Source organism: Scleromatobacter humisilvae, from assembly GCF_023231945.1.
GTDB lineage: Bacteria > Pseudomonadota > Gammaproteobacteria > Burkholderiales > Burkholderiaceae_C > Scleromatobacter > Scleromatobacter humisilvae.
Window position 1 is genome coordinate 55911 of record NZ_JAJLJH010000010.1, and the last position, 110778, is coordinate 166688.

At 70.1% G+C, this 110778-nt stretch carries 111 protein-coding genes and 1 riboswitch (1 of these 112 cut by a window edge); of the genes, 29 read left to right on the forward strand and 82 right to left on the reverse strand.

Going from position 1 to position 110778, the window contains the following annotated elements; translation table 11 throughout:
* Positions 1 to 40: 40 nt before the first annotated feature.
* Positions 41 to 1753, forward strand: a complete 1713-nt coding sequence (locus LPC04_RS23745) for a M14 family metallopeptidase (protein ID WP_275684789.1) — start codon at positions 41 to 43, stop codon at positions 1751 to 1753.
* A 70-nt stretch (positions 1754 to 1823) separates the two neighbouring features.
* Positions 1824 to 2204, forward strand: a complete 381-nt coding sequence (locus LPC04_RS23750; RefSeq protein ID WP_275684790.1) for a hypothetical protein — start codon at positions 1824 to 1826, stop codon at positions 2202 to 2204.
* Positions 2205 to 2217: 13 nt separating this feature from the next.
* Here the strand turns inward: LPC04_RS23750 and yiaA are convergent, their stop codons facing one another.
* The 5 genes from yiaA to purB form a co-directional block, all read right to left on the reverse strand.
* Complete coding sequence (yiaA, locus tag LPC04_RS23755; protein ID WP_275684791.1) at positions 2218 to 2625, reverse strand: inner membrane protein YiaA; 408 nt, start codon at positions 2623 to 2625, stop codon at positions 2218 to 2220.
* A gap of 157 nt (positions 2626 to 2782) precedes the next feature.
* Positions 2783 to 3826, reverse strand: coding sequence for a Gfo/Idh/MocA family protein (locus tag LPC04_RS23760; protein WP_275684792.1), 1044 nt, complete (start codon positions 3824 to 3826; stop codon positions 2783 to 2785).
* A gap of 31 nt (positions 3827 to 3857) precedes the next feature.
* Positions 3858 to 7124 carry a PAS domain-containing hybrid sensor histidine kinase/response regulator gene (locus tag LPC04_RS23765; protein ID WP_275684793.1) on the reverse strand — a complete coding sequence of 1089 codons (3267 nt, stop codon included), beginning with the start codon at positions 7122 to 7124 and terminating at the stop codon, positions 3858 to 3860.
* 156 nt (positions 7125 to 7280) lie between these two features.
* Positions 7281 to 8105 carry an orotidine-5'-phosphate decarboxylase gene (pyrF, locus tag LPC04_RS23770; RefSeq protein ID WP_275684794.1) on the reverse strand — a complete coding sequence of 275 codons (825 nt, stop codon included), beginning with the start codon at positions 8103 to 8105 and terminating at the stop codon, positions 7281 to 7283.
* Positions 8106 to 8165: 60 nt separating this feature from the next.
* Entirely contained in the window at positions 8166 to 9539 is a 1374-nt protein-coding gene (gene purB / locus LPC04_RS23775; RefSeq protein ID WP_275684795.1) for an adenylosuccinate lyase, read from the reverse strand.
* 255 nt (positions 9540 to 9794) lie between these two features.
* Between purB and LPC04_RS23780 the strand changes: the two genes are divergently transcribed.
* Positions 9795 to 11135, forward strand: a complete 1341-nt coding sequence (locus LPC04_RS23780; RefSeq protein ID WP_275684796.1) for an Hsp70 family protein — start codon at positions 9795 to 9797, stop codon at positions 11133 to 11135.
* Between the two features lie 243 nt (positions 11136 to 11378).
* Complete coding sequence (locus LPC04_RS23785; RefSeq protein ID WP_275684797.1) at positions 11379 to 11996, forward strand: glutathione S-transferase N-terminal domain-containing protein; 618 nt, start codon at positions 11379 to 11381, stop codon at positions 11994 to 11996.
* Between the two features lie 60 nt (positions 11997 to 12056).
* Here LPC04_RS23785 and LPC04_RS23790 read toward each other — a convergent pair whose 3' ends face one another.
* Together LPC04_RS23790 and LPC04_RS23795 are read right to left on the reverse strand one after the other, a co-directional pair.
* Positions 12057 to 13772 carry an FMN-binding glutamate synthase family protein gene (locus tag LPC04_RS23790; RefSeq protein ID WP_275684798.1) on the reverse strand — a complete coding sequence of 572 codons (1716 nt, stop codon included), beginning with the start codon at positions 13770 to 13772 and terminating at the stop codon, positions 12057 to 12059.
* A gap of 186 nt (positions 13773 to 13958) precedes the next feature.
* Complete coding sequence (locus tag LPC04_RS23795; protein ID WP_275684799.1) at positions 13959 to 14849, reverse strand: MipA/OmpV family protein; 891 nt, start codon at positions 14847 to 14849, stop codon at positions 13959 to 13961.
* 64 nt (positions 14850 to 14913) lie between these two features.
* Positions 14914 to 14991: riboswitch (SAM riboswitch) on the forward strand.
* Positions 14992 to 15036: 45 nt separating this feature from the next.
* Here LPC04_RS23795 and metX point away from each other — a divergent pair.
* Both metX and metW read left to right on the forward strand, forming a co-directional pair.
* Positions 15037 to 16281 carry a homoserine O-succinyltransferase MetX gene (gene metX / locus LPC04_RS23800; RefSeq protein ID WP_275684800.1) on the forward strand — a complete coding sequence of 415 codons (1245 nt, stop codon included), beginning with the start codon at positions 15037 to 15039 and terminating at the stop codon, positions 16279 to 16281.
* Positions 16278 to 16862, forward strand: coding sequence for a methionine biosynthesis protein MetW (metW, locus tag LPC04_RS23805; protein ID WP_275684801.1), 585 nt, complete (start codon positions 16278 to 16280; stop codon positions 16860 to 16862). Before metX ends, metW begins: the two co-directional genes overlap by 4 nt.
* Before the next feature lies 1 nt (position 16863).
* Here metW and LPC04_RS23810 read toward each other — a convergent pair whose 3' ends face one another.
* From LPC04_RS23810 to LPC04_RS23855, 10 genes are all read right to left on the reverse strand, one after another.
* Positions 16864 to 17184: a DUF805 domain-containing protein gene (locus LPC04_RS23810; protein ID WP_275684802.1), complete on the reverse strand. Its 321-nt coding sequence runs from the start codon at positions 17182 to 17184 to the stop codon at positions 16864 to 16866.
* 89 nt (positions 17185 to 17273) lie between these two features.
* Positions 17274 to 17768: a membrane protein insertion efficiency factor YidD gene (gene yidD / locus LPC04_RS23815; RefSeq protein WP_275684803.1), complete on the reverse strand. Its 495-nt coding sequence runs from the start codon at positions 17766 to 17768 to the stop codon at positions 17274 to 17276.
* Positions 17765 to 18229: a GNAT family N-acetyltransferase gene (locus LPC04_RS23820; protein ID WP_275684804.1), complete on the reverse strand. Its 465-nt coding sequence runs from the start codon at positions 18227 to 18229 to the stop codon at positions 17765 to 17767. The genes yidD (LPC04_RS23815) and LPC04_RS23820 overlap by 4 nt, the downstream gene beginning before the upstream one ends.
* Positions 18226 to 18504, reverse strand: coding sequence for a hypothetical protein (locus LPC04_RS23825; protein ID WP_275684805.1), 279 nt, complete (start codon positions 18502 to 18504; stop codon positions 18226 to 18228). Before LPC04_RS23825 ends, LPC04_RS23820 begins: the two co-directional genes overlap by 4 nt.
* A gap of 80 nt (positions 18505 to 18584) precedes the next feature.
* Positions 18585 to 18863, reverse strand: coding sequence for a hypothetical protein (locus tag LPC04_RS23830; RefSeq protein ID WP_275684806.1), 279 nt, complete (start codon positions 18861 to 18863; stop codon positions 18585 to 18587).
* Between the two features lie 77 nt (positions 18864 to 18940).
* Positions 18941 to 19384: a DUF3052 domain-containing protein gene (locus LPC04_RS23835; RefSeq protein WP_275684807.1), complete on the reverse strand. Its 444-nt coding sequence runs from the start codon at positions 19382 to 19384 to the stop codon at positions 18941 to 18943.
* A 2-nt stretch (positions 19385 to 19386) separates the two neighbouring features.
* Positions 19387 to 20112 carry an AAA family ATPase gene (locus tag LPC04_RS23840; RefSeq protein WP_275684944.1) on the reverse strand — a complete coding sequence of 242 codons (726 nt, stop codon included), beginning with the start codon at positions 20110 to 20112 and terminating at the stop codon, positions 19387 to 19389.
* A 19-nt stretch (positions 20113 to 20131) separates the two neighbouring features.
* Complete coding sequence (locus tag LPC04_RS23845; protein WP_275684808.1) at positions 20132 to 20974, reverse strand: enoyl-CoA hydratase-related protein; 843 nt, start codon at positions 20972 to 20974, stop codon at positions 20132 to 20134.
* 16 nt (positions 20975 to 20990) lie between these two features.
* Positions 20991 to 21728, reverse strand: a complete 738-nt coding sequence (locus LPC04_RS23850; RefSeq protein ID WP_275684809.1) for a hypothetical protein — start codon at positions 21726 to 21728, stop codon at positions 20991 to 20993.
* 41 nt (positions 21729 to 21769) lie between these two features.
* Complete coding sequence (locus LPC04_RS23855; RefSeq protein WP_275684810.1) at positions 21770 to 22330, reverse strand: GNAT family N-acetyltransferase; 561 nt, start codon at positions 22328 to 22330, stop codon at positions 21770 to 21772.
* A 93-nt stretch (positions 22331 to 22423) separates the two neighbouring features.
* Between LPC04_RS23855 and LPC04_RS23860 the strand changes: the two genes are divergently transcribed.
* Entirely contained in the window at positions 22424 to 23278 is an 855-nt protein-coding gene (locus LPC04_RS23860) for an alpha/beta hydrolase (RefSeq protein WP_275684811.1), read from the forward strand.
* On the opposite strand, the gene LPC04_RS23865 is transcribed toward LPC04_RS23860, so the two are convergent.
* On the reverse strand, positions 23269 to 23691 hold the full coding sequence (locus tag LPC04_RS23865; RefSeq protein WP_275684812.1) for a VOC family protein: 423 nt from the start codon (positions 23689 to 23691) through the stop codon (positions 23269 to 23271). The genes LPC04_RS23860 and LPC04_RS23865 overlap by 10 nt on opposite strands.
* A 117-nt stretch (positions 23692 to 23808) precedes the next feature.
* Here LPC04_RS23865 and LPC04_RS23870 point away from each other — a divergent pair, with 117 nt between their 5' ends.
* Positions 23809 to 24399 carry a helix-turn-helix domain-containing protein gene (locus LPC04_RS23870; protein ID WP_275684813.1) on the forward strand — a complete coding sequence of 197 codons (591 nt, stop codon included), beginning with the start codon at positions 23809 to 23811 and terminating at the stop codon, positions 24397 to 24399.
* Between the two features lie 175 nt (positions 24400 to 24574).
* A complete protein-coding gene (locus LPC04_RS23875) occupies positions 24575 to 26062 on the forward strand; it encodes a M20/M25/M40 family metallo-hydrolase (RefSeq protein ID WP_275684814.1) in 1488 nt (495 codons plus the stop codon).
* A 49-nt stretch (positions 26063 to 26111) separates the two neighbouring features.
* Here the strand turns inward: LPC04_RS23875 and LPC04_RS23880 are convergent, their stop codons facing one another.
* From LPC04_RS23880 to LPC04_RS23900, 5 genes are all read right to left on the reverse strand, one after another.
* The gene (locus LPC04_RS23880) at positions 26112 to 26579 is read right to left on the reverse strand and encodes a YiiD C-terminal domain-containing protein (RefSeq protein ID WP_275684815.1); all 468 of its coding nucleotides are present in this window, start codon (positions 26577 to 26579) and stop codon (positions 26112 to 26114) included.
* A 7-nt stretch (positions 26580 to 26586) separates the two neighbouring features.
* Positions 26587 to 26811: a hypothetical protein gene (locus tag LPC04_RS23885; RefSeq protein ID WP_275684816.1), complete on the reverse strand. Its 225-nt coding sequence runs from the start codon at positions 26809 to 26811 to the stop codon at positions 26587 to 26589.
* Between the two features lie 93 nt (positions 26812 to 26904).
* Positions 26905 to 27168 (reverse strand): hypothetical protein, encoded by a 264-nt coding sequence (locus LPC04_RS23890; RefSeq protein WP_275684817.1) that lies wholly within the window; start codon positions 27166 to 27168, stop codon positions 26905 to 26907.
* Positions 27169 to 27175: 7 nt separating this feature from the next.
* The gene (locus LPC04_RS23895) at positions 27176 to 27592 is read right to left on the reverse strand and encodes a DUF3574 domain-containing protein (RefSeq protein WP_275684818.1); all 417 of its coding nucleotides are present in this window, start codon (positions 27590 to 27592) and stop codon (positions 27176 to 27178) included.
* Positions 27589 to 28095: a GNAT family N-acetyltransferase gene (locus tag LPC04_RS23900; RefSeq protein WP_275684819.1), complete on the reverse strand. Its 507-nt coding sequence runs from the start codon at positions 28093 to 28095 to the stop codon at positions 27589 to 27591. The genes LPC04_RS23895 and LPC04_RS23900 overlap by 4 nt, the downstream gene beginning before the upstream one ends.
* Before the next feature lie 199 nt (positions 28096 to 28294).
* Here LPC04_RS23900 and LPC04_RS23905 point away from each other — a divergent pair, with 199 nt between their 5' ends.
* From LPC04_RS23905 to LPC04_RS23920, 4 genes are read left to right on the forward strand one after another with little or no spacing between them, the layout of a single operon-like run.
* A complete protein-coding gene (locus tag LPC04_RS23905; RefSeq protein WP_275684820.1) occupies positions 28295 to 30139 on the forward strand; it encodes a sensor histidine kinase in 1845 nt (614 codons plus the stop codon).
* On the forward strand, positions 30136 to 30684 hold the full coding sequence (locus tag LPC04_RS23910; protein WP_275684821.1) for a hypothetical protein: 549 nt from the start codon (positions 30136 to 30138) through the stop codon (positions 30682 to 30684). The genes LPC04_RS23905 and LPC04_RS23910 overlap by 4 nt, the downstream gene beginning before the upstream one ends.
* Positions 30681 to 31529 carry a LytR/AlgR family response regulator transcription factor gene (locus tag LPC04_RS23915; RefSeq protein ID WP_275684822.1) on the forward strand — a complete coding sequence of 283 codons (849 nt, stop codon included), beginning with the start codon at positions 30681 to 30683 and terminating at the stop codon, positions 31527 to 31529. Before LPC04_RS23910 ends, LPC04_RS23915 begins: the two co-directional genes overlap by 4 nt.
* A 4-nt stretch (positions 31530 to 31533) precedes the next feature.
* Positions 31534 to 31989 (forward strand): DUF3592 domain-containing protein, encoded by a 456-nt coding sequence (locus tag LPC04_RS23920; protein WP_275684823.1) that lies wholly within the window; start codon positions 31534 to 31536, stop codon positions 31987 to 31989.
* Positions 31990 to 32003: 14 nt separating this feature from the next.
* Here LPC04_RS23920 and LPC04_RS23925 read toward each other — a convergent pair whose 3' ends face one another.
* From LPC04_RS23925 to LPC04_RS23935, 3 genes are all read right to left on the reverse strand, one after another.
* Entirely contained in the window at positions 32004 to 32387 is a 384-nt protein-coding gene (locus LPC04_RS23925; protein ID WP_275684824.1) for a hypothetical protein, read from the reverse strand.
* A complete protein-coding gene (locus LPC04_RS23930; RefSeq protein WP_275684825.1) occupies positions 32384 to 33079 on the reverse strand; it encodes a lysoplasmalogenase in 696 nt (231 codons plus the stop codon). The genes LPC04_RS23925 and LPC04_RS23930 overlap by 4 nt, the downstream gene beginning before the upstream one ends.
* 176 nt (positions 33080 to 33255) lie before the next feature.
* Positions 33256 to 35346, reverse strand: a complete 2091-nt coding sequence (locus tag LPC04_RS23935; protein ID WP_275684826.1) for an ATP-dependent helicase — start codon at positions 35344 to 35346, stop codon at positions 33256 to 33258.
* A 213-nt stretch (positions 35347 to 35559) separates the two neighbouring features.
* On the opposite strand from LPC04_RS23935, the gene LPC04_RS23940 reads away from it, so the two are divergent.
* Entirely contained in the window at positions 35560 to 35883 is a 324-nt protein-coding gene (locus tag LPC04_RS23940; RefSeq protein ID WP_275684827.1) for a hypothetical protein, read from the forward strand.
* Positions 35884 to 36120: 237 nt separating this feature from the next.
* Complete coding sequence (locus LPC04_RS23945) at positions 36121 to 36318, forward strand: signal peptidase (protein ID WP_275684828.1); 198 nt, start codon at positions 36121 to 36123, stop codon at positions 36316 to 36318.
* Between the two features lie 135 nt (positions 36319 to 36453).
* Here the strand turns inward: LPC04_RS23945 and LPC04_RS23950 are convergent, their stop codons facing one another.
* The 22 genes from LPC04_RS23950 to LPC04_RS24055 all read right to left on the reverse strand — a co-directional run bounded on the left by LPC04_RS23950 (position 36454) and on the right by LPC04_RS24055 (position 56802).
* Positions 36454 to 38019, reverse strand: coding sequence for a Do family serine endopeptidase (locus LPC04_RS23950; protein WP_275684829.1), 1566 nt, complete (start codon positions 38017 to 38019; stop codon positions 36454 to 36456).
* Between the two features lie 126 nt (positions 38020 to 38145).
* The gene (locus LPC04_RS23955) at positions 38146 to 39468 is read right to left on the reverse strand and encodes an ATP-binding protein (RefSeq protein WP_275684830.1); all 1323 of its coding nucleotides are present in this window, start codon (positions 39466 to 39468) and stop codon (positions 38146 to 38148) included.
* 110 nt (positions 39469 to 39578) lie between these two features.
* On the reverse strand, positions 39579 to 40265 hold the full coding sequence (locus LPC04_RS23960) for a response regulator transcription factor (protein WP_275684831.1): 687 nt from the start codon (positions 40263 to 40265) through the stop codon (positions 39579 to 39581).
* 129 nt (positions 40266 to 40394) lie between these two features.
* The gene (locus LPC04_RS23965) at positions 40395 to 41180 is read right to left on the reverse strand and encodes a transporter (RefSeq protein ID WP_275684832.1); all 786 of its coding nucleotides are present in this window, start codon (positions 41178 to 41180) and stop codon (positions 40395 to 40397) included.
* Positions 41180 to 41653 carry a GNAT family N-acetyltransferase gene (locus LPC04_RS23970; protein ID WP_275684833.1) on the reverse strand — a complete coding sequence of 158 codons (474 nt, stop codon included), beginning with the start codon at positions 41651 to 41653 and terminating at the stop codon, positions 41180 to 41182. Before LPC04_RS23970 ends, LPC04_RS23965 begins: the two co-directional genes overlap by 1 nt.
* Entirely contained in the window at positions 41650 to 41976 is a 327-nt protein-coding gene (locus tag LPC04_RS23975; protein WP_275684945.1) for a YbjQ family protein, read from the reverse strand. Before LPC04_RS23975 ends, LPC04_RS23970 begins: the two co-directional genes overlap by 4 nt.
* Positions 41977 to 42020: 44 nt before the next feature.
* Entirely contained in the window at positions 42021 to 42251 is a 231-nt protein-coding gene (locus LPC04_RS23980; protein WP_275684834.1) for a DUF1161 domain-containing protein, read from the reverse strand.
* Positions 42252 to 42332: 81 nt separating this feature from the next.
* Positions 42333 to 44381: a primosomal protein N' gene (locus tag LPC04_RS23985; protein ID WP_420854765.1), complete on the reverse strand. Its 2049-nt coding sequence runs from the start codon at positions 44379 to 44381 to the stop codon at positions 42333 to 42335.
* 423 nt (positions 44382 to 44804) lie between these two features.
* On the reverse strand, positions 44805 to 45872 hold the full coding sequence (hemE, locus tag LPC04_RS23990; RefSeq protein WP_275684836.1) for a uroporphyrinogen decarboxylase: 1068 nt from the start codon (positions 45870 to 45872) through the stop codon (positions 44805 to 44807).
* Positions 45873 to 45903: 31 nt separating this feature from the next.
* Positions 45904 to 46680, reverse strand: coding sequence for a polyphosphate kinase 2 (gene ppk2, locus LPC04_RS23995; RefSeq protein WP_275684837.1), 777 nt, complete (start codon positions 46678 to 46680; stop codon positions 45904 to 45906).
* Between the two features lie 60 nt (positions 46681 to 46740).
* Positions 46741 to 47955, reverse strand: a complete 1215-nt coding sequence (locus LPC04_RS24000; RefSeq protein WP_275684838.1) for a hypothetical protein — start codon at positions 47953 to 47955, stop codon at positions 46741 to 46743.
* Entirely contained in the window at positions 47952 to 48320 is a 369-nt protein-coding gene (locus tag LPC04_RS24005) for a hypothetical protein (RefSeq protein ID WP_275684839.1), read from the reverse strand. The genes LPC04_RS24000 and LPC04_RS24005 overlap by 4 nt, the downstream gene beginning before the upstream one ends.
* A 151-nt stretch (positions 48321 to 48471) precedes the next feature.
* Positions 48472 to 48897 (reverse strand): F0F1 ATP synthase subunit epsilon, encoded by a 426-nt coding sequence (locus LPC04_RS24010; protein WP_275684840.1) that lies wholly within the window; start codon positions 48895 to 48897, stop codon positions 48472 to 48474.
* 73 nt (positions 48898 to 48970) lie between these two features.
* Complete coding sequence (gene atpD, locus LPC04_RS24015) at positions 48971 to 50383, reverse strand: F0F1 ATP synthase subunit beta (protein WP_275684841.1); 1413 nt, start codon at positions 50381 to 50383, stop codon at positions 48971 to 48973.
* A gap of 27 nt (positions 50384 to 50410) precedes the next feature.
* Positions 50411 to 51295 carry a F0F1 ATP synthase subunit gamma gene (atpG, locus tag LPC04_RS24020; RefSeq protein ID WP_275684842.1) on the reverse strand — a complete coding sequence of 295 codons (885 nt, stop codon included), beginning with the start codon at positions 51293 to 51295 and terminating at the stop codon, positions 50411 to 50413.
* Between the two features lie 34 nt (positions 51296 to 51329).
* Positions 51330 to 52940, reverse strand: coding sequence for a F0F1 ATP synthase subunit alpha (atpA, locus tag LPC04_RS24025; protein WP_275684843.1), 1611 nt, complete (start codon positions 52938 to 52940; stop codon positions 51330 to 51332).
* A 73-nt stretch (positions 52941 to 53013) separates the two neighbouring features.
* Positions 53014 to 53547: a F0F1 ATP synthase subunit delta gene (locus LPC04_RS24030; protein WP_275684844.1), complete on the reverse strand. Its 534-nt coding sequence runs from the start codon at positions 53545 to 53547 to the stop codon at positions 53014 to 53016.
* Between the two features lie 4 nt (positions 53548 to 53551).
* Positions 53552 to 54022, reverse strand: coding sequence for a F0F1 ATP synthase subunit B (locus LPC04_RS24035; protein WP_275684845.1), 471 nt, complete (start codon positions 54020 to 54022; stop codon positions 53552 to 53554).
* Between the two features lie 88 nt (positions 54023 to 54110).
* Positions 54111 to 54377: a F0F1 ATP synthase subunit C gene (gene atpE, locus LPC04_RS24040; RefSeq protein WP_275684846.1), complete on the reverse strand. Its 267-nt coding sequence runs from the start codon at positions 54375 to 54377 to the stop codon at positions 54111 to 54113.
* An 88-nt stretch (positions 54378 to 54465) separates the two neighbouring features.
* Positions 54466 to 55329: a F0F1 ATP synthase subunit A gene (gene atpB / locus LPC04_RS24045; protein ID WP_275684847.1), complete on the reverse strand. Its 864-nt coding sequence runs from the start codon at positions 55327 to 55329 to the stop codon at positions 54466 to 54468.
* A 26-nt stretch (positions 55330 to 55355) separates the two neighbouring features.
* Entirely contained in the window at positions 55356 to 55874 is a 519-nt protein-coding gene (locus tag LPC04_RS24050; protein WP_275684848.1) for an ATP synthase subunit I, read from the reverse strand.
* A gap of 256 nt (positions 55875 to 56130) precedes the next feature.
* Positions 56131 to 56802, reverse strand: a complete 672-nt coding sequence (locus LPC04_RS24055; protein ID WP_275684849.1) for a cytochrome b/b6 domain-containing protein — start codon at positions 56800 to 56802, stop codon at positions 56131 to 56133.
* 129 nt (positions 56803 to 56931) lie between these two features.
* On the opposite strand from LPC04_RS24055, the gene LPC04_RS24060 reads away from it, so the two are divergent.
* Together LPC04_RS24060 and LPC04_RS24065 are read left to right on the forward strand one after the other, a co-directional pair.
* Entirely contained in the window at positions 56932 to 57387 is a 456-nt protein-coding gene (locus LPC04_RS24060; RefSeq protein WP_275684850.1) for a c-type cytochrome, read from the forward strand.
* Between the two features lie 7 nt (positions 57388 to 57394).
* On the forward strand, positions 57395 to 58300 hold the full coding sequence (locus LPC04_RS24065) for an aldo/keto reductase (protein WP_275684851.1): 906 nt from the start codon (positions 57395 to 57397) through the stop codon (positions 58298 to 58300).
* Positions 58301 to 58438: 138 nt separating this feature from the next.
* Here LPC04_RS24065 and LPC04_RS24070 read toward each other — a convergent pair whose 3' ends face one another.
* Genes LPC04_RS24070 through LPC04_RS24085 form a run of 4 tightly spaced genes read right to left on the reverse strand, consistent with a single transcriptional unit; the run spans position 58439 to position 62278 of the window.
* Complete coding sequence (locus LPC04_RS24070) at positions 58439 to 59164, reverse strand: alanyl-tRNA editing protein (protein ID WP_275684852.1); 726 nt, start codon at positions 59162 to 59164, stop codon at positions 58439 to 58441.
* Between the two features lie 23 nt (positions 59165 to 59187).
* Positions 59188 to 60033, reverse strand: a complete 846-nt coding sequence (locus LPC04_RS24075; protein ID WP_275684853.1) for a PhzF family phenazine biosynthesis protein — start codon at positions 60031 to 60033, stop codon at positions 59188 to 59190.
* A gap of 19 nt (positions 60034 to 60052) precedes the next feature.
* On the reverse strand, positions 60053 to 61270 hold the full coding sequence (locus LPC04_RS24080) for an aminotransferase-like domain-containing protein (protein WP_275684854.1): 1218 nt from the start codon (positions 61268 to 61270) through the stop codon (positions 60053 to 60055).
* A 36-nt stretch (positions 61271 to 61306) separates the two neighbouring features.
* On the reverse strand, positions 61307 to 62278 hold the full coding sequence (locus tag LPC04_RS24085; protein WP_338055472.1) for a DMT family transporter: 972 nt from the start codon (positions 62276 to 62278) through the stop codon (positions 61307 to 61309).
* Between the two features lie 236 nt (positions 62279 to 62514).
* Here LPC04_RS24085 and LPC04_RS24090 point away from each other — a divergent pair, with 236 nt between their 5' ends.
* Complete coding sequence (locus LPC04_RS24090) at positions 62515 to 63990, forward strand: aminotransferase-like domain-containing protein (RefSeq protein ID WP_275684947.1); 1476 nt, start codon at positions 62515 to 62517, stop codon at positions 63988 to 63990.
* A 266-nt stretch (positions 63991 to 64256) separates the two neighbouring features.
* Here LPC04_RS24090 and LPC04_RS24095 read toward each other — a convergent pair whose 3' ends face one another.
* The 6 genes from LPC04_RS24095 to LPC04_RS24120 all read right to left on the reverse strand — a co-directional run bounded on the left by LPC04_RS24095 (position 64257) and on the right by LPC04_RS24120 (position 71308).
* Positions 64257 to 64568 carry a hypothetical protein gene (locus LPC04_RS24095; protein ID WP_275684855.1) on the reverse strand — a complete coding sequence of 104 codons (312 nt, stop codon included), beginning with the start codon at positions 64566 to 64568 and terminating at the stop codon, positions 64257 to 64259.
* Between the two features lie 110 nt (positions 64569 to 64678).
* Positions 64679 to 65773: a hypothetical protein gene (locus LPC04_RS24100; RefSeq protein ID WP_275684856.1), complete on the reverse strand. Its 1095-nt coding sequence runs from the start codon at positions 65771 to 65773 to the stop codon at positions 64679 to 64681.
* Between the two features lie 161 nt (positions 65774 to 65934).
* Complete coding sequence (locus tag LPC04_RS24105) at positions 65935 to 67104, reverse strand: hypothetical protein (RefSeq protein WP_275684857.1); 1170 nt, start codon at positions 67102 to 67104, stop codon at positions 65935 to 65937.
* Between the two features lie 5 nt (positions 67105 to 67109).
* Complete coding sequence (locus LPC04_RS24110; protein ID WP_275684858.1) at positions 67110 to 68999, reverse strand: ATP-binding cassette domain-containing protein; 1890 nt, start codon at positions 68997 to 68999, stop codon at positions 67110 to 67112.
* A gap of 10 nt (positions 69000 to 69009) precedes the next feature.
* Positions 69010 to 70008: a glutathione synthase gene (gene gshB / locus LPC04_RS24115; RefSeq protein ID WP_275684859.1), complete on the reverse strand. Its 999-nt coding sequence runs from the start codon at positions 70006 to 70008 to the stop codon at positions 69010 to 69012.
* A 127-nt stretch (positions 70009 to 70135) separates the two neighbouring features.
* On the reverse strand, positions 70136 to 71308 hold the full coding sequence (locus LPC04_RS24120) for a benzoate/H(+) symporter BenE family transporter (protein WP_275684860.1): 1173 nt from the start codon (positions 71306 to 71308) through the stop codon (positions 70136 to 70138).
* A gap of 196 nt (positions 71309 to 71504) precedes the next feature.
* Between LPC04_RS24120 and LPC04_RS24125 the strand changes: the two genes are divergently transcribed.
* On the forward strand, positions 71505 to 72197 hold the full coding sequence (locus tag LPC04_RS24125; protein ID WP_275684861.1) for a glycine zipper 2TM domain-containing protein: 693 nt from the start codon (positions 71505 to 71507) through the stop codon (positions 72195 to 72197).
* Between the two features lie 47 nt (positions 72198 to 72244).
* On the opposite strand, the gene LPC04_RS24130 is transcribed toward LPC04_RS24125, so the two are convergent.
* The 8 genes from LPC04_RS24130 to LPC04_RS24165 form a co-directional block, all read right to left on the reverse strand.
* Positions 72245 to 73006, reverse strand: coding sequence for a TSUP family transporter (locus LPC04_RS24130; RefSeq protein ID WP_275684948.1), 762 nt, complete (start codon positions 73004 to 73006; stop codon positions 72245 to 72247).
* Between the two features lie 333 nt (positions 73007 to 73339).
* The gene (locus tag LPC04_RS24135; RefSeq protein WP_275684949.1) at positions 73340 to 75004 is read right to left on the reverse strand and encodes a GMC family oxidoreductase; all 1665 of its coding nucleotides are present in this window, start codon (positions 75002 to 75004) and stop codon (positions 73340 to 73342) included.
* A gap of 104 nt (positions 75005 to 75108) precedes the next feature.
* A complete protein-coding gene (locus LPC04_RS24140) occupies positions 75109 to 75423 on the reverse strand; it encodes a hypothetical protein (RefSeq protein ID WP_275684862.1) in 315 nt (104 codons plus the stop codon).
* Entirely contained in the window at positions 75420 to 75779 is a 360-nt protein-coding gene (locus LPC04_RS24145; protein WP_275684863.1) for a hypothetical protein, read from the reverse strand. The genes LPC04_RS24140 and LPC04_RS24145 overlap by 4 nt, the downstream gene beginning before the upstream one ends.
* Positions 75776 to 77197 (reverse strand): cell envelope integrity protein CreD, encoded by a 1422-nt coding sequence (gene creD / locus LPC04_RS24150; protein WP_275684864.1) that lies wholly within the window; start codon positions 77195 to 77197, stop codon positions 75776 to 75778. Before creD ends, LPC04_RS24145 begins: the two co-directional genes overlap by 4 nt.
* 92 nt (positions 77198 to 77289) lie before the next feature.
* Complete coding sequence (gene creC, locus LPC04_RS24155; protein ID WP_275684865.1) at positions 77290 to 78762, reverse strand: two-component system sensor histidine kinase CreC; 1473 nt, start codon at positions 78760 to 78762, stop codon at positions 77290 to 77292.
* Positions 78763 to 78771: 9 nt separating this feature from the next.
* Complete coding sequence (creB, locus tag LPC04_RS24160) at positions 78772 to 79476, reverse strand: two-component system response regulator CreB (protein ID WP_275684866.1); 705 nt, start codon at positions 79474 to 79476, stop codon at positions 78772 to 78774.
* A 103-nt stretch (positions 79477 to 79579) separates the two neighbouring features.
* Positions 79580 to 80221, reverse strand: coding sequence for a MarC family protein (locus LPC04_RS24165; RefSeq protein ID WP_275684950.1), 642 nt, complete (start codon positions 80219 to 80221; stop codon positions 79580 to 79582).
* A gap of 359 nt (positions 80222 to 80580) precedes the next feature.
* Here LPC04_RS24165 and LPC04_RS24170 point away from each other — a divergent pair, with 359 nt between their 5' ends.
* Positions 80581 to 81060, forward strand: a complete 480-nt coding sequence (locus LPC04_RS24170) for an RNA recognition motif domain-containing protein (RefSeq protein ID WP_275684867.1) — start codon at positions 80581 to 80583, stop codon at positions 81058 to 81060.
* A 249-nt stretch (positions 81061 to 81309) separates the two neighbouring features.
* Here LPC04_RS24170 and LPC04_RS24175 read toward each other — a convergent pair whose 3' ends face one another.
* Genes LPC04_RS24175 through LPC04_RS24190 form a run of 4 tightly spaced genes read right to left on the reverse strand, consistent with a single transcriptional unit; the run spans position 81310 to position 84383 of the window.
* Positions 81310 to 82086 carry an SDR family oxidoreductase gene (locus LPC04_RS24175; RefSeq protein WP_275684868.1) on the reverse strand — a complete coding sequence of 259 codons (777 nt, stop codon included), beginning with the start codon at positions 82084 to 82086 and terminating at the stop codon, positions 81310 to 81312.
* Positions 82083 to 82805 (reverse strand): LPS export ABC transporter periplasmic protein LptC, encoded by a 723-nt coding sequence (gene lptC / locus LPC04_RS24180; RefSeq protein ID WP_275684869.1) that lies wholly within the window; start codon positions 82803 to 82805, stop codon positions 82083 to 82085. Before lptC ends, LPC04_RS24175 begins: the two co-directional genes overlap by 4 nt.
* Positions 82806 to 82812: 7 nt before the next feature.
* On the reverse strand, positions 82813 to 83397 hold the full coding sequence (locus tag LPC04_RS24185) for a KdsC family phosphatase (protein WP_275684870.1): 585 nt from the start codon (positions 83395 to 83397) through the stop codon (positions 82813 to 82815).
* Positions 83397 to 84383 (reverse strand): KpsF/GutQ family sugar-phosphate isomerase, encoded by a 987-nt coding sequence (locus LPC04_RS24190; protein WP_275684871.1) that lies wholly within the window; start codon positions 84381 to 84383, stop codon positions 83397 to 83399. The genes LPC04_RS24185 and LPC04_RS24190 overlap by 1 nt, the downstream gene beginning before the upstream one ends.
* Before the next feature lie 116 nt (positions 84384 to 84499).
* On the opposite strand from LPC04_RS24190, the gene LPC04_RS24195 reads away from it, so the two are divergent.
* Positions 84500 to 86500, forward strand: a complete 2001-nt coding sequence (locus LPC04_RS24195; protein WP_275684872.1) for a monovalent cation:proton antiporter family protein — start codon at positions 84500 to 84502, stop codon at positions 86498 to 86500.
* Here LPC04_RS24195 and LPC04_RS24200 read toward each other — a convergent pair whose 3' ends face one another.
* Both LPC04_RS24200 and LPC04_RS24205 read right to left on the reverse strand, forming a co-directional pair.
* Positions 86501 to 86968 carry a cyclic nucleotide-binding domain-containing protein gene (locus tag LPC04_RS24200; RefSeq protein WP_275684873.1) on the reverse strand — a complete coding sequence of 156 codons (468 nt, stop codon included), beginning with the start codon at positions 86966 to 86968 and terminating at the stop codon, positions 86501 to 86503.
* Between the two features lie 305 nt (positions 86969 to 87273).
* On the reverse strand, positions 87274 to 88224 hold the full coding sequence (locus LPC04_RS24205) for a threonine/serine dehydratase (RefSeq protein WP_275684874.1): 951 nt from the start codon (positions 88222 to 88224) through the stop codon (positions 87274 to 87276).
* A gap of 73 nt (positions 88225 to 88297) precedes the next feature.
* On the opposite strand from LPC04_RS24205, the gene LPC04_RS24210 reads away from it, so the two are divergent.
* Both LPC04_RS24210 and pepA read left to right on the forward strand, forming a co-directional pair.
* A complete protein-coding gene (locus LPC04_RS24210) occupies positions 88298 to 88597 on the forward strand; it encodes an ArsR/SmtB family transcription factor (RefSeq protein WP_275684875.1) in 300 nt (99 codons plus the stop codon).
* Positions 88598 to 88860: 263 nt separating this feature from the next.
* Positions 88861 to 89667 (forward strand): flocculation-associated PEP-CTERM protein PepA, encoded by an 807-nt coding sequence (gene pepA, locus LPC04_RS24215; protein WP_275684876.1) that lies wholly within the window; start codon positions 88861 to 88863, stop codon positions 89665 to 89667.
* A gap of 75 nt (positions 89668 to 89742) precedes the next feature.
* On the opposite strand, the gene mnmE is transcribed toward pepA, so the two are convergent.
* The 5 genes from mnmE to rpmH all read right to left on the reverse strand — a co-directional run bounded on the left by mnmE (position 89743) and on the right by rpmH (position 94347).
* Positions 89743 to 91131 (reverse strand): tRNA uridine-5-carboxymethylaminomethyl(34) synthesis GTPase MnmE, encoded by a 1389-nt coding sequence (gene mnmE / locus LPC04_RS24220; protein WP_275684877.1) that lies wholly within the window; start codon positions 91129 to 91131, stop codon positions 89743 to 89745.
* Positions 91132 to 91213: 82 nt separating this feature from the next.
* On the reverse strand, positions 91214 to 92995 hold the full coding sequence (yidC, locus tag LPC04_RS24225) for a membrane protein insertase YidC (protein ID WP_275684878.1): 1782 nt from the start codon (positions 92993 to 92995) through the stop codon (positions 91214 to 91216).
* A 17-nt stretch (positions 92996 to 93012) separates the two neighbouring features.
* On the reverse strand, positions 93013 to 93375 hold the full coding sequence (gene yidD, locus LPC04_RS24230) for a membrane protein insertion efficiency factor YidD (RefSeq protein WP_420854763.1): 363 nt from the start codon (positions 93373 to 93375) through the stop codon (positions 93013 to 93015).
* Positions 93363 to 94067 (reverse strand): ribonuclease P protein component, encoded by a 705-nt coding sequence (locus LPC04_RS24235; protein WP_275684879.1) that lies wholly within the window; start codon positions 94065 to 94067, stop codon positions 93363 to 93365. The genes yidD (LPC04_RS24230) and LPC04_RS24235 overlap by 13 nt, the downstream gene beginning before the upstream one ends.
* A 145-nt stretch (positions 94068 to 94212) precedes the next feature.
* Positions 94213 to 94347, reverse strand: coding sequence for a 50S ribosomal protein L34 (gene rpmH / locus LPC04_RS24240; RefSeq protein WP_275684880.1), 135 nt, complete (start codon positions 94345 to 94347; stop codon positions 94213 to 94215).
* A gap of 179 nt (positions 94348 to 94526) precedes the next feature.
* Between rpmH and dnaA the strand changes: the two genes are divergently transcribed.
* The 3 genes from dnaA (at position 94527) to gyrB (ending at position 100164) form a co-directional block, all read left to right on the forward strand.
* The gene (gene dnaA / locus LPC04_RS24245; RefSeq protein WP_275684881.1) at positions 94527 to 95981 is read left to right on the forward strand and encodes a chromosomal replication initiator protein DnaA; all 1455 of its coding nucleotides are present in this window, start codon (positions 94527 to 94529) and stop codon (positions 95979 to 95981) included.
* A 345-nt stretch (positions 95982 to 96326) separates the two neighbouring features.
* Positions 96327 to 97433, forward strand: a complete 1107-nt coding sequence (gene dnaN / locus LPC04_RS24250) for a DNA polymerase III subunit beta (protein ID WP_275684882.1) — start codon at positions 96327 to 96329, stop codon at positions 97431 to 97433.
* A gap of 217 nt (positions 97434 to 97650) precedes the next feature.
* A complete protein-coding gene (gyrB, locus tag LPC04_RS24255; RefSeq protein ID WP_275684952.1) occupies positions 97651 to 100164 on the forward strand; it encodes a DNA topoisomerase (ATP-hydrolyzing) subunit B in 2514 nt (837 codons plus the stop codon).
* A 25-nt stretch (positions 100165 to 100189) separates the two neighbouring features.
* Here the strand turns inward: gyrB and LPC04_RS24260 are convergent, their stop codons facing one another.
* Both LPC04_RS24260 and LPC04_RS24265 read right to left on the reverse strand, forming a co-directional pair.
* Positions 100190 to 102580 (reverse strand): glucose/quinate/shikimate family membrane-bound PQQ-dependent dehydrogenase, encoded by a 2391-nt coding sequence (locus LPC04_RS24260; RefSeq protein ID WP_275684883.1) that lies wholly within the window; start codon positions 102578 to 102580, stop codon positions 100190 to 100192.
* A gap of 322 nt (positions 102581 to 102902) precedes the next feature.
* The gene (locus tag LPC04_RS24265) at positions 102903 to 103643 is read right to left on the reverse strand and encodes a glutamine amidotransferase-related protein (RefSeq protein WP_275684884.1); all 741 of its coding nucleotides are present in this window, start codon (positions 103641 to 103643) and stop codon (positions 102903 to 102905) included.
* A 115-nt stretch (positions 103644 to 103758) separates the two neighbouring features.
* Here LPC04_RS24265 and LPC04_RS24270 point away from each other — a divergent pair, with 115 nt between their 5' ends.
* The 3 genes from LPC04_RS24270 to LPC04_RS24280 all read left to right on the forward strand — a co-directional run bounded on the left by LPC04_RS24270 (position 103759) and on the right by LPC04_RS24280 (position 108720).
* A complete protein-coding gene (locus LPC04_RS24270) occupies positions 103759 to 104199 on the forward strand; it encodes a hypothetical protein (RefSeq protein ID WP_275684885.1) in 441 nt (146 codons plus the stop codon).
* A gap of 152 nt (positions 104200 to 104351) precedes the next feature.
* Complete coding sequence (locus tag LPC04_RS24275) at positions 104352 to 106127, forward strand: hypothetical protein (protein WP_275684886.1); 1776 nt, start codon at positions 104352 to 104354, stop codon at positions 106125 to 106127.
* A gap of 298 nt (positions 106128 to 106425) precedes the next feature.
* Entirely contained in the window at positions 106426 to 108720 is a 2295-nt protein-coding gene (locus LPC04_RS24280) for an isoamylase (RefSeq protein WP_275684887.1), read from the forward strand.
* A 7-nt stretch (positions 108721 to 108727) separates the two neighbouring features.
* On the opposite strand, the gene LPC04_RS24285 is transcribed toward LPC04_RS24280, so the two are convergent.
* The 3 genes in view from LPC04_RS24285 to LPC04_RS24295 are tightly spaced (at most 14 nt apart) and all read right to left on the reverse strand, a layout consistent with a single transcriptional unit that may run on beyond the window.
* Entirely contained in the window at positions 108728 to 109648 is a 921-nt protein-coding gene (locus LPC04_RS24285; RefSeq protein WP_275684888.1) for an alpha/beta hydrolase, read from the reverse strand.
* Between the two features lie 14 nt (positions 109649 to 109662).
* Entirely contained in the window at positions 109663 to 110706 is a 1044-nt protein-coding gene (locus LPC04_RS24290; RefSeq protein ID WP_275684889.1) for an alpha/beta fold hydrolase, read from the reverse strand.
* Between the two features lie 4 nt (positions 110707 to 110710).
* A protein-coding gene (locus LPC04_RS24295) for a TonB-dependent receptor (protein WP_275684890.1) crosses the window boundary here: on the reverse strand, positions 110711 to 110778 show its final stretch. It continues 2233 nt past the right edge of the window; only the last 68 of its 2301 coding nucleotides appear in the window; its start codon lies beyond the right edge, outside the window; the stop codon is at positions 110711 to 110713.

The window sequence follows — 110778 nt, forward strand, 5'->3', positions numbered from 1 at the left end:
CCCGGCGGAGAATGCAGCGATCCACGTCAACGTCCGCGCCATGACCGCTTCCGACCTGCCGACACCCGACTTCAGCCGCTTCCCGCGCCACGCCGACCTGACGGCCCTGTTGCAAGCCTACGCGGCCGCGCGCCCCGACGTCGTCGAACTGCGCTCGATCGGCAGGAGCCACGAAGGGCGCGACATCTGGCTGCTGGTGCTGACGCGCAGGTCCACCGGCGCCGACACGACCAAGCCCGCGTTCTGGATCGACGGCAACATCCACGCCGCCGAACTCACCGCGTGCACCGCGGCGCTCTACTACCTGCACCACGTGCTGTCCAACGAGGCGACCGACACGCGCCTGGCGCACCTGCTCGACACCCGCGTCGTCTACCTCGTGCCGCGCCTGAATCCCGACGGCGCCGAACTCGCGCTGGCCGACGTGCCGCGCTTCATCCGTTCGTCCACGCGCGGCTACCCGTTCGACGAGGAGCCCCCCGACGGCATGACGATGGAGGACGTCGACGGCGACGGCCGCGTGCTCTACATGCGCATCGCCGATCCGCACGGCACGTACAGGAAGCATCCGCAGGAGCCGCGCCTGATGGTCGCGCGCGAGCCGGGCGAGATCGGCGGCGAGTATTTCCGCGTCATCCCCGAAGGCACGATCAAGGCCTGGGACGGCGTGAACGTGCGCGTCAACCGCGACCGCGAGGGACTGGACCTGAACCGCAACTTCCCGTCGCTGTGGCGCCAGGAGTTCGAGCAGGTCGGCGCCGGCCCGTATCCGACCAGCGAGCCCGAGGTGCGCACGATGGTGGACTTCTGCGTCGCGCATCCCAACATCGGCGCGGCGGTCAGCTTCCACACGCACAGCGGCGTGATCCTGCGGCCGATGGGCACGACGTCCGACGACGACATGACACCGGAGGATCTCTGGATGATCAAGCGCCTGTCGGACATCGGCGCGAACCTCACGGGGTATCCGGCCATCAGTGGCTTCCACGACTTCAAGTACCACCCGAAGGAAGTCATCACCGGTACGCAGGACTGGCTCTACGAGCACCAGGGCGCGCTGTGCTGGACGGTCGAGATCTGGGCGCCGAACAAGGAAGCCGGCATCGACAAGTACGACTGGATCCACTGGTACCGCGACCATCCGCCCGAGGACGACCTGAAGCTGCTGAAGTGGAGCGACGAGCAGTGCGGCGGCAAGGCGCACGTCGACTGGAAGCCCTTCGTTCATCCGCAGCTGGGCCCGGTCGAGATCGGCGGCTGGGATCGCATGAACTTCTGGCGCAACCCGCCGCCGCAGCTGCGAGAGCGCGAGGCCGCGCGCTTTCCGGCCTGGCTGACGCAGCTCGCCTTGTCGCTGCCGAAACTCGAGATCCTGCAGGCGACCTGCGAGCCCGTCGGCCACTCCGGCGACGGTGACACCTGGCGCGTGCGACTGGCGGTCGGCAACGCGGGATACCTGCCGGCGTATGTGACGCATCGGGCGAAGGAGCGCCAGGTCGTGCGCGGCACCGTCTTCGAGATCGCGCTGCCTGAGGGCGCGACGCTGGTCAGCGGCAAGGCGCGCGAGGTCGGCGCGCATCTCGAGGGCCACGCGCCGCGCAGCTCGCTTCAGGCCTTCCTGCCCGATCGCGACGTCACCGCCGACCGCGCCCTGCAGGAATGGATCGTGCGCGGCACCAAGGGCGGCGTCGTCACCGTGGACGCGCGCGCCGATCGCGCCGGCGCGGTGCGCGCATCGATCACGCTGGGCTGAGCGCGCGCCGCGCGACAATGTCGCCGCGGCCCGCCGCCGCCCCCATCACTTCCCGGAAAGAAGTCCCGCCATGTTGATGTTCCTCGTCGTTGTCCTGATCGTCCTGCTGGTGACGGTCGTCCCCGTGATGATCGCCGCGCGCATCGTCGGCGCGCGCCGCACCGGGTTCTGGGCGAGCCTGCTGGCCATCATCGTGTCGTCGCTGATCGTGGGCGTGGCCGTGCACATGTTCCGCAACAGCGGCCTGCTCGCCTTCTTCGTGGCGCCGCTCGGGTTCATGCTGATCCTCGACACCACCTACCTGCGCGGGCTGCTGATGGTGATCCTGCAGTACCTGTTCGCCGGCCTGATCGCCGTGATCCTGCTGTTCACCGCGCTCGGCTCGGCGCTGCACGTCAAGGAGATGATGCGCCACGTGCCGATCGACACGGGGCCGGTTCAATCCGTCTGACGCGGCGCGCGGCTCAGTGCGTCGCCGCGGCGGCGTGCGAGTCGCGCACGTTCTTCTGGATCGCGATCGTCGCGAACAGCGCCAGCAGGAAGGCCATGCCGTAGAAGCCCTTTTCGGACAGCGCGAGCTTGGCGTTGTAGAGGCCGATCGCCATCAGCGTGATCGTGACCGCCATCGAGAACCAGCACAGTGCCGTGTACAGGCCGGTGACGGGCACGCCCTCGAGCTTGTCGCGCACGGTCTTCTGCAGGGACACCGCGGCGAACAGGCCGTACAGAAGCAACGTGAGGTAGTAGCCCTTCTCGTTCAACTGCATGTCGGTGTTCCACAGGCCGAACAGGTAGGCGCCGGCGCCGGCCAGCAGGGCCGTCCAGGAGGCGCCGACGAAGGCGGCGGTCGGCTTGTGCGGGTTCGTGTTCATGCTGGTTCTCCCTCAAGAAACGTTGGTCTGGAATCGCCGGGCGCTTGGGCGCCTCGGCGTGGGCGCATTCTCGCCGCGCGCCGGGCCGCCGTTCCACCCTCCGAGGCGGGATTGCGTGAAGTAGCGCATGGCGCCCCTTGAAGGCGCTGCCCTCGCGCTATTCGCCCGGGTATCGCAGGCCGAACTGCGCGCGCATCGTGTCCATCCAGCCGACCAGCGCCACCGTTTCGTCCAGCGGCATGACGGGACTCTCGGCGAGGCCGGCGCGCAGGCAGCGGTGCACTTCCTCGACCTGGGCCACGTAGCGGTTGCCGCGCCAGGGCCTGTCGATGCCCTCGACCGGTGTCTCCTCCCACGGGCGCGTGCCGCGCGCGACCCGAAGCTGCTGCGCGGCATAGAACGGCGGCGCGACGTCGATGCGGCCATCGGTGCCCAGCACCGTGGCATGGCACGCGGTGGTCGTGCGCAGCGAGCACATGCCCTGGCTCAGCGCGCCGCCCGCGTGACGCATGTTGAAGACGGTGTGGATGTCGACGCCGGTCGGCCCGAGCACCGCGTCGGCCTGCGCGGCGACGATGTCGCCCAGCACGAAGGCCGCGAAGTTCAGCGGATAGATGCCGATGTCCAGCAGCCCGCCGCCACCCAGCTCGGGGGCGAGCGCGCGATGGCTCGCCGGCAGGCCGGCGGCCGAGAAGCCGAAGTCCGCCGACACCGCCACCGGCTCGCCGATCGCGCCATCCGCGACGAGCCGCCTGAGTTCGACCATCGCCGGCACGTAGCGCATCCACATCGCCTCCATCAGGAAGGCGTCGTGCCGGCGCGCGAGCGCGACGGCCGCTTCGGCCTCGCCCCGGTTCAGCGTGAACGGCTTCTCGCACAGCACCGCCTTGCCGGCGGCCAGCGCCAGGCGCATCGAGTCGATGTGATCCGGGTGCGGCGTGCCGATGTAGACGACGTCGACGTCGGGATCGTCCACCAGCGCCCGGTAGCTGCCGTGCGCGCGCACGGGCTCGTGGATGGTCTCGTGCTGGCGCGGCTGGGCGATGAACGCCCGCGCCTTGCCCACGTCGCGCGAGCCGACGGCCACGAGCCGCGCCTCCGGCACGTGCGACAGCGCGCGCGCCAGCTGGTCGGAGATGCCGCCGGCGCCGATCAGGCCCCAGCCGATGCGCGGTCGCGCGGAAGTCGTCAGTGCTTGCATCGGGCGAGTGTAGTCATCCGGGATGACGACATCACCGCTCCGCGCCCGCCTCGGCCTGCGTCAGCACGTGCACCAAGGTCTGCCGCAGTCGATCCGCGTCGATCGGCTTGGTGAGGAAGTCGTTCATGCCCGCGGCCATCGCGTCCTCGCGTTCGGAGACGAGCGCCGCCGCCGTCAGCGCCACGATGGGCAGCGTGTTGCGGTCGTAGCGCTGGCGCAGGCGGCGCGTGACCTCGTGGCCGCTCATGCCGGGCATCTGGACGTCCATCAGCACGATGTCGAACGGGTCGCCTGCGTGCCAGGCCTCGTCGATCGCGTGAAGCGCGGCGGCGCCGTCGCTGGCCTGGTCGACGATCGCGCCCCAGCGTTCCAGCAGCGCCACGGCGATCATCATGTTGACGGGGTTGTCCTCGACCATCAACACCCGCGTGCCCTGCAGCGCGTCGAGGCCGGACGTGCTCTCGTGCTCCTCGAGCTGCTGCGCGGTGACCGCCGGCAGGGGCAGGTCGACCCAGAACGCGCTGCCCTTGCCCGGCTCGCTGTTGACGCCGACGGTGCCGTCCATCAGCTTGGCGAGCTCGCTGCAGATCGACAGCCCCAGGCCCGTGCCGCCGACCTTGCGCGTGATCGAGTTGTCGACCTGGCTGAACGGCAGGAACAGCATCGAGAGCGCGGCGCCGTCCATGCCCGCGCCGGTGTCGATCACCTCGAAGCGCAGCCGGTGGCCGGCGCCGCGCTGCACGTTGAGCAGGATGCTGCCGGCGGTGGTGAACTTCAGCGCGTTGGTCAGGTAGTTGGTCAGCACCTGGCGCAGGCGCATCGGGTCGCCCTGCACGTGCTGCGGCACGTCGTCGTCGATGCTCACGTAGAGCGTCAGGCCCTTGGTGTCGGCGAGCGCGCCATAGGCCTGCTTGAGCGTGCCGATCAGCGCGCGCAGGTCGAACGCGACGCGGTCGACGATGAGCTTGCCGGCCTCGATCTTGGACAGGTCGAGGATGTCCGACAGGATCGCCGACAGCGTGTCCGCCGACTCGCAGATCTGCTCGATGTACTGCAGCCGCCGGCGGTCGTCGACCTCGGGCGTGCGCGCCAGCTGCGCCAGGCCCACCAGCGCGTTGAGCGGCGTGCGGATCTCGTGGCTGGTGTTGGCCAGGAAGGCGCTCTTGGCGCGGTTGGCGGCCTCCGCCGCGTCGCGCGCGCGGGCCAGCGCCTGCTCGACGAGCCGGCGCTCGGTGACGTCCTCGGCCAGCCAGATCGTGCCGCTGGCCGGCTGCGCCGGATCGAGCGCCTTGGCGAGCAGGCGGCCGGTGAAGGTCGCGCCGTCGCGGCGCATCATCGGCACCTCGAAGTCGACCTGCTCGCCGCGCGACAGCGCCGGGCCGACCTCGTCGCTCATCCAGTTGAACGCGTCGTCCGACGGCCACAGCACGCGCTGCTGCTGGTTCTGCAGCGCGCCGCGCGGCCAGCCGAACATCTCGTCGAAGCGCGCGTTGGTCATCACGATGCGGCGGTCGCGCGTGAAGGAGATGCCCACCAGCGCGTTCTCGAGGATCGCCTCGCGCTCGCGCCGCGCCTGCTCGGTGGCGGTGACGTCGCGCGCGCTGGTCATCTGGTAGTCGATGTCGTCGATCGTGAAGCGTGCGGCCGACACCAGCATCGAGACGCGGCGCCGGTCGCGCGTGGTCATCGTTGCGGGGAAGTTCTGCACGGCCTCGTGCTGGTCGAGCATGCGGTAGATGCGATCGCGCTGCGTCGCGTCGGCCCACAGCCCGAGCTCGCTGGGCGTGCGGCCGATGACCTCCTCGGCGCGGTAGCCGGTGGTCGCGAGGAAGGTCGGGTTGACCATCGCGTAGCGGCCGCTCGCGAACTCGGTCAGCGTGATCCAGTCGGGGCTGGTGGAGACGAGGTGCGACAGCAGCGTCTCGCTTCGGCGCACCAGATCTTCCGCGGCGCGGCGCTCGGTGTCGTCGGTGATGATGGACAGCGTCGCGGCCTCGCCGTCGACGTCCACGCGCACGCTGCTCACACGCACGGTGAGCAGGCGGTCGGCGCCGGGCATCAGCGTGAACTCGGTCTCGGGCAGGCCCTCGCCGATGGCCAGGCCGTCCAGCCGCTGCACGTGCTCGCGCGCGCGTTCGCGCGACGGGCCGTCCTCGAACAGCGGCAACAGGTCCTGGCCCAGCAGCGCGCGCAGGTCGACGAAACCGAACAGCGCGACACCCGCGGGGTTGGCATCGAGCACCCGGCCTTCGCGATGCAGCACCAGCGGCGTCGGAATGCGGCGGAACAGGTCCTGGTAGCGCGTCTCGGTCGACCACAAGGCCTGGCGCGCCTTGACGTCCTGCGTGATGTCGCGCAGCACGCCCCAGTAGCCCGCGAACTTGCTCGCCTCGTTGGTGCGCGGCTCGGCACTCAGCGTGAAGTGGCGCACCCGGCCCGAGACGTCGGCCCAGCGCAGCGGGACGTCACGCATCGGCAGGCGCGCGGCCAGCTCCGAGCGGAAGGCCTCCAGCACCTGGCTGTCGAACATCACGCCGCGCGTCTCCCACAGCAGCTTGCCCATGCCCGCGTCGACGCCGTGGCGGCGCAGGCCGACGAAGTTGCGCAACTCCTCCTTGGCGCTGAAGCGGATCAGGCGGCCGTTGCCGTCCATCTCCCAGTACGCGTCGGCGGCAACGGCCAGCAGGCCGAGGAAGCGGCGCTCGCGCTCGTCGGCGCTGCGCAGCGTGCGATCGAGCGTGCGCCCGAGCAGCTCGCCGCCGCCGAGCGCGATGCCCAGCACCAGCGCGTGCGTCAGCAGCGGCCGCACGAGGTTGAGCGGCGAGACGGTGAGCGGCGCGATGCCGGCCGAGGACAGCCAGTCGAACGCCATCGCCACCGCGAGCAGCACCAGCATGCCGACGCCGATCGCCGCCGCGAGGATGCCGGCGCGCAGCCCGCCGATCACCGTGAACAGGCACAGGAAGACGCCGACGACGGCCAGCGCCGGCGACATCAGTCCCTCGCCCGCGACCGCCGCGGCCACGCCCGACAGCCCGATCGCCGCGCCGATCACGAAAGGGAGCGCACGCCCCTGCACGCCCGTTCCGGCGTCGCGCCGCAGCGCGAAGGCCACGCCGCCGAGGCCGAGGAACGCGGTGGTCAGCGACAGCCGCGCCACCCAGTCGAGCGGATGGCCGAACCCCAGGAACATCAGGGCCGACGCGAACGCGACCGCGGCCGTCGCGGCCAGCAGGTGGCGCGTCAGCGACTGGCGCAGGCGATGCCTGGCCTCCTTGTTCGGCGTTGGTTCGGCCATGTCGGTGTTCTTATGGCGACCCTTTCTCGGCTCGCCCCCCAGACCCCTAGTTTGACTCGAATTCTCGAGTTCCATCCGTTACCGGATGAACTTGGCTGGAAAAACACCTGCTCGGCGCCCGGCCATCGCCGGGCCGGGCATCCGGCGAACCCGGCCTCAGCGGACCGCGGCGATCGCGGCGTTGAGCGCCGCGCGGGTCGAGAGCGCCGCCTGGCGCGCCGCGGCGGCGAAGTCGTCGCCCGCTCCGGCGTACAGGATGGCGCGCGACGAGCTCACGATGATCGGCCCGTTCGCTCGCCAGCCCGCCTTGACCGTCGCCTCGATGTCGCCGCCCTGCGCGCCGATGCCCGGGATCAGCAGCGGCAGCGTCGGCGCGAGCTCGCGCACGCGGGCGAGTTCGGCCGGGAACGTGGCCCCGACCACCAGCGCCAACTGGCCGTTCCTGTTCCAGCTGCCCGCCGCCAGCTTCGCGATGTGCTCGAACAGCTTGTCACCGTTGGCCAGCACCTGCGCCTGCAGGTCGGAGCCGCCGGGGTTGGAGGTGCGGCACAGCAGGATCAGGCCCTTGCCGTCGTGCTTCATGTACGGCTCGATCGAGTCGAAGCCCATGAACGGCGACAGCGTCACCGCGTCCGCCTGGTAGCGCACGAAAGCCTCGCGGGCGTATTGCTCCGCGGTCGCGCCGATGTCGCCGCGCTTGGCATCGAGGATCACCGGGACGCCCGGCGCGACGCGGCGGATGTAGGCCATCAGCTCCTCGAGCTGGTCCTCGGCGCGCTGCGCGGCGAAGTAGGCGATCTGCGGCTTGTAGGCCGAGACGACGTCCTTGGTGGCGTCGACGATGCGCGCGCAGAAGTCGAACACCTTGCCCGCGTCGCCCTTCCACGCGCCGGGAAACTTCGCCGGTTCGGGGTCGAGCCCGACGCACAGCGTGGAGTCGTTGCGCAGCGAGGCGGCTTGCAGGGTGTCGGTGAATCGCATCGTCGGTGTCCTTTGTGTTGTTGTGGGTCGGTCGAAAAAAAGCGGCCCGAAGGCCGCGTCTCAGAGCTTGATCTTGGCGGCCAGTTGAGAGCCGAGACCGGTGTAGCTGCCCGGCGTCATCGCCAGCAGCCTGGTTTTGTCGGCCTCGGGCAGGTCCAGTGCGTTGACGAAGCCCAGGATCAGCTCGCGCGTCATCGGCTGGCCGCGCGTGAACTTCTTCAACTGGTCGTACGGGTCGGGCAGGCCGTGGCGGCGCATCACGGTCTGGATCGGCTCGGCCAGCACTTCCCAAGACGAATCGAGGTCTTCGGCCAGGCGCGTTTCGTTGAGTTCGAGCTTGTCGAGGCCGCGCGTGAGGCTGTCGTAGGCCAGCACCGAGTAGCCGATCGACACGCCCATGTTGCGCAGCACCGTCGAATCGGTCAGGTCGCGCTGCCAGCGGCTCACCGGCAGCTTCTGCGACATGTGCGTCAGCATCGCGTTGGCCATGCCGAGGTTGCCCTCGGCGTTCTCGAAGTCGATCGGGTTGACCTTGTGCGGCATCGTCGACGAGCCGACCTCGCCCGGCTTGGTCTTCTGCTTGAAGTAGCCCAGGCTGACGTAGCCCCAGACATCGCGCGCCCAGTCGACCAGGATCGTGTTCAGGCGCACGGTGGCGTCGAACAGTTCGGCCATGTAGTCGTGCGGCTCGATCTGGATCGTGTACGGATTGAGCTTCAGGCCCAGGCGCTCCTCGACGACCTTGCGCGAGAACTCTTCCCAGTCGGCTTCCGGGTACGCGGAGACGTGTGCGTTGTAGTTGCCCACCGCGCCGTTCATCTTGGCCAGCAGCACCACGTCGGCGATGCGCGCGCGGGCGTGCGTCAGGCGCGCGAGCACGTTGGCCACTTCCTTGCCCACGGTGGTCGGGCTGGCCGTCTGGCCGTGCGTGCGCGAGAGCATCGGCACCGCCGCGAAGCGGTGCGCCATCGCCTGCATGCGCGTGAGGATGCCGTCGATCGCCGGCAGGATCACCTGCTCGCGCGCGGCCTTCAGCATCAGCGCGTGGCTGGTGTTGTTGATGTCCTCGCTGGTGCAGGCGAAGTGGATGAACTCCAGCTTGTCGGCCAGCTCGGGCACGTGGCCGATGCGCTGGCGCAGCCAGTATTCGACGGCCTTGACGTCGTGGTTCGTTTCCTTCTCGATGTCCTTGATCGCCTGCGCGTCGGCTTCGGAGAAACGCACCACCAGCGAGCGCAGCAGGCCCTTGGCGGACTCCGGCAGCACGGGGAACTCGGCGAAGCCGGCTTCCGACAGCGCGATGAACCACTCCACCTCGACCTGCACGCGGCGGTGCATCAGGCCGTACTCGGACAGCAACGGGCGCAGCGCGGCCAGCTTGGGGGCGTATCGGCCGTCGAGCGGCGACAGGGCGGTGAGGGCGGAATGCGGCATAGGGGCTCGGGCTGGGACTCGCGCGGACGGAGTCGGATTCTTGGATTCGGCGGCGAACGCGGCGTGGAGGGGCGCCGTCGGAACCGCAAAACCCACTGATTTTACGGGGCATGGCCCGCCGGGGCTAGGGGCAACCCGGATGCGGATGCCAATTTCGGGCGCCGGAGAGTCCAAATCCCGCACGCGTCGCCGCATTGACGTGTCCCGGCGTCCCTCGCACAATCACGCCCCTTTCGCCCTCGAATCCCCGTTTCCATGCCGGCCAACGCTTCTTCCGACCCCGCCCAGGCCGACCCCCACGACTACTGCGCCATCGATTTCGGCACCTCCAACTCGGCCGTGGCCGTCCCCGCAGGCGCCGGCATGGAACTCGTGCCGCTCGAGCCCAAGCACGGCGAGCGCGGCCGGACGATGCCGACGGCCGTGTTCTACGTCGCCGAGGGCAAGGACCTGCACACGCTGCCCAAGCTCTACGGCCGCGCCGCGGTCGCCGCCTATGTCGACGGCACCGACGGCCGCCTGATGCGCTCGATGAAGAGCGTGCTCGGCTCGGCGCTGATGGAGCAGCACACCGACATCGGCGCCGGCCGCTCGGTCGCGTTCGGCGACGTCATCGCCAGCTACCTGCTGCACCTGAAGCGCGCCGCGCAGGCGCACGCCGGGCGCGAGATCGAGCGCGTGGTGCTGGGCCGGCCCGTCTTCTTCGTCGACGACGACCCCGAGCGCGACGCCGCGGCCCAGGCCTCGCTGGAAGACGCCGCGCGCGCGGTCGGCTTCAGCGAGGTGCGCTTCCAGTACGAGCCGATCGCCGCCGCCTTCCACTACGAGGAGCAGGTGACGCGCGAGCAGACGGTGATCGTGGCCGACATCGGCGGCGGCACATCCGACTTCTCGGTCGTGCGCGTCGGGCCCGAGCGGCGCACGCGCGTCGACCGCCGCGCCGACATCCTCGCCAGCCACGGCGTGCACTCGGCCGGCACCGACTTCGACCGCCACGTCGAGCTCGCGCGCATCCTCCCCGCGCTCGGCTTCGGCGCATACGGCCCGCCGCGCAAGGGCCGCGAGCCGCTCGAGGTGCCCAGCCGCATCTACTTCGACCTCGCCACCTGGCACCTGATCAACACCGTCTACCGGCCGCAGCGCGTCATGGAGATCGCGGCGATGCGCGACGACTACGCCGACCCGCGCCACCACGCGCGCCTGATGACGACGCTGCGCGACCGCCTCGGCCACGCGCTGGCCGGCCTGGCCGAGGACGCGAAGATCGCGGTGGCGCAGGGCGGCACGCACGAGATCGACCTGTTCGAGATCGAGCGCGACCTGGTCGTCAGCGTGAGCGAGGACGAGGCCGTCGCGGCGATCTCGCACGACCTCGAGCGCATCGTGCAGACCGCGCGCGACACCGCTCGCCTGGCCGGCCTGAAGGCGGACGACATCGACGCGCTTTACTTCACCGGCGGCTCGACCGGCCTGCGCCTGCTGGCCGACCGCCTCGCCGCGGCCTTCCCGAACGCGCAGGCGGTGCACGGCGACCGCTTCGCCAGCGTCGCCACCGGCCTCGGGCTGGAGGCACGCCGGCACTTCGCGGCGGCCTGAGGGTCCGGCCTGCTGTCGTGTTGCGCCAGGCAGACAGGCGCCCCCCAATTCAAGGGTTTCGCGCGAACGCAATGGTGGCTTCGCCGGCGGCGCGCTCCGGGCGTCAGCGCGGCAGCGGGCCAGGATTGGCGGGCTCCCGCACGCGTCCGGGCCGTCGCAAATCCCCCGCAAGGGCGGCCTCGGCGCACGGCTTTTGCCGGGTCGCTTCTATAGAATGAACGTCATTCCAAGCTCCCTGCCCACATGAAACTCATCGGATCTCTCACCAGCCCCTACGTTCGCAAGGTGCGTGTCGTGCTGGCGGAGAAGAAGCTCGACTACAACTTCGTGCTCGAGGACGTCTGGGGCAGCGACGCGATCCTGGCCGCGAATCCGCTGGGCAAGGTGCCCGTGCTCGTGATGGAAGGCGCGGAAGCCGTGTTCGACTCGCGCGTCATCGTCGAATACGTCGACACGCTGTCGCCGGTGGGCAAGCTGATCCCGGGTTCGGGCCGCGAGCGCGTCGAAGTGCGCACGTGGGAGGCGCTGGCCGACGGCATCCTCGACGCCGCCGTCGCCGCGCGCCTGGAAGCCACGTGGGCCGGCCGCGGCGCGGGCGAGCGCAGCCAGGCCTGGATCGATCGCCAGCAGGTGCGCATCGCCGCGGCGCTGAAATCCATCAGCCAGGGCCTGGGCGACAAGGCGTATTGCGTCGGCACGCACTTCACGCTCGCCGACATCGCCGTCGGCTGCGCGCTGGGCTACCTCGACTTCCGCTTTCCGGACAACACCTGGCGCACCGACTATCCCAACATCGTGCGCCTGGCCGACAAGCTGGCCGCGCGCCAGAGCTTCATCGACACGGCGCCGCCGGCGGCCTGAGGCGGGCGACGCCCCAACGACAAAGCGGCCCGCGGGCCGCTTTTTTCGTGGCGTCGCGGCTCAGAGCGCGAGGTCGACCGCGTCGCTCTCGGCCACTGTCGGCAGCGCCACCTTCAGGCCCTCGGGGCACACGGTCGCGGGGCCCGGCGCGAAGGTGTCGGCGCGCGCGATCGGCCAGTAGATCTTGTAGACGTTGTGCGGCCAGTCGCACTCGCCGCGCGCGGCCGCCATCAACGCGCCCGGCGCGATGAACTCGAGGTGGTTGGCGAGCAGCTTGACCTTGTCGCCGGCGACGCGCCGCACGATGTGGTTGGCGGTGATCTGGTTCGGGTGCTTCAGCCCCGCCGCCTGCACCAGCTCCTTGAGCGCCTCCAGCGTGTGCAGGTGGAAGTTGTGCACGCGCTCGATCTTCGAGGGCACCACGAGCGCCTTCTGGCGCTGCGGATCCTGCGTGGCGACCCCCGTGGGGCAATGGTCGGTGTGGCAGCTCTGCGACTGGATGCAGCCGAGCGCGAACATGAAGCCGCGCGCCGAATTGCACCAGTTGGCGCCGAGCGCCATCATGCGCGCGATGTCGAACGCGCTGACGACCTTGCCGGCGCAGCCGATCTTGATCTTGTCGCGCAGGTTCAGGCCGACCAGCGTGTTGTGCACCAGCAGCAGGCCTTCCTGCAGCGGCGCGCCGACGTGGTCGGTGAACTCCAGCGGCGCGGCGCCGGTGCCGCCCTCGCCGCCGTCGACCACGATGAAGTCCGGCAGCAGGCCCGTCTCGAGCATCGCCTTGGCGATCGCGAACCATTCCCACGGATGGCCGACGCAGAACTTGAAGCCGACGGGCTTGCCGCCCGAGAGCTCGCGCAGCCGGGCGATGAACTGCAGCATCTCGATGGGCGTCGAGAAGGCGCTGTGGCTGGCCGGCGAGATGCAGTCGACGCCCCGCTCGACGCCGCGCGCGTCGGCGATCTCCTGCGTGACCTTCGGCCCCGGCAGCACGCCGCCGTGCCCGGGCTTGGCGCCCTGGCTCAGCTTGATCTCGATCATCTTGACCTGCGGCTCGGTGGCGTGCTTGGTGAACAGCTCCGCGTTGAACGTGCCGTCCGGATTGCGGCAGCCGAAGTAGCCCGAGGCCACCTCCCAGATCAGGTCGCCCCCCTGCGCGCGGTGGTGCACGCTGATCGAGCCCTCGCCGGTGTCGTGTGCGAAGTTGCCGCGCAGCGCCCCGCCGTTCAGCGCGCGGATCGCCGCGCCGCTGAGCGCGCCGAAGCTCATCGCGCTGATGTTGAAGATGCTGAGGCTGTAGGGCTGGGCGCAGTCCGGGCCGACCGTCACGCGGAAATCGTGCGAGGCGACGCGCGTGGGCTGCAGCGAGTGGTTGATCCACTCGTAGCCCTCGGCCTGGACGTCCAGCTGCGTGCCCAGCGGGCGCTTGTCGGGATCGCCCTTGGCGCGCTGGTAGACGAGCGAACGCTGCTGGCGCGAGAACGGCGCGGCCTCGTTGTCGCCCTCGATGAAGTACTGGCGCATCTCCGGCCGGATGAACTCGAACAGGAAGCGCATGTGCCCGATGACCGGGTAGTTGCGCAGGATCGAATGGCGGCGCTGACGGACGTCGCGCAGGCCGACGATCACGCCGACCAGGCCCAGCACGGCCCACTCCCAGCCGGCGTGCACGACGACCTGCGTGAACGCGCCGATCAGCATCACGACGGCGCAGGCGATCCACGTGATGTAGCGGATCGGGAAGAAGCGATCGAGCGACAGAAGCCAGATGGGCATGGGATGTCTCGGGTGTTTTTCGATGGGGCTCGCCCGCGGGAAGAGCCCGATCTCGTCATCATCGGCACCTTCGCCGCCGAACTTGATGACGGCTCGCACGCGGCGCCCGCGGCCGCTTCCGCGCAATGTACTGCCGCTCGGCAGGGGCTGTCCCGGTGACTTCCCTCGACCGCGGCGCTCGTCGGGTCACTCGACGCCGGACTGCTCCGAGTGCCACGCGCCCCAGATCAGGCTGATGCCGACGCCCGCGTCCTGCTTGCTGCGCACCAGCGGGCTGTCCTCGTTGGCCGCGCCGCGCACCGTCTCGACCTGCGCGAAGTACTGCAGCCGCAGCGTCGGGCTGATCTTGTGGCGCAGGCTGGCGTTCAGGCGGGTGGCGATCAGGCCGCCGCGGGCGTCGTAGGCCGGCCGCCCGGCCGTGGCGTAGGGCGCGTCGACGCCGTAGTAAAGATGGTTGAGCGAGCGGTCGCCGAACAGCGCGCCGGCCGACACCACCAGCGCGAAACTGCTGCCTGTCCACGCGGTGTGGGACAGGCGCGGCTCGAAGGTCCAGCCGCGGTGGGCGAAGCTGTCGCTGACGTCGAACACGGCGCGCACGGGGAGCTCCAGCTGCGTCAGGTGCGGATCGCGCTTCGCCTCGACCAGGTCGCCGAGGTTGATCTTCAGCGCCGGCCCGATCTCGATCAGCGTGCCGATGGCCGGCATGCCCTCGCGCGCGCGCACCTTGTTCGCCGACGAGCCGAACGCGCCCGAGCCGCTGACGTCCCACTCGAAGCGCGGCGTGCGCAACGCGCGCACGCCGATGCCGTTGCCGTCGGCCCGGATCAGCGAGCCGCGGTAGATGCCGAACGGCAGCACGCGAACGCGCGCGATGTCCTGGTCGGAGCCCGGATATGCCGGCTGGTACGCGGCGATGCCGACGAGGCCCAGCTCCCACAGGGGCAGCGGCTCCTTGGGCTTGACCGGATCGGCGGTGACGACGGCGGCATCGGCGGCGGTGTCCTGGGCGTGCGCGCCGGCGCAAAGGCAGGCCGCGAGCGTCGCGGCGACGAGCAGGGAGTGGGAATTTCGGAGCAAGGCAGTTCCTCGGGTCGGCGGACAAACGCCGGCTCGGGCGTCGGAAAGGGCCGGGCCACTATACTTAGCGCACAGCGCCGATTTGATTTCCGGCTTGCGGGCGCTTTATAAATTTCGCTAAAGAGGGGCGCCCCGTCCGGTGTCCATGCGTCGCGCATTGCCGGTTTCGTCATTGAAGGGTGCCGAGATGGTTTCCGTCGGCCGGATCGAGCCGCAGGCGATGCACTTCGCCGAACCGCTGCCGCTCACGAGCGGCAAGCAGCTGAACGACTACACGCTGGTCTACGAGACCTACGGCACGCTCAACGCCGCGCGCGACAACGCCGTGCTCGTGTGCCACGCGCTCAACGCAAGCCACCACGTGGCGGGCGTCTCGCCGCAGGGCGACACCGGCTGGTGGGACAACCTCGTGGGCCCCGGCAAGCCGCTGGACACGAACCGCTTCTTCGTCATCGGCATCAACAACCCGGGCTCGTGCTTCGGCTCGACCGGGCCGACGCACGTCAACCCGGATCCGGCTGCCAACGGACGCGTCTACGGCGCCGACTTTCCCGTCGTGACGGTGGAGGACTGGGTCGACGCGCAGGCCCGGCTCATCGAGCGGCTGGGCATCGCCCGGCTCGCCGCGGTGCTGGGCGGCAGCCTCGGCGGCATGCAGGCGCTCGCGTGGACGCTGCGCTACCCAGAGCGCGTCGCGCACTGCGTGGCAGTGGCGACCGCGCCCAAGCTGTCGGCGCAGAACATCGCGTTCAACGAGGTCGCGCGCCGCGCCATCGTCACCGATCCCGACTTCCACGGCGGCCACTACACCGAGGCCGGCACGATCCCCAAGCGCGGCCTGCGCGTGGCCCGCATGATCGGCCACATCACCTACCTGTCGGACGATTCGATGGAGGCCAAGTTCGGCCGCGCGACGCGTTCCGAGAGCCCCGTCGACGGCGCGCGCCACAACTATTCGACGCAGGACATCGAGTTCCAGGTCGAGAGCTACCTGCGCTACCAGGGCGACAAGTTCAGCGAGTACTTCGACGCCAACACCTACCTGCTGATCACCCGCGCACTCGACTACTTCGACCCGGCGCACGGCCACGACGGCGACCTGTCGGCCGCGTTCGCCATCGCGCGTGCCTGCAGGTTCCTCGTGGTGAGCTTCACCACCGACTGGCGCTTCGCGCCGCAGCGCTCGCGCGAGATCGTCAAGGCGCTGGTGGACAACCGCGCCGAGGTCTCGTACGCCGAGATCGACGCGCCGCACGGCCACGACGCGTTCCTGCTCGAGGATCCGCGCTACCACTCGGTGATGCGGGCGTACTTCGAGCGCGTCGCGCAAGGGCTCGCGACGCGGGACGAGCGCCGGGCCGCCCCAAGCCGGCCCGCGGTCCCCTCGGGCGACGGAGCGCCGTACTCGGCGCGGGAGGGGTCGTCGTCATGAGCGAACGTCGCGACCTCGACATCATCACGAGCTTGGTTCCACGCGGCTCGCGCGTGCTCGACCTCGGCTGCGGCAACGGCGAGGTGCTGGCCCATCTCACGCAGCATCACGGCTGCAGCGGCTACGGCATCGAGATCGCCGACGAAGGCGTGCTCGCGAGCACGCAGCGCGGGGTCAACGTGATCCAGCTCAACCTCGAGGAAGGGCTGGCGCTGTTCGACGACCACAGCTTCGACGTCGTGCTGCAGCTCGACACGCTGCAGCACCTGCGCAACACCGAGAAGATGCTGCAGGAGACGGCGCGCGTGGGCCGCATCGGCATCGTCAGCTTCCCGAACTTCGCGCACTGGCCCAACCGGATCAGCATCGCGACGGGCCGCATGCCCGTCACCCGCGCCCTGCCCTACGAGTGGTACGACACGCCCAACATCCGCCAGACCACCTTTGCGGATTTCGAGGTGCTCGCGCGCAAGAACGGCCTCGACATCCTCGAGTCGTTCGGCCTGCAGGCGGGACGCGTGGTGCGGCGCAAGCCGAACCTGATGGCCAGCGTGGCCGTCTTCAAGTTCCAGCGGGCCTGACTCAGGCCGGCGTGGGCGTCGTCTTCCCGAGCTGCGCCCAGAAGACGACCAGCACGACCCAGCCGACGACGGGCACCAGCAGCATCAGCCACCACCACGGGCTGCGGTCGGTGTCGCGCAGGCGGCGCGTGCCCACGGCCAGGTAGGGCACCAGCATCGCGAGCCAGAACACGCCGCCCAGCGGCCGGTACGCGATGCCCACGAGCGTCTCGATGATCCAGACGAACAGGAAGAACCACCAGAACTCGGAGCGCGTGGCGCAGCCTTCGAAGGTGGCGTACTTCTGCGTGACGCAAGTCTCGACGGCTTCCTGGATCTGCATGGCGCGCGCGCTCCCTTTTTCCCGCTGCTGCTGATTGACCGGCATCGTATCCGGGATGGCCGGCGCTGTGAACGCGTCGCGCCAGCGCGTCAGTCCTCGGCCGGCGGCCCGCCGCGACCCGGCTCCCAGAGCACCGGATCCCCGCGGCGCCGCGGACGCCGCACGGCCCGCTTCGTCGGCCAATGCCAGCTCGGACAACCACAGTCGTCGACATCGCCGCAATCGACGCAGGCGGCAAACTCGAACGCGTCGATCGAGCAGGCATCGCACCCTGAGCAGGACGACGCGTCGACGCAGGAGGCGTCGCACGGCACGTCGCAGTCGACGAAGCCGGCCTGCGCGGACCGCGCGACGAAGGGCCGCGCGCGCCGTTCCTCGGCGACCAGGTGGCACTGCGCCAGCCGCAGCCGCAGGACGCCCAGCCCGCGCCAGGCGCCGTAGCGCGAGATCGCGCGCAGCCCCAGCGTCGAACAGCTGCATGCGCCCAGGTGCACGCGGTACGCGCACGCGAAGCCCTTGCGCGGCGACACGTGGCGCTTGTAGCCGCGGATCGCGGCCAGCAGCAGGTCGCGCGCGAGCTTCATCCGGGCAGCGCCTTCTCGAAGCAGACCGAGACCTCGCTGCCGGCGTAGCGCCCGTAGCCCGGGATGCGCCGATAGCCGTGGCGCTCGTAGAAGCCGACCGCCCGCCCGTTGACGAGCCGGGTCGACAGGCGCACGGCGAGGTAGCCATGCCGCGCCGCCTCGACTTCGAGAAAGCGCAGCACCGCGCTGCCGACGCCCCGCGTGCCGGGGCGCGCGAACATGCGCTTGACCTCGGCGACGTCGCCCTCCAGCGGACGCAGCGCGCCGCAGCCCAGCGCGCGCCCGTGCGCGTCACGCGCGAGCGCGAAGCAGGCGCGCGGGCCGCGCACGTCCGCCACGTCGAACGACGCCTGGCCGCTGTCGCCGGTGATCGCGCCCAGCGCCGCGGACAACTCGGCGACCAGCGCGAGTGCGTCGGCGCCGGCCGGATCCTCGGCCCGCACGTCGATGGGGATCGTCAACGCAGGCGCCGCCACAGCGTCCTCGCGAGCTGGCAAAGCAGCAGGTAGCCGCCGAAATACAGCAGCACGGTCGGCAGCGCCGACCGCTGGAACGCCTCGGCGGCGCGCGCGGGGAGCTGATCCAGCAGGAGACTGGGCCAGTAAAGCAACACGTAGCCCACGCCCGAACGCGGCTCCTCGTCGATCAGGCGCCAGGCCAGCGAGCCGGCCAGCAATGGCGTGGCCACCGCCAGCGCGGCGGAAATCAGGATGCTCAAGCGATTCGGGGCGGGCATGCGCCGTCATTGTGACGTGCATGCCCGCCCCGGGGCGCGGCGAGTGCCCGGCTCACGCGAGCCGGGCGGCCAGGCCGGAATTACTTGGAAGCGGCGTCCGACGCCTTGTGCGCGGCGTGCTTGACGGCGCTGGCGGCCTTGTGCGCTTCCTTGGCGGTGCCGGTGGCGACTTCGGAGGCAACGTGCTCGGTGCCGGTGGCGGCGGCCGACGCGCCCTTGGCGATGGCGTGGCCGGTGGCCTTGGCGGCGTGCTTGACGGCGCTCGCGGCGCTGGCCGGAGCGGTCGCGCCTTCGGCGGCGGAAGCGATGGAGGCGGCGCCGATCAGGGCGGCGGCGATCGAGAGAGTGCGGAAGTTCATGATGTTTGTTCCAAAAGGTGGCCAGACCAACGCGCAGCTGCCGTGCGGCACGCCACAAAGCCGAGGCATGCCAGCAATCAACGCGACACGGTCGAGTTCGGTTGACCGCGCAATTCCTTGCGGATCACGAGCTTCAGCCCCGACCAGACCTCGCTGACCGCACAGACTTTCACATCCACGAAGCCGATAGGCAGCGCCAGCTCGCGGATGGTGTCCTCGGTGACGTCCGTCGGCACCTTCGAGGCCTTCTTCGGCCACGACACCCAGACCGCCGCGGCCGGGCCGATGCGGGGGCGCAGGGCGTCGAGCTGCTGCTTCAGGTCGGCGCGGCGATCCGAGAACACGTGCACGACGTCGACCGCCGCCGACACCGCGGCCTCGAAACGCACGCCCTCGGGCAACGGGGCGAGCCAGTCGCGGTAGCCGTCCGGCGCGTGCAGCGCCAGGACGCGGCTGCCCGCGGCGATGCCCAGCTTGCGTGCCAGCGGCGTGCCCGAGTAGCCGGGGGTGGTCGTGGCCATGATCAGCGGTCCATCAGGATGTCCAGCATCTTGTCGCGATGCAGCAGGAAGTCGCGCGTGATGCGGAAGTGCTCGGTGTCCTCGTAGCGGATCGCCTGCAGGCCGGTCGGCCCGCAGTGAAGGATCAGGGCGTCGGGGTACGACATCAGGATCGGCGAATGCGTCGCGATGATGAACTGCGAATCCTGCAGCACCAGCTCGTGCAGGCGCGAGAGCGCCTCGATCTGGCGCGCGGGCGAGAGCGCGGCCTCGGGTTCGTCCAGCAGGTACAGGCCGTCCGGCCCGAAGCGGTTCTTCAGCAGCGCCATGAAGGACTCGCCGTGCGACTGCTCGTGCAGCGAGCGGCCGCCGTACGACCCGGAGACGCCCAGGTTGTCGACCTCCGTCGCGACGTTGAACCAGCTCTCCGCGCGCAGGAAGAAGCCGTCGCGATGGCGCCGGTAGCCCTTGGCGATGCGCAGGTAGTCGTGCAGCTCGGAATGCGACGCGCGCGTGGCGAAGTTGAAGTTGCGCGAGCCGCCCTCCGGATTGAATTCGAGGGCGATCGCCATCGCCTCCAGCAGCGTCGACTTGCCCGAGCCGTTCTCGCCGACGAGGAAGGTGACCTTGGGATGCAGGTCGAAAGACTCCAGCGCACGCACCACCGGCAGGCAGAACGGATAGGCGTCGAAGCTCCCGACTCGCTCGCGCAGCAGCGTGACGCGGCCGACGAACTGGGTCTGGACGATGCCCATCGCGCGGCGAGTGTCAGGGCTTGGCGATCGCGCCCAGCGAATCGAACGCGGCCGGCTGCCTGGCCTGCCAGGCGGCGATCGCGCGCGCCATCTCGTCGACGTCGAACACGGCGCTTTGAAGAAGCGTCATCTGCTGCAGTGCGTCGGCGGTCGAATGGTCGCGTGCGTGGTTCAGCGCCACCTTGCTCGCGGCAATGGCCAGCGGCGACTTGGCCGCGATGGACGCTGCCAGCCTGCGGGCGTGCGCGACGAGCGCGTCGGCGTCGGCCAGCACCGCGTTGACGAAGCCGGTGGCGAGCGCGCGCTCCGCGCCCAGGCGGTCGCCCGTGTACGCGAGCTCGCGCGCGAGGCCCTGCGGCAGCAGGCGCTGCAACCGCTGCAGCACGCCGAGGTCGGCCGCCATGCCGATGTGGATCTCCTGCACGGTGAAGAACGCGTCGGCCGTGCAGAGGCGGAAGTCGCAGGCCGCGGCGAGATCGAGCGCCCCGCCGACGCACGCGCCCTGCACCGCGCAGACGATGGGGAAGCGCGCGGCGTCGAGCGCATCGAACGAGGCCATGAGGCGGCGCAGCTGGGTCTGGAACGCGAGCCGCCTGCGCGCGCTGCCGGTGTCGAGCATGGCCTGCATCGCGCCGTCGGGGGCGAAGGTGTCGAGCGCCATGCCGGCGCTGAAGTGCTTGCCCTCGCCGCGCAGGATCAGCACGCGCGTGGCGCCGGCGTCGTCGAGCGCCTGCACCGCGTCGCGCAGCGCCGGGAAGAACGCCGGCGCCATCGTGTTCATGCGCTCGGGGCGGTTCAACACCAGTTCGGCGATGCCGCTGGCCGGGTCGGAGTCGATGCGGAAGAAATCGTTCATGGCCCGATGATCGCACTCAGGCGCCGAGCGCGCGCGCCACCGCGGCGGCCGTGCTGGCGTCGATCATCTGCAGCAGCGCGTCGAACTGCTGCGCCGTCGTGATCGTCGCCGGATAGGGCCGGGCGTCGTGCACGACCTGCGAGCGCACGAGCCTGGAGGTGGCCAGGTCGACCAGCGACAGCCGCGTGTAGACGAACGGCGCGACGTAGACGTGCACGTCCGTGTCGTCGCGGCTGAGGCCCTCGCGGCGCGCATAGCGGTAGAAGCCCAGGCCGGCGATCTTGCCGGAGCCCACGCTGGTCTTGCCGTCCGAGATGACCGCGTCGCCGCGCCACTTCGTCAGCAGCAACAGGCGATCCGCGGACTCGCCGCCCACCGCCTGGCGCAGCTTCTCGGGCAGCCTGACGGCGTCGCCGTCGAACCAGTCGTCCTGGTCGGCGTAGAACTCGGGCGCCGAGCCGGCGAGGAAGGACGTGCGCGCCGCCGGATCGGCCGCGGCCAGCCCGGACGCCATCGCCCGCAGCGCCGCCGTCTCGTAAGGCGCGCCGGCCAGCGGCACCTCGGTCGTCCGCGGATGGTTCTGCGTCGGGTCGCTGACGCCGCCGGTCTTCTCGACCATCGACAGCTTGTCGCTGACGAGGGACATCGCCACGTAGCGGCGGCCCGGCGCGGCCGCGGACGCCGCGTCCTGCGCGAGGACGCGCGTCGCCGCGAACAGAGCCGGCAGCGCGCCGACCAGCCATCGTCGTTGCATTCGTCGTCTCCCTGATCGGCGCCTTCTTGCGGCGCCGCGGGCTATTCTGCCGCCGCCGCGGCGACGTGGCGCACGCGCTTGCCGAACAGGCGGTTCGGGTAGTCCTCGCCCTCGATGGTGTAGACGGTGACGCCCAGGTGCTCGTAGCCGCAGCGCGGATAGAACAGCAGCGCCCGCGCGTTGCCTTCCCACGCCGTCAGCCACAGCATTTCGGCGCCGCGCGCGGCGGCGGCCTTCTCGGCCTGGCGCAGCAGGTCGCGACCGACGCCGCGGCCGGTGAAGCGCTCCTGCACGTAGAGCCGGCGCAGCTCGGAGGCGGCGGCCGCCGGCACCTGCGGGTCGCCCGCGCCGTCGCGCACCTGCGAGAAGCCGATCAGGTGCCCGTCGCATTCGGCGACGAGGATCGTCACGCCGGGATCGGCCAGCAGCGCCTCGTAGGCGGCGACGGAATGCAGCTGCAGCACCTCGTTGGCCAGCGCGGGGCGGATGCCTTGCGTCGCGTAGGTGTCGAGGAAGACCTGCGTCGACAGCACGCCCAGGCACAGGGCATCGTCGGCGCTGGCGAGGCGGAAGGTGATGGCGTCGGAAGCGGGCAGGGGCATCGCGGTCTCGGGGTCGTCGTGGCCGCGCAGCATACCCGGGGCTGGTGTCCCACCCGATGGCGGCGCGCCGGCGGCCGGCCTACACTGCCGCGCATGAATCCCGTGATCACCGACGACGGCCTCGCTCTCCACCTGCGCGTCTGGCCCGCGGCCAATGCGAGCCGCGGCGTCGCCGTGCTGGTGCATGGCCTGGGCGAGCACATCGATCGCTACGACCACGTCGCGCGCCGCCTCAACGGGCTCGGCTTCGACGTCGTCGGCTACGACCACCGCGGCCACGGCCGCTCGCCCGGCCAGCGCGGCGGCATGCCGGCCGACGAGTCGCTGTGCGCGGATCTTGGCCGCGTGCTCTACGCCGCGCGCGAAAGCTTCCCCGGCCCGCTCGTCCTGATCGGCCACAGCCTGGGCGGCCTCATCGCCGGCCGCTTCGTGGCCGAGGGCCTGCAGCCGACGCCCGCCGCATGGTGGCGCCCGGTCGACGCGCTGGTGATGTCGTCGCCGGCGCTCGACCCCGGCACCAACGCCGTGCAGAAGCTGCTGCTCGCCGTCGTCGCGCCGATGCTGCCCAACCTGGCCGTCAGCAACGGGCTGAAGGTCGACTGGGTCTCGCGCAGTCCGGCCGTCGTCAAGGCCTACGAGACGGACACGCTGGTGCACGACCGCATCACCGGCCGCGTGGGCCTGTTCGTCGCGCGCCAGGGCCCGGCGGTGATCGCCGCCGCGCCGCGCTGGACGACGCCCACGCTGCTGATGTGGGCCGGCGCCGACCGCTGCGTCTCGCCCGCGGGCAGCGCGGCCTTCGCCGCGGCGGCGCCGCGCGGCGTCGTCACCGTGCGCGAATGGCCCGGCCTGTTCCACGAGATCTTCAACGAGCCCGAGCAGGACGACGTGCTCGCCGTCATGACCGACTGGCTCGCGGCGCGCGTGCCCGAAGCCGTTCACGCGTAGACATTGCGCTCCGACGGCACCGCGCTGTCGTAGGCCACCAGCTCGATCTGCAGCCGCTCCGGCTCGATGACGACGTAGGCGCTGCGCCGGTGCTCGGTGCTGCCGCCGATGTGATCGAGCGGGATGCCGATGGCACGCAGCCGCGCCAGCGCGGCGTCGAGATCGTCCACCACCAGCGCCATGTGGTTGAAGGCGCCGGCGGCGCGCAGCGTGCGGCCGGCGGGCGTCTGGTACAGCGACAGGTACTGGAAGTCGTCGCCGACATGGCGCCATGGATGCGTGTGGCCGTCGGCGTCGTCCCAGGTGCCGGTTCCGCGCACCGACCATTCGGGAACGATGGCCTGCAGCGCGCGGGTGGCGCGGTCGAGGTCGGTCAGCGTGACGTTGAGGTGTTCGAGGCGGCTGGGGTTCATGGCGTTGCTCCGGTTGATGGCGACGAGCCCAGTCTCGGCGCGCGCGCCGGCGCGCGACACGCGCGTGCGCGCCCCGCCGCCCGATGGTTGGTTTGACGGACACGCCACAATCGCGCCATGTCCACGCCCACCGCCGACGCCACGTCCCACCTCGCGCGCAACGTCGCGGCGCTGCGCCACACGCGCGGCCTGACGCAGCAGGACCTGGCCGCCGCCGCGGGCGTGCCGCGCTCGACGATCACCAGCCTCGAGTCCGGCACCGGCAACCCGTCGCTGCAGTCGCTGCTGAAGGTGGCCCACGCGCTGGCCGCGCCGCTCGACGAGCTGCTCGCCGCCCCGCGCGCCGCTGTCCGGCTGTGGCGCGCCGCGGAATTCACGCCGCAGCACAAGGGCCGCGACGTCGTCGTGCGCTCGCTGGTGCCCGAGCCCGTGCCCAACGAGCAGATGGAGCTGATGGCGCTGGGCGTCGGCGCGGTGATGGCCGGCACGCCGCACCTGCCCGCGACGCGCGAGTACTTCACCTGCCTGGACGGCCGCGTCACGCTGGTGGTGGCCGGCGACCTGCACGTGCTGGAGCCGGGCGACACGCTGGCGTTTCCCGGCCACCTGCCGCATTCGTACCTGAACCGGGCGGACGCGCCGGCACGTGGCGTGTCGCTGGTCGTCTGGGCCGGCGCCGGCGCGCGCCCGTTCGCGGACGAAGGCTGAACGTCGCCGGTAGCGAAATCCTCGGTTTCGACGCGGTTCCGCGCCGGGCATCGGCGGCGCGAAAGGCGCAAAATGTGCGTCTACCCTGAACCTCGCCACCCGGCGTGCAGTGGTCGACTTGCCACCCGCGAGTCGTGACGCTGACAACCGCCGCGGTCGCTCCACGGAGTCCGCCATGAACGCCCCCGAACGCCTGCCCGTCCCCGCCCAACCCGACAACGCCGCGCTGAGCGCCTTCTCGGAATCCGCATGGAACGAGCGCATCCTGCCGCAGCTCAAGGACTACGTCGCCATCCCGGCCAAGAGCCCGATGTTCGACGCCGACTGGGAAAAGCACGGCCTGCTCGACAAGGTGGTGCGCGACGCCGCGCAATGGGTCGAAGGCCGCAAGCTCCCGGGCCTGACGCTGGAGGTGATCCGCCAGCCCGGACGCACGCCGGTGATCTTCTTCGAGGTCGCGTCCACGCGGCCGGCGCCGTCGTTCGGCACGCCGCCCACCATCGTCATGTACGGCCACCTCGACAAGCAGCCCGAGTTCAGCGGCTGGCGCAAGGACCTCGGCCCCTGGACGCCCAAGGTCGAGGACGACAAGCTCTACGGCCGCGGCGGCGCCGACGACGGCTACGCGGTCTACGCGGCGGTCAGCGCCATCGAGGCGCTCAAGGCGCAAGGCGTCACGCACCCGCGCATCGTCGGCCTGATCGAGAGCTGCGAGGAATCGGGCTCGGGCGACCTGCCGGTCTATCTCGACCTGCTCAAGGATCGCCTGGGGGACGTGTCGCTCGTCGTCTGCCTCGATTCGGGCGCCGGCAACTACGACCAGCTGTGGCTCACCACCAGCCTGCGCGGCAACGTCACGGGCACGCTGAAGGTGGAGATCCTCACCGAAGGCATCCACTCGGGCGACGCCAGCGGCCTCGTGCCCTCGAGCTTCCGCATCCTGCGCCACGTGCTCGACCGCCTGGAAGACTCCGGCACCGGCCGCCTGCTGCCCGACACCTTCCACTGCCAGATCCCCACGGACCGCATCGACCAGGTCAAGGCCGCGGCCGCCATCCTCGGCGACGAGGTGTGGAAGCGCATGCCCTGGGCCTGCGGCGCCGACGGCGGCCCGACGCTGCCCACCACCACCGACCCGACCGAGGCCCTGTTGAACCGCACCTGGCGTCCGACGCTGTCGGTCACCGGCGTCGACGGCTTCCCCGAGATCAGCAACGCCGGCAACGTGCTGCGCCCGTTCAGCGCGTTCAAGCTGAGCCTGCGCCTGCCGCCGCTGGTCGACGCCAACGAGGCGGCGTCGCGGTTGAAGGCGCTGCTGGAGGACAACGCGCCCTACAACGCGAAGGTCACGTTCCAACCTGACGGCCGCATGGGGGCCTACGGCGCCACCGGCTGGAACGCGCCGTCGCTGGACTCGTGGATGGAGACCGCGCTCAACGCCGCCAGCCAGGCGCAGTGGAACGCGCCGCTGGGCTACATCGGCCAGGGCGGCACGATCCCGCTGATGAACCTGCTGCAGCAAGGCTTCCCCAAGGCCCAGATGATGGTCTGCGGCGTGCTGGGCCCGAAGAGCAACGCGCACGGCCCCAACGAGTTCCTGCACCTGCCGTACGCCAAGCGCCTGACCGCGGCGGTGGCGCAGGTGGTGGCCGCGCATCCCTGAGCGACGGCGGCGCGCGATCGATCGAACGCGCGCCCGTCGACCGCCGGCGCTACGGCGCAGTCATCGCCAGCGCGACGAACTCGCCGGCGAACCGCGCCGCGATCCGGCCGTCGGTTTCCAGCTGCGCCGTCACGCGCAGCCGCGCGCGCCGCATGCGCGCGAGCGTGTGCAGGAAGCGCGGGAACTGCTCGGGCTCGGCCAACGCCGATCGGGCCGTGAAGTCGCCCGCGATCGGCTGCAGGTACTCCATCGAGTTGCCCTGGATGACCAGCCGCGCCGCGACGCCCTCGGCCCGCAGCCGCGTGTGAAGCAGCGACCACGCCGCCAGGATCGCGACGGCCGACGCACTGCCGCCGAACACGGTGTCGCGGTGGTTGATGTTGGGCGCGAGCGGCGCGCGCAGCGTCACGCCGTCGGCGTCCACGGCCAGGACGCCCACCTGCATCGCCGCGGACAGCGGGATGTGGGCGTGCAGGTAGGTCTCGAGCTCGCTCGCGGTCATCGCGTCGGCGGGCAAGCCGTCCTCAGCGCTTGCCGCCCATCACGAGCAGCACGCCGCCGACGACGATGCCCGCGATGCCGGCCCACAGCGGGATCGGCACGGTCTTGGTCTCCTTGACGTTCAACTCGATCGGACCGATCTTGGCCGCGGTGTGGTCCTGCGTGTAGCTGAAGCCGCCGTAGATCAGCGCCAGCGCGCCGAGAGCGATGAGGACGATGGCGATGAGTCGCATGATGAGCCTGGGCATGAGGGCGGTCGAGCCGCGGTGACGCCAGCGTAGCGCGCGGCGCGACCCGGCGGTGTAGGCGCTCGCCGCGCGCTGTCGAGCAACATGCGGGACTCACTCGGCCTCCAGCGAGGCCGGATCGGACACCTCCTCGCCCGGCTGCGGATCGCGATAGTGGTACCAGGCCTCGTGCGGCGAGAACTCGTGGCACGCGAGGCACTGTGTGTGCGGCCACTTCACGGCACAGCCCGGGCAGACGCCGCGCGTCCAGAACGTGTGCCAGACGGTGCCGCACGACGGCGTGCACATCCATCGGCTCTCGGGCCGCGGCCGCCACTTGCAGCGCGGGCACCAGATGTCGGCCTTTCTTTCGCCCATGCCGGCCTCAGAAGCTGACGCAGGCGTCGCTGCTGACGCGGAGCACCGATTCCTGCTGGAAGCGCGTCTTGTACGCCTCGGCGATGCCGGCGATCGCCGCCTCGGATGCCGCGTCCGGCCGGTGGACGATGCTCAGCACCCAGGACGCCTCGCGCACCGCCGCCCCACCGGCCGGCTTCCATTGGCCGTTCGCCGGCCAGGCGGTCAGGCCGTCGGGAAAGCGCGGCGTGACGACCTCGTCGACGAAGTCGCGCCAGTCCTCGGGCGACACCGTGCCGCGCGGCCCCGCCGTTCCGAAATAAAGCAGCTCCGCGCGCATCGCCGCCTGGCCGGGCGCGCAGCGCGACGCGGGGGCGACGGCGCAGCCGGCCAGCGCGAGGACGATCGCCGGCAGCAACAGGCCGGCGGCAAGGCGCGGCGTCACGCCGGCGCCCCGCTCATCTCGCGCTGCATCCACTGCGAGCTGATGGGCCGTCCGTGCTTGTGGGCGTACTCGTCGAACACGCCCACCGCCCGGAAGCCGAAGCGCGCATGCAGCCGGATCGAGGCGTCGTTGGGCAGCGCGATGCCCACCACGGCGCGATGCAAGCCCTGGCAGGCCAGTCCGGCGAACAGCCGCTCGTACAGCGCCGACCCGACCCCGCGGCCGGCCGCGTCGGGGGCGACGTAGATGCTGGTCTCGATCGTGCGCGCGAACGCCGGGTGCGCGCGGTAGGGTTGGCTGCTGCAATAGCCCAGCAGCGACGCACCGTCGCGGGCCACCAGCAGCCGGTGCGGGCCGGTCGCGGCGAAGCCGGCCCGCCACGCCTGCACGGCGGCCGGCGCCAGAGGCGCCTCGTCGAAGGTGGCGATCGAGTGCGCGATGTAGTGGTTGCGCAGCGCGAGCAACGCGTCGTCGTCGCTGGCGGCGGCAGGGGCGATGTTCAAGGCGGATCCTGTTGGCGTGACGGCCGGGCGGCCGCGGCGACATTCTGGACCAGACGGGCCCTGGCGGCGGCGACCGGTCCGTCCGCCGCGCCTGCAGCCTGTCCCCCGAAACGCGACGCCAATCGCTTCGGCCTGACAGCGCGGCAGCGGCCACGTAGAGTGCAAGCATCGACAAGGATCCGTTGGGCACTCGAAAAACATGGCCACCCCCTCCTACAACTCGCCGACGCCGCAGGAACGCTGGCACCGCTTCAGCGCCGCGGCAGTACGGGCGTTCCATCGCTACGCGACCTGGCTGGTCTCGTTGAGCTGGTGGCGCTTCGGCTGGTATGCCCTGCTGCTGATCATCGCGACGGGGCTGCTCCAGAAGCTGCCGCCGTTCAGCATGACCTACTACGAGACCATCGTCGACACGGTGAACCATCGCAAGGCCAGGCACGCGATGCCGATGCCCCCGGCCATGCCGGCATCGGTGGCGCCGCTGCAACCGCTCCAGAAGCCGGAACAACCTGCGAAGGCCGAGAAGCCCGAGCCCGCGGAGTCCGCGGCCGGCAAGTCCTCGAAGACCGTGGACATCCAGCTGCCCGGCATCATCGTCAACACCAAGGATCACACGATCAAGAACAAGGGCGTGAACATCACGTTCACCGGCGACGGCATCCACATCACCAACGACGACGACACCGCCGCGGCCGCGGCGGCGGCCACCGCCGCCTCGCAGGCCCAGGCCGCGCTCGCCGGCGCGTCGGCGGCGAAGGCAGCCGGGGTCGCGGCCAAGGATCGCGCCGAGGCCGCCCGCTACGAGGCGGTGGCCAAGCGCGACGCCGAGCTCGCGAAGGCGCTCGCCGCCAAGGCCGCCGCCGAGCAGGCGCGCGCCCAGGCGCTCGGCGGCACCGCCATGGCCCAGGCCGCGTCGTCCGCCTCGTCGTCGTCGGCTTCGGCGTCCGCGTCCGCGGCGGCCGCGTCCGAGACCGCGGTGGACATGGTCGTCGGCGGCCAGCACATCCACATCAACGTCCCGGCCCACGCGACCTCCGACGAGGTGCGCGACGCGATCGAGGAAGCCAAGTCGTCCATCCTCGACCAGCTCAAGGACGCCGAGGAGGCCAGGCGCGCGGCCGACCAGGAAGCCGCCGACAACGCCAAGGCCGCGCTCGAGGAAGCCAAGGCCAGGAAGCACGACAGCGACTCCGACGACAACGAGGACGACAACGGCACCGACTCCGAAGGCCGCCACACCCGCGAGCACACCGTGCACTACGGCAACCTGCCGATGCTGGCGGTGTGGTGGATCCTGGGCTCGATGCTGATCAAGATCACCTACAAGGGCCGCATCCAGGCCGAGGTGAAGGCCGCCGAGGCCACCGAGACCGCCGAGGCCGAGTCGCTGCGCCGCCAGGTGCTCGAGGCGCGCATGGCGATGATGCAGGCGCAGGTCGAGCCGCACTTCCTGTTCAACACGCTGGCGTCGATCGACCACCTGATCGAGTTCGACCCCAAGCGCGCCAGCCAGATGCAGCGCAACCTCATCTCGCTGCTGCGCGCGAGCATGCCCTCGATGCGCACGGCCACCGACAGCGGCCTGCGCCCGCTCGACCTCGAGCTGGCCGTGGTGCGGCCGTACCTCGAGATCCTCAAGGTGCGCATGGAAGAACGCCTGACGACGGAGATCGACGTGCCCGACGGCCTGCTGTCGGCCGAGTTCCCGCCGATGATGGTGCAGACGCTGGTCGAGAACTCGATCAAGCACGGCCTCGAGCCCAAGGCCGAGGGCGGCCACCTCGCGGTCAAGGCCGAGATCCGCCACGGCAAGCTGTGCGTGACGGTGTCCGACACGGGCCTGGGCTTCGCCGGCGCGGCCGAGGGCAAGACCGCCGGCACGGGCGTCGGCCTGGCCAACATCCGCGAGCGCCTGTCGCTGCTGTACGGCAACAAGGCCGCGCTGACGATCGCCAACAACCCGGTGGGTGGGACGATCGTGACGATCACGGTGCCCTACACCGCCCACACCGAACCCGCCAGTGACGAAGGAGCCAAGGCATGACTTCCTCATTCGACCCCGTCCCCGAGCCCGACGATCGTCCCGCGACGGTCGCGCCCGCCGCCACCGGCGCCCAGCCCGCCGCCGCGACGGCGGCGCCGGTGCCCTACCGCCCGCGCCCGAGCCGCTGGGCCACCGTGTTCCGCTGGTGGCTGGGCCTCAGCGTGGTCGCGTTCTTCGCGGTCGCGCTGTGCGTGTTCCTCGGCTTCCAGCACTCGGATTTCGCGCCGCTGCGCATCGTCATCGACGACGACTCGAGCGGGGGCATCACGATCAACGGGCTGTCCGACGGCGGCCGCGCGCTGCTGGCCGTGGGCCTGGGCTTCGTCGCGCTGCTGTTGCTGCTGCTGATCCCGCTGCTGATCCTGCTGGTGGTCGGCTCGGTGGCGATCGCGATCGTCTGCGGCGTCGGCGTGCCGCTGATCGTGCTGGCCCTCGCGCTCGCGGTGGCGACCTCGCCGTTCTGGCTGGTCGGGCTGCTCGTCTGGCTGATCCTGCGCCGGCGCGACTCGCATCGCTACGCGGCGTCGGCTACGATGGTTGCATGAGCAATTCGAACTCTCCTGAAGCCGCGGCTCCGGTGCGCGGCGTGATCGCCGACGACGAGCGGCTGATGCGCGACCAGCTGAAGGCCCGCCTCGCGGAGGTCTGGCCCGAGCTGCAGATCGTCGGCGAGGCCAAGAACGGCCTCGAGGCCGTCGACCTGGTGGCCGAGCACCACCCCGACGTCGTCTTCCTCGACATCCGCATGCCGGGGCTGTCGGGCGTCGACGCCGCGCGCCGCATCGCGCAGCTGCCCGCCCCCGACGGCGACGATGCCGACGACGAGTGGTCGCTGCCCGAGATCGTGTTCATCACTGCCTACGACCAGTACGCGATCGAGGCCTTCGAGCAGGGCGTGGCCGATTACGTGCTCAAGCCCGCGGAGCGCGAGCGCCTGGGCGTCACCGTCTCGCGCATCAAGCAGCGCCTGGCGCTGCGCGGCACCGACGACGAACCGCCCGCGCCGCACCTGCAGCAGCTGCTGCACAAGCTGGCCGCCAAGTTGAACCCGTCGGGCACCCCGCCGGCGCTCAAGTGGATCCAGGCGACGGTGGGCCAGGCGATCCAGATGATCCCGATCGAGGACGTGCTGTTCTTCATCTCCGACGAGAAGTACACGCGCGTGCAGACCGCGACCATCGAGGCGCTGATCCGCAAGCCGATCAAGGAGCTCGTCGACGAGGTCGACCCCGACCTGTTCTGGCAGATCCACCGCTCGACACTGGTCAACACGCATTGCATCGCGGGCGTGACGCGCGACCTGCGCGGGCGCCAGATCGTCAGCATCAAGGGCAGCAACGAGAAGCTGGAAGTCAGCCGCTCCTACACGCACCTGTTCAAGGGCATGTGAGCGCATGGCGCGGCGTCTGATCGTCGCAGCCCTGCTCGCGCTGGCCGGCCTCCGCCTGCTGGCCTTCGCCGAGCTTCCGGCCTGGGCGATGGGCCGGCCGTTCCACAGCGTGCCGGTGCGGGCGACGATCGTCGACAACGCGATCGAACAGACAGGCAGCGGTCCGACGGCGCTCCGCCTGTGCACGCTGCACTGGCAATACGTCTTCGAAGGCCGCTCCTACGAGGCGAGCTACGCGGCCCAGGACCGGGTGCGACTGTGGCCCGGACCGCGGCAGGTCGGCGACCTGCGCGCGGGCGAGACGATGGACGTCTGGATCGACCCGACACGTCCCGGCAGCGCGGCCCTGCACGAGGACAGGCCGCTGGGCAATGACCTCGGCATGATCCTGCTCGGCATCGCGCTGGTTATCGCAGCCGCCGCCGTGAGCCTGTCCGCCCTGGCGCGACGCCGCGGCTGACCGGGCGCGCCCGCCTACAGCCGGATCAGCTTGGCGTGCATCGCCCAGGCCAGCGCACCCGCGGCGCCCAGCACCAGCACGACGACGAGCGGCCAGGCGCGACGCGCCGGCTGCGTGACTTCGGCGGCGACGCCGCTCGCCTCCGCCAGCACTTCGGGCGGCGGCTCGCTCTCGACGGCGCCGATGTCGGACGCGCTGGTCGGCGCGAAGCCGGTGACGAAGGTGGTGTCGGGGCCATCGTCGTCGTCCGCGCCGCGGCGCAGCAGCTCGGCCTGGGCGGTGACGCGTTCGGCGTCGCCGAGCGGGCCTTCGAGGCGCGCGCGGATCTCGCGCACGGTCAGGTTGCGATAGCTGCGCACCAGCGTCGCGCGGCCTTCGTTGTTGTTCGAGAAGCTCATGCGGCCTCCTTCAGGCGGACGGCCGCGCAGGCGATGAACCATTGCCCGAGCCAGTAGATGGAGAGGTTCCAGAGCGTGGGCATGGTGATGCCGCCGACGAACTTGTCGGTCGCCAGGATCGCGTCGGACAGCACGAACAGCGCGCCGCCGATCGCGACGATGCGCCAGCGCGCGGCATCGGGCCGGCCGCGGCGCGCGAGCCACACCGAGGTCGCCTGCGCCGCCATCGCGGCCAGCGCGCAGACGTAGACCAGCACCGGCAGGCGCAGCTCGGGCGGCACGCCAGCCCACAGGCTGGCCAGCACGCTGGCCGCGACGATCGCCCATACGCCGAACGCCGGCGGGCTCGCGAGGAACCTGACGCGCCGGGTCAGCGCGACGAGGTAGGAGACGTGGCCCAGCAGGAACGCGACGAGGCCGACGAGGAAACCCTGCACCGGCCACAGCAGCGCGACGTCGCCGGCGAGCGAGAACACGAGGCCGATGACAATCCAGCGCTTGACGAGGCCGTCGTCCGTGCGGCCCAGAGCGGCCCACGCGATCACGCACAGCGTGGCGAGCGGCTTGAACGCGACGTTGAGCCAGGGGCGATCGAGGGCCCAGGGCGCCGACGCGATGGCCAGCAACGCGGCGACCGCGCCGATGAAGGGAAGCAGACGCCGTGGGCCGGCGTTCGAGGAATCAGCAAACATGGGCGCGAGTGTCCCTGCCTCGTCTAGACAAGCCGCTCAGGGATTGCCCGGCGACACCCCGATATTGGGGAAGCCTCCCCAGGCGGCGCGCGCACAACTGCACACAACCGGTCACACGCACGCGAGAACTGCCGAAGCGCGCGTGGGGCGCGCGCGACACGCGCGGCGCGACCGCGTCAACTCGCTGCCGTCGGCGGCGCGCTGGCCGTCTTCGCCGCGATCGACTCGCGCAGCTTGCGCAAGCGCTCGCGCGGATCCTCCTGCGACTTCGCCTCGTGCAGCTTCATCTCCGCGATGAAGCGGCTGGGCACCCCCATGATGGTGTCGCGGCCCTTCTTGCGGCGCTTCAGCGTGCTCACCGCGAGCGTGGTGCGCGCGCGCGTGATGCCCACGTACATCAGCCGTCGCTCTTCCTCGATGTGGTCGCCGGACGACTCCTCGGTGTCCGAGCGGAACGGCAGCAGGCCTTCGTTGATGCCCGCCAGCACCACGTGCGGCCACTCGAGGCCCTTGGACGCGTGCAGCGTCGACAGCGTCACGACATCCTGCTCCTCGCCGCGCTCGGCCAGGCTCAGGATGACGCTGATGGACTGCGCGATCTCGAGCACGCTCTTTTTCTCGCTCTCGAAGGTCCCGCCGTCCTCGGTGATCTCGCCGCCGCAGCGCTTGGCCACCCAGTCGATGAAGTCGAGCACGTTGCCCCAGCGCGATTGCGCGGCCTTCTCGGAGTCCTCGTTGTCGTAGAGATGCTGCTCGTAGCCGATCTCCTTGAGCCACTCGAGCAGCATCGGCTTGGCGGCCTCGGCGCCGATCGTCGTCTTCGCCTTGTGCTGGAAGTCGTTCACGTAGCGTCCGAACTCGTGCAGGCCGTCGATGGCCTTGGACTTCAGCGCGACGCCCAGCGACTCGGCGAACAGCGCCTCGAACATGCTGACCTTCCACTTGCCGGCGAAGTCGCTCAGCGCGCCGAGCGTGGTGTGGCCGATGCCGCGCTTGGGCGTCGTGACGGCGCGCAGGAAGGCGGGGTCGTCGTCCTCGTTGACGATCAGGCGCAGCCAGGCGCACAGGTCCTTGATCTCGGCGCGGTCGAAGAAGCTCTGGCCGCCCGACACCTTGTAGGGTATCTGAGCGGCGCGCAGCTTCTGCTCGAACACGCGCGACTGGTGGTTGGCGCGGTACAGGATCGCGAAGTCCGAGAACTTGATGCGCGCGTCGTTGCCGCGCAGCGCCTGGATGCGCGCGACGGCGCGCTCGGCCTCGTGCTCCTCGCCGTCGCACTGCACGATCTGCACCGGCTCGCCGTCGCCGAGGTCGCTCCACAGCTTCTTCTGGAAGATCTTCGGGTTCAGCGCGATGACCTCGTTGGCCGCGCGCAGGATCGCGCTGGTCGAGCGGTAGTTCTGCTCCAGCGGGATCACCTTCAGCGTCGGGTACTCGGCCGGCAGGCGCTTCAGGTTGTCGATGGTCGCGCCGCGCCAGCCGTAGATCGACTGGTCGTCGTCGCCCACGGCCGTGAAGCGCGCCCGCCCGGGGTCGCCCACCAGCTGCTTGAGCAGTTCGTACTGGACGGCGTTGGTGTCCTGGTACTCGTCGACGAGCACGTGCTGGAACAGCTTCTGCCACTTCGCGCGCGCTTCCTCGTCGCGCTGCAGCAGCTTGAGCGGGAAGCCGATCAGGTCGTCGAAGTCGACCGCGCCGTAGGCCATCAGGCGCTCCTCGTAGAGCTTCATGACCTTGGCGGCGACCTGCTCGTCGGCGTCCTTGGCCACCGACATCGCGGTCGCGCTCGTGACGCCCATGTTCTTCCACAGGCTGATCGTCCACTGCCACTGGCGCGCGAGCTTGTTGTCGGTGGCGCCGCCGGCCTCCTTCATCACGCCCAGCACGTCGTCGGAGTCGAGGATGGAGAACTGCTCCTTCAGGCCGAGACGGGTGCCGTCCTCGCGCAGCATGCGCACGCCCAGCGAGTGGAAGGTGCTGATGGCGAGATCCTTGGCCGCCTTCGCGCCGACGAGCTGCTTCGCGCGCTCGCGCATCTCCTGCGACGCCTTGTTCGTGAACGTGATGGCCGCGATGTTCTTCGGCGCCAGGCCGTGCTGCAGCAGGCGCACGATCTTGTAGGTGATGACGCGCGTCTTGCCCGAGCCGGCGCCGGCGAGCACCAGGCATGGGCTGTCGAGGTGGTGCACCGCCTCCATCTGGGCGTTGTTGAGGCCGGAGGCGGCGACGGTCGCGTGCGCGGAACGGGAATCGGGAATGGCGGCCATGGGCGGGACGGGAACCTGGAACAGCGAAGAAAGCGCGGGAATCCGCTCGCCGGAGGCAGTCCGATGATAGCCAAACGCGGCCGCGGGAAAGGCCCGGTCGGGCACCCGCGGTGTGATAGAGGCCCGTCAATTGCCTGTTCGGCGCACGGACGAACACGCCGGCGACAAACGGCGGAGAAATCGCCCGATCCGCTCACCGGAGAGGCACTCATCATGAAGACCCCGCTCATTGCCCTGGCCCTGACCGTCGCGCTCGCCGCGACGGCCGCCGCGACCGCTGCCGCCACGGCGGCCGCCGACCAGCTCGCCCAGCCGCCCGCGGTTGCCGCGACGCCACCGTCGACCACGATGGCGCCGGACATGCGTCGCTCCAACCACGCGGTGCTGCACGCCGACCGCGAACGCGTCAAGGCCGACAAGACGCGGCTGAAGCTGGCGCGCGCGGCGCACGACGACCAAGCCATCCGCGACGCCCAGGCCACGCTGCAGACCGACATGGACGCCTGGCACGCCGACCGCGAGCGCCTGCGTCGCTGAAGCCGCGTCGCGCAAGCTCGGCTTCAGGCTTCGCGGCCGACGTAGGCAGCCTGCACGGGTCGGCATGGCGCGACCCGGTTCCCGCCTCGAAAATCGCGCCTCGCACCGCTTCGGGGCGGGCGTTCCGCGTTTTCTTCGCTGCTTGCAAGAAAAAGATGGATGCACGTAAACCGTTCGTGCGCGAGCTTCGTTAATTCGACGTTCCCCACCCAAATCCACCTGCAGAAAGTCCCTGTCATGAAGAAGATCCTGATCGCCGTCCTGTCGCTCGCCATCGGCGCCACCGCTTTCGCCCAAGGCTCCGGCGCCCCGGCCCCGGCCGGCCAGACCGCCACGGCTTCGCCGGACGTCGCCGCCTCGGCCGTCGCCAAGAAGAAGGCCAAGCGCGCCGCCAAGAAGGCTGCCAAGAAGGCCAAGGCCGCTTCGGCCGCCTAAGCTGGCTGCGGCGCGAGCCGCAACGAAGAAAACCGACCCGGTCGACCGAGTCGGTTTTTTTTTGCCTGCGCACAGGCGAAAAAAAAAGGGCGCTCGTCGCGAGCGCCCTTTCGTCGACCGGCCGCGAGGGCCGCGTCAGCCGAGATTGACCGGGAAGAAGATGCGCGCGCCGTCGCGCCAGATCAGCAGCGCCACGCGCTTGGGCTTGGCCGCCAGGATCGCCTTGACCTCGTCGACCGAGGCCACCGGCTTGCCATTGACGGCCAGCACGACGTCGCCCTGCTCCACGCCGGCCTTGGCGGCGGCGCCGTCGGCGCTCTCGACCACCAGGCCGCTGGCGCCGACCTCGCCCTTCTCGTCGCGGTTGAGCGGACGCAGCGCCAGGCCCAGCTTCTCGCCGCTGGTGGCATCGGTGCCGCTCGAGGCGACGTCGAGCTTGTCGGTGCTCGCGCCCAGCGTCGCGACGATGGTTTCGAGCTTCTTGTCGCGCCAGACCTCCAGCGTGACCTTCTCGCCCGGACGCGCCAGCCCCACGCGCGAGGACAGCTGGCCCGATTCCAGGATCGGCTCGCCGTTGACCTTGGTGATGACGTCGCCGGAGCGCAGGCCGGCCTTGGCGGCGCCGCTGTTGGGCGCCACGGTGGACACGAGGGCGCCGTCCGGGCGCTCGAGGCCGAAGCTCTCGGCCAGGTCCTGCGTCAGCGGCTGGATCGTCACGCCCAGGCGCGCGTGCGTGGCGTGGCCGGTGGCGACGATCTGGTCCTTGATGGCCAGCGCCACGTCGATCGGGATCGCGAAGCTCACGCCCTGGAAGCCGCCGGTGCGGCTGTAGATCTGCGAGTTGATGCCGATGACGTTGCCCGCGGCGTCGAACAGCGGGCCGCCCGAGTTGCCGGGGTTGACGGCCGCGTCGGTCTGCAGGAAGGGCACGAAGTTCTCGCCGCTCTCGCTGGGCAGCGAACGACCCTTGGCGCTGATGATGCCGGAGGTGGCGGTCTGGTCGAGGCCGTAGGGCGCGCCGATGGCCAGCACGTAGTCGCCCACCATCAGCTTGGACGGCTGGCCGAAGCGCACGACGGGCAGGTTCTTCGCGTCGATCTTGAGGACGGCGATGTCGGTGGCGGCGTCGACGCCCAGCACCTTGGCGACGTATTCGCGGCGATCCTGCAGCTTGACGACGACGTCCTTGGCTTCCTTGACGACGTGCGCGTTGGTCAGGATCAGGCCGTCGGAGCCGATGATGAAACCCGAGCCGAGACCCTTGAACGGCTGCTCGGCCGGCTGGCCGCCGCGCTGCTGGAACTGCGGCGCGCCGGGCATGCCGCGGAAGAAGCGGAACAGCGGATCGTCGGGGCTGATGCCGCCTTGCTCCTGCACTTCCTCGGGGGTCTGCTTGTGCGTGCCCGCGACGGCGACGTGCACCACCGAGGGCCCGAACTCCTGCACGATCGCGCGGTAGTTCGGCGCGGTGCCGGGCGGCAGCGCGGGCAGCGGCGGCGTGACCGGCGTCGGCGCGACCTGCTGGCCGGTGGCCGCGGCGGCGATCGCCGCGCTCGTGCCGCCGGCGCCGGGCGCCGTGGCGGTGGCCGTGCCGGAATGATGCAGCCAGGACGGCAGGTCCAGCGCGCCGGCGGTACCCATCACCGCCACGCCCGCACCGAGCAGGCCCCAGGCGAGCGGCTTCAGGTTGGTCTTGTTCATGTGGTTCGACTCCTTGTCGGCTCAAGCGTTGATATCGCGCCGCGCAGGAAACGTTGCTTCGCGGCGCATGTCATGCAATGTGCGCGCCGACGATGAAGACACCGTTAGCTCAACATGAGGCGAACATTAGGACGCGTCGGCCCGCTTCTCGCGCGCGGGCCAGGCGACGCGCACGCGCAGGCCGCCCGCGGGCGAGTCCGACAAGGCCACCTCGGCGCCCTGGCGCAGCGCGACCTGGCGCACGATCGCCAGGCCCAGGCCGGAGCCGGTCTGGTCGGCGGCGTTGTCGCGCCGCACGAAGCGGTCGAACACCATCTCGCGATCGGCCTGCGGGATGCCGGGGCCGTCGTCGTCGACCTGCAGCACCGGCGCCGTCGCGTGCGTCGCGTCGGTGCCGACCCAGACCGACACGCGACCGCCCGGCGGGCTGTAGCGCACGGCGTTGTCGATCAGGTTGCGCGCCAGCACGGCGACGTCGCCGTCGCCCGGCACCGACACACCCTCCGCGCCGTCGGCGACGTCCAGCTCCAGGGTCGTGCCGCGCGCATCGGCGAACGGCGCGACGTCGGCCATGGCCTGGCGCACCAGCTCGGCGAGCGGCGTGGCGGTGGCATCGCGCGGCGGCCCGGCCTCGCTGCGAGCCAGCGCGAGCAGCTGTTCGACGAGGCGCGTCGCGCGGTCGACGCCGGCGGTCAGCGCGCGCGCGGCCTCGTCGCGCGTGCCCTCGTCGGGCGCGCGCCGCATCACCTGCACCTGCAGCTTCAACGCGGTCAGCGGCGAGCGCAGCTCATGCGCCGCGTCGCCCACGAAGTGGCGCTGCGCCGCCAGCGCCGCGCCGAGGCGAGCCAGCAGCGCGTTGAGGGACTGCACCAGCGGCAGCACCTCGTCGGGCAGGTCTTCCTCCGGCAAGGCCTGCAGCGAGCCGCTGTCGCGCGATCGCACCTCGACGGCCAGGCGCTGCAGCGGCGCGAGCGAGCGCGACACCAGCCAGCCGATCACCAGCGCCAGCGCCGGCGCCACGGCCAGCAGCGGCACCACGCTGCGCAGCGCGGCCTGCGCGGCGCGCGCGTGGCGCACGTTCTGCGGCTGCGCCACCTGGATCACGCGATCGCGCGTCTCGACGCCGAAGGTGCGCCAGACGATGCCGCCGGCCGGGATGTCGGCGAAACCCAGCACGGCGCGCGCCGGCGGCTCGGTCTGCAGCTGCGTGGCGTAGACCTCGTGGCCGTCCTCGCGCCATATCTGGATGACGTAATCGAGCTGGCCGTCGGTCAGCGCGCGCGCGTCCTCGGGCGCGATCTCGCCCTGGTCGCGCAGCGACAGCGCCATCTGGCGCAGCTGGTAGTCGAACAGGCTCTCGGTCTGGCGCAGCACATTCCAGTAGACCGAGCCGCCCATCGCCAGCGCGGCGATCACCAGCACCGCGAGCAACGACAGCAGCAGCCGCACGCGCAGCGTGAAAGATGACGGCCCCTCCCGCGCCGGGAACGCCGCTCCGTCCCCCAAGGGCACCGCGGGCCGGCCAGGGGCGGCCCGTCGCTCGTCCCGCGGGGCTTCGCTCATGCAGCGGCCCCGCCGTCGCCCGCCTCGCGCTTGCCCAGGTAGTAACCGACGCCGCGCATCGTGCGGATCAGCTCGGGCCCGAGCTTCTTGCGCAGCTGGTGCACGTAGACGCTGACGGCGTTGCTCTCCACTTCCTCGCCCCAGCCGTACAGGCGGTCCTCGAGCTGCGCGCGCGACAGGATCGCGCCGGGCCGCTGCAGCAGGGCCTCGAGCACGGCCAGCTCGCGCGCCGACAGCATCACCGGCTCGCCGCGCAGCGTCACCTCGCGCGTGGCCGGGTCGAAGGACAGTTCCTCGTGCGTCAGGCGCGTCGTGGCGCGGCCGCTGTGTCGACGCAGCACGGCGCGCATGCGGGCCAGGAGCTCGTCGAGCTCGAAGGGCTTGCTGAGGTAGTCGTCGGCGCCGGCATCCAGCCCGGCGACCCGGTCGCCCAGGCCGTCGCGCGCGGTCAGCACGATCACCGGCGTCGAGTCGTCGCGGGCGCGGATGCCGCGCAGCACGTCCAGCCCGTTGCCCTTGGGCAGGCCCAGATCCAGCAGCACCAGGTCGAAGCGTTCGGTGGCGGTGGTCGTGGCCGCGGCCTGGGCGTCGGTGACCCAGTCGACGGCATGGCCCTCGAGCTTGAGCGCGGCGCGCAGGCTCTCGCCAATCATCCGATCGTCTTCAACCAGCAGCAGTCTCAAAATGGTGCCCCCACGCTCCCTACCGGTCGCTGCCCCCCGAGGGGGAGCTCGGTTCGGCTCGGGTGGTGACCCTCGCTTCCCGAGAGCCTGGTCGGGCCTGCGGCCGGCTGGAATTCACACCATACCAAATCAGAACAGCTTGCCCAGCCGCACGGTGACGCCCGCAAAGACCTGCCAGCGCGGCGACGCGTCGTTCAGGCCGTGCGCGGCGCCGAAGTCGAACACCGCCGCCGGCGACTGGTTCCAGCTGGCGGCCGCGAGGAACTGCGCGGTGTTGCCCACGCCGGACTGGTGCGTGCCGGAGAACTCGCCGGACACGCCCCAGGCATCGGTCAGCGTGCGCGAGAACGCCGCGGCCCAGCCGGCCTGCCAGGCGCTGGCGGGGCTCTGGCCGCCAACGTGCGTCTCGTTCAGGTTGATGTCGGTGTGCCAGGACGGCGCGAAGTCGCTGCTGAAGATGGCGTTGACGGTGGTGGCGTCGTGGCCGATGCCGATCGCCGACTTGGCGGTGGCGAAGGTCTCGCCGAGTTCGAGGCCCCAGGCCGTGGCGTCGCTGACCGCGAAGCGGCGCTTCAGGACGACCGAGGTATCGCCGCCACCGCTTTGCGCGTCGCCCGGCTCGGCCTGGCGCACCCACGCGTCGCCGCCGACGCGGATGCCCCAGTCCGGCGTGAACGCCAGCTTGAGCGCGTACGGCAGCGACGTGCGCGACATGCCGCGCGCCGGCCCGGCGGCGCGCAGGCCGCCGGCCTCGAGCTCGAGATAGCCGGGCGCGGACAGCTGCGCCGGCGTCGAGACGCTGGGCCGATAGGGCACGACGGCCGGGCCGCCGTCATCCGGCGCCGGCGTGTCGTCGGCATGGGCCGACACGGCGCAGGCCAGCAGCGTCGACGCGATCAGCAATGAAGTCTTCATCAGAGGATCTTTCGCAGCGTGAGACTGGTGGGTTCGAAGCCGAGCGACTCGTAGAGCCGGCGCGCGCCGTGGTTGTGGCCGAACACGTGCAGGCCCAGGTGATGGACGCCGCCCTCGCGCGCGACGCGCTCGAGCTCGACGAAGGCCGCGCGCGCGTGCCCGCGCCGGCGCGCCGCGTCGTCGATCGTGATGTTGTAGACCCAGGCCTCGCGCAGGCCCGCCTTGTCCGCCTCGGCCCACCACAGCATGCCCACGCGCCGGTCGCTCTCGACGTCGTGCAGGTGCACGAAGAACTGGCCCGGCGTCAGCACGCCCTCGGGCAGCAGCGCGGCGTGCGCGTCCTTCGACTTCTCGATGGACTCGGCCAGCGTCCAGCGTCCGTCCTCGACGTTGGTCAGCGCGAACGACGGGATCGCCTCGATGAGCCAGGCCTGAAAGTCGGCCTCGCCGAACGGGACGAAGCGGATCGTCATGCGCTGTGCGAGGGCTCGACCACGACGGCCGTGCCGTAGCAGAGCACCTCGGTCAGGCCCGCCATCACCTCGGTGGCGTCGTAGCGCATGCCGACGATGGCGTTGGCGCCCAGGCTGCGCGCGTGCTCGCACATCTGGTCGTAGGTCATGCCGCGCGCCTGTTCGCACAGCTGCGTGTAGATCGTGATGTTGCCGCCGAAGATCGTTTGCAGGCCGCCCAGGAAGTTGCCCACGATCGAGCGCGAGCGCACCGTGATGCCGCGCACCACGCCGAGGTTGCGCACGATGCGATGGCCCGGCAGATCGAATGCCGTCGTCACCATCGAGTTCTGGAAGGCGCCGTGGCGCAGGCTGCCCGTGGCCACGCTCACTTCTTCGCGTAGGTGATCTTCTTGGCGCCGCCTTCGCAGGTGCCCACGACCTTCGCGTCGCCGGCCTTGTCGGCGTCGACGATGTCCAGCGTGTAGCCGGCGATCTTCTTGGCATCGAGCTTGGCGGCGATCTCGGTCTTCAGCTCCTCGCACGGCTTGCCGGCGGCGAAGGTGGACGAGCCGGCAAGCGCGAGCGCGGCGGCGATCAGGGCCGTGGTGGTCTTCATGCGAGAGCTCCCGTCGTTGTGAAGGACAGCTGCGACTTTAGCGCGGCAAGCCGGGCGCGCAGCGCGCCAATTCAGGGGATTTCAGATCCCCAGCGGATCGACGTCGATCGCCCAGCGCACGATCCCGCGGTGTGCGTTCTTCAGCGCCGGCAGCTCCGGCGTGAACAGGGCCAGCAGGCGCTGCAGCGTCGCCCTCGACGCGCACTCGATCAGCATCTGGCGCCGCTCGAAGCCCGCCACCTTGGCCACCGACGGCGGCACCGGCGCGTAGAACATGACGTCGGCGGACTCGGGGTACGACTTCGCCAGGTCGCGCGCCGCGCGCAGGAAGGCCTCGGCGACGTCCTCGGTCTTCGCCTCGGCGCGCAGCAGCGCCAAGTGCGAGTACGGCGGCAGGCCGGCGGATTCGCGCTCGGCCAGCTGCGTCGTCGCGAAGGCGGCGAAGTCGTGCTTCTTCAGCGCCTCGAACAGCGCGTGGCCGGGGTTGTAGGTCTGCACCCACATCTCGCTGCCGCGCGCGATGTCCGCGTCGCGTCCCGCGCGCCCGCCCGCCTGCATCAGCAGCGCGAACAGCCGCTCGGGCGCGCGGAAATCGGCGGCGAACAGCGCGCTGTCCGGATTGACCGCCGCCACCAGCGTGACGCGGCGGAAGTCGTGGCCCTTGGTCACCATCTGCGTGCCCACCAGCACGTCGACGTCCCCGGCGTGCACCGACGCGAGCTGCGACTCCAGCGTGCCCTTGGCGCGCGTCGTGTCCGCGTCGATGCGCAGCACGCGCGCGCCGGGCAGCAGCTCGGCGACCTGCTCCTCCAGCCGCTCGGTGCCCCGGCCCATCGGCTCGATGTCGAGGTTGCCGCAGTCGGGACAGGCGCGCGGCACCGGCTCCTGCGTGCCGCAGTGATGGCAACGCAGGATGCGCTCGCCCTTGTGGAACACGCGGAACGAGCTGCAATGCGGGCAGCCGCTCTTCCACGTGCACGCCGGGCAGTGCAGCACTGGCGCGAAGCCGCGGCGGTTCAGGAACAGCAGCGTCTGCTCGCCGCGCGCGACGCGCTTCTGGATGGCGTCGACCAGCTGCGGCGCAAGCGCCTGCGGTGGCGAGCGTGGCGCGGGGCGCGGCACGGTGGCCATGTCCAGCAGGCGCACCGCCGGCAGCGCGCCGCGGCCGACGCGCTCGGTCAGCGTCACCTGCTTGTAGCGGCCGGTCTGCGCGTGCGACCAGGTCTCCAGCGACGGCGTCGCCGAGCCGAGCAGCACCGGCACGCGCGCCAGGTGGCCGCGGTAGACCGCCAGGTCGCGCGCCGAGTAGCGCGCGCCGTCCTGCTGCTTGTACGACGGGTCGTGCTCCTCGTCGACGACGATCAGCCCCAGCCGCGGCAGCGACGCGAACACCGCCAGCCGCGTGCCGAGCACGAGGTCGGCCTCGCCGAGATGCGCCGACAGCCAGTGCTGCAGCCGCTGCGCCGGCGTCAGCGCGCTGTGCAGCGAGACCAGGCGCCGGCCCGGGAAGCGCGCCGCGAAACGCTGTTCGAGCTGCGGGGTCAGGTTGATCTCGGGCACCAGCACCAGCGCCTGCTTGCCGGCCGCGAGCGCCTGTTCGGCCAGCCGCAGGTAGACCTCGGTCTTGCCGCTGCCGGTGACGCCGAACAGCAGCGTCGGCGGCGGCGCCGGCGCGGCGGCCCAGGCGGCGAGCGTGTCCATCGCGGCGGCCTGTTCCGGCGTCAGCGACGGCCGCTGCGCCGGTTCGCCGGCCGCCTCGGGGATCAGGTGGTCGCGCTTCTTCTTGATCCGCTTGGCCAGTCCCGTGTTGTCGAGCTTGCGCAATTCGGGCGGCAGGACGGCCAGCGCGACCTCGCCCAGGCTGCGCTGGTAATAGCGCGCGGTGAATTCCACCAGCGCCCGCCAGTCGGCCGGCAGCGGCGGCAGCGCGTCCAGGGCCTCGATCACCGGTCGAAGCACCAGCGGCGCGCGCTCCTCGCCCTCCGGCACCGGCTCGGAGGCCGCCGCATCGAGGGCGGCGAAGTCCGCGTCCCACACCAGCCCGGTGACCTCGCGCCGACCCAACGGAACGCGCGCCAACGTCCCGGGCACGAGCGGCTGCTCACTTGCATACGTGAGCAGCGAGCTCATGGCCGCGTATTGCGGCGCATCGATCGCGACGGCGACGCGCGTCAATCCAGCCGCCCCACGTCGATGTCGACTTGAGTCACGAAGTTGTCAAATTTGTGAGCTGCGAGCCGTAAGCTCATGATCCGTAAGCGTTTTTGAAGTCGCCCACAGTTTCTGTGGATAACTTTGTGGGAAAGCTGGCAGAAGCGTCGCCAAATGCTTGATTCATCGTGCCCGGCCCTTGATCGCTCAAATTTGATGCATCGTCGAAAAAATCAGATGAATCAATGACTTGGCACCACTCTGCGAGCGCTCCGGCGGATGCCGGGTACCCCCGGGGGCAATGCTTATCGGGCGCTGAATATTGGGGATAAGTCAACACCTGAGTGCTCACTTACCGGACAAAACGCATCATCGCTGCGTTTCCCGGTTGTAAGTGGTCTCCTACAAAACCTGTAGTCGGCGCGAATACCCATGGACGGCCTCGACAAGCGCCGCGACATGTTCGGGCGGCGTGAACTGGCTGATGCCGTGGCCGAGGTTGAAGATGTGGCCAGGGCCCTTGCCGAAACTGTCCAGCGCGGCGCGGGCCTCGGCCTGCACGGCCTCGGGCGGCGCGAACAGGGCCATCGGATCGAGGTTGCCCTGCAGCGCGACGCGGTCGCCCACGCGCCGGCGCGCGGCGCCCAGGTCGGTCGTCCAGTCGAGGCCGACGACGTCCGGGCCGATGTCGGCGACGGCCTCCAGCCACTGGCCGCCGCCCTTGGTGAAGACGATCGCGGGGATGCGCTGGCCGTCCTTCTCGCGCTGCAGGCCGGCCAGCACGCGCTGCGTGTAGGCCAGCGAGAACGTGCGGAAGGCGGCGTCGGCCAGCACGCCGCCCCAGCTGTCGAACACCATCACGGCCTGCGCGCCGGCGTCGATCTGCGCGTTCAGGTAGGCGGCGACGGCATCGGCGTTGATCGCGAGGATGCGGTGCATCAGGTCGGGCCGCGCGTACATCAGCGTCTTGACGGCACGGTAGTCGTCGGAGCCGGCGCCTTCGACCATGTAGCAGGCGAGCGTCCACGGGCTGCCCGAGAAGCCGATCAGCGGCACGCGGCCGTCCAGCGCCTTGCGGATCGACGTGACCGCGTCGAAGACGTAGCGCAGCTTGGCCATGTCCGGCACCGCGAGCCGGTCGACGGCGGCCTCGTCGCGCACGTTGGTCGCGAAGCGCGGGCCCTCGCCCTCGGCGAACGACAGGCCCAGGCCCATCGCGTCGGGCACGGTGAGGATGTCCGAGAACAGGATCGCGGCATCCAGCGGGAAGCGCTCCAGCGGCTGCAGCGTCACCTCGGTCGCGTAGTCGACGTTGGTGGCCAGGCCCATGAAGCTGCCGGCGCGCGCGCGCGTGGCCTTGTACTCGGGCAGGTAGCGGCCGGCCTGGCGCATCAGCCAGATCGGCGTGTAGTCGGTCGGCTGGCGCAGGCAGGCGCGCAGGAAGGTGTCGTTTCGCAGGGGAGGCCACATGCGGTGAATTATCCCCGCCCGCGGGCTCCGGTCAGATCGGCTTCAACGGACCGCGGAACTTCTCCTTCAGCGGCTTGCCGGGCAGCGGCGGGATCTCCACCTCCGGCGCGTCGTCGGCGGGCACCGGCAGGCGCGACAGCAGGTTGGCGATCAGCTTCAGGCGGCCGGCCTTCTGGTCGTTGAAGTCCACCAGCGTCCAGGGCGCCCACTTCGTGTGGGTCGCCTCCAGCATGCGGTCGCGGGCGCGGCCGTACTCGTCGTACTTGGCCCGCGCCTGCAGGTCCACCGGCGACAGTTTCCACTGCTTCAGCGGGTCGTCCTGGCGGTCGGCGAAGCGCTGCTCCTGCTCGGCCTGGTCGACCGTGAGCCAGTACTTGAACAGGCGGATGCCGTCGTCGACGAGCATCTTCTCGAAGACGGGCGCGGCCTTCAGGAACGCGTCGGTCTGGGCCGGCGTGCAGAAGCCCATCACCGCCTCGACGCCGGCGCGGTTGTACCAGCTGCGGTCGAACAGCGTCATCTCGCCCGCGCCGGGGAGGTAGGCGACGTAGCGCTGGAAATACCACTGGCCCTTCTCGCGGTCGGTCGGCACGCCGAGGGCGGCGATGTGGCACTGGCGCGTGTTGAGCTTCTCGGAGACCGCCTTGATCACGCCGCCCTTGCCCGCCGTGTCGCGGCCCTCGAACAGCACGACGACGCGCTCGCCCTTGTCCTGGAGCACGCGCATCACGCCGTTGAGGGCGACCTGCATCGGGACCAGCTCGTCTTCGTAGCTCGCGCCGTGCTTCTGCTTCTTGTCCTTGCTCATGTCCGGATGATGCGCTGGTTCGGGAATCCCCGACGGGCAACCGGCAGGCCTTGCACGCGATCAGAACGCCGGCACGGCTGGCAGCGGGGGCATCGCCGGCGTGGCGGGCATGGCCGGCATCGGCGGCATGGCGGGCATCGCCGGCATGGCGGGCAGCGCGGGCATGGCGGGAACCGCCGGCGTCGCGGGCAGCGCGGGCAACGCGGGTGTCGCGGGCATCGCGGGCATCGCGGGCATGGCCGGCATCGCGGGCATCGCCGGCAGGGGCGGCATCGCCGGCATGGCGGGCATGGCCGGCATGTCGGGCAGCGCCGGCATCGCGGGCAGGGCTGGCAGCGCAGGCAGGCCGTCCATCGCGGGCATCGCCGGAGTGGCCGGCATGGCGGGCACGGCGGGCATCGCGGGCAGGGCCGGCATCGCGGGCATCGCCGGCATGGCGGGCATCGCGGGCATGGCCGGAAGCGCGGGCAGCGCCGGCAGCGCGGGCATCGCCGGCAAGGCGGGCGTGGCCGGGAGCGCGGGCAGCGCCGGCATCGCGGGCATTGCCGGCATCTCGGGCAGGGCGGGCATCGCGGGCATGGCCGGCAGGTCGGGCAGGGCGGGCATCGCCGGAAGCGCCGGCGTGCCGGGGATCGCGGGGATGGCCGGATCCACGGCCTGGCGGATGCAGTTCGTGCACGCGCACGGCACCGCCGGCAGGCCGGTGGGCGTGACGCTTGAGAACTCGTTGCCGAGATCCTTGGCGGCGTTGGCCGCGGCGGCCTCGGCCGGACCGGCGGCGGCGTCGGCGGCCGCGGTCGCCTGCGCCTGGGCGTCGGCGAGCGCCTGCTGCGCCTGTGCCGCCTGGGCCTGCGCCTGCTGGGCCGCCGCCGCGGCCGCAGCCTGGGCTTGCTGGGCGTCCTGCTGGGCCTGCTGCGCGGCCTGCTGGGCCTCGGCCTGCGCCTGCTGGGCGGCGGCGCTCGCGTCGGCCTGGGCCTGATCGGCCGCCTGCTGCGCGGCCGCCTGGGCCTGTTGCGCCTGCGCCTGCGCGTCGGCCACCGCCTGCTGCGCCGCGGCCTGGGCCGCCTGCGCCTGTTGCTGGGCCTGCGCGGCCTCGGCCTGCGCCTGCGCGACCGCCTGCTGCGCCTCGGCCCCCGCGGCGGCCTCGGCCTGCGACTGCAACGCCGCCGCCTTGGCGGCCGCGTCGGCGGCGGGTGCCGCGAGCTGCTGCAGCTGCTGCGTGGCGGCGGGTTCGGCGCCGGCGATGGCGTCGCCCAGGGGTCCACCCATGCTCATGCGGCACTCCTGGGCGCGCCGCCGGACAGCGTGCGAAACACCAGCCGCGAGAAGTTGGCCAGCGCCTTCGCCTTCTCGATGGCCTTCATGCGCTTGTCGTTGAGGATCTGCGCGATCGCCGGGATGCGGGTGTCGAACTCCTCGCCCATCAGCCACGCCGTGTAGACGAAGGTGGCCGCGGAGTGTTCATCGGTCAGGCCGTAGTGCTGCGCCTTGGCCGCCTGGCGATGGAACGCGCCGACGACGCTGGCGAAGTCCATCTTCGCGGCCTGCTCCGGATGGTTGCGGCGAATGATCGCGATCAGGCGAGCATCGAACGAGTCACGGCCCAACTGCTTCCATTGTTCGCTGGAAATCTGGTTCATCGACGTCTCCACCTCGGCGGTTCGTCGCATTGTGTCGTGCGACAGCGACCGCGCCTATCCCCGTTTTCTTGGAGGCGAGCCGCTCGCGCCGGGCGTGAAAAAGCCCGCGCACGTTGCCGTGGGCGGGCTTGTCGGGGCGGATCGCCGACGATCAGTGACCGGCCTGGTCGCGGAAGCGGCGGATCGCCGACAGCTGCGCCGCGAACACGGCCAGCTCGCTCTGCGCCTTGGCGACGTCGAAGTCCGTCTTGGCGTTGGACAGCTTGGCCTCGGCCGCCTTCTTGGCCTCGGCGGCCTTGGCTTCGTCGAGATCCTTGCCGCGGATCGCGGTGTCGGCCAGCACGGTGACGCGATCCGGCTGCACCTCGAGGATGCCGCCGGCGACGAACACGAATTCCTCGGCACCGTCGCTCGCGCGCTTGATGCGCACGGCGCCCGGCTTGATGCGCGTGATTAGCGGCGTGTGGCGCGGCATGATGCCGAGCTCGCCGTTCTCGCCCGGCAGCGCGACGAAGCTCGCCTCGCCCGAGAAGATCTGCTCTTCGGCGGAGACGACGTCGACGTGAATGGTTGCCATGTGAGTTCCGTTTCGATGAGGGAGAAGTGATGCAGGGCGTCAGCCGCCGATGCGACTCGGCGGCCGGGGCGCCTTACTGCATGCCCTTCGCCTTTTCGATCGCTTCGTCGATGGTGCCGACCATGTAGAACGCCTGCTCCGGCATGTGGTCGCATTCGCCGTTGATGATCATCTTGAAACCACGGATGGTTTCCTTCAGCGGCACGTACTTGCCCGGCGAGCCCGTGAACACTTCGGCGACGTGGAACGGCTGCGACAGGAAACGCTGGATCTTGCGGGCGCGGGCCACGGCCAGCTTGTCTTCCGGCGCGAGTTCGTCCATGCCCAGGATGGCGATGATGTCGCGCAGTTCCTTGTAGCGCTGCAGCGTGGCCTGCACGGCACGCGTCGTGTCGTAGTGCTCCTGGCCGATCACGTTCGGGTCGATCTGGCGCGAGGTGGAGTCGAGCGGGTCGACCGCGGGGTAGATGCCCAGCGACGCGATTTCGCGCGACAGCGCCACGGTGGAGTCCAGGTGACCGAAGGTCGTGGCCGGGGACGGGTCGGTGTAATCGTCGGCCGGAACGTAGACGGCCTGGATCGAGGTGATCGAGCCGACCTTGGTCGACGTGATGCGTTCCTGCAGGCGGCCCATTTCCTCGGCCAGCGTCGGCTGGTAGCCCACGGCGGACGGCATGCGGCCCAGCAGCGCGGACACTTCCGTGCCGGCCAGCGTGTAGCGGTAGATGTTGTCCACGAAGAACAGCACGTCGCGGCCTTCGTCGCGGAACGACTCGGCGATCGTCAGGCCGGTCAACGCGACGCGCAGGCGGTTGCCCGGCGGCTCGTTCATCTGGCCGTAGACCATGGAGACCTTCGAGTTCGGCAGATCGTCCAGGTCCACGACCTTCGAATCGGCCATCTCGTGATAGAAGTCGTTGCCTTCGCGGGTGCGCTCACCGACGCCGGCGAACACGGACAGGCCCGAGTGCGCCTTCGCGATGTTGTTGATCAGCTCCATCATGTTGACGGTCTTGCCGACGCCGGCGCCGCCGAACAGGCCGACCTTGCCGCCCTTGGCGAACGGGCAGATCAGGTCGATGACCTTGATGCCGGTCTCGAGCAGCTCTTGCGAGGGGCTCAGTTCGTCGTAGGTCGGCGGCTTGCGGTGGATCTGGGCGGTCAGGGCCTGGTCGACCGGGCCGCGTTCGTCGATCGGGTTGCCCAGCACGTCCATGATGCGGCCGAGGGTGGCCTTGCCGACCGGCACCGTGATGCCCGCGCCGGTGTTGCGCACCATGCTGCCGCGGCGCAGGCCGTCGGACGAGCCGAGTGCGATCGTGCGCACGATGCCGTCGCCCAGCTGCTGCTGGACTTCCAGCGTCAGCGCGGTGCCGTCCATCTTCAGCGCGTCGTAGATGTTGGGCATCGCGTCGCGCGGAAACTCGACGTCGACCACGGCGCCGATGGTTTGAACGATCTTGCCCATGGCATTAGAAGTCGTCATCTTTTTTCCTTGAATATCTCGAAAGATTTAAACCGCAGCCGCACCGCTGACGATCTCACTCAATTCCTTGGTGATCGCCGCCTGACGCGTCTTGTTGTAGATCAGCTTGAGCTCGCCGATGAGGTTGCCCGCGTTGTCGGTGGCCGCCTTCATGGCCACCATCCGCGCGGCCTGCTCCGACGCCATGTTCTCGGCCACGCCCTGGTAGACGAGGGCCTCGATGTAGCGCTTGAGCAGCTCGTCGATCACCACCGAGGCGTCCGGTTCGTAGATGTAGTCCCACGCGTAGCCGCCCTTGTCGGTCGACGCGCCGGACTGGATCCCTTCGGACGACAGCGGCAGCAGCGGCACGATCATCGGTTCCTGCTTCATCGTGTTGATGAAGCGGGTGTAGCAGAGGTGCACCGCGTCGAGCTTGCCTTCGATGAACTGCTCGAGCATCACCTTGACGGGGCCGATCAACTTGTCCAGCTGCGGGGCGTCGCCCAGATGCGTGGCGTGGCTGACGACCTGCGCGCCGGAGCGGTTCAGGAAGCCGAAGCCCTTGTTGCCGATCGCCACCGCGCTGACCTTGCCGCCGGCGGCCTGCACGTCACGCATCTTCAGCGTGAGGGCGCGCAGGATGTTGGTGTTCATGCCGCCGCACAGGCCCTTGTCGGTCGTGATCACGATGAAGCCGACGTTGCCGCCCGCCTTCGTGATCTCGCGCATGTAGGGCGAACGGTATTCCGGATTCGCCTTCGCCAGGTTGGCCGTGATGCCGGCGATGCGTTCCGCGTAAGGCCGGGCCGCGCGCATGCGGTCCTGCGCCTTGCGCATCTTGGACGCGGCGACCATTTCCATCGCCTTCGTGATCTTGCGGGTGTTCTCCACCGACTTGATCTTGCCGCGTATTTCCTTTCCTACCGCCATGACGGTTCTCCTTTAAGAGGGTCGTGGAGGGGAATCAGGCGAACGACTTCTTGAACGCGGTGATGGCGGCGCGCAGCTCGTCTTCCGCGGCCTTGCAGGCCTTGGCGAACTCGATCTTCTCCGGCTTGTCCGAGTCCTTGAACTTGACGTTCCACTTCGCGCCGTTCTTCTCCATCGTCGCGAGCAGCGCGGCGTGGTTGGACTTCAGGTGCTGGTGCAGGCCGTGCTCGAAGGGCAGCACCTGCTTGATCGTCAGCGAGTCGAAGAAGTCGTTGTTGACGGCGAACAGCGTCGCGGCCATCAGGCTGATGGGCAACGGCGAGTACTGCGACTGCTTGAGCAGTTCGGTGACGCGCGCGCCACGATCGAGCTGCTTGCGGGTGGCTTCGTCGAGATCGGAAGCGAACTGCGCGAACGCGGCCAGTTCACGGTACTGCGCGAGGTTGGTACGGATACCGCCCGACAGGCCCTTGATCAGGTTGGTCTGGGCGGCGCCGCCGACGCGCGACACCGAGATACCGGCGTTGATGGCGGGACGGATGCCGGCGTTGAACAGGCTGGTTTCCAGGAAGATCTGGCCGTCGGTGATCGAGATCACGTTCGTCGGCACGAAGGCGGACACGTCGCCGGCCTGCGTCTCGATGATCGGCAGCGCGGTCAGCGAGCCCGTCTTGCCCTTGACTTCGCCCTTGGTGAACGCTTCGACGTAGTCGGCGTTCACGCGCGCGGCGCGCTCGAGCAGGCGGCTGTGGAGATAGAACACGTCGCCGGGGAAGGCTTCGCGGCCCGGCGGGCGGCGCAGCAGCAGCGAGACCTGGCGGTAGGCGACGGCCTGCTTGGACAGGTCGTCATAGACGATCAGCGCGTCTTCGCCGCGATCGCGGAAGTACTCGCCCATCGTGCAGCCCGAATACGCCGAGACGTATTGCATGGCGGCCGACTCGGCGGCGGTGGCGGCGACGACGATCGTGTACTCGAGCGCGCCGTTGGCTTCCAGGGCGCGCACGACGTTCTTCACCGTCGAGGCCTTCTGGCCGATGGCGACGTACACGCAGGTCATGTTCTGACCCTTCTGGTTGATGATCGCGTCGATCGCCACGGCGGTCTTGCCGGTCTGGCGGTCGCCGATGATCAGCTCGCGCTGGCCACGGCCGACGGGCACCATCGAGTCGATCGACTTCAGGCCGGTCTGCACCGGCTGGTCGACGGACTGGCGCGCGATCACGCCCGGGGCGACCTTCTCGATGACGTCGGTCATCTTGGTGTTGATCGGGCCCTTGCCGTCGATCGGGTGGCCGAGGGCGTTGACCACGCGGCCACGCAGCTCGGGGCCGACCGGCACTTCGAGAATGCGGCCCGTGCACTTGACGGTGTCGCCTTCGGAGATGTGCTCGTACTCGCCAAGAATGACGGCGCCGACGGAGTCGCGCTCGAGGTTCAGGGCCAGGCCGTAGGTCGGCACGCCCGCGGCGGTGGCCGGGAACTCGAGCATTTCGCCCTGCATCGCGTCGGACAGGCCGTGCACGCGGCAGATGCCGTCGGTGACGGAGACGACCGTGCCCTGGTTGCGGATGTCGGACGACGCCCCCAGGCCCTCGATGCGGCTCTTGATCAGTTCGGAAATTTCAGCGGGATTCAATTGCATGACTTAGCTCCCAAAGGTGAGGCCGCAAGGCCGCCTGGGTTGAAGGGCGATTCTGTTCGAGCGGGCCGGCTCTTTAGTGGGTCAGCGCGACGCGCATCTGCTCGAGGCGGGCGACGACGGAGGTGTCGAGCACCTCGTCGCCCACCGTCACGCGCACGCCGCCGATCAGCGAGGAGTCGACCGTGACCGACGTCTTGAGCTGGCGGCCGAAGCGCTTCTCGAGCAGCTTGGCAAGGTCGGCCTGCTGCGTCGCGTCGAGCGGGAACGCGCTGACGATATGCGCATCGGCCACGCCGCCGCGGTCGTTGACCAGCTGGCGGAACTGCGAGGCGATCTCGGGCAGCACGGACAGGCGGCCGTTGTCGACGACGACGTCCAGCAGGTTCTTCAGCTTCGGGCTGAGGTCCGAGCCGGCGATGCCGGACACGAGGCTGATGACCTGTTCGTCGGTGACCTTGGGGTCGCCGGCGAACTGGCGCAGGCCGGCGTCGCCGGCGATGCCGGCGAGCGCGTCCAGCTGTGCCACGAGCTGCGCGCCGTCGGCGGCAGTACTCGACTGGAACAGCGCCGCGGCGTAGGGCCGCGCGATGGTGGAGGGCTCGGCCATGGTCTTACAGCTCGGTCTGCAGGCGGTTCAGCAGCTCGGCGTGGACGGCCGGGCTCACTTCGCGGCGCAGGATCTGCTCGGCGCCCTTGACGGCAAGAGCGGCGACCTGGTCGCGCAGGGCGTCGCGCGCCTTGGCGGACTCCTGCTGCGCCTCGGCTTGCGCCTGGGCGACGATCTTGGCGGCTTCGTCGGACGCCTTGGTCTTGGCTTCCTCGACGATCTGCAGCGCCAGGCGTTCGGCAGCGGCAAGACGCTGGGCAGCGTCGTTGCGCGCGGCGCCGAGCTCGGCCTCGATGCGCTTGTTGGCGCTGGCGAGTTCGCTGCGGGCCTTGTCGGCAGCCGACAGGCCTTCGGCGACCTTGCGCGCGCGCTCGTCCAGGGCGGCCGCGATGGGCGGCCAGATGTATTTCATCGTCACCCCGACCAAAATCAGGAGAACGATGATCTGGATGATCAGGGTTGCGGTGATGCTCACGTTATTGCCTCGAAAGCCGTTGTCGGGAGGCGGCGCGCCGGTTCCACTTCAGCGGAAACGGTCGCGCCGGCGACTCGGTGCCTGGCGATTAATGGCCGGCGACTTGGGCCAGCTGAGCCAGGAACGGGTTCGTCGTGGTGAACCACAGGGCGATGCCGAGGCCGATGATGAACGAGGCGTCGATCAGGCCGACCAGCAGGAACATCTTCGTTTGCAGTTCGCCCATCAGTTCCGGCTGGCGAGCGGCGGACTCGAGGTACTTGCTGCCCATGATGCCGATGCCGATACAAGCGCCGCAAGCGCCCAGACCAATGATGATGCCGGCGGCCAGGGCGACGTAGCTGATGAGTTCCATGTTGACTCCAGTTAAGAAATTGAAAGAGAGAAAGTAGTTATGCGGACAGCGCGGACCGCGTCACCGGCGTGCCGGTGGCGCGCGGTTTTCAGTGCGAGTCGTGGGCTTGTCCGATGTAGACCAGGGTCAACATCATGAACACGAAGGCCTGCAGCGTGATGATCAGGATGTGGAAGATGGCCCACACGCTACCGGCGAAGATGTGCAGCAGGGCCAGGCCGAAGCCGCCCGCCGTGAACGTGAACGCGCCGCCCAGCAAGGCGATCAGCAGGAAGATCAGTTCGCCGGCGTACATGTTGCCGTACAGCCGCATGCCGTGCGAGACGGTCTTGGCGACGAACTCGATCATCTGCATCGCGAAGTTGACGACGCCCAGCAGCACGGCCGCGATCGGGTTCTTGCTGGTGCCGAACGGCGCGACGACCAGTTCGTGCGCCCAGCCGCCCGCGCCCTTGACCTTGACGTTGTAGTACAGGCAGATCAGCAGGACGGCGACGGACATGCCCATCGTCACCGAGATGTCGGCGGTCGGCACGACGCGCAGGTGCGCCTCGGGGTTGCCGGACGCGTGCTGGAACAGGAACGGCAGCAGGTCGACCGGCAGCAGATCCATCGCGTTGAGCAGGAAGATCCAGACGAACACGGTCAGCGCGAGCGGGGCGACCATCTTGCGGCTGTGCGCGTTGTGCACGATCGCCTTGGCCTGGTTGTCGACCATCTCGATCAGGAATTCCATGGCCGCCTGGAAGCGGCCCGGCACGCCCGATGTGACGCGGCGCGCGCAGAGCAGGCCGATCACCAGGAACACGAGACCCAGCAGCGACGAGAAGAACACCGAGTCCCAGTGCACGACGTGGAAGTCCACGGGCGCGGCCGTCTCGATGTTCGACAGGTGGGTCAGGTGGTGATGGATGTATTCACCGGAGGTCGGTGCTTGCTCTTCTGCGGCCATGTGGTCGTAGCTTTCCGATCAGTTCTTCAACGCGAGCGCCACGCGAGCGCCACCCAATACACAGTCAGACACCCGGCCAGCGCGACCAGCAGTGCCGGCCACACCACCGGGTGCAGCACTCGCGCGGCGCTGACGAGCATCGCCACCGAGCAAACAATCTTCGCCGATTCCCAACCCAGCAGACCCAGCGCGGTGGCCAGCGGCGACTTGCTGTCCGCCATCCGCGTCGCCCCGCGCGCCATCAGCGCACCGGGGATGATCGCGGTAGCGGCACCGAACAGCGCCGACCACAACGCAGGCAATCCGAACATCAGCCCGACCAGCAGCGAAATGACCGCGCCGGCCTCGGCCTGCACCAGCACCACCCGCCACGGAGACGGCGCGCTCCGCTGATCGCGGAACGCTTCGGCCTCCGTTGCCGACAAGCGGCGCGGCAGCGGATCCTCGTCGTCCCAGTTCGCGGCATTCAACCCCGGCCGTCCGGCGACAGGGCCGGGATGCTCGACGGGATTTTCTTGCCGCGGTGTGGAACTCGGAGAACTCATGGGTGTCGGACGAGGGTTGCGTTCACGGATCGTTTCAGGAACGTGGCCCTCGACACGGTGCCCAGCGGATTGCCCCCGACTCATTTTTCAATTCACCGGGAAAAAACCTGCTTTTGTTGAACTAAGCCTGTCGATTCTAACCCGAAAGGGTGCGCCAAATCTAGCCCGGTGCACCACGCACCTGGACGGCTCACGCCAGTCTTGATGCATCGCAAACCGGCGCACGAAGGGTCTTGACGGCGACGTCGATGCGCGTTCAGCCGACCCAGCGCAGCATCGCCCACACGCCGGCGACCGCCGCGAGCCAGAGGGCCAGCGCGAGCCCGCGCGAGGCGGCGTCGTCGCGACTCGCGGGCGTCGCCGGCGGCAGCGGCTTGTCGCCGCTCCACATCGCGCGCAGCAAGGGCTCGCGCTTGCGCCACGCGTACCAGGCGATCGCGAGCACGTGCAACGCGATCAGCGCCAGGATCAGGTCGGCGCCCCAACCCGCGTGCCAATGGCTCGCGCGCTTCACCAGCCGCGCCCCGACGTGCGCGTTGAGGGGCCCCGTGGTGTCGACGTCGTCGTCGGCGACCAGTCCGGTCGCGACCTGCAGCGTGAGCAGCAGGAGAAAGGCCCAGACCGACAGCGCGCCCAGCGCGTTGTGCCCGATGCGCTCGTCGGCGCTCGCACGCCCGCGCAGCGCGCGCGCGAGACGCGATGGCGTGGGCAGGAAGTTCGTGAAGCGCGACCAGCGTCCGCCGGCCAGGCCCCAGGCCCAGCGGAACGCCAGCAGGCTCAGCACCGCCTCGCCGCAGCGCAGGTGCCAGGCCATCCAGTCGCCGCCGACCTCGGCGGTGACGATGGCTGCCGTGACCAGAACGGCCAGCAGCACATGGAAGACGCGCGTGGGCAGGTCCCAGACGCGCACGGCAACGGAGTCGTTCAAGGCGGGGTCGTCGAGGTGAGCAAGGCCGCAACGATACGCCTGCCGCGCATCCGGACTTGAGGGAACTTCGTACACTGCGCGACAGCCCGGGTGGCACCTGCCCGGGCCGAACCCACCGTGAGAACACCGATGAGACTCTGCTCGCTCGCCGCCCTCGTGGCCGCCGCGTTGCTGTGCTGCGGCCCCGCCGCCGCGCAATTCAAGAACGCGGACGCCGCGATCGAATACCGCCAGGGCGCGCTGACCGTGATGGACAACCATTACGACCGCATCGGCGCGATGGTCAAGGGCAAGGTGCCGTTCGACGCGCACGTCGCGCAGGTCAACGCCGATCTCGTCGTCACGCTGGCCAGGCTGCCGTGGAGCGCCTTCGTCGAAGGCAGCGACAAGGGCGACACCAACGCCAAGCCCGAGGTCTGGTCGCAGCCCGACAAGTTCAAGGCCGCGGCGCAGCGGCTGCAGGACGCCACCGTCAAGCTGGCCGAGGCTGCCAAGACCGGCAACCCCGACGCGCTGAAGACCGCGTTCGGTGCGACGTCGGACGCCTGCAGGTCCTGCCACGACGACTTCCGCAAGAAGCACTGATCACCCCATGCCGCACGCCTCCACGATCGTCACCGCCGCCGGCGGCCCCACCCTGTCGCGCATCGTCGCCGGCGCCTGGCGTATGGGCGACTGGAACTTCGGCGTCGACGAACGCGTGCGCTGGATCGAGGGCTGTCTCGACCTGGGCATCACCACCTTCGACCACGCCGACATCTACGGCAACTACGGCTGCGAGGCCCTGTTCGGCGAGGCGCTCGCGGCCGCGCCGCAGCTGCGCGATCGCATGCAGATCGTCACCAAGTGCGGCATCCGCATGGTCTCGTCCGCGCGGCCCGAACATCGCCTCGGCCACTACGACACCTCGGCCGCGCACGTCGAGCGCTCGGTCGACAACTCGCTGGCCGCGCTGCGCACCGACCGCCTCGACGTGCTGCTGATCCATCGCCCCGACACGCTGATGGACGCCGACGCACTCGCCGAGTGCTTCGGCCGGCTGCGCACCGCGGGCAAGGTGCGCCACTTCGGTGTGTCCAACTTCACGCCGTCCCAGTTCGCGCTGCTCCATCGCCGCATCGGGCTCGTCACCAACCAGATCGAGGCCTCGCCGCTGCACATCGCGCCTTTCTACGACGGCACGCTGGACCAGGCGCAGGATCTGGGCGTCGCGCCGATGATCTGGTCGGCGCTGGCCGGCGGCCGGCTGTTCACGGGCAACGATGTGGACGCGCAGCGCGTGCGCGCCGTGCTGGAGCGCATCGCGCACGAACGCGGCCTCTCCGTGACGACGCTGGTCTACGCCTGGCTGCTGCGCCACCCCGCGCGCCTGATCCCGCTGACGGGCTCGCGCCGGCTCGACGCGATGCGCGAGGCGGTGGCGGCGCTGGACGTCGAGATCGACGCGCAGGCCTGGTACGAGATCTGGGTCGCAGGCAACGGCGCACCGTGTCCGTGAGCCCCCACGGTCGCTAGCGCTCCCTGCCCCCCGAGGGGGCCGCCCGCGAGCGGCCCGGCGGAGCCGGATCCGCCGCTCCCTTGAACTTCAGGCGAACCGTTCGAGCGGCAGCGCCGGAAGAGCCGCAGTGTCCACGACTCAGTCCTCGATGGAGCCTTTGAACGCCAGCACGACGCGCCGCGTCGACGCCGATTTCTTCTCGATCTTCTTCACGATCAACGCGCCGATCTCCGACGTGTTCGAGACATGCGTGCCGCCGCAGGGCTGCAGGTCGACGCCGTCGATCTCGAGCAGGCGTACGCGCCCGGTGCCGCGCGGCGGCTGCACGCTCATGCTGCGCACCAGGCCGGGGTTGGCGTCGAGCTCGGCGTCGCTGATCCAGCGGTGCGAGACCGGATGGGCCTCGGCGACGAGGCGGGCCAGCCCGGCCTCGAGCGCTTCCTTGTCGAGCGGGTCGGTCATGTGGAAGTCGAGCCGCGCGTACTCCGCGGTGATCGAGCAGCCGTCCACGGGATGCGGCACCAGCGCGCACAGCAGGTGCGTGGCCGTGTGGAAACGCCTGTGGGCGCGACGTCGCTCGACGTCGATGCGGGCGCGCACGCCCGCGCCGGCCGCGAGCGCCGCGCGATCGTCTGCGTTCGCGAGCACGTGCACGATCTCGCCCGGCTGCTCGCCCTTGCGCGTGTCGGCGATCGCGACGACGCGGCCGTCGGCCAGCACCAGCTCGCCGCGATCGCCGGCCTGGCCGCCGCCGTGCGGATAAAAGACGGTGCGATCGAGTTGCACGCCGCGTTCGTCGACGTGCGTGACGACCGCGTCGCACTCGGTGAGCGTGGCGTCCTCGCGAAACAGTTCCTCGGTCATCGCGGCCTCTTCTTCGGGTCAGTTCACAACATCACGGTGCCGGCGATGCATGGCGCCACGTCGCCGCCGATCCAGGTGCCCTGGTCGTCGCGCTGCACGTGGATGCGGCCCGCGCGGCCCATCGCCGTGCCCTGCGCGGCGACGTAGCGCACCGGCGCGCGGCCACTGTCGATCAGCCAGCGCGCGACGTTGGCGTTGAGGCTGCCGGTGACCGGATCCTCGTTGATGCCGATGGCCGCGGCGAAGAAGCGCACCTCGAAGTCGGCCTCGCCGCCGGCCGGGTGCGGCGCGACGACGCCGACCTTGCCCAGCCCCTTCAGCGCCGCGTGGTCGGGCTTGAGCGCCAGCACGGTGGCGGCGCTGTCCACGAGCAGGACCAGCTGCGGGAAGCCGTTGGACAGCCACGCCGCGTCGCGCACCCGCGCCGGCTCGAGGCCCAGCGCGGCGTAGACGCGGTGCAGCAGCTCGGCGTCCGCCCGCTCGACGCTGGTGGGGGGCGCGGCGAACGCGAGGCGCGCGCCGCGGCGCAGCGGCACCAGGCCGATCTCGCACTCCTGCACGATGGTGTCGGCATGCCGGGGCGTGCCGCCCGCGGCGAGCCAGACGTGGCACGAGCCCAGCGTCGGATGGCCCGCGAACGGCAGCTCGCCGCCGGGCGTGAAGATGCGCACGCGGTAGTCGGCTTCCGGGTTCGTGGGCGGCAGCAGGAAGGTCGTCTCGGACAGGTTCGTCCAGCGCGCGAACGCCTGCATGCGCTCGATCGACAGGCCGCCGCCGTCATGCACGACGGCGAGCGGGTTGCCCAGCAGCGGCGTCGCGGTGAAGACGTCGACCTGGCTGAAATCGCGTTGGCGCGGCGCGTCGCTCATGGGCAGGTTCCTTGCTGGTTCAGGCGTTGGTCGCCAGGTGGGCCTGGATGACGTTGCCGAGACGCTGCACGGCGTCGGCGATGTCGGCCGGAGGCAGCGTGACGAAGGACAGGCGCATTGTTCGCGTGTCCGGGTGATCGGCATAGAACGCCGCGCCCGGCACGTAGGCGACGCCGGCCTCGACCGCCTTGGGCAGCAGCGCCATCGCGTCGCAGCCCGCGGGCAGGCGCAGCCAGAAGAACATGCCGCCGCTGGGCTTCTTCCATTCGCAACCGGCCGGCATCGAGGCCTTCAGCGCCGCGTCCATCGCGTCGCGCTGCGTGCGGTAGCGGTCGCGGATCGTCGGGATGTGCTGGTCGAGGAAGCCGTTCTTGATGACCTCGTGCACCACGCGCTGGCTGAACGAGCCGGTGTGCAGGTCGGCCGCCTGCTTGGACTGCAGCAGCTTCGGGTAAAGCGTCTGCGGGCACACCATGAAGCCCAGGCGCAGGCCCGGCGCGAGCACCTTGGAGAACGAGCCGAGGTACAACGTGCCTTCGGCCCAGCGCGAGGCCAGCGGCTTGGGCGGCTCGTCGTCGTACCAGAGTTCGCCGTACGGGTTGTCTTCCACCAGCGGGATGTTGGCGCGCTGCGCGGCGGCCACGAGCGCGTCGCGGCGCGCGGCCGGGATCACGCGGCCGGTCGGGTTCTGGAAGTTCGGCAGCACATACATGAAGCGCGTGCCCTGCGGCAGCGCGCCGATGCCTTCGGGCAGCGGGCCGTCGTCGTCGCCGGCCACCGACGCGAACTTCGGCTCGTTCGGGTTGAAGGCCTGCAGCGCGCCGAGATAGGTCGGCGTCTCGACCGCCACCGTGTTGCCGGCGTCCAGCATCACCTTGCCGACGAGGTCGAGGCCCTGCTGCGAGCCGTTGGTGATCAGCACGCGGTTGGCCGGCGCGTCGACGCCCTTGGCCGCCAGCATCGCCGAGACCCAGTCGCGCAGCGGGCCGAAGCCCTCGCTGGCCGCGTACTGCAGCGCCTCGCGCGGCGTGTCGGTCAGCACCTTCATGGCCGCGTCGCGCATGGCCTCGACCGGGAAGGTGTCGGCCGACGGCAGGCCGCCGGCCAGCGAGCGCACGCCGGGCAGCTCGGTGAGCTTGAGGATCTCGCGGATGACCGACGGGTTCATGCGCTCGCAGCGCCGGGCCAGTTGCCAGGGCGAATGGGTCGAATCGGAGGAGGAGGTGGAACCGGTCATTGCAGGGCCTTCAGGAAACAACGGGAGAGAACGAGATCAGGAGCGCGGCCGCGGCGCGCCGACCGACATGCGCCGGCCGAGGTACACGCACGCCATCACGGCGATGGAAAAGCCCAGCGTGGCGGGACGCAGTCGCTCGCCCAGCACGGCGACGCTGAGCAGGATCGAGACGAACGGCTGCAGCAGCTGCACCTGGCTGACGCTCAACGCGCCGCCCCAGGCCATGCCGCGGTACCACGCGAAGAAGCCCATCCACATCGAGCAGGTGGCGACGTAGGCGAAGCCGGCCCAGGCCGCAGGATGCACCGGCGCGGTCGGCCACTGCATGACGAGCACCGGCAGCGTGGCCGGCAGCGCCAGCACGAGCACCCACGAGATGGTCTGTTCGGCGGTCATGCCCTGCGGGCCGGACGACACGCGCGCGCCGCAGATGTAGCCGATGGACGAGGCGATCACCGCGCCGAGCAGCAGCAGGTCGCCGAGCTGCGGGCGCCCGGCGCCGCTCCAGGCCGCGAACGCGACGACCAGCGCCGCGCCCAGCAGCGCGAAGGCCCAGAAGCCGCGCGACGGCCGCTGGTGCAGCATCAGCGCGCCCACCGCCGCGGTGGCCAGCGGCATCAGGCCGGTGATGACGGACGCATGCATCGCGTCGACGCGGCGCACCGCCAGGCCCAGCAGCAAGGGCCAGCCGAGCACGTTGCCGAGCGCCGACATGAACAGCATGGTCCAGTGCGACTTGCGCGGCCAGGGCGCGCGCGTGACGAGCAGGTAGGCGACCGACAGCAGCCCCGCCACGCCGGCGCGGCCGATCGCCACGAACACCGGCGGCAGCTGCGGCGCCTCGTTGCTGCCGGAGGCCAGGCGCGTCATCGGGATCGTGCCGGCGAAGATCAGCATGCCCAGCAGGCCCAGCCACAGGCCGGCGCGCAGGCGGCGCGCGTGCTCGACTTCGACCGCGGCGGAACCGGGCGTCGGCATCGACAGGGCGGGCTGGGGCTCGAGGCGCATCGGGGGCGAAGCGGAATGAGGCGTGCGGGATGATCAGTCTAGGCCGATAATCAGTACACCAGCAGTACAGTCCCAGGATGCAGTTCGGTGATCTGTATCGCTGCCTGCGGCAATACAGATCACGACGCCGGATGCCCGCCATGCCAGACGACGCCACCGTTCCGAACCCCAGCGCCTCGCCCCGCGCGCGCCGCGCCGCGCCCCTGCCTGCGACGCCGGTGGCCGTCGGCGCGGCGCTGCTCGCGCGCAGCGCCTCGCAGACGCTGGCCGAGCAGCTCGCCGGCCACTACGCCGCGCGCATCCGCCAGCGCCTGCTGCTGCCGGGCGCGCGCCTGCCGTCGGTGCGCGAGAGCGCGCGCCGGCACCGCGTCAGCCCGTCCACCGTCGTCGCCGCCTACGACCAGCTGCTGGCCCAAGGCCTGGTCGAGGCCAAGCGCCAACGCGGCTTCTTCGTGCGCGACGGCGACACGCTCGCGCCGCGCGCGGCGGCTGCAACGCCCGAGGCGACGGCCGAGGCCGCGCGCCTGGCCATCACCACCGAGACCGCGCTGCGCCTGGCAGCGCCGCGCCGTCCACCGCCGGTCGACGCCACGGCGCTGATCCGCGGCATGTTCGCGGCCGACGCGCAGCGACCCGCGCCGGGCCTGGGCACGCTGCCGGCCGAGTGGCTGGACGCCGCGATGCTGCAGACGGCGCTGCGTCGCGTGATGGCGCCGGCGAAGTCGGCCAGCGCGACGCACGTGCCGTCGAGCTACCTCAGCTACGGCGAGCCGGCGGGCGACACGCGCCTGCGCCACGCGCTCGCGCAGCGCCTGGCCGACTTCGGCGTGCCCGCCACGCCGGCGCAGATCGTCACCGCCAACGGCGCGACCCACGCGCTCGACATCTGCTCGCGCGCGCTGCTGGCGCCCGGCGACGCCGTGCTGGTCGACGAGCCCGGCTGGTCGGTGGAGTTCGCGCGCCTGACGCAGCTGGGCATGCGCCTGCTGCCGGTGCCGCGCGGCGTCGACGGCCCCGACCTCGCCGCGATGGCCGCGCTCGCCAAGGCGCACCGGCCGCGCCTCTATGTCACGTGCTCGGTGCTGCACAACCCGACGGGCGCGTCGCTGGGTCTCGCCTCCGCGCACCAGGTGCTGCGGCTGGCGGAGCAGCACGACTTCCGCATCCTCGAGGACGACACCTACGCGCACCTCGCGCCGGCGCACGCGCCTCGGCTGTCCGCGCTCGACGGCCTGCGCCGCACAATCTACGTGTCGGGCTTCGCCAAGATCCTCGCGCCCGGCTGGCGCGTCGGCTTCATGGCCGCGCCGCCCGACCTCGTCGAGCGCTTCGTCGACGTCAAGCTGCTGGGCACGTTGACGACACCGGCGCTGCTGGAGCAGGCCGTCGCCGTGTGCCTCGAGCAGGGCTGGCTGCGTCGCCACGCCGACCGCGTCATCGCGCGGCTGGGCGCGGCGCGCACGCGCACAGTCAAGCTCGCGCTGGCCTCGGGCTGCCGCTTCGTCACGCCGCCCGCCGGCCTGTTCGGCTGGATCGACACCGGCGTCGACACCGAACGCCTGGCCACCGACATGCTCGACGACGGCTGGCTGCTCGCGCCCGGCACGGTGTTCCACCCGGGGCGTCAGCCGTCCACGCTGATGCGCATCAACTTCGCGACGACGCAGGATCCGCGCTTCTGGCGCGCGTTCGAGAAGGCGCGGCAGGGCTGAGCGAGACACGCTGGCGCGCCGCGGCCTGCGACGACTTCGCCGGCGGCGACACGGGATCGGCGCTGCGGTCGTGGAAGGCCAGCCACAGCACGAGCACGAAGACCAGCGCTGCAGCGACGGGCAGGACGATCTTCTTCTTGTTCGGCATGACACGGCCCACGAGGCCGGACGGGCGCCGGCGGCCATCGGGTCAACGCGACCCGATGGGGACAGTATGAGGCCACGCCGCTCGACCTTGCCGGACGCTCGTCGGCTGCATGCGCTGGTTAGCCGCCGATGTTCAGGCCGAACATCTTCGAGAACTCGAGATACTGCTGCAGCGTCATCTTGTCCCGGGGCATCGCCGGGTCGGCCTTCTTCGCCTCGGCCATGTGCATGTCCCAGGTCTTCGACATCGCGTCCATGAACTCCTTCTTGCTGACCATGCCGTCCTTGTTGGCGTCGATCTTGCCGGCCTGCAGGTAGAACGTGACCGAGTCCTCGCGGCGCACGTCCTGCGCGAGCGAGGGCAGCGCGAACGAGGCGGTGACGGCGAGCACGGCGGAGGCGAGCGCGAGTTGGCGCAGCGAGGTCTTCATGATGGTTCCTTCGGGGATTGGGTGGACGGCCACGCGGGCCGCTGATCCCGCGGGACTCGCGGGCCAGTGACCGGTAGTCGTGCGGCTGCGACGAAACCTTACGAAGACATTCAGCGCGCGAGATCCTGCAGGACCGCGGCCTCGCCTTCGATGGCCATGCGGCGCAGGACGGCCAGCTCGTCGCGCAGCTCGTCGCAGTTGGAAGCCGCAAGGAGAGCCGCTTGCGCTTTGAGCATGCGATCGAGCGCCGCGGCACGTTCGGCGGATTTGGGCTCGCCAGTCAGCCGTTGGTGGAGCGTTTCGCCAAGCGAGATCGCCAGCAAGGAGTCCGAGCGCCGCGTGATCAGGTCGGCCAGGCCAAGGCACTGCTGCCAGACGTTGGCGTTGGCAGTCGTCGCCCGGCTGCATGCGGTGACGCCGTATGTTCCGACCTCCGCGGCCGAGATGCCGATCGCCCGCTCCGCCAACGCGCGCGCCGCCACGAGCGAATCGACATCGCCGCTGGCCGCATCGAGGATGGGCTGCAGCGGCGCATCGGCACGCTCCGCCAGGCGTCGGGCCTGCGTGACGTGGAACATCGCCTCGTGCATGCCCGACAGGTCGCCGCGTTCGGCCGCTTCGTCGAACATCATCAGCCAGGGCAATGCGTTGGCGGGCTCGAGCTCCGTCCAGCGCCGCGCGCTCAAGCCCGGGTCGCAGGGATGCGCCGGGTGGCGCCAGCATGAGCGCAGCGCCAGCGAATAGAGCCGCGGATCCCGCGTGGAAGCCGCCATCGACGCGAGCTTGCGTTCGCGCCCGGCGAGGTGCGCCTCGTCGCTCTCGACGTCCACATCGAGCCAGACCGCCACGGCGTTCGCGTAGGGATCGGCGCTGCCGGCCAGGCGCGCCAGCAGGCGCGCGCGTGACGCCTGCGCGCGCGGGTCGACGGCGGGTGCCGGCACGGGCGAACCCGAGTCGGCGCTGGCGTCGGCCGATATGGTCTTCGGGGGATCCTTGATGACGCAGCGCGGGTCGTTGGCGAGATGAGCGACCGCGCTGGCGGGAACGGGTGCATCGACGCGGGCGCGACTGGCGGGCACCGACTGAGCCGGCACCGCCGGGGCTCGCGCCACCGTCTCCGCCGTCGCCGTCGGCAGCGCAGGTTCGGCGCGCCGCGCCAGCCAGATCGCCGCCACAATCAACAGGCCCGCAACGCTCCATGCCACCGTTCTCGCGGTCTTCAGCGAAGGTCGCCCAGGCTCAGGGGGCACTCGCCGCATGCCGAGCGACATTGCGCAGGCAAGCAGCAGCAACAACACGATTCTTCGGTGGGACAAGGCGGCGGCGGGTGACGAGTCTGCGCGGTTGTATCACGCGCACCGGCCGTTCACGGCGTCACGAACTGCCGCGCCCGTTCGCGCATCGCCTCGACCTCGCCGACCTTGGCCGTGCGGACCAACGCGTTCAACGAGTCGCGCATCGCACGGCATTCGGAGAACCCCGTCGCGGGCGACCAGCGCGCCCGCGCGACCGCCCGCTCGGTGCGGATGTAGTCGCGCCGCGAGGCGTCGCCCGTGGCCTGCAGCAGCACCGCGCCGCCGATGGACTGGCTGAGCAGGTTGTCCGAATGCGCGAACAGCGTGTCGCTGATCGTGCGGCAGGTCTGCGCCAGGTCGACGTTGCCGCCGGCCCTGTCGCGGCACGCCTGCATCAGCGGCTGGAACGGCGGCAGCGGCAGGCCGGCCTCGACCGTCGTCGCCTTGAACGCCAGGTCGTTGACGGCGGCCAGGTCGGGGTCGTCCCTGGCCGCGCGGCCGGCGACGGCGCCGGCGGCCGCCTGCAGGTAGATGTCGAAGCGAGTCGCCGAGGCCAGGCGCGACATCGCCGTCCGTGCAGCCGCGGCGTCGCCACGCGCCTGCGCCTCGCCCAGCTTCGTCAGCCACGGCACGCCGTTGTCCGCGTCGATCTGAATCCAGCGATCGAGACCGATCGCACCGCAACTCGGCGCGGTCGACGGCCTCGAATAGCACATCCGCCAGGCCAGCGCGTAGAGGCGTGGATCGGTCGACACCGCGGCCTGTTGCACGAAGGCCTCGTTGCGGCCGGACTCGTCACGCATGTCACCGACGTTGACGAGGTCGGCCACCGCGCGATCCAGCGGATCGGCGCTGGCCCGCAACGCGGCGTCGACGCGCGCCTGCGCGGCGGCGTAGCGCGACGAGGCGCCGCTCGTCTGCACCGGCGTCCGCGCGGGGCCATCGGCCACCGTGAATTGCGGCCGCCCGGCGATCCCGCAGTCTTCCTTGACCGGTGCCGCGGGTGCGGAGGCCGCCAGCGATTCGGCGAACGTCCACGGGTCGTCCGGCATCGTCGCCAACGCGAGCGCCGCCTCGCGCCGCGCGCGCATCGCGGGAGGATCGATGTCGATCTCGGGCGGCGTCGCCACGGCCCGATGCTCGATCGCCGGCGCGTGCAGCCACCACCAGCCGGCCGCCAGCAGCGCCGCGATGCCCACCGCCAACGCGGTGCGGCGAGCCGCGGGCGACGAGCGGCGCATGCGGCCTACTTCTGGCTCAACGCTTCCCACCGCTCCAGCATCGCCATCAGATCCTCCTCGATCTGCGCGAAGCGCGCCTGGGCCGCGGCGATCTTGTCCTTGCCCTGCGAGTACAGCTCGGTGCTGGCGAGCGCCGCCTCGAGTTCCTTCTGCTCGGCCTCGAGCGCGGCGAGCTTGTCGGGCAGGTCGTCGAGCTCGCGCTGTTCCTTGTAGCTCAGCTTGGCCTTGGGCCTGGCGACGACGGGCGCGGGCGCCGGCGCGGCAACGGGGGCAGGCGTGGATGCCGGCGACGGCGCCGGCGCGCTCGCGCGGCTGCGCGCGCGCTGGGCCTGCCAGTCCTCGATGCCGCCTTCGTATTCGCGCCACAGGCCGGGGCTGACGTCGCCTTCCCAGACCAGCGTGCTCGTGACGACGTTGTCGACGAAGCGGCGGTCGTGGCTCACCAGGAACACGGTGCCGGGGTAGTTCGCGAGCAGTTCCTCGAGCAGCTCCAGCGTGTCGATGTCGAGGTCGTTGGTCGGCTCGTCCAGCACCAGCACGTTGGCGGGCAGCGCGAACAGGCGCGCGAGAAGCAGCCGGTTGCGCTCGCCGCCGGACAGCGACATCACCTTCGCGTTCGCGCGCTCCGGCGCGAACAGGAAGTCGCCGAGGTAGCTCATGATGTGCTTGCGCGTGTTGCCGATCTCGATCCACTCGCTGCCGGGGCTGATCGTGTCCGCCAGCGTCGCGTCCAGCTTGAGGCCGGCGCGCATCTGGTCGAAGTAGGCCACGTTGAGCATCGTGCCGAGCTTGATGTCGCCCGACGTGGGCTTCAACTGGCCGAGGATCAGCTTGAGCAGCGTCGTCTTGCCGCAGCCGTTGGGGCCGATCAGGCCGATCTTGTCGCCGCGCAGCACGGTGGTCGTGAACTTGTCGATCAGCACGCGGTCGCCGTAGCGCATCGTGACGTTCTCGAGCGCCGCGACGATCTTGCCGGACTGCCCGCCCGTCGCGACTTCGAGCCGCACCTGGCCGACCTGGTCGCGCCGCGCCGCCCGCGTGGCGCGCAGCGCCTCGAGCCGCCCGATGCGCGCGACGCTGCGCGTGCGGCGCGCCTCGACGCCCTTGCGGATCCAGATCTCCTCCTGCGCCAGCAGCTTGTCGGCGCGCGCGTTGGCCAGCGCCTCGTCGGCCAGCTCGCGCTGCTTGGTCGTCTCGTACGCGGTGAAGTTGCCGGGATAGCTGCGCAGCCGGCCGCGATCGAGTTCGACGATGCGGGTGGCGGTGGCGTCGATGAACGCGCGGTCATGCGAGATCAGGATCAACGAGCCGCGGTAGCTCTTGAGCAGGTCGGCGAGCCAGTCGATCGCGTCGAGGTCGAGGTGGTTGGTCGGCTCGTCGAGCAGCAGCACGTCCGGCGTGGCGACGAGCGCCTGGGCCAGCGCGACGCGCTTGCGCACGCCGCCCGAAAGCTTCTCGACCAGCACCTGCGGATCCAGATCGAGCCGGTGCAGCGTCTCGTCGACGCGGCGCTCCCAGTCCCAGCCGCCGAGCGACTCCAGGCGCGTCTGCAGGCGATCCATCTCGTCATGGTCGACGCCGTCGTGGTTCTCGAACTTCTCGCGCGTCTCCTTGGCCTCGCGCACGCCTTCGCTCACCGCGTCGAACACGGTGATGCCCGGCGCGAACAGCGGCTCCTGCGGCACGTAGGTGCGGCGCAGGCCGCGCTCGACCTGCAGCAGGCCGTCGTCGGGCTTGTCCAGGCCGGCCAGGATCTTGAGCATGCTGGACTTGCCGGTGCCGTTGCGCCCGATCAGCGCGACGCGCTCGGCGGTCTCCAGCGAGAAGTCGGCGCCATCCAGCAGCGCGACGTGTCCGAACGCGAGGTGGGCATTGGTGAGGGTGATCAGGGCCATCTAGTTGTTTTCAGAAAGGGTCTTGGCCCTCGGTGGTGGGATTGCCGCGGGCGCGGTTGATGGTCGCCTCGAGGGCATCGACGAAGACCTTGGCCACGTCGAAGCCGGTCTGGTCGGTGATTTCCTGGAAGCAGGTCGGGCTGGTGACGTTGATCTCGGTGAGCGTCTCGCCGATCACGTCGAGGCCGATCAGCAGCAGCCCGCGCTTGGCGAGCTTCGGGCCGATGACGCCGGCGATCTCGCGCTCGCGCGGCGTGATCTCGCGCGCCACGCCCAGGCCGCCGGCGGCCAGGTTGCCCCGCACCTCGCTGCCTTGCGGGATACGGGCCAAGGTATGCGGCACGGCCTTGCCGTCGATGACCAGCACGCGCTTGTCGCCGTCGGCGATCTCGGGCACGAACTTCTGCACCATGATGGTCTGCGCGCCGCCGACGTTGAGCGTCTCGACGATGCTGCCGAGGTTCATGCCGTTGTCGGTCACGCGGAAGATGCCGGCGCCGCCCATGCCGTCGAGCGGCTTCAGGATGATGTCCCGGTGCTCGGCGTGGAACGCCCGCACGTCCGCGGCCGAGCGCGTGACGAGCGTGGGCGCGATGAACTGCGGGAACTCGAGGATCGCGAGCTTCTCCGGATGGTCGCGCAGCGCGGCCGGCGAATTCAGCACCAGCGCGCCGTCGCGCTCGGCGTGCGTCAGCAGGTGCGTCGCGTAGAAGTACTCGCTGTCGAACGGCGGATCCTTGCGCATCAGCACGGCGTCGAACTCGGCGACGACCACCGTCTCCGGGCCGGTCGTCGTGTACCAGGCCTCGTGGCTGTGGCCCTCGACGCCGGTCAGCACGATCGGCAGCGCGCGCGCCTGCACGCGGCCGCCGCGCTGCCAGCTCAGGTCGACCGGCCGCGTGGCCCACAGCGTGTGGCCGCGCCTGCTCGCCTCGCGCATCATCGCGAAGGTCGAGTCCTTGTAGATCTTGAACGAGTCGAGCGGATCGGCGACGAACAGCAGCTTCATGGAGACACCTGGGTGGCGTGCGCGCGCGTGACGCGCGGGCGGGAAGGGAGGCGCCACGAGCGAGTCGCGGCGATGCGGACGCGAGATGATCGCGCGCCGGGCGCCGACGTCGCGTCGGCAGGGCCTTTCAGCGCGGGGGCGGCGCGGAAGTCCGGAAGTGTTGCACACCCAGCGCGACGGCACCGGCCATCACGCCCCAGAACGGCGCGCCGATGCCGGCGAGCGTCACGCCCGACAGCGTCACGAGGAAGGTGATGGCGGCGGCGTCGCGATGCTTCTCGACCGCCAGCGCCGATGCCAGCGCGCCCGCGATCGTGCCCAGCAGCGCCAGCCCGGCCACGGCCACGACCAGCGCGTGCGGGAACGCGGCCATCAGCCCGACGACCGCGCCGCCGCCCAGTCCGATCAGCAGGTAGCAGATGCCCGCGGCCAGCGGCGCGATATAGCGGCGCCTCGGATCGGGATGCGCCTCCGGGCCCATGCAGATCGCCGCGGTGATCGCCGCCAGGTTGATGCCGAACGAGCCGAACGGCGCGAGCAGCAGCGTCGCGAGGCCGGTGCTGGCGATCACCGGCGACACCGGCGCCGTCACGCCCGCCGCCCGCTGCGCGGCCACGCCCGGCAGGTTCTGCGACGCCATCGTCACGAGGAACAGCGGCAGCCCCAGGCCGATCGCCGCGGCGAGGCTGAACTCCGGCATCACGAACTGCGGCCGCGCCCAGCCCCACTGCACGCCGGCCAGCGCGATGCGGCCCGAGAACCCGGCGATCGCGATGCCCGCCAGCAGCACGCCCGGCACCGCGAAGCGCGGCCAGAAGCGCCGGCCCAGCACGAACACGAGCGCCATCGTGGCGACGAGCGCCGCGTCGCCGCGCGCGGCCAGCGCGGCGTCGAGGCCGAAGCGCGTCAGCACGCCGGCCAGCAGCGCGGCGGCGATCGCGACCGGCACGCGATCCATCAGCCGCTCGAACAGGCCCGACGCACCGGCGATGGTGATCAGCACCGCCGAGACGATGAACGCCCCCGTCGCGACGGGCAGCGTCATGCCGTGCGTGGCCGCGAGCAGCGCGGCGCCCGGCGTCGACCAGGCCGTGAGCACCGGCTGGCGATACCACAGCGACAGGCCGATGCTGGTCAGACCGGTGCCCACGCCCAGCGCCCACATCCACGAGGTCGTCTGCTCCGGCGTCGCGCCCAGGCCTTGCGCTGCCTGGAACACGATCGCCACCGAGCTCGTGAAGCCGACGAGCACCGCGATGAAACCGGCGACGACGGCCGAGAACGAGACATCCTTGAGCATGGCCCGAAGGGTACCCGACCGTCCGCCACCGCCCATCCGTGTAGGACAAACGGAAACAGACGCGTCGGTCCACCCCGGATGTGGCCGCCATTCTCACGTTCTGACGCAACTCGGCACGTTGGCTGACATCCCGCGGCACAGCTCGCACGTTTAATCGGTGTCAGCCCGACAAGACGGGCACGAAGAGGACAACGACATGAACACCACCACTCCCAACACGCCGTCCGCCGGCGGCATCCACCGCGGCGTCTGGATCGGCGGCGGCCTGATGGCCCTGACGATCATCGCGCTCGCGACCACGCTGGTCGTCAAGAACAATGACGCGGTGCCCGACCAGGCCACCAGCGCCACGGCGGCCGGCACGTCCGCGCCGCTGGTCGCCGCCAACATGACGCCGTCCAACGACCCGTCGTCGGCCAACCAGCCCGCCGGGACGACGCCCGCGCCGATCGTCAACGAATCGACGCGCCCGGCGCACTACACGCCGGCGCCGGTGCATCACGCGACCGCGCACGACAACGCGCCGCAACAGGTCGCCGCCGCGCCAGTCTGCGCGAGCTGCGGCGTGGTCGAGGGCTACAGCGCCGTCAAGATCCAGGGCCAGAACAACGGCGTCGGCGCTGTGGCCGGCGGCCTGGGCGGCGCGCTGGTGGGCAGCAAGATCGGCGGCCGCGGCAACCACACGGTCGGCGGCATCGTCGGCGCGATCGGCGGCGGCCTGCTGGGCAACGCGATCGAGTCGCACGAGCGCACCGTCACCGAGTACGACGTGCGCGTGCGCATGGAAGACGGTTCGACCCGCACCGTGCGCCAGGCGGCGGTACCCAACGTCGGCCAGCGCGTGAACGTCGAAGGACACACGCTGCATGCCATCGACGGCCAGGGCTGATCCGCTTTGCCGAATGACGACGGCCCGCGACGCGGGCCGTTTTTCGTTCAGTGCGGGAAGAACCCGTCGTATGCCGTCTTCAGGATCAGCGCCGACACGACCACGATGAACACGATGCGCACGAAGCCCGCCCCGCGCGCGAGCGCCAGGCGCGTGCCCATCAGGCTGCCGGCGACGTTGGCCACGGCCAGCACCGCGGCGACGTGCCACCACACGTGGCCGGTCGCCGCGAACAGGATCAGCGCCGCCAGGTTGGTGGCGGTGTTGAGCATCTTGGCGGCGGCCGATGCGTGCAGGAAGTCGTAGCCGAGCACGCGCACGAACAGGAACACGAAGAAGCTGCCGGTGCCCGGCCCGAAGAAGCCGTCGTAGAAGCCGATGGCCAGGCCGATGACGCCGGCGACGCGTGCCTCGGCGGAGCCGACGTGGCGTGGCGTGTGCTCGCGCCCGAGCTGCTTCTTGGCGACCGTGTAGAGCAGGATCGCAAGCAGCACGAACGGCAGCGCGCGCTTGAGCGGCCCGGCGCTGACCAGCGTCACGACGTACGCGCCCCCGAAGCTGCCGGCCAGGGCGCCGGCCATGCCCCAGGCCATCGTCAGGCGCGCGAGCGTCACGCGGCGCGCGAACTGCACCGCCGCCCAAGCCGTGCCCCAGATGGCGCCGCCCTTGTTGGTGCCGAACAGCGTCGCCGGGACGGCGTTCGGATAGGTGGCAAACAAGGCCGGCACGAGCACCAGGCCGCCACCACCCACCACCGCATCCACGAAGCCGGCTAGGCCGGACGCTACCGCCACCACCACGAGATCGATCATGGCGACATTATCGATGCGCCTCGGCAATGGGCCGGGACGGGCGGAAACGCGCGAACCGCGCCCCAGAAAGGACAAAAGGGCGCGGCCTGTTGGCTGCGCCCTTCGTCTGTTCTGTCCGGCAGTCGCTGACTCCAGCGCCGCCTGCCTGGCTCGATCAGCGTTCGAGCCGGCGTTTATGTCTCCTCGTACCCCCTTCAGAGTCACGCGCACCTTGTGGGTGCATATGACAAGAAAGTATATGCACTGTATGGGCGCGCTGTAGCGCTGCCCATCGGGGGTTTCCCGCTGTCACAATGCACCAACATCGTTCAGCCGACGTTCATGCGATGTTCAGGTCGTGACTTTTTCGAGGGTCCATTCGGCGGCGCGCTCCGCGATCATCAGCGTCGGCGAGTTGGTGTTGCCGCTGGTGATGTCCGGCATCACGCTGGCGTCGACCACGCGCAGTCCGGCGACGCCGCGCACGCGCAGGCGCGAGTCGAGCACGGCGTCCGGCTCGTTGTCGCGGCCCATGCGGCAGGTGCCGACCGGGTGGAAGATGGTCGTCCCGATGTCGCCGGCCAGGCGGGCGAGCTCGTCGTCGGTCTCGTACTGCGTGCCGGGCTTGACCTCGCGCGGATGGAACGCCGCCAGCGCGGGTTGTGCCGCGATGCGTCGCGTCAGCCGCAGCGAATCGGCGGCGACGCGGCGATCGCCCTCGGTGGCGAGGTAGCGCGGCGCGATCCTCGGCGGCTGCGCCGGGTCCGCCGACGCGATGTGCACCTCGCCGCGCGACTCCGGGTTGAGGTTGCAGACACTGGCCGTGAACGCCTCGAACGCATGCAGCGGCTCGCCGAAGGCGTCGAGCGACAAGGGCTGCACGTGGTACTCGAGGTTGGCCCAGCGTCTCGATGGATCCGAGCGCGTGAAGGCGCCGAGCTGCGAGGGCGCCATGCTCATCGGACCGCTGCGCGAGAGCGCGTATTCGGCCGCGATGCGCGCCTTGCCCACCAGCGTGGCCGACAGCGTGTTGAGCGTGCGCGTGTTGTCAACGGCGAACACCGCGCGCACCTGCAGGTGGTCCTGCAGGTTGCCGCCGACGCCGGGCAGCTCGTGGCGCGGCGTCACTCCGGCCGCCTTCAGGCGCGCGCCATCGCCGATGCCCGAGAGCTGCAGGATCTGCGGCGAGCCGATCGCCCCGGCCGCCAGCAGCACCTCGCCGCGGCAGCGCACCTGCACCGGCGCGTCGCTGCCGATGCGCAGCTCGACGCCGCGCGCGGCGAGCTGGCCGGGCTCGCCCTCGAGGATCAGCCGCGTGACGTGCGCGCCCGTCAGCACCTGCAAGTTCGCGCGCTTCAGCGCCGGCCGCAGGAAGGCCTTGGCCGCGTTCCAGCGCACGCCGCGGCGCTGGTTGACCTCGAAATAGCCCACGCCTTCGTTGTCGCCGCGATTGAAGTCGTCGATGGCCGGGATGCCGGCCTGCACCGCGGCCTGCGCGAAGGCGTCAAGGATGGGCCACGACAAGCGCTGCTTCTCGACGCGCCATTCGCCGCCGCTGCGGCGTCCGCTCGCATCGTGGCCCGGGCCGGCGTGCAGCGGCGGGGCGTCGCCGCGCCAGTGGTCCTCGTGGCGCAGGAAGTAGGGCAGGCAGGCCTCCCATCGCCAGGCCGGGTCGCCGGTGCGCTGGGCCCAGCCGTCGTAGTCGCGTGCCTGGCCGCGCATGTAGATCATGCCGTTGATGCTGGACGAGCCGCCCAGCACCTTGCCGCGCGGATAGCGCAGCACGCGGCCGTTGAGGCCCGGGTCGGGCTCGGTCTTGTACAGCCAGTCGGTGCGCGGGTTGCCGATGCAATACAGGTAGCCGACCGGGATGTGGATCCAGTGGTAGTCGTCGCGCCCGCCGGCCTCGACCAGCAGCACGCGGTGGCGCGGATCCGCCGACAGCCGGTTGGCCAGCAGGCAGCCGGCGGTGCCGGCGCCGATCACGATGAAGTCGAACGGGTCGCCGAGGTGCATGGAGGCGCATCTTAGCGAGGCGGGGGTGTCCTTGTCGTGCTCGCTGGACCACATGCTGAACCAGGCGTCCAGCCACGAGGCGTCGCGCCGGCGCGCGGCGGCGGTCATTCGCAGCCTCCGTGCATGAACAGGTCCATCACCATGAGCGCCGCGGGGATCGAGAGCAGCAACAGGACGGCGACGCCGACCTCGGCGACGGCGTCGCGATAGTCGAACCGGAACCAGGAGACCAGCGCCATCCCGAGCGAGTACACCGCGCCCAGCAGCTGCAGGCCGATGCCGGGAAGCAGCAGCAGGCCGGCCCAGTCGTCGTTGCAGACGGCGCTCAGCCCGCTGCCTGCCGCCACCACGAGGAATGCGGCGGTGATCGCGTAGCGGATCCAGGCCCGGCGCCAGCGCGGGAAGGATGTCGCGGTCATCGCGCGCCCGCCGCGGCAGGCGGCGCCTCTGCGGCCGAGGCGTCCTCCAGCGTCGCCGGATGCGCGTGGCCGACCTTCATCAGCGTCGCCGCGGCGGCGACCAGCGCGGCCGCCAGCAGCAGCGCGCCCAGCGCCTCGCGCCAGCGCCCGCGCGCGGCGCGCACGCTCGCGCGCGCCCCGGCGTGCGCCGCGAGCAGCAGGTCGACGACGCCGGCCAGCGCGATCCACGCATGCAGCGGCGCCGACCATCCCGGCACCGCGCGCAGGATCACGGCGACCAGCGCGACGAAGATCGCGATCAGCACGTGCGCCGTCCACCAGTCGCCGTCGCCGGCCGCGGGCTCGCGCGCAATCACGACGCGATCTCCCGCGCGTCGCGTGCGCCGGCGTTCGTCCTCAGCCGCGCGAACAGCGCGTACCAGTCGATCCGCCGCGTCAGCATCATCACCGTGGCGAGCGCCGCGAACAGCATCACCGAGCCGATGACCAGCGCGTTCTGTTCCATCTGCAGCAGCGCGTACAGCAGGCCGTAAAGCAGCGCGATGCCGATGCCGAACAGCAGGCCCGCGAGCCGGCGTCCCAGCATGGACGTCGCGTAGGCCCCCAGCAGCAGCGCGCACGCCAAGGCCGCCGCGGCGTAGGCCTGCTCGAACGGCAGGTGCTCCGACAGCGACAGCAGCAACAGGAAGAACAGCGACAGCGCCAGGCCCACCAGTGCGTACTGCACCGGGTGCACGCGGCGGCCCGACAGCACCTCGATCAGGCCGACGGCGACGAAGGTCAGCACGATGAACAGCAGGTCGTACTTGATCGCGCGGTCGCTCAGCACGTAGGGGTTGATCGGGTCGATGAAGGCCACGCTCATCAGGTCGAGGCACTTGTCGGACTTCGCACTGCCGTCCTCGGCATAGTCGCCCCCGCCCGCGGCCGGCGCACACAGGCTCAGCGCGCGACGGATGTCGGTCGGCGCCGTGGTGGCGAAGGCCGACAGGTTCCAGCTGGCGTCGAATCCGTTGGCGCGCACGTCGCGCGTCGCGGGCAGGAACTGGCCGCCGAAGGACGGGTGCGGCCAATCCGAATGCAGCGTCCAGTGCGTGCTGCCGGCCGCTGGCACCCAAGCCAGCTGGCCGGTGCCCACGAGGTCGAGGTCGATGTGCACGGCCATCGCCTGGACGGCGGCCTCGTCGACGCGCGCCGCCGGCAGCCTCGTGTGCAATCCGCTCGCGTACGCGGAGCCGGCGGTGCCGGGCTCGACCGCCTGCGCGTGGCCGTCGATGGTGATGGGGGCGCTCAGCGCGCCGCGCACGTCGGACACGCTCACCAGCAGCACGGGCGCATCGCACGTGAGGCGCCCGCCAGGGTGCTCGGCGTGCGGCTGCAGCGGCGCGAGGTGGGTGAACTCGGCGTCGACCGCGAAGCGGCCCTTCCACGCGTTGACCTTGAACAGGCCGCGCCACATCGGGTCGGCCTGGGTCGTCGCCGCAATGGACAGGCGATCGGGCACCTGCTGCAGCCGGAAGTCGCGCGACGCCGCCGCGACCGTACGGTTGGCGCCCTCGCCGACCACCGACTCCCACGACTCGGAGCAGGCGCGCTCCAGGACCGGCCCGAGGATCGCCTGCGCCGCGGCGTGCGAGTGCTCGACGCTGCGCACGGCCTCTTCGCCGCGAGCCTTGCGCTCGTAGACCAGGCCCTCGATGCGCATCAGCACGACCATCAACATCAGGCCCACGAGCGCGATCGCGCCCACCTTGGCCAGCAACGGAAACTTCATCGTTCGCTCCTCCTGCGCCATGCCGGCGCGACAGCCGCGACGATGCCGTCAGGCTGTGAGGACGCGATGAGGTTTGTGTGGCGAGCGTGAAGTCAGGCGGCCGCCGGCAGCCGCAGCGTCACGAGCAGGCCCGGCGACGCGTGCTGGAAGGAGACGCTGCCGCCATGCAGCGCCGCCGCCTGGCGCACGATGGCCAGGCCCAGCCCGCTGCCGCGGCGGCCGTCGCGCGGCCGCGGCAGCGAGAAGAAGCGCTGGCCCAGCTGCGGCAACGCGAAGTCGGACACCCCCGGCCCGGTGTCGCGCATCGTGAACACCGCCTCCGCGCCGACGCGGCGCAGCGACGCCGTGATGGACGTGCCCTCGGGCGCGAAGTCCAGCGCGTTGGACCACAGATTGGAGAACAGCAGCTTGAGCGATTCGGGGTCGCCGGCCAGCGTGACGTCGGCGCGCGATTCCCACACCAGCCCGACGCCGCGCTGGATCGCCAGCGGCACGTGCGACGTCGCGACCTCGTCGATCAGCGCCAGCAGCACGATGGGCTGCGGATTGGCGATCGCGCGCTGGCCCTCGAGCCGCGAGAGCTCCAGCATGCGGTCGACCAGGTCGCGCAGGCGCAGCGACTGCTCCTGGATCTGCCGCGCGAAGCGCTCGCGGTCGTCGGCGGGCAACTCGTCGCCCAGCAGCTCGGCCGCGCCCTGGATCGCCGTCAGCGGGCTCTTGAGCTCGTGCGTCAGCGCGCGCACGGTGTGCTCGAGACGCTCGCGATCCTCCAGCCGTTCGCGCATCTCGTCGACGGCCACGGCCAGGTCGCCGAGCTCGCCCGGCAGCTTCGGCACGGGAACGCGCTCGCCGGCGTGCACGTGCGTCGCGTAGGCCTTCAGCTGGCGCACGGCGCGCACCATCCACAGCGTCACCAGCACGCCGACCACGGCCGACAGCCCCAGCAGCCAGAATCCGGCGACCAGGATGCGCCGCTGCGCGCGGTCGATGAACTGCTGCACGGTGGCCAGCGGCTTGCCGACCGTGACGACGCCGATCACGCGGGCGCCGTCGCGCACCGGCGCGGCGACGTACATCACGGAGCTGGCGTCGTCCTCGGGCACGCTGCGCGTGGCGCGGGCGCCGTACTGGCCGCGCAGCGTCAGGTAGACGTCGCGCCATTTCGAATAGTCGGCGCCGAGCGCGGAACGGGCGGCGGCGGCCGGCGGCGCGGCTTCGGGGCCGAAGCCCGAGTCGAGGACGACGCGGCCGGTGGCGTCGGTCACGTAGACGCGCAGGTCCAGCGTGCGCTTGTGCAGGCCCCAGATCTGGATGTCGACCGGACGCCGGCGATACGCCGCGACCTGCTGCGCCAGCCGCGAGTCCTGCAGCGTGCCGCCGGGCGGCATCGCGCGCAGGTCGGCGGCGGCCTGCTCGGCGAGCAGGTTGGCGGTGTCGACGAGCACGTCCTCCATCACCTCGCGCGCGCTCGGCTTGACCTCGCTCTCGAAGACCTGGAGCGCGAAGAAGCCGGCGAGGCCGACGATGACGAAGAATGCGAACAGCAGTCGCAGGCCGAGACGCATCGGAGGCAATCAGCGTGAAGCGGGTTCGAGGGAGTAGCCCATGCCCCGATGCGTGGCGATCGGTTCCAGCTCAGGGCGCACCGCGCGCAGTTTGGCACGCAGCGTCTTGACGTGGGTATCGACGGTGCGATCGGTGGCGTCGCCGTCGGCGCCCCAGACCTCGTCGAGCAGCGCCTCGCGCGAGCGTATGCGCCCGGGCGTGCGCAGCAGCGCGCGCAGCAGGCCGAATTCGAGCCGCGTGAGTGCGAGCCACTGGCCGGCGAAGCGGATGCGCTGGCCCTCGGCGTCCAGTTCGAACAGCCCGGCCGCGGCCGGCGGCGCGGCCGCGGGCGCCAGCGCCGCGCGCCGCAGCAGCGCACGCACGCGGGCCACGAGTTCGCGCGGGCTGAACGGCTTGGTCAGGTAGTCGTCGGCGCCCAGCTCGAGGCCGACCACGCGGTCGAGCTCCTCGGCGCGCGCCGTCAGCATCAGGATGGGCAGCGCGCGCAGCGCGTCGTTGCCGGACTGGCGCCACTCGCGGCACAGGTCCAGGCCACTGCCGTCCGGCAACCCGACATCCAGGATCGCCAGCGCCGGCAACACGGCCGCCGCGGACGCGCGCGCGGCGCCGACCAGCAGCACGTGGTCGACCGCCAGCCCCTCGCGCTCCAGCGCGAAGGCGACGGTGCCGGCGATGGCCGGGTCGTCCTCGAGAAGCAGGATGCGGGCGTTCACTGGAGCCCCTCCCGCGCCGGGTACGGTGCTCCGTCCGAGGGGACTGCGGGCCTTCTTGGGGAGGCCCGGCGCACGGCCCGCAAACAGGCTGACGCAGGATGTCTCAATGCGGCACGCCCCCGGCCAGCGCCGGGAAGAGCTTCGTCAGGCCGTCGGACAGCAGTTCGACCGCCATGGCCGCCAGGATCAGGCCCATCAGCCGCGTCATCACGTTGATGCCGGTGCGGCCCAGCAGCCTGGCGATGCGGCCGGCGGCCGCGAACGACGCGAACGTGGCCGCGCCGATGACGACGCCGTAGCCGACCAGCACGGCGTGCTCGAACAGCGTGCGCGTCTTGTCGGCGTAGATGACCATCGTCGAGATCGTGGCCGGCCCGGTCAGCAGCGGGATCGTCAGCGGCACGATGGCGATGGAGTCGCCGGCGTCGGCCTTGGCCTGGCCGTCGCCGACATCCGAGCCGCGGCTCTCGGCCTGCTGCGCGTTGAGCATGTTCATCGACGAGACCAGCAGCAGCAGCCCGCCGCCGACCTGGAACGACGCGATGGTGATGCCGAAGAACTCGATGATCTGCAGGCCGGCGATCGCGCTCGTCGCGATCACGGTGAACGACGCGATCGACGCGACGCGCACGGTGCGCTTGCGCTGCTCGCGCGTCAGGTTCTGCGTGAAATGCAGGAAGAACGGAATCGCGCCGATCGGGTTGACGATCGCCAGCAGGGCGACGAGCGGCTTGAGCAGGTGCAGATCCATGGGTGCGATTCTCGCTGCGGCCGAGTCGATTGGCGCAACGAAGTTCCGTCGCGCGTTCTCGACAGGCGGCGCGATTGCGGGAAAACCCGTTGTCCAAACCGCCGCCAAATGCTCGAAATCGGCCTCTTTCACCTAGAAAGTGGGGGGTTCAACGTCGCGAAACGACAAAACAACAATTTCCTTGACTGCGCTTTGCGTTTCGTGATTTGTTAGGCTCATAATCATTCCAGGGCAGCGGTTGCTTCGCGCGACTGTCTCCCGTTGATGCTGTGTCTGGTTGCGGCGCCTTCGCTTGATGGATCACGCTGGGTTGAAGCTCCACATAGTTTTTTATCTTTGAAAGGGCTTTCCCAGTGGGAAACAAACTGTACGTAGGCAACCTGGCCTATAGCGTCCGCGACGAGTCACTGCAAGAGTCTTTCAGCCAATTCGGTACCGTCACGTCCGCCAAGGTCATGATGGATCGCGAAACCGGTCGTTCCAAGGGCTTCGGCTTCGTGGAAATGGGCTCGGACGCTGAAGCGCAAGCAGCCATCAATGGCATGAATGGCCAACCCCTGGAAGGCCGTCCCCTGGTCGTCAACGAAGCACGTCCGCGCGAAGAGCGTCCGGGCGGCTTCAGCGGCGCCCCGCGCAGCCCGTACGGCGGCGGTGGCCGCTCCGGCGGCGGTGGTGGCGGCGGCTACGGCGGTGGTGGCGGTGGCGGCTACGGTGGTGGCGGCGGCGGCGGTGGCCGCTCCGGTGGTGGCGGCGGCTACGGCGGCGGCGGCGGTGGCCGTTCCGGCGGCGGCGGCGGCTACGGCGGTGGCGGTGGTGGCCGCGGCGGCTACTGAGCACCGGCTCTCTGTTACTGACACGCATCTGTCGGTTTGAATGAATCAAGCCCAGGCGCCTTTCGGCGCCTGGGCTTTTTTCATGGGCCGCGGCGCATCTCCAGCCAGACGCACGGCGTCGGCGGAACCGCGGGCATCAATACCCTGATTGCGGGATGCGACGCACGCGTGGGCGCTCAGTTGCCTGAAAATCGCATCGGACACCGGCACACTGGCGCCACGGACATGGCTCGGACGCTTAGCGAGCGCTCACTGTGCCTTTCGCGCTTTGCGCCCGCGGCCGGAGACGGCGCGGTCATATATCCAGTCGGGCAGTATCCGCAGGACGCGCGCCAGCATTCCCATCTGCCAGGGAATCACGCGCAGCCCCACGCCCGCGGCAATCGCGTCCAATGCCTGGCGCGCGAATTTGTCGGCCGGCATCAGGAATGGCATGGAGTATGAATTGCCGCGCGTCAGCGGGGTATCGATATACCCGGGCGCGATCGTCACGACGCGCACCCCGAACGGCCGGCATTCGACGCGCAGGCTCTCGCACAAACTGATCACGCCCGCCTTGCTGAGCGAATAGGCCGCATGGCCCGGCAGCCCGCGGATGCCCGCCACGCTCGCGATGCCCACCAGGCGGCCGCTGCGCCGCGCGCACATCGGCGCGATGAACGGCTGGAAGGTGGCGGCCAGGCCGAGGTCGTTGGTCTCGATGACGGCACGCAGCACCTCGAGGTCGGCCTCGACGCCCAGGTCGACGCCGACGCTGATGCCGGCGCTCGCGATGACGACGTCCGGCAGCCCCTGCGCCTCGATGCACGCGCGGCCGGCCGCCACCATCGCGGCCATGTCGCGCGCATCGGCCACGTAGACCGTCGCCCTCTCGGACGACCAGCCCTGCGCCGCGACCCAGGTCCGCATCTCGTCGCCGCGCCGTGCGACCAGCGCCAGCCGGCCGCCGCGGCGCGCCCATTCGAGCGCCATCGCCTGGCCGATCCCGCTGGACGCCCCGGTGATGAACAGCAGTGGCGCCGTCATTTCTGGGCGGCGCTTTTGCTCGCCACCGACTTGCGCAGGGCCGACTGCATCAACGCGTGCACGTTGCCGTGCAGCGTGAGCAGCCGCGTGTTGTCGTCGTATTCCAGGCCATCGGCGTTGAACTCGCTGTCGCCCTGGCGCACGATGACCATGTATTTCGAGTCGAGCTGGCGCAGCTTCGGGAACGCGTGCAGGTGCTCGCCGTTCATCCGGATCGGCAGTTCGCCCGGGGCTTCCGAGACGACCTGGCCCTGGCCGTCCAGCCACACCTCGCTGCTGTCGCCGCGCGCGCGGCCGTGCAGCGCGGTGGCGATCATGCGGCGGCCGTCCGGCTCGGTGGTGACGACGCGGATCTGCTCGACCTCCATGATGTCGTCGTCGGGGAAGTGCTGCATGTGCTCGCCCTGGATCTCCACCTTCAGCGCACCGGCGGGGTCGAAGCGCTGCAGGTCGAACTGGTCGAGCGTGTAGTCGGCCTCGTGCTTGACCACGGCCGGCCCCGACGGCGCCAGCAGTCCGGGCGTGTTCTTGGCGATCAGCCAGGTGCCGAGCGCCAGGCCCACCATCAGCATCAGCGGCAGGTAGCCGACGACCCGCTCGCGCGTGCGCACCGGCCAGCTGAGCGGCGTGCGGCGCTGCTGGTCGTCCAGCGGCGGATGCAGCGGACTGAGCGCGACCGGCACTTCCGGCAGGTCGGGGATGTGGAGTTCGGCCTTCATCGGCGGCTTACCTGGCGTCCAGCGTCACCAGCAGCTTGGTCATCAGCGGCGCGTACAGGCCGTTGGCCATCAGCAGCAGGTCGCAGAACTCGCGCGCGGCGCCGCGTCCGCCCTCGCGGGCCGTCACGTAGTGCGCGGCGCCGGTGGCCTCCGCGTGCGCGTCCGCGGGCGCGCACGCGAAGCCGGCGTTGGCGAACAGCGGCAGGTCGGGCCAGTCGTCGCCGATCACGGCGACGTCGCCCCAGTCGACGCCCAGCGCCTGCAGGATCTCGTTGGCGGCGGCCACCTTGTCGGACGCCCCGAAGGCGGCGTGCGGCAGCCCCAGGTCGGACACGCGGCGCCGAACCGCCGGCGAATCGCGCCCGGTGATGACGATCGGCGTGATCCCGCCCTTGCGCAGCATCAGCAGCCCCTGGCCATCGAGCACGTTGAAGTTCTTCAGCGTCTCGCCGGCCTCGGTGATCCAGATCGTGCCGTCGGTGAGAACGCCGTCGACGTCGAAGATCGCGGCCTTGATGCCGCTGCCCTCGCCCTGCGCCTTCACGAGCACGTCGGGCGGGAAGCTCAGGTGCGATTTCGGTGTGGCCGTCATCAGATCACCTTCGCGCGCAGCAGGTCGTAGGTGTTGAGCGCGCCCACGAGCTCGCCCTTGCCGTCGACCACCAGCAGGCTCGTGATGCGATGGCGCTCCATCAGGTCGGCGGCGTCGACGGCCAGCGCGCCCGAGCGGATCAGGTGCGGGCGCGGATGCATCACCTCGTGCGCGACGCGTTGGCGCAGGTCGGCGCCGGTCTCGATCAGGCGGCGCAGGTCGCCGTCGGTGAAGATACCCACCGGCGTATGGCCCTCGACGATGGCCGCGAGGCCCAGGCCCTTGCTCGACATCTCCTGCAGCAGCGCCGAGAAGCTCGCGTCGCGCGCGACGCGCGGCACGCCGTCGCCGGTGCGCATCAGGTCGGACACGTGCGTGAGCAGCTTGCGGCCGAGGGCGCCGCCGGGGTGCGACAGCGCGAAGTCCTCCTCGCGGAAGCCGCGCGCGTCGAGCAGCGCCACCGCGAGCGCGTCGCCCATGGCCATCTGCGCCGTGGTGCTGGCCGTCGGCGCGAGGTCCAGCGTGCAGGCCTCCTTGTCGACCGCGCAGGACAGCACGATGTCGCAGACCTTGGCCAGCGACGAGTCGGACCGCCCGGTGAGCGCGACGAGCGTCACGCCCAGGCGCCGCAGCGCCGGGATGATGGCGCTCAGCTCGCTGGACTCGCCCGAGTTCGAGATCAGCAGGCAGACGTCGCCCGAGGTCACCATGCCGAGGTCGCCGTGCGCCGCCTCGGCCGGATGCACGAAGAACGACGGCGTGCCGGTGGACGCCAGCGTGGCGGCGATCTTGCGGCCCACGTGGCCGCTCTTGCCCATGCCCATGACGACGACACGGTGCTCGCAGCGCAGGATGGTCTCGACCGCCCGCGCGAACTCGGCGGTCAGTCGCCGCTGCATGCCCAGCAGGGCGTCGGCCTCGATCTGGAAGGTCTGGCGGGCCAGGTGCAATGCGCGTTCGGCGTCGAACGGCAAGTCGTTTGTCAAAGTGGGCTGCCTGTGTTCTAGGATGGAGGTGATTCTAGTGTCCCGGCTCCTTTCGGGTAGGGCGCTGGACCACCCTCCACCCGCGCGGCCATCCGCCGCGTCCAACCCGGTGCCGCATGGCCTCGACCCTCGAGCTCGTCCTGTTGTACCTGGCCGCCGCCATCGCGGGCGTCGTCGGCTTTCGCATGCTGCGGCTGCCGCCGGTGCTGGGCTACCTCGTCGCGGGCGTCATCATCGGTCCGAACGCGCTGCAGCTGGCGCACGACACCGCGGGCGTGCGCGCGCTGGCCGAGTTCGGCGTCGTGTTCCTGATGTTCGTGATCGGGCTGGAGTTCAACCTGCCCAAGCTGCGCGCGATGCGCACGCTGGTCTTCGGGCTCGGCGCGTCGCAGGTCGTCCTGACCATCGTCGGCGCGATGGGCGGCAACCTGGCGCTGACCTGGCTCTTCGCGCTGTTCGGGCGCCACTGGGATCTCTCCTGGCAGGCCGCCGCCGTCCTCGGCAGCGCGATGGCGATGTCCAGCACGGCGCTGGTCGTCAAGCTGATGGCCGAGCGGCTGGAGCTCGAGAGCGAGCACGGACGCCGCGTGATGGGCGTGCTGCTGTTCCAGGACCTGGCCGTCGTGCCGCTGCTGGTCATCATCCCGGCCCTCGGCGGCGACACCAAGGACCTGCTCAAGACGCTGGTGCCCGCCGTCATCAAGGCCGTCGTCGTGCTGGCGGTGCTGCTGTCCGGAGGCCAGAAGGTGATGAAGTGGTTCCTCACCGCCATCTCGCGGCGCAAGAGCGACGAGCTGTTCATGCTGAGCCTGCTGGGCGTGACGCTGGGGCTGGCGGCCGTCACCGAGCTGGCCGGCCTGTCGCTCGCGCTCGGCGCGTTCGTCGCCGGCATGCTGATCGCCGAGACCGAATACAAGCACCAGGTCGAGACCGACATCCGGCCGTTCCACGACGTGCTGCTGGGCCTGTTCTTCATCACGATCGGCATGAAGCTCGACTGGCACACGCTGGCCGACGAGTGGGGCCTCGTGATCGTGCTGACGACGCTGCCCATCCTCGTGAAGGCCGGGCTGGTGGCCGGCCTGGCGCGCATCTTCGGCGGCGCGCCGGGCGTGGCGCTGCGCACCGGGCTCTACCTCGCGCAGGCCGGCGAGTTCGGCTTCGTGCTGCTGACGCTGGGCACCGACAACCAGGTGCTGCCCGAGCGCTGGGTCGCGCCGGTGCTGGCCAGCATGGTGCTGTCGATGCTGGCGTCGCCGTTCCTGATCCTCTACGCCAACCGAATCGTGATGAAGCTGGCGAGCAGCGACTGGCTGATGCAGTCGGTGGCGCTGACGTCGATCGCCAAGCGCGCGATCACCACCGAGAAGCACGTGATCATCTGCGGCTACGGCCGCTCCGGCCAGAACCTGGCGCGCATGCTGGAGGTCGAGCGCATCCCGTTCATGGCGCTCGATCTGGACCCCGACCGCGTGCGCCAGGCCGCGGCCGCCGGCCAGAACGTCGTCTTCGGCGACGCGGCGCGCCTGTCCAGCCTGATGGCTGCCGGCCTCGCGCGCGCCAGCGCCGTCGTCTGCAGCTACCACGACACCCCCTCCGCGCTGAAGGTGCTGCACCTCGTGCAGACGCATGCGCCGCGCGTGCCGGTGATCGTGCGCACGATCGACGACACGGATCTCGAGGCGCTCAAGGCCGCCGGCGCCACCGAGGTCGTGCCCGAGGCGATCGAGGGCTCGCTGATGCTGGCCTCGCACGCGCTGGCGCTGGTGGGCGTGCCGATGCGGCGCGTCATCCGCCTCGCGCGCGACGCGCGCGAGGCGCGCTACGGCCTGCTGCGCGGTTTCTTCCACGGCGCCGACGACGACGAGGCCGGCGACCAGCAACAGGCGCGACTCGCCAGCGTCACGATCCCGGCCAACGGCGCGGCGGCGGGCCGCACGCTGGGCGAGACGGGCGTCGACGCCGACGGCGTGCACGTGGTGTCGCTGCGGCTGTCCAACGGCCGCGTGCTGCCGCCCAACCCCGATCAGCGCCTGGCCGCGGGCGACACGCTGGTGCTGGCGGGCATGCCCGATCCCTTGCAGGCCGCGGAAGAAAGGCTGACGACCGGCGCCTGATCAGGCCACCGGCGTGCCGCGCTCCAGCGTGCCGCGCATGCGCTCGGCCATCACCGCGCCGGAAGCGCGCAGGATCTCGTAGGCGAGCTCGGGCTGGCTGGCCAGCATCTCGTCGAGACGCGGACGGCTCAGTGCCCAGACGATGCTCGGCGCGATCGCGTCGACCTGCGCCATGCGCATCGTCTCGCCGAACAACGCCGGCTCGCCGACGATGGCGCCCGCGCGCAGCAGCGCGATCTTGGCCGCCGACGTCGCCGTGCCGCGCACGTAGACCTGCAGGGTGCCCGACTCGAGGAAATACATCGTGCGATCGGAGTCGCCCTGGTAGATCAGGACGTCGCCGCCCCGCATCTCGCGACGGATCAGGTACGAGCCCACCACGCGCCAGTTCTCCGGCGAAAAGCGCGGCCGGAACGCGTCGTACGCGTTCAGCGTGTGGATGGCCTGGACCAGGTTTGCAACGTTCATTCTTGGAATCCTCACCCGACGACGCCACTCCCTCCCAAGCTGGGTTGCGGTGCGCCATCGTGCCTGTTGGCAGGCATTTGACACCAATTGTCACGTCGCCACCCGACGCCGGCAAGGCAAAGTGCGACGTCCGTCGGCGCGAGGGCGCCGTCTGTCGTGTCTGCGGGACGCAGCGAGGCGTCAGGATCCGGATGGTGCCGTTATCGGCAGCGGCGCGCGCTCACTTCACGTCGTGCGGGCGCGGCTCGCGGTGACAAGCCCTGTCTCGGGGAGGCTCCCGAGAGCGACGAAGCGTGTCCGCAGATTCAGGCTGCCGGGAATTGGACGGCGTCGGTATTGGCGCCGCACAGCAGGACGCCGATGCGCTCGCCCGGCTTGACGGGCCACGCACCGGACTGCAGTGCCGCGAATGCCGCCGCGCCGCCGGGTTCGGCCACCACGCGCAAGACGCGCCAGAGCGTCCGCTGGGCCTCGCCAATCGCTTCGTCGCTGACCAGCACGGCCTGCGCCACGTGACGTTGCGCCAACGGAAACATCAGGGCGCCGACCTGGCGCGGCGCGAGCGAGTCCGCCGCCACGCCGCCGGCGGGCGCGTCCACCGGATGGCCGGCCGCAAGCGCGAGCGTCAGCGTCGGCGCGGCCTCGGGTTCCACCGCGACGAGACGCGTGCGGCCCTGGTACCACGCCGCCATGCCGCCGATGAGCCCGCCGCCGCCCACGGCGACCAGCACGGCATCGAGCGACGGCGCCTGCTGTTCGAACTCGACGGCCACGGTGGCCTGCCCCAGCAGCGTCTCCACCTGGTCGAATGCGTGGATCGCGAGGGCGTCGGTCTCGCGCTGCCAGACCTGGCTGGCGGCCAGTGCATCGGCGTAGCGATCGCCTGCGATGCGGATCTCGGCGCCGTGCAGCGCGATCTGCGCCAGCTTGCTCGGCGAGCAGACGCTGGGCACGAAGATGGTTGCGGCATGGCCGGTGCGCTGCGCGGCGAAGGCGACCGCCACGCCGTGGTTGCCGCCCGAGGCCGCGACGACGCCGGCCGACGGCACGCGCCGCGTGAGCAGGTTCAGCAAGGCGCCGCGCGCCTTGAACGAGCCCCCGTGCTGCAGGAACTCGAGCTTGAACACGAGCTCGACGCCCGGCAGCCCGAGATCCGCGCCGTCGACCTCCAGCACCGGCGTGCGCCGGACGTGGCGGTGCAGCGTGGCTGCGGCCTGCTCAATGCGGGTCCGCGTCAGCAATGAAGTCGGGTCCATGGTTCGTGTCCGGTTGCAGGACGACTATAATTAGCTAATAAACTAAGCGTCAAGCCGCATCGCGAGCCCCGCCATGACCGTCGATGTCTACCGTGCCCTGGCCAGCGAGCGGCGCCTGCAGATCCTCGAATGGCTGAAGGATCCGCGCGCGCACTTCCCGCCGCAGGTCGACGGCGACCTGGTCAAGGACGGCGTCTGCGGGCTGCTGATCGCGCAGAAGCTCGGCGTCAGCCAGCCCACGGCGAGCGTGCACCTGAAGATGATGACCGGAGCCGGGCTGCTGACGTCGAAGCGCATCAGGCAGTGGACGTTCTACAAGCGCGACGAGCGCGCGCTGCGGGCGCTGAAGTCGGCCATCGCCAAGCGCCTCTGAGACGCCGCCCGCTGTCGAGCAGCGCTCGCGGTCGCCGCGACTCGGGCTTGCAAGCAATGCCGACGCGGAACGCCAGCCCGCGCGTTCGTGCCGTCAAAAGCGGCAGGCGCCGCCTCGCGGTCTCAGGCGCCGCGAGGCCCTCATTCGTGAAATCCGACACGGGAAATCCACCAAACAGGAACTTTCCCTCATACCCGACTTTCGCGCATGGCGATTGCCAATGTCTGTCTCTGCTTCCCCCTTTTCATCACCGGAGACATGCGATGAAGATCACCCGACTCATGGTCGCCGCCTGCGCGGCGCTCGCCGCCGGCGCCGCCGCCGCCACGCCCATCTATCCCGACTTCACCGTCAACACGTCCGCGCTCGGCGGTGGCGGCAGCCTCGGCACGTTCGTCGCCAACGACATCAGCGGGCAATATCACGAGCAGCTGACGTTCACGTCCGCCTCGACCTTCGTGGTGAGCCTCGACTTCACGGCCCAGGGCTTCAACATCGACGACACCGACCCCAGCCTGTCGAAGAGCCTGAACGCCGGCCAGACCGGCCTGGGCTCGAACTACCAGCTGCTGGCCATCCTGAACGGCTCCGGCACCTACTCCACCAGCGGCGGCACGACGACGTTCTCGCTGACGCCCGGCGGCACGATGACCCTCAGCTACGACGCCGGCGCCAACGCCTCGTTCAACGCACCGGCCGCGCCCGGCGGCGCGTACACGATCGATGCCAACGGCGACGTCATCACGACGCTGGCCACCGGCACCGGCATCATGGGCAACGGTTCGGTGGACTGCACGGCGCCCAACCTGTGCGGCGCGTTCGGCCAGGAGACCTCGTTCGCGCTGACGGCGGCCGGCTCGAGCTTCTTCGTCGCACCGAGCCCGTTCTATTCGCTGAACCTGCAGTCGGGCCAGGTCGAAGGCTTCCCGGTGACCATCGGCGGCACCGTCACCTCGAGCGGCACGCTCAACGCCGTCTTCGCCAGCTCGGTGCCCGAGCCCGCACCGATGATGATGATGGGCGCCGCGCTGCTCGGCTTCATGGTCGTGCGCCAGCGCCGCCGCAACTGATCGCTCCGACGCGCTTGAGTGCGCGCATCGGGATTGCACCGCGCCCCTGGCCTTCTTCGGATCGCCAGGGGCGTTCTACTTGCCGATGCAGAAGCGCCCGAAGATCTCGCCCAGCAGGTCGTCCGCGGTGAACTGCCCCGTGATCTCGCCGAGCGCGCCGTGCGCCAGGCGCAGTTCTTCCGCGAACAGGTCGAGCGCCGCGTCGCGCTGATCGGCGTGCGACTGCGCCAGCTGCAGGTGCTCGTCCGTGCGCGCGAGCGCCTGCACGTGACGCGTGCGCGCGATGAAGACGCCGTCGGGCACATGCGTGGCGCCGGCGCGTTCCAGCAGGGCGTCGCGCAGCGCGTCGAGGCCGGCGCCGGTCTGCGCGGACAGCGCGAGCGCGCCTTCGGGCAGCGCGTGATCCGGCGCGAGGTCGCGCTTGTTGAAGACGTGCAGCGGCTCGGCCGCGTGCGCGCGCGCGAGCTCGTCGGCGATGGCCGCGTCGTCGGCCCGGGCCCGCGGATCGTCGGCGCGGCTGAGATCGTGCAGGAAGAGCACGGCGTCCGCATCGGCGATCGCCTGCCAGCTGCGCGCGATGCCCAGCTTCTCGACCTCGTCGCTGGCATCGCGCAGGCCCGCGGTGTCGATCACATGCACCGGCACGCCGTGGATCTGGATCGTCTCGGTGATGCGGTCGCGCGTGGTGCCCGCGATCGGCGTGACGATGGCCAGCTCCGCGCCGGCCAGCGCGTTCAACAGCGAGCTCTTGCCGACGTTGGGCGCGCCCGCGAGCACGACGCGCAGTCCCTCGCGCAGCAGCGCGCCCTGGCGCGCGCGCGCCATCACGGCGTCGAGCTGGGCGCGGATGTCGGCGAGCTGCCGGCGCGCGCCGGCACGCTCGAGGAAGTCGATCTCTTCTTCGGGAAAGTCGAGCGTCGCCTCGACCAGCATGCGCAGGTGCACGATGCGCTGCGCGAGGCCGGCTATCTCCTTGGAGAACGCGCCCGCCAGCGAGCGGCCGGCCGAACGCGCGGCGGCCTCGGTGCTGGCGTCGATCAGGTCGGCGACGGCCTCGGCCTGCGCAAGATCGAGCTTGTCGTTGAAGAACGCACGCGCCGTGAACTCGCCCGGGTTGGCCAGGCGCAGCCCGATGCCGCGGCCGGCCTCGAGCAGGCGTGCGAGGATCAGCTGCAGCACCACCGGGCCGCCGTGCGCCTGCAGCTCCAGCACGTCCTCGCCGGTGTACGAATTCGGCGCGGGGAAGTGGATGGCCAGGCCCTGGTCGAGCGCCTGCCCCTGCGCGTCGAGGATGGGCCCGTAGTGCGCGAAGCGCGGCGTCAGTGGCCGCGCGCAGACGGCGTCGATCAGCGTCGACAGGTCGCGCCCAGACGCCCGCACGATGCCCACGGCGCCGCGTCCGGGCGCGGTGGCGATCGCGACGATCGGGTCGTTCAGGTGAGTGAGCGAGGCGGCGGTGTTCATCGTGCCCCGATTGTCGCCGCCCATGAAAAACGCCGCGAGCGGCGCAGGCCGGTCGCGGCGTCCTCGTGCGGCGCGGCGCGTGTCAGCCCTTGACGACCTTCGCGTCGGTGGCCTTCAGGCCCTTGGCCTTCTCGCCGTTGATCTGGCGATTGATGAGCCACTGCTGGACGATGGTCAGCGTGTTGTTCGTGACCCAGTACAGCGTCAGGCCGGCCGGGAACGAGAACAGCGCGGCGCTGAAGGCGAGCGGCATCAGCCACATCATCTTGGCCTGCACCGGGTCGGCCGGCGTGGGCTGCAGCGAGACCTGCAGCAGCGACGTGGCCGTCATCAGGATCGGCAGGATCGCGTACGGATCCATGATGGACAGGTCGTGGATCCAGCCCAGCCACGGTGCGCCGCGCATCTCGGCCGACGACGTCAGCACCGTGAACAGCGCGATGAAGATCGGCATCTGGATGAAGATCGGCAGGCAGCCGCCGAGAGGATTGACCTTCTCCTCGCGATAGATCTTCATGATCTCCTGCTGCTTCTGCTGCGGGTTGTCCTTGTAGCGGACGTTGAGCTCCTGGATGCGCGGATTGACCGCCTTCATCTTGGCCATCGAGCGGTACGCGTTGGCGTTGAGGCCGTAGAACGCGATCTTCAGCAGCACCACCAGCGCGACGATCGACCAGCCCCAGTTGCCGATCACCGAGTGGATCTTGCTCAGCAGCCAGAACAGCGGCTGGGCGATGATCTTGAGCAGGCCGTAGTCCTTGACCTGCTCGAGGTTGGGTGCCAGCGGTGCGAGCAGCTTTTCTTCCTGCGGGCCGGCGAACAGCGTGGCGCTGACCGTCTTGCTGGCGCCCGGTGCCACCGTGCCGACAGGCGTGAACATCGCGCTGTAGTAGGTCGTCAGGCCGTGGATGCTGGCGGCGAACTGGCCGACGCTGTAGCTGCGCGAGGTGTCCTTCGGCAGGATCCAGGCCGACGAGAAGTAGTGCTGGATCATCGCGATCCAGCCGTTGTTGGTGACGGCCTTGGAGTCGATCGCGTCCTTGGCCTTGCCCTTGTCGATGTCGGAGAACGAGATCTTGTGGAAGGTGTCGTCGCGGTAGACGGCCGGGCCGGTGTACGAGCTCGGACCGTTGAAGTAGCCGCCCGGGGGCGTGCGGCCGTCGCGCACCAGCTGCAGGTACAGGTCGGGCTTGACCGGCGCGCCCGAGTGGTTGACGACCTCGTGCGTGACGTCGATCGCGTAGCTGCCGCGATGGAAGGTGTAGGTCTTGACCAGCTGCACGCCGTCGACCACGGGCGACTCGAAGCGCACGGCGAGCTCGTTCTTGCCGTCGGCCAGCGTGCGTTCGGTGCTCGCGAGGCGCATCACGCCGTGCGACAGCCCGTCGGTGGGCAGGCCGGTCAGGCCCGTCTGCGCGGCGTAGAACTGCTCGCCGTTGGTGTCGAACACCTTCACGTCGGCCTTGGGCGGCACCGCCTCGTGCATGCCGACCAGGCCCTTGATCTGGCGCCAGATCTCGCTGTGGTTGTCGACGTCCTGGTACTTCAGCAGGTCGAGGTCGACCAGGTCGCCGCCCAGCGTGCTCATCCTGGCCCGGACAAGGTCGGTCTGGATCGTCACGTCCTCGATCGGCAGGTTGACGGCCACGGCCGAGGCCGCACCGGAGGCCGGAGTGGCGGCGGCGACGAGCGCGGCGTTGTTGACGACCGGCGCCGAGGCCGGCGACGCCGCAAGCGTCCTGGTGGCCGCCGGACGCGGTGCCAGCAGGGACGCCTCGCCGTGATAGATGCGCCACTTGTCGAACAGCATCAGCAGCGACATCATCAAGACGACCAGCAGCAGGGTGCGGCGAATTTCGGTCATGTGGGGTGTTCGAGGTTTTATTTGTCGGTCGCGGCCGTCGTCGGCGTCGCGGCAGCCGGCTCGGAGCCGGAATCACGGGACAGCAGGCTGGTGAACAGGCCCGCAGATGGGGACGCCCTGGGGCGGTTCCAAGGCATATTGTCGGGGACTTCGTCGCAGCCCCCGTGACACCACGGGTTGCAACGCACGATGCGCCAGCCGGCCAGGCCGGTGCCGATGATGGCGCCATGCCTTTCGAGCGCCTGGATCGCATAGACGGAACAGGTCGGCGCGAAGCGGCAGCTCTGGCCCACCCACGGGCTCAACAGCAGCCGATAGCCGCGCACCAGCCCGATCAGGGCGAGGCGGGGCAGGCGCAGCAAGGTCTTCAGGCCGCGCACGACGTGCCCTCGGCGGTATCGGGCGGCGGGGACTTCGACTTCGCCGACTGGCCCCGCAACGCCGCCTCGCCCGCGGGCCGCGGCTTGAGGCGGTCGCGCTCGCCACGCACGGCACGGTCGAACAGTGCGCGCAGCTCCGCCCGCGCCGCTTCTTTCAGGGCGTCGGAGGCGGCACTCGGGAACTGCTTCGGATCGAACGGCGAGCGCTGGCGCACCACCCAGAGGCCGGGCTCGAGCTGTCGGGCACAGGCCGCGGCGACGTGGCGGATCTGGCGCTTGACGAGCGTGCGCGTGACGGCCCGCTTGGCATGGCGCTTGGGGACGACGAGTCCCAGCCAGCGGTCGAGACCGCCGCTGGTCATCGGGGTTTCCCCCAGCGCCTGCGGGCCTGAATCCTGCAAGTCGTCCACACCTGTCTCCGAGGCGCCAGCGCGTCCTGTGGATAACTCTGTAGACAACTTGGCAGTAACCGGTGCATGGCCGGTGGATTCGATCGCATCGACGGCATTCGAGACCTCGGGCGCCAGCGCGGCACGCCCCATCGGACGCTTCAAAGGCAGCGGCCTGCCGACCAGGTGGTGGACGGCAAAATGGGGGCTGCGCAGACGCATGGGCGTCGCGAGCACGCGCACGTAGTCCGCCGGCCGGACGATGCGGCCGAGCAGCGGGGAATCGAGGTCGCCTGCGGTCATGGCCGCCGGCCCGGTGTGCCGTGAAGCAGGAAGTCAACGCCATGCGGCAGCGCCCTCGACGAGGAGCGCGACGCAGAGACGACGAAGGCGGCGCGAGCCGCCTTGAGATTCCTTACCGGCGAAGCGTTCAGTCCGACGTCTGGAATCAGACGGCGAGACGCTTGCGACCCTTGGCGCGACGGGCAGCGATGACGCTGCGGCCGCCACGGGTCTTCATGCGGACGAGGAAGCCGTGCGTGCGGGCGCGACGGACTTTGGAAGGCTGGTAGGTACGCTTCATGGATGAAAATCTCCGGGGAACCCTCGATTAGAGCAGAGAAACTGCTTAAGAGTCAACGACTTGCCACGTGCGGCCGTGCGATCCAGGGGGATTGACCGCGTGCGTCTTTCTGTGGATAACCGTTCTTTCGCCGAGTCTTCACGGGTAGAATCGGCCGGCTTGAGAAGAACTTGTCCACAATGTCCCTAGACCTTTGGCACCGCAGTTGCGAGCGACTCGCGACCGAGCTGCCCGAACAACAATTCAGCACCTGGATCCGGCCCCTGCCGCCGGCCGACTTCACCGATGAAGGTGAGGGCGCGGTCGCGCACGTGCGCGTGCCCAACCGGTTCAAGCTCGACTGGATCCGCTCGCAATACAGCTCGCGCATCGAGTCCGTGCTGACCGAGCTGGCCGGCAAGCCGGTGCGCCTCGAACTGGCGCTCGCCCCGCGCGAGGCGCCCGCGCCCGGCCATGCGCCGGTGTCGTCCGGTGGCGGCTTCATCACCAGCCACCCGCCGCAGCGCATCGGCGCGGTGTTCGAACAGGCGCTGGCCGCGCCCGCCGCCACCAACGGCCATGGCGCCGCCGTCGCCACGCCGGCCCGGCCCATGCATGCCGCGCCGGCGATGAACTCGCACCGGCTCAACCCGGCGCTCACCTTCGACACGCTCGTGGCCGGCCGCGCCAACCAGATGGCCCGCACCGCCGCGCTGCACGTCGCCGGCGCACCCGGCGCGATGTACAACCCGCTGTTCGTCTACGGCGGCGTCGGTCTCGGCAAGACCCACCTGGTGCACGCCGTGGGCAACCAGCTGCTCAAGGACAAGCCCGACGCCCGCGTGCTCTACCTGCATGCCGAGCAGTTCATCTCCGACGTCGTCAAGAACTACCAGCGCAAAACCTTCGACGAGCTCAAGGCCAAGTACCACTCGCTCGACCTGCTGCTGATCGACGACGTGCAGTTCTTCGCCGGCAAGGAACGCACGCAGGAAGAGTTCTTCAACGCGTTCGAGGCGCTGCTGTCGCGACGGGCGCACATCATCATGACGAGCGACACCTATCCCAAGGGTCTCGCCGACATCGACGAACGCCTCACCAGCCGCTTCGACTCCGGCCTGACGGTGGCCATCGAGCCGCCCGAGCTCGAGATGCGCGTGGCCATCCTGATCCGCAAGGCCGAGGGCGAACAGGCGCAGATGCCCGAGGAAGTGGCGTTCTTCATCGCCAAGAACGTGCGCGCCAACGTGCGCGAGCTCGAGGGCGCGCTGCGCAAGGTGCTGGCGTACTCGCGCTTCTCGCAGAAGGACATAAACATCGCGCTGGCGCGCGAGGCGCTGAAGGATCTGCTGTCGATCCAGAACCGCCAGATCTCCGTCGAGAACATCCAGAAGACAGTGGCCGACTTCTACAAGATCAAGGTGGCCGACATGTACTCGAAGAAGCGCCCGGCGAGCATCGCCCGCCCGCGCCAGATCGCGATGTACCTGGCCAAGGAACTGACGCAGAAGAGCCTGCCCGAGATCGGCGAGCTGTTCGGCGGCCGCGACCACACCACCGTGCTGCACGCCGTGCGCAAGATCGGCGGCGAGCGGCAGAAGAACACCGAGCTGAACCAGCAGTTGCACGTCCTCGAACAGACCCTCAAAGGATAATGACGACCCCCGCTCACTGCGTGAGCACCCCCCGAGGGGGCCGCCGCCTGCTCCGGAGCGGCCGAGCGCTGCGCCGCGGGGTTTCTCCGATCAATCTTGTAGCTAGACGAGCAGCGGGCACCGTGTCAACTCACAACTCTGGGGACCGTTTCGGGACAACCGGGCAGTCATCCACAGGCAAGCAGGGCGGTCGAAAGTTGTTGTCGTCGAGTCCGAACACAACCAGGGGTTGGACCCCCAGACTTGTGCAGTCGCCAAGCCCTTGATAAATCAGGCGAAAATAGAGTTCTCCACAGTGCACGACGGGCACTACCAGCTACCACCAGGTTTAAAAAAGAGGAAGACATGATTGTTCTCAAAGCGCCTCAGGAAAAACTGCTTGGCGCGTTGCAGGCGGTGTCGGGGATCGTGGAACGCCGGCATACCCTGCCCATCCTGGCCAACGTGCTGATGCGCAAGAACGGCGACTCGATCGAGTTCACCACCAGCGACCTCGAGATCCAGGTGCGTACCTCGGCCTCGCTCGGTGGCGACGAAGGCACGCTGTCGACGACCGTCGGCTCGCGCAAGATGATCGACATCCTCAAGTCGCTTCCGGGCGACCAGATCGTCTCGCTGACCTCCAGCGGCACCAAGCTGACGCTGCAGGCCGGCAAGAGCCGCTTCACGATGCAGACGCTGCCGGCGGACGACTTCCCGCTGGTCAACGAGGCGGTCGACTTCGGCCCCAGCTTCGGCGTGCCGCAGAAGGTGCTCAAGAGCCTGATCGACCAGGTGCATTTCGCGATGGCCGTGCACGACATCCGCTACTACCTGAACGGCATCCTGTTCGTCGCCGAAGGCAAGACGCTGACGCTCGTGGCCACCGACGGCCACCGCCTGGGCCTCGCCCAGGCCACGCTCGAGACCGAGATCCCGAAGCAGGAGGTGATCCTGCCGCGCAAGACCGTGCTGGAGCTGGCGCGCCTGCTGGGCAACGTCGACGAGCCCATCGAGATGCGTTTCGCCGGCAACCAGGCCAAGTTCACGTTCTCGGGCCTCGAGTTCGTCACCAAGCTCGTGGAAGGCAAGTTCCCCGACTACAACCGCGTGATCCCGAAGAACCACAAGAACTCGGTGATCCTCGGCCGCCAGCCGCTGCTGTCGAGCCTGCAGCGCGCGGCCATCCTGACCAGCGAGAAGTTCAAGGGCGTGCGCGTCAACCTCGAGCCGGGCGCGCTGCGCATCGCGTCGAGCAACGCCGAGCAGGAAGAGGCCAAGGAAGAACTCGAGATCGACTACGGTGGCGACACCATCGAGATCGGCTTCAACGTGACCTACCTGATGGACGCGCTCAACAACATCGACCACGACATGGTCAAGCTCGAGCTGCAGGACGGCAATTCGAGCGCGCTGATCACCGTGCCGGAGCAACCCGGCTTCAAGTACGTCGTGATGCCGATGCGCATCTGAGGCCGCGCTCGGCGGCCGGCCAGCCCTCGTGGCGTTTCGCGAGGGCCGGCCAGGATTTTTCCGTTCGGATCAAGAAATGGCCTGTCGACCCCGCGTCGCGCAGGCATCCAGGAAGTGAATTGCAATGACTGACCAGACCTCGCCCGACGACACCCCGAAGGACGTTCCGACCCCGCAGCAGCCCGACGCCAGCGGCGCCGTGCCGGCCCTGCCGGAAATGCCGGCGTTGTCGCCCGAGGAGATCAAGGCCAATTCGGCCGCGGTCTCCGCGGCCTATGGCGAAGGCTCGATCCAGATCCTGGAAGGCCTGGAAGCGGTGCGCAAGCGCCCGGGCATGTACATCGGCGACACGTCCGACGGCACCGGCCTGCACCACCTGGTCTTCGAAGTCGTCGACAACTCGATCGACGAGGCGCTGGCCGGCTATTGCGACGACATCGTCGTCACCATCCACACCGACAACTCGATCTCCGTCATCGACAACGGCCGCGGCATCCCCACCGGCGTGAAGATGGACGACAAGCACGAGCCCAAGCGCTCAGCGGCCGAGATCGCGCTGACCGAGCTGCACGCCGGCGGCAAGTTCAACCAGAACAGCTACAAGGTCTCGGGCGGCCTGCACGGCGTGGGCGTGTCCTGCGTCAACGCGCTCTCGAGCTGGCTGCGCCTGACGGTGCGCCGCGACGGCAAGCAGCACTTCATCGAGTTCCGCAAGGGCGTGCCGCAGGATCGCGTGATCGAGATCCGCGACGGCTTCGAGACCAGCCCGATGAAGATCACCGGCGACACCGAGCGCCGCGGCACCGAAGTGCACTTCCTGCCCGACACCGAGATCTTCACCAACGTCGACTTCCACTACGACATCCTGGCCAAGCGCCTGCGCGAGCTCTCGTTCCTGAACAACGGCGTCAAGATCCGCCTAGTCGACGAGCGCAACGCCAAGGAAGACAACTTCGCCTACGAAGGCGGCGTCAAGGGCTTCGTCGAGTTCATCAACAAGGGCAAGAGCGTCCTGCACCCGAACATCTTCCACGCGATCGGCGAGAAGACGAGCGAGCAGAACACCAACATCGGCGTCGAGGTGTCGATGCAGTGGAACGATTCGTACAACGAGTCGGTGCTGTGCTTCACCAACAACATCCCGCAGCGCGACGGCGGCACCCACCTGACCGGCCTGCGCGCCGCGATGACGCGCGTCATCAACAAGTACATCGACGACAACGAGCTGGCCAAGAAGGCCAAGGTCGAGATCGCCGGCGACGACATGCGCGAAGGCCTGGCCTGCGTGGTCAGCGTCAAGGTGCCGGAGCCGAAGTTCTCCAGCCAGACCAAGGACAAGCTGGTCTCCAGCGAAGTTCGCGCGCCGGTCGAGGACATCGTGAGCCGCCTGCTCAACGACTGGCTGCTCGAGAACCCGACCGACGCCAAGACGATCTGCAACAAGATCGTCGACGCCGCGCGCGCGCGTGACGCGGCGCGCAAGGCGCGTGAGATGACGCGCCGCAAGGGCGTCCTCGACGGCATGGGACTGCCCGGCAAGCTGGCCGACTGCCAGGAGAAGGATCCGTCGCTGTGCGAGATCTACATCGTCGAGGGCGACTCCGCCGGCGGCTCCGCCAAGCAGGGCCGTGACCGCAAGTTCCAGGCGATCCTGCCGCTGCGCGGCAAGATCCTCAACGTCGAGAAGGCGCGCTACGAGAAGCTGCTGTCGTCCGAGGCCATCCTGACGCTGATCACCGCGCTGGGCACGGGCATCGGCAAGGGCATGGGCGGCGACGACTTCAACCCGGACAAGCTGCGCTACCACCGCATCATCATCATGACGGACGCGGACGTCGACGGCGCCCATATCCGCACCCTGCTGCTGACGTTCTTCTATCGCCAGATGCCCGACCTGGTCGAGCGCGGCCACATCTACATCGCGCAGCCGCCGCTGTACAAGGTCAAGCAGGGCAAGCACGAGCAGTACCTGAAGGACGGCGACGAGCTCAACGCCTACCTGCTGAAGGTGGCGCTCGACGGCGCGGCCATCGAGCCTGGCGAAGGCCGCGCCGCGTTGACCGGCTCCGCGCTGGAGGAACTCGCGCGCAAGTATCTGCTGGCCACCAGCGTGATGGACCGGCTGTCGAACTGGATGGACGTCGAGGCCCTGCGCACGATCGCCGACGGCCTGACGCTCAACCTTGACGACGCCTCGCAGGCCGAGGCCAGCGCCGTCGCGCTGGAGGGCGCGCTGCACGACGCGCGCGTCAGCGCGCAGTTCGACGAGCGCACCGACAAGCACGTGCTGCGCATCGAGCGCCAGCACCACGGCAACACCAAGGCCAGCATCATCACGCAGGACTTCGTGCACGGCGCCGACTACGAGGCCCTGAGCACCGCGGGCATCACCTTCAAGGGACTGCTGGGCGCCGAGGCCGTGGTCAAGCGCGGCGAAGGCGAACGCCAGAAGGAAAGCAAGGTCGCCGACTTCCGCGCCGCGATGGTCTGGCTGATGGCCCAGGCCGAAAGCGCCGTCGGCCGCCAGCGCTACAAGGGCCTTGGCGAGATGAACCCCGAGCAGCTCTGGGAAACGACGATGGATCCGACCGTGCGCCGCCTGCTGAAGGTGGAGATCGAGGACGCGATCGAGGCCGACCACGTGTTCACGATGCTGATGGGCGACGAGGTCGAGCCTCGGCGCAACTTCATCGAACTGAACGCCTTGCGGGCAGCGAACATCGACGTCTGAAGTTCTCCTTCGACGCGTGTCCGTGTCACCTGGCCGGCTCGCCGGGCAATGCGTAAGCCACGACGTAGTCTCCTAGCCGCGTGCCGAATGAGCCGTGGCCGCCTGCGGCGATGACCACGAACTGGCGGCCGCCGGCCTCGTAGGTCATCGGGGTCGCCTGGCCGCCGGCAGGCAGGCGGGCCGTCCAGAGCTGTTCGCCCGTGTCGCTGCTGAAGCCGCGGATGTAGTTGTCTGCCGTGGCGCCGATGAAGAACACGTGGCCCGCCGTCGAGACGGGGCCGCCCAGCATCGGCATGCCCATCTTGAACGGCAGCGGCAGCGGCGAGCTGTCGCGCACCGTTCCGATGCGCTTCTTCCACACGACCTTGTTCGTCCTGAGATCGAGCGCCGACACGAAGCCCCATGCCGGTTGCTTGCAGGGCAGGCCGATCGGCGACAGGAAGGGGTTGAGCGTCACGCCGTATGGCAGTCCGTACTGGGGCTGGATGCCGCTCTCGGTGCCGCTGCCCGTCTCGCCGGCGCGAGGCTCGATCGGATTGCGCGGTCCACGCGGCATGAGCCGGGAGACGAAGGGAAGCGCGATCGGATTGGCGATGGCCAGCTGCCGGCCGGCGTCGACCGAGATGCCGCCCCATTCGAACATGCCCAGGTTGCCCGGAAAGACCAGCGTTCCCTGCTCCGATGGCGGCGTGAAGGGCCCTTCGTAGCGCAGGCGATGGAACATCACCCGGCAGACCAGCTGGTCGAACATCGTCGCGCCCCACATGTCGGCGTCGGTCAGGGGCTGTGCCGGGCGGTAGGTCAGGCCGGAGTAGGGCTGCGACGGCGACGTCCAGTCGCCCTTGGCGGCGCCTTGCGGGACGGGCTTCTCCGGTGCTGGCACGATGGGCACGCCGGTGCGTCGGTCGAGCACGAAGATGTCGCCGGTCTTGGTCGGCGCGTAGATCGCCGGAACGGGCTGGCCCTGCGCGTCGGCGATGGTGACCAGGGTCGGCTGGGCCGGCACGTCCATGTCCCAGAGATCGTGGTGCACGGTCTGGTAGAACCATGCCAACTTGCCCGTGGACGCGTTGAGTGCCAGGACGCCGCTCGCGAAGCGCTCCTGCTCCTTCGTCCGATGGCCGCCCCAGATGTCGGGCGTCGTGACGCCCATGGGAAGGTAGACCAGATCCAGCGCGGCGTCGTAGGCCGAGGGCGCCCACGAGTTGGGCGAATTCAGCGTGAAGGCGTGCTGGTCGTCGGGGATCGCATTCGGATCCGGCGCGCCCGGATCGAAGACCCACATCAGCTTGCCCGTGTCGACGTCGAAGCCGCGGATGGCCCCGGACGGCTCGCGCGTCGAGAAGTTGTCCTCGACGGCCCCGGCCACCACGATCATCCGGTTGGTGACGATCGGCGGGGACGTCGGCTCGTACATGCCGGCCGTGGTCACCGGCTGCAGGTGCTGCAGGTCGAGCTGCCCGTGGTCCGCGAAGCCGTCGCACCGCTTGCCCGTCGCCGCGTCGAGCTCGAACAGGCGCCCGTCGTTCACCGGCAGGATGATGCGACGCAGGCAGGGCACCGCATTGCCGGCAGACGCTGCCGCCTGCTTGTCGGCATCGGGCGCCTCGTAATACGAGACACCGCGGCAGGTGACGTGCTGGAAGCTCGGGTCCGGCTTGAGCCCGGGGTCGAACTTCCAGCGCAACTTGCCCGTGGCCGCGTCGAGCGCGAAGGCGATCTGGTGGGGCGTGCACAAGTAGAGCGTGTCACCGACCTTGATGGGCGTGACCTCGTCGGTGATCTCGACAGGATCGTTCGCCGTCTTCGAGTCGCCGGTCTGGAACGTCCACGCGACCTGCAGTCGGCTGATGTTGCCGGTGTCGATCTGGTGCAGCGGAGAGAACCGCGTTCCAGCCTGCGTGCGTCCGTAGGCCCGCCAATCGCCATCGGGCATGCCGGTCTCGGCGGGGCCAGGGGCAGTCGCCATCGAGAACGTCCCGGCGAGCTCCTGCGGATCGTGGACCGCCGCGTAGGCCAGCACGCCGCCCGACACCACGAGCGCGCCGATCAGGCTCAGATTTCCGGCCGCGCTCGCGATGGCCAGTCGGCGCGACACCGGCGGGACGAGCAACCAGATCCCCAGCAGCACCACGAAGTCCAGTCTCGGCGCGAGGGCCCAGAAGTCGAAGCCGCATTCGGCCACGGCCCAGACGGCGGTTCCGAGCATGAACAGCGCATGGAGCGGGCTGGCGACCGGCTTGCGCCTGAAGATCAGGATCGTGACCAACGCGAGGACGACGCCCGCGACCGCGTAGTAGAGCGAGCCCGACAGCGCAGCGAGCCATCCGCCTCCGATCAACAGGAACGCGGAAGCGACCAGCAGCACGAAGAGGGTGACTTGTCGTGCCAACGTTGACCTGCCGGGTTGATCCATTCGAACCTCCTGGGCGCCTGCCATCTTCCGTCGCTGCGAGCCGACGGGCGATTCATTGTCACGGTCGACGCCTCGACAGGGAATCCCCCCGCCGGGGCATCGAGCCTTCAGGGCGCGCGCCGCAGGACATGCTGCAGCAGAAGCCGAGCCTGCGGCGACATCCCTTGGAGGTCCCGCAAGCACAGCATCAGCACGCGTGGGGCGGCGGTCTGCGGAACGATGCCGATGCCCACCCCTGGCCGATCATCCGGCAGACGGCCTCGAAGCTGCGCAGCCGGATTCGGTAGAGATGATCGTCCGGGAAGCGCTGAAGGCGTGACGCTCAGGTGCCCGCGCCCTCGATGAACGTGCGCATGAAGCGCGCGACGCCCAGGCCGTCGTGCGGCAGCGCCATGTCTGCGCGCACGCTGGCGCGCCGATCGGCGCTCACCGACTCGGGACGCTTCGACAGGATCCACGCGCTGTAGTCCTCGACGAACTCGGGATGCGGCTGGATGCAGAACACGTGGTCATCCACGCTGTAGGCCGCGATCGGGCAGAACGCGCTGCGCGCCAGCAGCGTCGCGCCCTCGGGCAGCGAGCGCACCTGGTCCTGGTGCGACGCGAGCAGGTTCAGCGACGCGTCGACGGCTGCCGGCTTGAGCGGCGTCGCGCCGAGCCACTCATAGTTCATGCGCCCCATGCCCCAGCCCTGCGTCGCGCGGCCGACGTCGGCGCCCAGGCAATGGGCGATGAGCTGGTGGCCGAAGCAGATGCCCAGCAGCTTCTTGCGCTGGCGCAGCAACTCGGTGGTGCGCTCGCGCAGCGTCCGCACCCAGGGCTCGTCGGAGAACGAATCGGCCTTGCTGCCGGTGAGCAGCACGGCGTCGTAGGCGTCGAACGAGTCGGGGTATTCGCCGCGCGTCGTGTTGAAGCGCTCGAACCGCCAGGGCACGCCGGCGGCGGCGAACATCTTTTCGGTCATCGCGCCGTAGCTGACGTAGGTATCGGCGACGGCGGGGTCGAGGTTGTCGTTGTCGAGGATGCAGACGTTCAGGGTCGAATCGGGAATCGGTGAGCGCATGGCGCGATGGTAATTCGGCTTCCATGGCCCTGGCGTCGCCGCCGACAACGCGGGATAGGCCGCCGCGTCGCCTCTGCGCATGATGCCGGCACGAGGGATCAACCGGGGGCCTCTCATGCCCAAGCAGCCGCTCAAGGCGTTCGTCCTGCTCTTTCTCTGCGGGTCGCTGGTCGAGGACTGCGTCATCGCCGTGTTGTCCTGGGTCGCGCCCGAGCTCTGGTTCCATCTGTTCCATCGCGCGGATCCGGTCGATCTCGACGTGGCGCTGCTGCGGCGGGCCGCAGGCCAGTGGGCCGCGTTCGCGGTCGTGCAGGCCATCGCGCTGTGGCGCTGGAAACGGCAGCCGCTCTGGTTGATCGCGGTGGCCGGCGCGCGCGTCTCCGACCTGCTCACCGACATTTCCTACATCCTGGCCGTGCCGTCGTTGACCGGCCTGGGCTGGGCGGCGCTGCTTCCGCCGCCGATGCTCAACGCGGCCTTCATCGCGGTGATGGCGCTGGCGTATCGGCAGATGACGACGACGCCGCGCCGAGTCGCCGGCACGGCAGCGTTGTAGAAACGCTTCCGACCACTACCGATTTACCCGAAGAGCGCACCACCTGTTGCACTCGTGTAACCGCGCGCTCCATTCGTCACAACGGGCGAACTGAAGGGTTCTCGGCGACTCCTGTTTGGACTGATGGCCCCGCCTGCCGGCATACTGCGAGGATGAGCGAAGATTTCAAGCCCGGGACAAGACCGCTGTTGCGGCTCGCCGGGCTCGACGCCGTGCGGGCATTCGTGTCGCGTGCCGACGAGGCGCACGTGATCTGGACCGCCGTCATGGCCCTGATGTTGCGGCTGTACGCAGAACCCGATGCCAAGACCCGACGCGAGTCCGGGCCGACGGACTCGCAGGTCGTCACGGCCCTGCGCACCGTGCTGAGCGAGAACTTCGGCAGCGAGGCGGCCGACTACGCCTCGTGGGCGCTGGTGCGCTACGGCTGCCGCCAGAAGCCGACGATGGCCGCGCTGCATCCGTGGGAAGGGCTGATGTTCGAGTGGCAGCAGCGCAAGGCGAGCGCCCCGCGCATCGCCATCATGCTGCGCGACGGCGGCTTCGCGATGCCGATCAAGCCGGCGTCGCTCGAATCGCTGGACGGCTGGGTCACCGACCCGGTCAAGGCGCTCGGCGAGGCCACCGAGATCATCGAGGCGCTGTTCGGCGAGCGCCTGGTCTCGTACAACCTGCACGACGACGGCACCCCGCCCGCGCACGACACGCTGTTCGGCGGCCTGGTCGCCTCGCTGCTGCCGCAAGCCCGGCTCGCCGACCTGCGCCAGACCCTCGAGCGCGGCGACGACGGCGCCGTCTGGCGCGTCGAGTACAGCTTCGAGGGCCAGCCTCGCGTCTTCGAGGCACCGGCCGTCGGCTCGACGATGGACGTCGACGCGGTGATGGCGGCCGTCGACGACTTCCTCGAACGCCTGGATCGCCCGGAGCGTGTCTACCGCCTGGCGCCGGGCCGCTACAACAACGGCGAGACGGGCACCTTCGTCGTCGTCGACGCCGGCAAGTTCCCCGAGATCGCATGGCGCCTGCGCCTGCCGCTGCTGCGCAGCCCCAGCGTGTCCGACCTGCCGCCGGGCATCCCGACGGCGGCGCCGGAGCCCTTGCGCGTCGGCGCGCGGCCGATGGCGCCGCGCCCGGTGGCCGCGCCCGCGGCGGCGCGCGAGGCGCAGCAGGACGACGTCGCCGTCGCCACCGAACCGGGCAGCGGCATCACCGCGCCGATGTCGCTGCTGGAATCACGCTTCGTCACCCCGACGCCGCCGGCCGGTCCCGCCGGCCCGGTCGAGCGCGCGGCCGATCCGGCGATGAAGCAGCTGATCAACGCCCTGCGCCGCTCGTTCGGCGCGGGCCGGCTGCTGCAGGGCGGCCGCTGGATGAAGCAGGTGCGCACGGAGCCGCCGGCCTGGCTCACCGCCAGCGGCGACCCGGTGCGCATCTTCTACGAGAAGCAGGAGACGCTGTTCCGCAAGGGCCGCATCGGCTGGGGCGCGCTGGTGGAGGCGGATGACGGCGTGTTCGCGCAGGGCGGCGACGACCTGCCCGGCGTGCTCGTCTTCAGCGAGGACGAATACTTCGACGCCCGCCCGGCCGAGCTAGCCGCGATCGGCGCGCGCCTGGTCGAACTGCGGGCCGGCGGCGCGGCCGCCAACGTCGAGGCCGCCAGGTTCGCGCAGACCGTGCGCAACGATTCGGGCCGGCCGCTGGGCATCGCGGTGCCCGCCTCCGTGAGCCCGAAGACGCCGATGCTCAGCAGCTTCGTCGCGGTGCGCGCGCACCTGCCGGACGGCCTGCTGTCGGGCGACTGGTTTCCGGTGCTGACGCATCCGTCCAGCGTGGTGCCGATGATCGTGCCGCATACCTTCTGGCCGCCGGCGATGCTGGCGGCGTGGACCGAGCGGCGCATGAGCCTCGAGGCGTCGGTCAAGGCCTGACGGCGGCGTCGATCGGCTCGTGCGAACGCCCGGCTTGCCGGGCGTTTTGCTTGGCGCGGCCTGAAACTCCGAAAGCGTAGTTTTGCTAGCAGTTCGAAAGCCTGCCGGCAGCATGCGTAGTTCATGTAATTACTTTCCATCGAGGCGATGCAAATTTCCGAGACGAATCGCACTGCAGCAGAGGGTTTCCGCTTCATCCAGCAAAGCTAGTTTGAATACATAGTCGGCGCGCCAACCAACCATTCAGGCCTGCGACGTCTGCCCTCCGGCGATCGCCAGCGCCACAGGAGACAGCACGATGAGACTGATTCGAACCCTGGTCTGCGCCGCCGCGGCCGCCCTCGTTTCCGCGCACGGCGTCGCCGCCATCAACGCCTCCGGCCTGGGCGCCGCGTACAACGCCGGCCACACCGCCATCACCTTCAACGTCTACTCGTCGCGCGCGACGCGCATCGAGCTGTGGCTCTACGCGAACGCCAGCGGGTCGCCGGAGAACCTGAAGGTCGTGATGACCAAGGGCACCGGCAACGTCTGGACGGGCAGCGTCACGACGTCGGCGCTGACGTCCGCCGGCATCAGCGGCACCGTCTACTACGGCTATCGCGCGTGGGGCCCGAACTGGACCTACAACAGTGGCTGGACCAAGGGCTCGAGCCTGGGCTTCGTCGCCGACGTCGACGCGCAGGGCAATCGCTTCAACCCGAACAAGCTGCTGATGGATCCGTACGCCAAGGAGCTGAGCCAGGATCCGACCAACCCGTCCAATCTCGACGGCACCGTCTACGCGTCGGGCGCCAGCTACCGGCTGATGGACAGCGGGAGCGTCGCGCCCAAGGGCATCGTGTGGGTGCCCGACACGCAGTCCGTCGGCACCAAGCCGACGCGCGCGTTCAAGGACGACGTGATCTACGAGGTCAACGTGCGCGGGCTCACGAAGGCCGACTCCAGCATCGCCACCGCCTACCAGGGCACCTACAAGGGCGCGGGCCAGAAGGCCGCGTGGCTGGCCAGCCTCGGCGTGACCGCCGTCGAATTCCTGCCGGTGCAGGAGACGCAGAACGACACCAACGACGTCGTCCCCAACACCGACACCGGCGACAACTACTGGGGCTACTCGACGCTGAACTGGTTCGCGCCGGATCGCCGCTATTCGTCGGACAAGACGGCTGGCGGCCCGACCAGGGAGTTCAAGGCCATGGTGCAGGCCTTCCACGCCGCCGGCATCAAGGTGATGCTGGACGTCGTCTACAACCACTCCGGCGAGGGCGGCGCGTGGTCGTCGACCGACACCACGACCTACAACGTGATGAGCTACCGCGGGCTCGACAACCCGACCTATTACGAGCTCACGAGCGACAACCAATCCAGCTACGACAACACCGGCGTCGGCGGAAACTGGAACACGTACAACACGATCGCGCAGAACCTGATCGTCGACTCGCTCGCCTACTGGCGCGACACCATGGGCGTCGACGGCTTCCGCTTCGACCTCGCCGCCGTGCTGGGCAACACCTGCACGCAAGGCTGCTACTCGTACAACAAGACGGACACCGGGACCGCGCTGAACCGCATCGTGCGCGAGATGGCGCCGCGTCCGGCCGCAGGCGGCACGGGCACCGACTTCGTCGCCGAACCCTGGGCCATCGGCGACGGCACCTACCAGCTCGGCAACTTCCCGAGCGGCTGGTCGGAATGGAACGGCAACTACCGCGACCTGGTGCGCCAGGCGCAGAACCAGCTCGGCTCGGTGGCGGTCACCACGGGCCAGCTCGCGACGCGCTTCGCGGGCTCGTCCGACCTGTTCGGCGACGACGGCCGCCAGCCCTGGAACTCGGTCAACTTCCTCGTCGTGCATGACGGCTTCACGCTGGGCGACCTGTACCGCTGCAACGGCAAGAACAACGCGCAGGCCTGGCCGTACGGGCCGTCCGACGGCGGCACCGACAACAACGAGAGCTGGGACCAGGGCGGCGCGGCCACCGCGCAGCGCCAGGCCGCACGCACCGGCTTCGCGCTGATGATGACTTCGGCCGGCGTGCCGCTGATGACCGGCGGCGACGAGTACCTGCGCGGCCTGAACTGCAACAACAATCCGTACAACCTCGACTCGAGCGGCAACTGGCTCAACTGGACGCGCACCACCGACCAGACCAACTTCCAGAACTTCGCGCAGGCGATGATCGCGTTCCGCAAGGCCCACGCGTCGCTGCGGCCGGCCACGTTCTATTCGGGCGCCGACAACAACGGCAACGGCCTGCAGCAGCTGGCCTGGTTCGAACCCAGCGGCGCGGTGGCCGACAGCACCTACTTCAACGACTCGAACAACCACGCGATCGCCTGGCGCATCGACGGCACCGAACTCGCCGACACCTACGCCGCTCTCTACGTCGCCTACAACGGCTGGAGCGCGCAGGTGAACTTCACGCTGCCCGCACCGCCCAGCGGCAAGAGCTGGTACCGGGTCACCGACACGTGCTCGTGGGCCGAAGGCCCCGGCCAGGTTCGCGCGCCGGGCTCGGAGGACGCGATCGGCGGCGCCGGCACCGTCTACGGCGAGTGCGGCCGCGGCGCGCTGGTGCTCATCGCGAAGTAGCGTGCGTTCAGGCGGCGGCCACCTGCGGGTGGTCGCGCCACAGCCAGCGCAGCGCGTCGGGCAGCGTCGCGCCGCCGTGCCTGATCGAGTGGCCGCCGCTGCCCACGACGAACTCGTGGTCGTAGCCCGCGTACGCGAGCGCCGCGGCCATTTGCTCGTTGGCGAGGAACCAGTGGCCGTAGACGATGTCGAGATCGGCGTCGCCGTCCTGCATCCAGACGCGCAGCGGCCTGCGCGCCTCCTTGCGGATGCGATAGGGCCATTCGTGGCCGCCGCGGATGTCGACGAACGAGCCGATGTGCGAGATCACCTTCGAGAACTGGTCGGGCCGATGCCACGCCGCGGCGAAGGCGCACTGCGCGCTGGAGCTGATGCCGACGATCGCGCGGTCGCGCGGATCGTCGCTCACGGCCAGGCCCTGCAGCACGTCGGGCAGCAGCTCGTCGACGAGAAAGCGTGCGTAGGCGTCGTCGGTGCTGTCGTACTCGATGCTGCGGTTGTTCGTGCCACCGAAGATCGGCAGCCCCGGCCCCTGTTCGCCGGGATCGACGAACACGGCGATGGTGACGGGAATGGTGCGTGCGTGGATCAGGTTGTCCAGCACGACGCGGGCGTTCGTCTCCGGGCCGAGGTAGCCGCTGCCGTCCTGGAGCACGACGAGCCCGGCCGGCCGCGCAGCGTCGTATTGCGCCGGCACGTAGACCTGCACGTCGCGCTCGACGCCCGGATAGACGCTGCGGCCGACATGCCGGTGCGCCTGCAGCCGGCCTTCGGGCACGCCCGGCCGCGCCTGCGCGTCGGGGCCTGGCTTGTAGGGCTCGTCGACGCTGATGGCGCGCGCGAAGCGCGGGGCGTCGTGGTCGGTCAGGCCCGGCAGCGCGGTGCGCAGGGCGGCGATGACGGGGTCGAGGTGGGACGTGTCGGACATCGGTCGGCTCCGGATCAGACGGGCTGCTCGAGGAAGCGCTTCAGGTCGTCGCTCCACAACGCCGCGTCGGCGCCCGAGGCGAGGTGCCCCTTGTCGCTGTCCAGCTCGATGTAGCGCACCTTGACGCCGGCGGCCTCGAGGATGGGCAGCACCTCGAGCGCGAGTCCGGGTGGGAAGCCGACGTCGGTGCGCGAGTTGACGTAGAGCACCGGCGCGCGCAGGTTGCGCAGGCGCGGACGGACGTCGAACCGGTCGCAGGCGCGGGTCAGCGTCATCAGCGCGTTGGGATCGAAGACCGCGGCCCAGCCGGCGGCCAGGCGCTCGATCTCGGCCTCGCGCGCGGCCGGGTCGGGGAAGGCCGCGGCGAGTTCGTTCTCCAGGCCGTAGCGCTTGAGCGTGGCGACGCGCATCGTCTTCATGTACGGCTGCATCGAGCCGGGCGTGTCGACGTAGGCGCCGTCGCGCCAGGCCGGCGCCTTGGACAAGGTCTCGCGCAGCGCGACCTCCGAGGCGATCGGCGAGCGATGGTACGGACACGTCACCGCGGCGACCACGCGCTGCACGAAGTCCGGGTACGCGACGCCCCACTCGAAGGCCTGGTAGCCGCCCATCGACGGCCCGACGGCCGCGGCCAGGCGGGTGACGCCGTAGTGATCGAGCAGGAGCTTCTGCGCCTCGATCATGTCGCCGACGGTCATGTCCGGGAACGTGGTGCCGTAGGGCTTGCCGGTGCGCGGGTCGGTGCTGGCGGGCCCGGTCGTGCCGTAGCTCGAGCCGAGCGCGTTGGGGCAGACGACGAAGAAGCGCCCGGTGTCGATCGCCTTGCCCGGCCCGACCAGGTCGCTCCACGCGCCCTCGGCCGCGAACGCGCCGGGGGCCAGCATGGACGGCCCGGTCGTCAGGCCGTGCAGCACGATCACCGCGTTGTCGCCCGCGGCGTTGAGCGTGCCGAGCGCGAGGTGCGACTGCACCAGCTCGGGCAGCACCGCGCCGCTGGCGAGGCGGAAGTCCGTGCTGCGATGCAGCCGCGGCGTGCAGGCGTCGTCGGTCGAGGTCATCGCGTCAGAAGGCATAGCTCACGTCGGCGCCGATCGTGCGCGGCTGGATGATGCCGGCGTTGAAGGTCGCGT

Excerpts from the sequence above, each read along its gene's own strand:
- LPC04_RS23970 (WP_275684833.1), bottom strand. The coding sequence starts at position 41,653 with ATGACGATCCGCTTCGTCCCGTTCGGCGAGGCCGACTTTCAGGCCTGG.
- LPC04_RS23980 (WP_275684834.1), bottom strand. The coding sequence starts at position 42,251 with ATGAAGACCACCACGGCCCTGATCGCCGCCGCGCTCGCGCTTGCCGGC.
- LPC04_RS23760 (WP_275684792.1), bottom strand. The coding sequence starts at position 3,826 with ATGCAAGCACTGACGACTTCCGCGCGACCGCGCATCGGCTGGGGCCTG.
- metX (WP_275684800.1), top strand. The coding sequence starts at position 15,037 with ATGGTTTCCGTCGGCCGGATCGAGCCGCAGGCGATGCACTTCGCCGAA.
- LPC04_RS24110 (WP_275684858.1), bottom strand. The coding sequence starts at position 68,999 with ATGGCCCTGATCACCCTCACCAATGCCCACCTCGCGTTCGGACACGTC.
- creD (WP_275684864.1), bottom strand. The coding sequence starts at position 77,197 with ATGAAGTTTCCGTTGCTGGCCAAGGTGGGCGCGATCGCGCTCGTGGGC.
- lptC (WP_275684869.1), bottom strand. The coding sequence starts at position 82,805 with ATGAAGGCCGAACTCCACATCCCCGACCTGCCGGAAGTGCCGGTCGCG.
- yiaA (WP_275684791.1), bottom strand. The coding sequence starts at position 2,625 with ATGAACACGAACCCGCACAAGCCGACCGCCGCCTTCGTCGGCGCCTCC.
- rpmH (WP_275684880.1), bottom strand. The coding sequence starts at position 94,347 with ATGAAGCGTACCTACCAGCCTTCCAAAGTCCGTCGCGCCCGCACGCAC.
- LPC04_RS24185 (WP_275684870.1), bottom strand. The coding sequence starts at position 83,397 with ATGACGGCCACACCGAAATCGCACCTGAGCTTCCCGCCCGACGTGCTC.
- LPC04_RS23915 (WP_275684822.1), top strand. The coding sequence starts at position 30,681 with ATGAGCAATTCGAACTCTCCTGAAGCCGCGGCTCCGGTGCGCGGCGTG.
- LPC04_RS23765 (WP_275684793.1), bottom strand. The coding sequence starts at position 7,124 with ATGGCCGAACCAACGCCGAACAAGGAGGCCAGGCATCGCCTGCGCCAG.
- gshB (WP_275684859.1), bottom strand. The coding sequence starts at position 70,008 with ATGAAGCTGCTGTTCGTCGCCGATCCGCTCGACTCGTTCAAGATCTAC.
- LPC04_RS23870 (WP_275684813.1), top strand. The coding sequence starts at position 23,809 with ATGTCCACGCCCACCGCCGACGCCACGTCCCACCTCGCGCGCAACGTC.
- LPC04_RS24210 (WP_275684875.1), top strand. The coding sequence starts at position 88,298 with ATGACCGTCGATGTCTACCGTGCCCTGGCCAGCGAGCGGCGCCTGCAG.
- LPC04_RS23785 (WP_275684797.1), top strand. The coding sequence starts at position 11,379 with ATGAAACTCATCGGATCTCTCACCAGCCCCTACGTTCGCAAGGTGCGT.
- dnaA (WP_275684881.1), top strand. The coding sequence starts at position 94,527 with ATGTCCCTAGACCTTTGGCACCGCAGTTGCGAGCGACTCGCGACCGAG.
- ppk2 (WP_275684837.1), bottom strand. The coding sequence starts at position 46,680 with ATGAGCAAGGACAAGAAGCAGAAGCACGGCGCGAGCTACGAAGACGAG.
- LPC04_RS24095 (WP_275684855.1), bottom strand. The coding sequence starts at position 64,568 with ATGAAGACCTCGCTGCGCCAACTCGCGCTCGCCTCCGCCGTGCTCGCC.
- atpE (WP_275684846.1), bottom strand. The coding sequence starts at position 54,377 with ATGGAACTCATCAGCTACGTCGCCCTGGCCGCCGGCATCATCATTGGT.
- LPC04_RS23745 (WP_275684789.1), top strand. The coding sequence starts at position 41 with ATGACCGCTTCCGACCTGCCGACACCCGACTTCAGCCGCTTCCCGCGC.
- LPC04_RS24120 (WP_275684860.1), bottom strand. The coding sequence starts at position 71,308 with ATGCTCAAGGATGTCTCGTTCTCGGCCGTCGTCGCCGGTTTCATCGCG.
- LPC04_RS24000 (WP_275684838.1), bottom strand. The coding sequence starts at position 47,955 with ATGAGCATGGGTGGACCCCTGGGCGACGCCATCGCCGGCGCCGAACCC.
- LPC04_RS23925 (WP_275684824.1), bottom strand. The coding sequence starts at position 32,387 with ATGAGCTTCTCGAACAACAACGAAGGCCGCGCGACGCTGGTGCGCAGC.
- LPC04_RS23855 (WP_275684810.1), bottom strand. The coding sequence starts at position 22,330 with ATGCCCCTGCCCGCTTCCGACGCCATCACCTTCCGCCTCGCCAGCGCC.
- LPC04_RS24280 (WP_275684887.1), top strand. The coding sequence starts at position 106,426 with ATGAGACTGATTCGAACCCTGGTCTGCGCCGCCGCGGCCGCCCTCGTT.
- LPC04_RS23985 (WP_420854765.1), bottom strand. The coding sequence starts at position 44,381 with ATGAGCTCGCTGCTCACGTATGCAAGTGAGCAGCCGCTCGTGCCCGGG.
- LPC04_RS23845 (WP_275684808.1), bottom strand. The coding sequence starts at position 20,974 with ATGAACGATTTCTTCCGCATCGACTCCGACCCGGCCAGCGGCATCGCC.
- LPC04_RS23940 (WP_275684827.1), top strand. The coding sequence starts at position 35,560 with ATGAAGACCCCGCTCATTGCCCTGGCCCTGACCGTCGCGCTCGCCGCG.
- purB (WP_275684795.1), bottom strand. The coding sequence starts at position 9,539 with ATGCCGCATTCCGCCCTCACCGCCCTGTCGCCGCTCGACGGCCGATAC.
- hemE (WP_275684836.1), bottom strand. The coding sequence starts at position 45,872 with ATGTGGCCTCCCCTGCGAAACGACACCTTCCTGCGCGCCTGCCTGCGC.
- LPC04_RS24270 (WP_275684885.1), top strand. The coding sequence starts at position 103,759 with ATGCCCAAGCAGCCGCTCAAGGCGTTCGTCCTGCTCTTTCTCTGCGGG.
- LPC04_RS24050 (WP_275684848.1), bottom strand. The coding sequence starts at position 55,874 with ATGAGTTCTCCGAGTTCCACACCGCGGCAAGAAAATCCCGTCGAGCAT.
- pepA (WP_275684876.1), top strand. The coding sequence starts at position 88,861 with ATGAAGATCACCCGACTCATGGTCGCCGCCTGCGCGGCGCTCGCCGCC.
- LPC04_RS24235 (WP_275684879.1), bottom strand. The coding sequence starts at position 94,067 with ATGACCGCAGGCGACCTCGATTCCCCGCTGCTCGGCCGCATCGTCCGG.
- LPC04_RS24135 (WP_275684949.1), bottom strand. The coding sequence starts at position 75,004 with ATGCACCTCGGCGACCCGTTCGACTTCATCGTGATCGGCGCCGGCACC.
- LPC04_RS24075 (WP_275684853.1), bottom strand. The coding sequence starts at position 60,033 with ATGAGCGACGCGCCGCGCCAACGCGATTTCAGCCAGGTCGACGTCTTC.
- gyrB (WP_275684952.1), top strand. The coding sequence starts at position 97,651 with ATGCCGGCGTTGTCGCCCGAGGAGATCAAGGCCAATTCGGCCGCGGTC.
- LPC04_RS23830 (WP_275684806.1), bottom strand. The coding sequence starts at position 18,863 with ATGAACTTCCGCACTCTCTCGATCGCCGCCGCCCTGATCGGCGCCGCC.
- LPC04_RS23890 (WP_275684817.1), bottom strand. The coding sequence starts at position 27,168 with ATGGGCGAAAGAAAGGCCGACATCTGGTGCCCGCGCTGCAAGTGGCGG.
- LPC04_RS23930 (WP_275684825.1), bottom strand. The coding sequence starts at position 33,079 with ATGTTTGCTGATTCCTCGAACGCCGGCCCACGGCGTCTGCTTCCCTTC.
- pyrF (WP_275684794.1), bottom strand. The coding sequence starts at position 8,105 with ATGCGATTCACCGACACCCTGCAAGCCGCCTCGCTGCGCAACGACTCC.
- LPC04_RS24030 (WP_275684844.1), bottom strand. The coding sequence starts at position 53,547 with ATGGCCGAGCCCTCCACCATCGCGCGGCCCTACGCCGCGGCGCTGTTC.
- LPC04_RS23950 (WP_275684829.1), bottom strand. The coding sequence starts at position 38,019 with ATGAACAAGACCAACCTGAAGCCGCTCGCCTGGGGCCTGCTCGGTGCG.
- LPC04_RS23835 (WP_275684807.1), bottom strand. The coding sequence starts at position 19,384 with ATGGCCACGACCACCCCCGGCTACTCGGGCACGCCGCTGGCACGCAAG.
- LPC04_RS24010 (WP_275684840.1), bottom strand. The coding sequence starts at position 48,897 with ATGGCAACCATTCACGTCGACGTCGTCTCCGCCGAAGAGCAGATCTTC.
- LPC04_RS24060 (WP_275684850.1), top strand. The coding sequence starts at position 56,932 with ATGAGACTCTGCTCGCTCGCCGCCCTCGTGGCCGCCGCGTTGCTGTGC.
- LPC04_RS23750 (WP_275684790.1), top strand. The coding sequence starts at position 1,824 with ATGTTGATGTTCCTCGTCGTTGTCCTGATCGTCCTGCTGGTGACGGTC.
- LPC04_RS24065 (WP_275684851.1), top strand. The coding sequence starts at position 57,395 with ATGCCGCACGCCTCCACGATCGTCACCGCCGCCGGCGGCCCCACCCTG.
- LPC04_RS24105 (WP_275684857.1), bottom strand. The coding sequence starts at position 67,104 with ATGCGCCGCTCGTCGCCCGCGGCTCGCCGCACCGCGTTGGCGGTGGGC.
- LPC04_RS23885 (WP_275684816.1), bottom strand. The coding sequence starts at position 26,811 with ATGCCCAGGCTCATCATGCGACTCATCGCCATCGTCCTCATCGCTCTC.
- LPC04_RS23910 (WP_275684821.1), top strand. The coding sequence starts at position 30,136 with ATGACTTCCTCATTCGACCCCGTCCCCGAGCCCGACGATCGTCCCGCG.
- dnaN (WP_275684882.1), top strand. The coding sequence starts at position 96,327 with ATGATTGTTCTCAAAGCGCCTCAGGAAAAACTGCTTGGCGCGTTGCAG.
- LPC04_RS23905 (WP_275684820.1), top strand. The coding sequence starts at position 28,295 with ATGGCCACCCCCTCCTACAACTCGCCGACGCCGCAGGAACGCTGGCAC.
- LPC04_RS23935 (WP_275684826.1), bottom strand. The coding sequence starts at position 35,346 with ATGGCCGCCATTCCCGATTCCCGTTCCGCGCACGCGACCGTCGCCGCC.
- LPC04_RS24125 (WP_275684861.1), top strand. The coding sequence starts at position 71,505 with ATGAACACCACCACTCCCAACACGCCGTCCGCCGGCGGCATCCACCGC.
- LPC04_RS23875 (WP_275684814.1), top strand. The coding sequence starts at position 24,575 with ATGAACGCCCCCGAACGCCTGCCCGTCCCCGCCCAACCCGACAACGCC.
- mnmE (WP_275684877.1), bottom strand. The coding sequence starts at position 91,131 with ATGAACACCGCCGCCTCGCTCACTCACCTGAACGACCCGATCGTCGCG.
- LPC04_RS23865 (WP_275684812.1), bottom strand. The coding sequence starts at position 23,691 with ATGAACCCCAGCCGCCTCGAACACCTCAACGTCACGCTGACCGACCTC.
- atpB (WP_275684847.1), bottom strand. The coding sequence starts at position 55,329 with ATGGCCGCAGAAGAGCAAGCACCGACCTCCGGTGAATACATCCATCAC.
- LPC04_RS24275 (WP_275684886.1), top strand. The coding sequence starts at position 104,352 with ATGAGCGAAGATTTCAAGCCCGGGACAAGACCGCTGTTGCGGCTCGCC.
- LPC04_RS23790 (WP_275684798.1), bottom strand. The coding sequence starts at position 13,772 with ATGCCCATCTGGCTTCTGTCGCTCGATCGCTTCTTCCCGATCCGCTAC.
- creC (WP_275684865.1), bottom strand. The coding sequence starts at position 78,762 with ATGCGTCTCGGCCTGCGACTGCTGTTCGCATTCTTCGTCATCGTCGGC.
- LPC04_RS24070 (WP_275684852.1), bottom strand. The coding sequence starts at position 59,164 with ATGACCGAGGAACTGTTTCGCGAGGACGCCACGCTCACCGAGTGCGAC.
- LPC04_RS24200 (WP_275684873.1), bottom strand. The coding sequence starts at position 86,968 with ATGAACGTTGCAAACCTGGTCCAGGCCATCCACACGCTGAACGCGTAC.
- LPC04_RS23945 (WP_275684828.1), top strand. The coding sequence starts at position 36,121 with ATGAAGAAGATCCTGATCGCCGTCCTGTCGCTCGCCATCGGCGCCACC.
- LPC04_RS23850 (WP_275684809.1), bottom strand. The coding sequence starts at position 21,728 with ATGCAACGACGATGGCTGGTCGGCGCGCTGCCGGCTCTGTTCGCGGCG.
- LPC04_RS24205 (WP_275684874.1), bottom strand. The coding sequence starts at position 88,224 with ATGGACCCGACTTCATTGCTGACGCGGACCCGCATTGAGCAGGCCGCA.
- LPC04_RS24285 (WP_275684888.1), bottom strand. The coding sequence starts at position 109,648 with ATGTCCGACACGTCCCACCTCGACCCCGTCATCGCCGCCCTGCGCACC.
- LPC04_RS24260 (WP_275684883.1), bottom strand. The coding sequence starts at position 102,580 with ATGGATCAACCCGGCAGGTCAACGTTGGCACGACAAGTCACCCTCTTC.
- metW (WP_275684801.1), top strand. The coding sequence starts at position 16,278 with ATGAGCGAACGTCGCGACCTCGACATCATCACGAGCTTGGTTCCACGC.
- atpA (WP_275684843.1), bottom strand. The coding sequence starts at position 52,940 with ATGCAATTGAATCCCGCTGAAATTTCCGAACTGATCAAGAGCCGCATC.
- LPC04_RS23965 (WP_275684832.1), bottom strand. The coding sequence starts at position 41,180 with ATGAAGACTTCATTGCTGATCGCGTCGACGCTGCTGGCCTGCGCCGTG.
- LPC04_RS24005 (WP_275684839.1), bottom strand. The coding sequence starts at position 48,320 with ATGAACCAGATTTCCAGCGAACAATGGAAGCAGTTGGGCCGTGACTCG.
- LPC04_RS23860 (WP_275684811.1), top strand. The coding sequence starts at position 22,424 with ATGAATCCCGTGATCACCGACGACGGCCTCGCTCTCCACCTGCGCGTC.
- LPC04_RS23975 (WP_275684945.1), bottom strand. The coding sequence starts at position 41,976 with ATGGTGACGACGGCATTCGATCTGCCGGGCCATCGCATCGTGCGCAAC.
- LPC04_RS24140 (WP_275684862.1), bottom strand. The coding sequence starts at position 75,423 with ATGACCGCGACATCCTTCCCGCGCTGGCGCCGGGCCTGGATCCGCTAC.
- LPC04_RS24175 (WP_275684868.1), bottom strand. The coding sequence starts at position 82,086 with ATGACGGCGCCACTGCTGTTCATCACCGGGGCGTCCAGCGGGATCGGC.
- LPC04_RS23810 (WP_275684802.1), bottom strand. The coding sequence starts at position 17,184 with ATGCAGATCCAGGAAGCCGTCGAGACTTGCGTCACGCAGAAGTACGCC.
- yidC (WP_275684878.1), bottom strand. The coding sequence starts at position 92,995 with ATGACCGAAATTCGCCGCACCCTGCTGCTGGTCGTCTTGATGATGTCG.
- LPC04_RS24085 (WP_338055472.1), bottom strand. The coding sequence starts at position 62,278 with ATGCGCCTCGAGCCCCAGCCCGCCCTGTCGATGCCGACGCCCGGTTCC.
- atpD (WP_275684841.1), bottom strand. The coding sequence starts at position 50,383 with ATGACGACTTCTAATGCCATGGGCAAGATCGTTCAAACCATCGGCGCC.
- LPC04_RS24080 (WP_275684854.1), bottom strand. The coding sequence starts at position 61,270 with ATGACCGGTTCCACCTCCTCCTCCGATTCGACCCATTCGCCCTGGCAA.
- LPC04_RS24265 (WP_275684884.1), bottom strand. The coding sequence starts at position 103,643 with ATGCGCTCACCGATTCCCGATTCGACCCTGAACGTCTGCATCCTCGAC.
- yidD (WP_275684803.1), bottom strand. The coding sequence starts at position 17,768 with ATGAAGCTCGCGCGCGACCTGCTGCTGGCCGCGATCCGCGGCTACAAG.
- LPC04_RS24195 (WP_275684872.1), top strand. The coding sequence starts at position 84,500 with ATGGCCTCGACCCTCGAGCTCGTCCTGTTGTACCTGGCCGCCGCCATC.
- atpG (WP_275684842.1), bottom strand. The coding sequence starts at position 51,295 with ATGGCGGTAGGAAAGGAAATACGCGGCAAGATCAAGTCGGTGGAGAAC.
- LPC04_RS23920 (WP_275684823.1), top strand. The coding sequence starts at position 31,534 with ATGGCGCGGCGTCTGATCGTCGCAGCCCTGCTCGCGCTGGCCGGCCTC.
- LPC04_RS24290 (WP_275684889.1), bottom strand. The coding sequence starts at position 110,706 with ATGACCTCGACCGACGACGCCTGCACGCCGCGGCTGCATCGCAGCACG.
- LPC04_RS23780 (WP_275684796.1), top strand. The coding sequence starts at position 9,795 with ATGCCGGCCAACGCTTCTTCCGACCCCGCCCAGGCCGACCCCCACGAC.
- LPC04_RS23825 (WP_275684805.1), bottom strand. The coding sequence starts at position 18,504 with ATGCCCGCCCCGAATCGCTTGAGCATCCTGATTTCCGCCGCGCTGGCG.